Genomic DNA, 113,295 nt, shown 5'->3' with positions numbered 1-113,295 from the left:
CGACAGATCACTCGTTTCCCACCGCCGCGCCGGTTCACTCTCTTCGGGTCGGCGACGTCCCTCAGCCGTCGCCCCGGTCATCTTCAGGATGTGGCCGAGGCCTCCCCATCCTGGGCCGTCGACCACTTGAGCTCGATCTCCAGTTCCATCTTCCCGTCCCCGACCTCCACTTCGATTTCGCTCTGCAATTCGTGGGGGATCTGCAGGCTCAGCTTGCCTGGGCCTAGCTGAAGCTCGGCACGGCCACCATCCTTGAGCGCGACTGCGAGTGCCGCGAGCTGATCAGCAGCCTCAAGGCGTGACAAGGAACTCTTGTGCTCGAATTCGAGGTCCTTCACGGATATCTCCAATCCAGCAGAAAAGGGTAGGCCTCAGTCATTGTCGTGCCGTGCGTCGCAGGAGGCATCCCCACGGCGGAATGGAGGATGCTCGGTGAATGGCCGGTCTGCCGGATGCCGGGGCGCCGCGAGCGCGCCGCCCAGCTCGCCGGCAGGGTCCCCTGCCGGGTCTCGGACCGCCCCGGGCATCCGTTCCCAGGTTCTCCGTTGCTACAGCCGGCGACCTCTGTCGACGTCACCCAGGTGCCGCGCGTGGCTTGCTATTACGGCGGGCCGGGACAGCCGACGCTGAACGGAGAATTGCCGTCGAGCCGGGAGAAGCCATGGGACGCCAGGTCGGTCATTTTGCTGCTGCTTGGATGGCCGTCGTGCTCGGCTGCGCCGGACTGGTCGGCTGCTCGTCGGACGAGTCTTCAACTTCCCCCGCGTCCTCGGCGGCCTCTGCGGCGAGGTCGGCGGCGTCCTCCGTCGCCTCCGGGGCGAGCAGTGCGGCAGCATCGGCGGCGTCCTCCCTTGCCTCTGGGGCGAGCAGTGCGGCAGCGTCGGCGGTGTCTTCCGCGGCAGCGTCCGCCGAGTCGGCAGCGTCGTCCGCGCTGGCGACCGTGAAGGGCGGATTGGATGCCAAGGGAGACGTCGCCCTCGGCAACGTCTCCACCGGCTCCAACGGTCGGCCGGAGGTCCCGGTGAACGTGACCAACCACGACTCGAAACCCAGGCAATACACCATCGTGGTCAGTTTCAAGGACCAGTCGGGCACCTTGCTCGACGTGGTCGTCCTCGACGTCCCCCAGGTCGCCGCGGGCGGCACGGCTCACGCCACCGCCCAGAGCAACCGGGAGCTGACCGGCACGGTGACCGCCGAGGTCCGCAACGCGTTGCGGTACTGATGCCACGCACCGCAGCCGCAGTCGGCCAGGAGCCTTGAGCACGGTGTATCCGGGGCGCCGACCGCACTGTCGACGGCGTGCCCCGGGATCATGTCGTGCCGGGATTCATCGCCTGTGGCTTTCGCCGTAGGCCGATCGGACGTGGAGGAGTGCGCCTGACGTGGGTTACGAGCGCCAATCCATCAGGCGTGCGACTTCCTGAACGACACCATCGAGTTCGCCCGGGACGGGTAGCGGAGGTGCCTCGCCCATCTGCGGGCCCCGGCTTCCTGGCCTGCGGGGCCGCGATAGCCGCCCTGGGTTCCGGAGCCGTCAGGTCAGCTGACTTCGGTCGTCGCTTCCCGGACGCTCTTGTCGATGTCCTTCGGGTCCACATCGAGTTCCTTGGCGACGCGCCTTTCGGCTTTCAGATCGGCCTTTTCCACAGCCTGGGCCAGCGTGCTTTCGCCGACGATGACCAGGGCGGCCTGGCCCTCGTCGATGATTTCCCCGAACTCCTTGACGTCCATCCGGGACATGCCCTTCCACAGGTGGCCGCCCACGGCGCCCACGGCCGCGCCGACGGCAGCACCGCCGATGATCGCGGGTGGGAACAGCAGCCCGACGAGCGCGCCGACGCCGGCGCCACCCCAGGCCCCGCGCCGCGTGCTTGTCTCGTCCTTGTTGACATGCACTTTGCCTGCGTTGGCCTTGCCCTCGTTGCGAAACACCTTGGCGCCGTCCACGGAGTCCTGTGCGAGCCTGAACGGCTTACCCACGGACATGCGGGCCGCGACCGTCACAACGGTCGCGTTGGCAGCAGCGTCCCGCGAGGCCTGCCACGGTTCCTCGGAGGTATCCGGCTCCCCCACCGACCCGCCGCGCCTCCCCGTATCGGCGGGGGCGCCGCGCGCAGGCAGCTCCTCCGCCGGGCCGTCCCTTACGCTCTGCATTTCACCTGCGCCTACGTCTGAATCATGGTCGGAATACGAAAGACCATGCGGCGCTGTTGCTGCACTCTACGGCTGCACCATCGCTCGATACGTGTTGGTATGGAGCGGTAGGACCGCACCGAGCAGGCATGGTCGCGCTCGGTAGTCAGGTCTTGATTCGCTCACTCATCCGCGGAGGAGACGCCCATGATCTCCGACCCCGACTCGGTCGCGGAATCTGGGCAGGAATCGGTGGTCATCGCCAGCTTCGATGGACACCGTGACGCCGAACGCATGCTGGCATCGCTCGGGCGGGGTTTTCGCAGGAAGGCCCGCAAGGGCGGAGCGACTGCTGTCGTCATCAGAGGCAACACCGACGGGTCGCTGAAGCTGACACAGTCCCGAGTGATGACAGCCAATGACCTCACTTACACCTTGATGTCCGTCTCGCTCGCATGGACGGTCGGACTCATGGGACTCCGGTCGATGTTCAAAGGGGCCAAGGACGAGGCCCACGCCGCGCACGTGCGTCAAGGACACCTGCGGGCGGATGCACACCAAGCCCACGAGATCCTCGCCGAAGCCGGCCAAGACGCGGCAATCACGCTGGTCCGTTGCGAAGACCGAGACACGCGGCAAATGGTCGTCGCAGCCGCCGCCGACCGTGCAAGACGAAGCTGGGACGGCTCGCTCACAGATTTCCTCGCCGCCCTCGATCCCGGAAGCACCCACGACTGGGTACGCGCCGCCCTCGGCGAGCCGACCAGCCCGAATCGCTAAGGCCACACGGAGCCCATGAGTTGGACCTGATCTAGACACACGCGGCAGAGCCAGGCTCCGGAATTCTCGGACTCATCCTGCGTGCTCAACGCGCGAGACATCGTCGTCACCCGGCCCCTCTTCCTCATCCGTGAGTGGGCAGAGAACAGTTGGGACTGCGTCCCCGGCGAAGATCGAGCGGGGAACAGCGGGGAAGCACGGTGAAAGGCAGCGGTCCGAGGAAGACATGGTTCGGCCGTCTGCCCAGGTCAAGGCCCGACCGACTCCAGAAGCTCTCAGCTTCCCAAGCTGAGAGTGCGAGCTCGATTCTCGCCACCCGCACCATTCGAGACCTCCAACTCGCACCCTGCCTCGGGGCATCCCGGCGCCAGGGTGCCGGACCGCTTAGCCGCGTGATCAACGTACGCGCGGCTGTGACAGCGGAGCTCTCCCGACATCCGCCAGGGAGTCCGCACCCCTCTGACGGACGATCGCCGTGAATGGTCAGAAGGGAAGTTCCGGTGTCGTTGCGCCTCGTGTGATGGTCAAGACGCGCTCGTGGAAGTCGCGCGAGGCGGTCTCGCGGGGGTAGCGAGAACGGAGTTCCCTGTCCAGTTCGTTGGCGACCAAAAGCAGGGACGGAAGTGACTTGCGATCGGATGCAAGGGCCGTGGTGCCGAGGCCGACGGCTTCCTCTATGTCCCCGGTGCGGGCGGCGGCGACTCCGAGAGTGAGGCGGGCCTCTGCAGCGCGCATGGGGGAGATCTCGGTTCCGTCGGGTCCGGTGCTTATACGGATCACGGACCGGGCGTGCACAGCGGCGCGTTCATCGTCTCCGAGTAGACGGTAGGCGTCCATCTCGTAGAAGTCCCACTTGTCCGGGTCGATGATGAAGTGGTGTTCGGGGTGGTCCGGGCGGGGCAGTCGATCCAGCCTCGCGCGTCCGGCGTCCAGGGAGTTACGGACAAGCCGGGCGTCTCCCATACGGGCGGCGGCGCGCGCTTTGTGTGCGTAGAGCTGTACGCCGACGGAATGTGACTGGTCCGCGGAGTGGCCGGCTTCTACGGCGTCAAGCATGTCGGTCCAGCGGCTTTGGGTGAGAGCGAACCAGGCCTCGATCTCCCATGCCCATGCCTTTATCTCGCCGTGTCCGGCTTCGTCGGCGATTCGGAGAGCTGCCGCCTTGCTGAGGTTGGCTGCCTCCCGCTGTCCGCGGTCGTACTGAACGCATGCGTTCAGCGGAACTGTACCTGTCCGACGGACGGCGCGAGAGCAAGGCGGAAGCCGAACAGTGCTCCACCCTCCTGCTCCGCCTGGCCCAGCTCGGGGCCGCGCTCGGCATGCACCTACTGACCTTTTCGGGTTGCCTTCGGGTGGTGACGTTGGGTGATCCCTGCGGTATGCCGGTGGTATGCGGTACGCGGAGGGTGGGGGTCTGACCGCTGAGCGGCGGGCTGCGCGTGAAGGGGTCCGGCTGGGGGCCGGGGTGAGGTTCGCACGGGGTGACAGGACTTCGGACATCGCCAAGGACCTGCGGGTGAGCGAGCGTTCGGTGGAGCAATGGCGCCGCAACTGGCGTGAGGGCGGCATGCAGGGTCTGAAGTCGAAGGGGCCTGCGAAACTGCCGAAGCTGTCGGACGAACGGTTCGCCGTGCTGGAAAAGGAACTGGCCAAAGGTCCGGCCGCGCATGGCTGGGAAGACCAGCGGTGGACCCTGGAACGCGTCAGAACGCTGATCGGCCGCCGGTTCAAGGTCAGTTGCTCGATCGCGGGAGTGTGGCGGCTGATGCACCGCCACGGCTGGTCGTGGCAGAGCCCGGCCCGTCGGGCGCTGGAACGCGACGAGCATGCGATCGAACTGTGGAAGAAGGACGTGTGGCCGCAGGTGGAAGGACCGCGGCGGCGCTCGGGGCCTTCATCGTCTTCGAGGACGAGGCCGGGTTCGCGATGACGCCGCCACGCGCCCGCACCTGGGGCCGGCGAGGGCAGACTCCTGTGGTCAGAGTGCGGGGACGGTCCCGGCGACGGATCTCGGTCGCCGCACTGTGCTGCTACCGGCCCGGCGAACGGTCCCGGCTGATCTACCGGCCCCGCTTCCACCCGCTCCTCAAAGGCGCACGCAAGAGTTTTGCCTGGCAGGACTACCGCGACCTCCTGGTCCGCGCGCACCTGCAGCTCGGCGCCCCGATCGTGGTCGTCTGGGACAATCTCAACACCCATCGTGCCGCCGGGATGAGGAAGTACGCGGCCGACCACGAATGGCTCACCGTCATCCAGCTGCCCTCCTACAGCCCGGACCTGAATCCCGTGGAAGGCATCTGGTCCCTGCTGCGACGCGGGCCGATGGCCAACACCGCATTCACCGACCCCGACCACCTCATTCGCACCCTCCGCCGAGGACTCGCCCACATCCAGCGCCATCCCGAACTCATCGACGGCTGCCTCACCGAGACCGGACTGACCCTCGCTTCAGACGCCCCGAAGCCAATCCGAAAAGGTCAGTAATCGTCGCCGGCCAACGCGTCGGCTCCGACCTCGGCCCCGGCGTCACCGCCCTACGGGCCCAACTCGGCGGCCGGATCTGCCACCGCGTCAACGACCCCGGCACGGCAGAGATGACCCTCGGCGATCTCAACAAGGACGCCGTCATCGTGGCCCAGTCCATCACCCCTGACGAGCAGGGTGTCGCCGTCTGCACGGGTTCCGAGGGCGGCTGGAGTCGCGCCCGCTCGCACCTCACCTCGACCGAAGAGGCCGCAGCAACCTCCAAGAAGCACAGCGCCATGACCCCCGAACTGCCCGCCGTGGAACGTGCCCTCGCCGCACTCGAAGGAGGCTCGGAGTGATCAGCGCAGGTACCGCCGTGTCCCTCGTGGTGGTCTTCGGGATCATCACCTTCCTCCTCGTGCGCTCCCGCGACGTCCGCGCCTGGGAAGCGGTCTGCATCGCCCTCTTCGGCATGTACCTCGGCCAGACCCCCGTCAGCCTCACCATCAACGGCTTCATGACCTGGGTCCTGAGCGGCTTCTCCCACTTCTAGCCCGGCAGAAAGGAGCAACGCCATGCCCATGCCTCGTGTGAGGTGCCCTGTCTGCAAGGGCGACGGAGCCCGCAGGACCTGGACCGGACGGCTTCACCGCTGCCGCATCTGCCGCGGCGCCGGAACCATCCGCTGACCCAGCTATCCCAGCCCGACCACGCAAGGGAGCGATCCCCATGACCGACTGCGCGCCACCAACCACCACCCGTGCCGCTCCGGCGGCCCACCCCGGAAGGTCACCACCATCACACCCGAGTTCACCCCGGCTGACAGGCGCGCCGCCCTCGACCGCGCGGCGCGCCTGCGTCAGCTCCCCGAAACAGACCGAGACGCCATACGCATCGCCCAAGATCCGCAGTTCGCCCGCTGGTTGGGACAGATCGCAGCTACGGGCGGCTGTGCGCACCCCGTGCACCTGTCGGGCTCGACTACCACCCTGGACGGTGCAACCGGCGAGATCCTGCACCACTACGACACCCGCAACGAACCCGGCGAACGGCTCCTCATCCGCTGCCGCAACCGACGCGCCACCGTCTGCGCACCCTGCTCCCGGCTCCACGCAGGCGACACCTACCACCTCGTCCGCGCCGGCCTCCTCGGCGGCAAGAACGTCCCGGCAACGGTCCGCGACCGACCCCGGCTCTTCATCACCCTGACAGCCCCGTCCTTCGGGCCCGTGCATCGCGCCGGAGAGATCTGCCACCCTCGTCGCGACCGCGGACGATGCGAGCACGGTCACCCGGCTGGCTGCGGCGCCGTCCACGACACGAACGATGCCCGCGTCGGCCAACCCCTCTGCGCCGACTGCTACGACTACCCGGCCCACGTCCTCTGGCACGCATACGCGGGAAAGCTCTGGGACCGCTTCATCATCGACGTCCGGCGCCGACTCGCCACGGCAGTCGGCATCACACAATCGCGCTTCTCCTCGCACGCCCGACTCTCCTTCGCCCGAGTTGCGGAGTACCAGAAACGGGCGGCCGTTCACGTGCACGCGGTCGTACGCCTCGACGGCCCGAACGGACCCGACGGCGAACCCCCGTCCTGGGGCAGTACAGACCGGCTCACCGATGCCGTGCACGCCTCCGCCCGGCGGGTCCTGGTGCGCACCTCGTACAGTCCCGCTGTCGGCGAACTGGCCTTGGGCTGGGGTGTCCAGATCGACGCTCGCCCCCTTCACGCCGACGGAGTCGGACCGGACGACGACGCCGTAGCCGCGTACGTCGCGAAGTACGTCACCAAGGGTGCGAGCGAGACAGTCGCCGGCACCGACTACCGGCTCACCACCTCGGACGACATCGGCGCGGCTCGCGTCACCGACCACGTGCGGGCGCTCATGGGCACCTGCTGGCGCCTTGGCGGCCTGCCCGAATACACAACGCTGCATCTGCGCACCTGGGCCCACTCTCTCGGTTACCGCGGTCACATCCTCACCAAATCCCGCGCCTACTCGACGACGTACGCCGCGCTGCGGGCCGACCGAGCGGAGCACGCGGGACAGGTAGCCGTTCCCGACGCGGTCACCGATGCCCGCTGGCGATACGTCGGCTCCGGCCACACTCCGGGCGCGGCCCTGCTTGCCTCTGGGATCGCCGAAGATCTGGCGATCAACCGGGAGTTCGCGCGAGAGGCAGCAACTGACCGAGGTGGGCGCAGTGCCTGACACCAAGGTCATTTGGGCCCCGGACAAGACGCTGTCACCGGCCGAACGGGTGCGACTGGTGCGGATTCTTTTCGGATCACTCGCAAAACGAAGCAATGTCAAGAAGTCCGACGATGTGTCATATCTCGGAGATAGCACCAGAGTTGACAGAGACGCCCCGGCAGCGGCTGGAACCGCCCCGGGGCTGGCCGACTAAATGGGAGTCGACATGTCCAATGAAAGCACACCCCTGTCCTCAGTTTTCGAGACTGACCCTCGGGTGACTGGCAAGCGCACACTGCGCGCCGTCGACTATCTGCGGGTCTCCACCGAGGAACAGAAGAAGGGCTACGGCGTTGCCAGGCAGAGTCGGAAGACCCTCCGCCACATCGCGCTCAAGCAGTGGGCGCACATCGCGACGTACAAGGATGAGGGAGTCTCTGGCTCCTTGGAAGCGGCGGACCGTGGTGACCTGAAGCGTCTGATGGAGGACGCACGGCAGACCCCTCGCCCCTTCGACATCGTGGTCGTGCCGGACGGCCGCGTGATCGGCCGTAAGGGCCGTGCCTTCTGGCGGTGGGTCTGGGCCCTCGAAGACATCGGGGTGTACGTCGCCGTCGTCGCCGACGAATACGACAACACCACTATGGAGGGGCGCAAGAAAATGCGCCGTGACGCCGATTACGCCGAGACCGAGTGGGAGACGATCCGCGACCGCACTCAGGGCGGCTTGCAGGAGAAGGCCGAACTGACGCCCGCCGCGCACATCAGCGGACGCCCTCCCTATGGCTACCGCATCGCCAACAAGGGCACCCCTGGTGCATACTTGGTGCTCGACAAACCCGAGGCCAAGGTGATCTTGTACGTCTATGAGCTGGCCGTGAGTGAGGGGCTCAACCTCCGCAAGATCACCATTCGCCTCAACGCCGAAGGGATCAAGACGCGTTCGGGCAAGGAATGGACCCGCGACAACCTGCGGGACCGGGTTATGTCGACCGCTGTCCTCGACGGCGTGACCGTCTTCCGCGGAAAGCACGCCAACACCGACGAAAGCGGCAATCCCATCTGGGGCGAGTCCATCGTGATTCAGGTACCTCGGATCCTGACCACCGAGCAAAGCGCAGAACTTCGACGCAAGGTGTCGGAGACAGCAAAACAGAGCAGCGGCCAACACGAGTTCTACCCTCTCAGCGGCCGAGTCAGCAGCGTATGCGGAAAGACATACACCGGGATCAGTCGTGCTTCGGAACGGGAGAATGCCCGCCACTACCGATGCACGGGAAACATGCCCCGCGTGCCTACCGAGAAGTCATGCGGTTGCTCGTACATCGACGCCGACGCACTTGAATCACACGTCTGGCGGAACGTCACGGAGATCGCGGGCGACAGCGAAAAGCTTCAAGAGCTGGCTGCCGAATGGATCGGGATGACCGCGGGAGACACCTCGGCCCTCGTCGATCGCATCACGGACCTTGATCAACAGATCGAGGGAATGAACGCGCCGATGGCGGCCGTGATCGTGGCTGCGGCCAAGAACAGCAAGTCGGCAGACGCCATCGAGGCGGCGACAGCGACTCTGAACGAAGAAATCCAGCAGCTTCAGAACCTCCGCGACGAGGCTGCCGAATGGCTGGCCGATATGGAGGAGTCGGAGCGTCGGGCCCGGGATCTGCAAGCCCTCGCCCGCATGGCGAAGGACTCTTTTCCCGACATGGAGCCTCTTCAGCAGGCGGCCATTCTGTCCATGCTGGAACTGAAGGTCACAGTCGCGGGCCCCGTCCCGGATGAGCGTCGGGGTGGGGTCCCGTGCACGGTGAGGGCCTGGTACGCCGCTTCGGGCCTGGACGTCCCAGCTGCCGCGCTCTCAGAGGCCGAGTGGGCCAAGATCGCGCCCCTGCTCCCGACGGGACGTAAGGGCACCGTGCGGCGCTCAGTGGACGCCATCTTCTTCAAGGCGCGTACGGGCAAATCATGGCCAGCGGTGATCAAGGAAACCGGAGCCACGCTTCAGGCCTCGGTGCACTTCAACACCTGGAAGTCCGACGGCACCTGGGAGCGCGTGAACGCGGCGTTGGCAGAGGTGGAACGGGTGGCACTCCCGGAGCCTGCGCTACTGCCTCCGATGGTCATCGAAGGGCGGGTCGACCCGACCGCGATGCTTCACGCAGAAGAACGATCCCGAACGGGATGCCGATGATGGTGATGCAGAGGATGACGCCTGCGGCCAGGTACCCGAGGAACAGCCAGAAGCCGCTCAGGATGAGCCAAATGATGTTCAGAATTGTCTTCACTGCTGACGACCTGCCATCTGCTCGAGCCGGGCGATGCGCTCCGCCATCGGCGGATGCGTAGAGAACATCTTGGACATTCCCTGTCCCGGGCGGAAGGGGTTCGCGATCATCATGTGGCTCGCGGTCTCGATGCGCGGCTCGGGAGGCAGCGGCAGCTGCTTCGTGCCGGCGTCGAGCTTGCGCAGCGCGCTCGCGAGTGCGAGGGGGTCGCCGGTGAGCTGGGCACCGGACGCGTCCGCCTCGTACTCCCTGGAGCGGCTGATGGCGAGCTGAATGAGGGAAGCGGCGAGCGGGCCCAGGATCATGACCAGGAGCATCCCGAGGATGCCGGGACCGTCGTCGTCGTTGGACCGGCCGACCGGGATCAGCCAGGCGAAATTGACCAGGAACATGATCACGGACGCGAGCGCTCCGGCCACGGACGAGATCAGGATGTCGCGGTTGTAGACGTGACTGAGCTCGTGGCCGATGACACCGCGCAACTCGCGCTCGTCCAGGATGCGCAGGATCCCCTCGGTGCAGCACACGGCCGCGTTGCGGGGGTTGCGGCCCGTCGCGAACGCGTTCGGCGCCTCCGTCGGTGAGATGTACAGGCGCGGCATGGGCTGGCGGGCCTGGGTCGAGAGATCGCGGACCATGCGATAGAGAGCCGGGGCCTCGAACTCACTCACCGGGCGGGCGCGCATCGCGCGTAGAGCCAGTTTGTCGCTGTTCCAGTACGCGTACGCGTTCGTCCCGATCGCGATGAACAGCGCGACGATCAGGCCTGTACGCCCGAAGAGGCTGCCGATGACGATGATGAGTGCGGACAGTCCCCCGAGGAGTACGGCTGTCCTCAGCCCATTGTGCCGGCGGTGCACGGTACGCCCTCCAAGTCGTGCGGCAGGGGAACCCTTTGCCTGCTGGTGCTCTGCTTCCACTCTTCAGTGGACCCTCCCGTACTGGTCAACGCCAGACGGAGAGCACTAGTTCCCTTGTGCGCACTGCCTGGCGGGTGGGCCGTCCGGGTGATTCGAACGGCGGTCCACACACGCGCGCGTGCCACTTGGACGGGGCGGCGAAGCCGGTTGGACCGGGCGGCGAAACAGGTTGGGATCGGGTCGCACGACCGGTCGCCGGTTCAGAAGAGACGCCTCGGAGAAGACGCTTCAGAAGAGAACGGTCTCCGAGAAGCGCAGGATCAGCTGCGGCGCCCCGGACAGGACGACACCCAGGACGGCCGTCAGGGCGATGGCCGCGGTGAGCGGAACCGGTGCTCGGCGTGTACCCGGCTCGCCTTCGGGGGCGCGGAAGAGCAGCGTCGTCCACTGGAGGTAGTAGAAGAGCGCGATCACCACGTTGACGGCCATGACGACGGCCAGCCAGCCGAGCCCGGCGTCGACGGCCGCGGAGAAGACGGTCACCTTGGCGAAGAGGCCGATGATGCCCGGCGGCAGACCGGCGAGGCAGAGCAGGAAGAAGCCGAGGACCAGCGCGGAGAGGGGGCTCTCGGCGTACAGGCCCCGGTAGTCGCTGATGCGGTTGAGGGGGCTTCGGCGGGCCACCAGGGCGGCCACGGCGAAGGCGCCGAGGTTCACGGCGGCGTACATGAGGGCGTACGCGACGGTGGAGCCGATCGCCTTCTCGGCGTTCTTGGAGTAGGCGGCGGCCGCGATCGGGACCAGGAGGTAGCCGGCCTGGCCGACGGAGGACCAGGCGAGCAGCCGTACCGCGCTGTACGCGCGCGTGGACCGCTGTCGCAGGGCGCCGACGTTCCCGACCGTCATGGTGAGGGCTGCCAGCGCCGCCAGCGCCGGGCCCCAGACGTCCGCGTACGACGGGAAGGCGACGACGGTGACGAGGATCAGTCCGGAGAAGCCGACAGCCTTGCCGACGACCGACAGGTAGGCGGCGATCGGCAGGGGCGCCCCTACGTAGGTGTCGGGAACCCAGAAGTGGAAGGGCACGGCGGCCGTCTTGAAGGCGAAGCCCACGAGGGTGAGGACGACGCCCGTCTGGGCGAGGGTGTTGAACTGGCCGTCGACGTGCTGGATCCGGTCCGCGATCTGCGTGAGGTAGAGGGTGCCGGTCGTCGCGTAGACGAAACTGACGCCCATCAGGCTCACCGCGGTCGCGGTGACGGAGGACAGGAAGAACTTCAGGGCCGCTTCCGAGGACTTCTTGTCGCCGCGCTTGATGCCGACGAGCGCGAAGGCGGGCAGCGAGGCGACTTCCAGGGCGACGATGAGGGTCGCGAGGTCGCGGGAGGCGGGCAGCAGGGCGGCGCCGGCGGCCGAGGAGAGCAGCAGGAACCAGTACTCCCCTTCAGGGAGTTCCCTGTCGGCGTCCTTCAGGGCGGTGACCGACAGCAGGGCGACGAGGAGCGCGCCGCCGAGAACCAGGAGCTGGATGACCAGGGTGAAGCGGTCCGCCACGTAACTGCAGGTGTCGGCGTCGCCCGTCAGGCAGAACGTGGCCCGGTCGCCGTCCCGCAGGGGCAGCAGCAACAGCGCGGACGCGGCGAGGCCCGCCACGGACGTCCAGCCGAGCACGGCCTTCCTCGCGTCGCCGATGAAGAGATCGGTGACGAGCACGACGAGTCCGACGACCGCCGCGAGGGTGGGCGGCGCGATGGCGAGCCAGTCGACGGACTGGACCAGGGAACTCATCGGGTGCCTCCTGCGAGGAGCTGCTGTACGGCCGGGTCGGTCAGACCGAGCAGGGCCCGGGGCCACAACCCGGCGACGACGGTGAGGGCGACGAGTGGCGTCCAGGCGGCGAACTCGTAGTTCTGGACGTCGGCGAGTTTCGGCGACTCCTGCGGCGTCGCGCCCATGCAGACGCGGCGTACCACGATGAGCATGTACGCGGCGGTGAGCAGTGTGCCGAACGCCGCGATCGTCATGAACGTCAGATAAGCGGGACGGCTGAGGCCGGCGGCGGGCTCGAACGCGCCGAACAGCGCCAGCATCTCGCCCCAGAACCCGGCGAGGCCGGGCAGCCCGAGCGAGGCGACCGCGGCGAAGGCCAGCAGGCCACCGAGGCGTGGGGCCTTGCCGTACAGCGCGGCGCCCGTCTCCTCGGCGAGGGTGTCGAGGCCGGTGGTGCCCGTGCGGTCCTTCAGCGCTCCGACGAGGAAGAAGAGGAGGCCGGTGATGAGGCCGTGGGCGATGTTGGCGAACAGCGCGCCGTTCACGCCGGTCGGGGTCATCGTCGAGATGCCGAGCAGGACGAAGCCCATGTGGCCGACGGAGGAGTAGGCGATGAGCCGCTTGAGGTCGCCCTTCGCGCCCTGTTTGGCGAGGGCCAGGCAGGCCAGGGAGCCGTAGATGATCCCGACCACGGCGAAGGCGGCGAGGTAGGGGGCGAAGGTCCGGAAGCCGTCCGGTGCGATGGGCAGCAGGATCCGTACGAACCCGTACGTGCCCATCTTCAGCATGACGCCGGCCAGCAGGACCGAGCCGACGGTCGGGGCGGCGGTGTGGGCGTCCGGCAGCCAGCTGTGCAGCGGCCACATCGGCGTCTTGACCGCGAGCCCGATTCCGATCGCCAGAACGGCGGTGACCTGCACGGATGTGCTCAGCGACCGGCCGTTGTCAGTGGCGAGTGCCACCATGTCGAATGTGCCTGCCTTGATTCCGATCAGGAGCAGGCCGAGCAGCATGACGACCGAACCGAGCAGGGTGTAGAGGATGAACTTCCAGGCCGCGGCCTGGCGCTGGGCACCGCCCCAGCGGGCGATGAGGAAATACATCGGGACGAGGACCGTCTCGAACGCGAGGAAGAACAGCAGCAGATCGAGGACGGCGAAGGTCGCCAGCGTGCCGGACTCCAGGACGAGCAGCAGTGCGACGAATGCCTTCGGGGTCGGGCCCGCGGGCATCTTGAAGTAGGAGTACAGCGCGCAGAGGAAGGTCAGCAGCGCGGTCAGGACCAGAAGGGGGAGGGAAATGCCGTCGACGCCGAAATGGATCCGCACGTCGAGTGCGGGGATCCAGCTGATGTCCGTCGTGGCCTGCATCTTCGACGGATGGTCGTGGTCGAAGCCGAGTGCGAGGACGATCGCGGCGATGAGCACCACGCCCGTGACGATCACGCCGTGCCGCAGCACCGCCTGCTCGGGCGACTTCCCCTTCAGCCCGGGCGGTGCCGGCAGAAGGGCGGCGGCGGCCCCGATGAGCGGGCCGACAACGATCAACGCGAGAAGAATCTGCATCACGGATTCACTGATATCGATCACGCCTGCTCACGCTCCCGTGGCGACGAGGAGGGCGGCGACCACCAGGACGACGGTGCCGGCGAGCAGCGCGCTCACATAGGTCTGCACATTGCCGGTCTGCGCACGCCGTACGGCCGCGCCGAGCCAGCGGGGTAGGGCGCCCGCGCCGCGTACATAGGTGTCGACGACCTCTCGGTCGAGAAACCGGACGAGCGAGGCTCCGGCCTGGACCGGACGGACGAACAGCACGGTGTACACGGCGTCGAGGTGGAAGCCGACTGCCGCGTGGCGGTGCAGCGGGCCGAGCAGCAGTCGGCCCGGGTCCGCCGGGTCGGGGGCGTAGGCCACGTCTCCGAAGGCGGGTGCGTGGCCGGCGATGGCCTCGGCCTCGACCTGTCCGGCATCGGCGCCGGGGTGGGCCGCGACCGCGCCCATCGGGACGCCGGCGGCGAGGGCCGTGGTGTGCCGCCAGGCTCCATAGGTGACGATCCCGCCGACCAGGGCGAGTCCCGTGCCGAGCACCGAGGTGGTGAGGACCGGCGTCAGATCGCGGCCGTCGAACCAGTCGGGCAGCGGGCCGAAGGCCAGACCGAACGCGAGCGAGGGGATGGCGAGCACCCACAGCACGGCCGTCATGGTGATCGGTTGCCTGCCGTGGTCGGGGGCCTCGGTTCCGCGGCCGCGGAAGGCCAGCAGCCACAGCCGGGTCGCGTACGCGGCGGTGAGGACGGCGGTGACCAGGCCGGTGACCAGGACGATCCAGCCGGAAGCGCCGGGGGCCTGCTCGGTGTGACCGGTGGCGACGTGCTCGGCGGCGCCGAGGACGGCTTCCTTGGAGAAGAAGCCGCTGAAGGGAGGGATCGCGGCGAGAGCGAGCAGCGCCACGGTCATCGTCCAGTAGGCGTCGGGGACGCGGTTGCGCAGGTCCTTCATCCGGGACATGACGGCCAGCGAGTTGGTGCCGGAGGCGTGGATGATCACGCCGGCGGCGAGGAACAGCAGCGCCTTGAAGGCGCCGTGCGCGAGGAGGTGGAAGACGGCGGCACCGCGGTCGCCGACGGCGAGGGCTCCGGCCATGTAGCCGAGCTGACCGATCGTCGAGTAGGCGAGGACCCGCTTGATGTCGTCCTGGGCGAGCGCCGCCAGTCCCGAACCGACCATCGTGACACCGGCCATGACGGCGAGGACGACCATCGCGGCCGCGGAGGCCTGGAAGACGGGGAGGAGCCGGGCGACGAAGTAGATACCGGCGGCGACCATCGTCGCGGCGTGGATCAGCGCGGAGACGGGTGTGGGGCCCGCCATCGCGTCGGGCAGCCAGGTGTGCAGCGGGAACAGCGCGGACTTGCCCGCCACGCCCGCGAGGAGCAGCAGGGCGACCACGGTCGGGTGGTGCAGCCCGCCGCTCGCCACGGTGCCGAGAACCGTCGTGATCTGGAAGGAGCCGGCGTCGGTGGCCAGCGCGAACAGGCCGATGAGGAAGGGGACGTCGCCGAGTTTGGTGACCAGGAAGGCCTTGAGGGAGGCGGCCCGGGCCTCGGGTGTCTCCCAGTAGTGGCCGACCAGGAAGTACGAGCAGATACCCATGACTTCCCAGCCGACCAGAAGCACCATCAGGTCGCCGGAGTAGACGACGAGCAGCATCGCGGAGGTGAACAGGGAGACGAGAGCGGCGTACGAGGGGTAGCGCGGGTCGTCGTGCAGGTATCCCGTCGAGTAGATCTGCACACAGGTGGCGACGACGCCGACGAGTACGGCGACGAGGGCCGCGAAGCCGTCGATGTGCAGGCCCAGCTCGATCGGGACCGAGCCGGTCGGGGTGAGTTCGGTGTGCGTGTTGATGGCCTGGCCGCCGCCCTGGTGCACCGCGACCAGCACGGCGAGGACGAGCGACGCGAGGGTCGGCAGGACGGCGAGCGGGCGGACGAAGCCCGGGGCCGTGCGGCCGAGGAGGAGTCCGGCGACGGCGCCGAGGAACGGAAGGAGGGGGACGAGGACGGCGAGGGTGGTCGTGGTCACGCGGTGGCCTCAGCCTTCTGGGCCGCGGGGGCGTCGCTGTCGGGGTCGTCGGGGCCGTGGCCCTCGGCGGTGTCGCGGAGCTTGTCGATGGCCGACGTGCCGCCGTTGCGGTACACGGCGAGAACGATCGCCAGGCCGATGCCGATCTCGGCGGCGGCGATGGCGATGGTGAACAGGGTCAGTGCCTGGCCGGAGTGCAGCGTGTCGCGAGCGGCCTTGGAGAGCCAGACGTCGAAGGCGACGAGGTTCAGGTTGACGGCGTTGAGCATCAGCTCGACCGACATCAGGACCAGGATCGCGTTGCGGCGGGCGAGGACTCCGTACAGGCCCGTGCAGAACAGGAGGGCGGCGAGCACGGCTGGATAGGCGAGGTGCATCAGCGGACACCTTCCTTGTCCTGCTTGCCGTCGCGGCTTCCGGGGACGTGCGGGGTGGTGGTCGTCGTGGTCGTCGCGGCGGCGTCCGCCTTCGCCTTGCGGGAGAGGACGATCGCGCCGACCAGGGCGGCGAGGAGGAGGACGGAGAGCGCTTCGAAGGGGAGGACCCAGTTCTGGAAGAGGCTCGCTCCGGTCACTTCGGTGGAACCGGCGGCGGCGCCGTTCAGGTCGACCCAGGTCGTGCGGAAGGCGTCGACGACGACCCAGACCAGGGCGCCGGCCGAGGCGACGGCCACGGTCAGGGCGGCCCAGCGGTTGCCGGAGTCGGCGTCCGGGGAGCGGCCGATCGGGGCCCTGGTGAGCATCAGACCGAACAGGAGGAGGACTACGACGGAACCGACGTAGATGAGGACCTGCACCCAGGCGATGAATTCGGCTGTCAGCAGCAGGTATTCGACGGCGAGGCCGCCGAGGGTGACCACCAGCCACAGTGCGGCGTGCACCAGCTGCTTGGTGGTGACGGTGACGATCGCGGCGCCGAAGGTGAGCAGGCCGACGAGGAGGAAGGCGATCTCGACGCCGGTCGGGGAGAGGAAGCCGTGGTGTTCGGCGGCGACGGTGGTGGTCGCGTGGGCCGCCGTGGCCGTGGCTGCTGCGAGGGTCACGACTGTTCCTCCTGCGGACCGGAGGGGGGTGTGGCCGGGGGCTCGGCCGGAGCGGAGGCCGAGGGGTCGGCCTGCGCCTCCGGTGTCGCCTGCCCGGTCCGCCCCGCCTGCTCGGCCCGAGCTGCCTGCGCGGCATCGGCATGCGTGGCCTGCTCTGTCTGAGCTGCCTGCTCGGCCTGTGCTGCGGTGGCGAGTTTGTCGGCGGTCTTGCGGGCGGCGGCGATCTCCTTGGGTTCTTCGGCGCCGGGGTCGAGGGCGGGCGGAGCCGGGACGGTCCACATCCACTCGCGGAGCTTGTCGCGTTCGTGGGTGAGTTCGTGGATGTCCGTCTCCGCGTACTCGAATTCAGGGGTCCAGAACAGCGCGTCGAAAGGACAGACCTCGATGCAGATACCGCAGTACATGCACAGGGAGAAGTCGATGGCGAAACGGTCGAGGACGTTGCGGCTGCGCTCGCGGCCACCCGGGGCGGCGGGCGGGACCGTCTCCTTGTGGGAGTCGATGTAGATGCACCAGTCCGGGCACTCGCGGGCGCACAGCATGCAGACCGTGCAGTTCTCTTCGAAGAGGGCGATGACGCCGCGGGTGCGGGGCGGGAGTTCGGGCTGGGCGTCCGGGTACTGCGCGGTGACGGTCTTCTTCGTCATCGTGCGGAGGGTGACGGCCAAGCCCTTGGCGAGGCCGGAGCCAGGAATGGGAGCCATGGTTACGCGATCACCACCTTGACGATGCCGGTGAGGGCGATCTGGGCGAGGGACAGGGGAACGAGGAGGGTCCAGGAGAGTTTCTGGAGCTGGTCCTCGCGCAGGCGGGGGTAGGTGACGCGGAGCCAGATGACGACGAAGGCGAGGATCGCGGCCTTCAGGAGGGTCCAGACCCAGCCGAGGCCGTCGGCGCCCCAGGGGCCGTGCCAGCCGCCCAGGAAGAGGACGGTGGTCAGGCCGCACAGGACGACGATTCCGGCGTACTCGGCGAGCAGGAACAGGGCGAAACGCAGGCCCGTGTACTCGGTGTACGCGCCGAAGATGATCTCGGAGTCGGCGACGGGCATGTCGAAGGGGGGCCGTTGGAGCTCGGCGAGACCGGCGACGAAGAACACGATCGCGCCGACGATCTGCCAGGGCAGCCACCACCACTGGAAGGCGTCCACGATGCCCGGGAGCGAGACCGTGCCGGCCGCCATCGCGACCGAGGCCGCGGTCAGGAGCATCGGGAGCTCGTACGCGAGGAGTTGGGCGGCGGTGCGGAGGCCTCCGAGGAGGGAGAACTTGTTGGCCGACGCCCAGCCCGCCATGAGCGAGCCGAGGACGCCCACGCCCATGACGGCGAGGACGAAGAAGATGCCCGCGTCGACGACCTCGCCGACCGCGCCCTCGCCCGGGCCGATCGGGATGACGACGAGGACCAGGAGGTACGGGAGAAGAGCCACGGCGGGGGCGAGTTGGAAGATACGCCGGTCCGCGCCCGCGGGGACGATGTCTTCCTTCTGCGCGAACTTCACGCCGTCCGCGACAAGTTGGGCCCAGCCGTGGAAGCCGCCCGCGTACATCGGGCCGAGGCGGCCCTGCATGTGGGCCATCACCTTGTGCTCGGTCTGGCCGACGATCAGGGGGAACGTCAGGAACACGACGAAGACTACGAGGAGGCGTAGGGCGACGTCGGGAGCGTCGTTCACTGCGTACCTCCGGAGGGGTCGTCGGGGGTGGGGGCGGGGTTCGAGTCGGGAGCGGGGGTCGACTCCGAGTCGGGGGATTTCGAGTCGAGGGATTTCGGATCGGCGGATTTCGGATCGGGGCCGGGCTTCGCCTTCGGCTCCTGACCGGGTTCCGGCTCAGACCCCGGCTCAGACCCCGACTCGGGCGTCGTCTCCGGCTCTCGACCCGGCCCCGGCTCAGGTTCCGGCTCGGGCGTCGCTGCCTCCGGCCGGGGCTCGGGCGCACGCCCGGAATCCGGCTCGGGCGCGCGCTCGGGCTCGGGCTCGGGCTTCGCCTCAGGGGTCGGGGCGGGATCCGCCTCGGGCTTCGCCTCGGAGGTCGGGGCAGGCCCTGCCTCGGGCTTCGGTTCCGGCCTCGCCTCGCGACCCGGTCCCCGTTCCGCCTTCGGTTCCGAGTCGTCGAACGCGGGCTTCGCCTGGTGCCACGGAGCATCGGAGCTGCGCGGCGCGGCAGGCCTTCTGACGGGCGTCGGCGCCGAGTCGGACCCGGCTGCCCGAGAGGCACTCTCCGAGGCGGCCGGTTCGGAGGGAGGCATCGGCGTGGAGGAAGCCGTCGGCGTGGAGGAAGCCGTCGGATCCGAGGGAGCCGTGGATTCCGAGGGAGGCGTCAGGTCCGAAGGGGTCGTCTGTTGTGCCCGTTGGGTCGCGGAGCCCTGGCTTGCGCTGCGGGCTCGGCGTGCGGGCCGCGCGGCTTCCGCGCCGGCGGCGGATTCCGTGCCGGCGGGAACCGCACCTGCGCCCGTGGCGCCCGCGGTCGCGCCTGCGTCGGCGGGTGCGGCAGGTGCCTGACCGGCCGAACCCTCCCCCGCCGTGCGGGCCCTGCGTACCGGGCGGTCGCCGGCGGGGCGGGCCGCGCCACGGGCCGGGCGGGACGGAGCCGGGGGGAGTTGGCCCTTGAGGGGGCCCCACTCGTTGGGGTCGGGGACGCCGGGCGGCAGCATCTGGCGGCGCTTCGGGCCACCGTGCTCGGACTCGCCGGGTTCCTTCGCGCCGGGCCAGGCCTTGGCGACACGGGCGGCCAGGACGAAGTCCTTGCGGAGGGGGTGGCCTTCGAAGCCCTCCGGCAGGAGCAGCGGGTCGAGGCCGGGGTGGCCCTCGAAAGTCACCCCGAACATCTCGTGGGTCTCGCGCTCGTGCCAGGCGGCGCCCGCGTACACGGAGACCGCCGACGGGAGGGCCGGGGCGGCGTGCGGGACGGTCGTACGGACCAGGAGGCGGCGTACCGGGGACAGTGCCACCACGTGGGCCGAGACGCGGAAGCCCGTGCCGGGTTCGTCGACGGCGCTCAGCCAGTCGAAGTACGTGCAGCCCAGGGCGTCGCGGGCCGTCTCCAGGGCTGCGATCCAGGACGCCGGCGGTACGTCGACCGTCAGGACCTCGTACGACTCCTCGGCCGTGGCGTCCGGGCCGAAGAGTTCCTCGGCGGGGCCGGGGAGCCAGCCGACGGTCATCGGTCCTCCTCGCCGGGGGCGGTCGAATCCACACCAGGAGCGGTCGAAGCCGCCCCGGGAGCAGTCGGATCTGCCCCAGGAGCAGCCGGATCTGCCTCAGGAGCGGTCGAAGCCGCCCTGGACGCAGTCGGATCTGTCTCAGGAGCGGTCGCATCCACCTGAGACGTGGTCGATCTGCTCCCCGTGGCGGCCGGACCGTCTTCGGGTGCGGCCGGACCCTGCTCGGATGCGGCCGGACCCTCCTGTGACGCGGCCGGCTTCTCCGTGGGCGATGCCGGTGGCTTCACCAGGCCGCTCTGGAGTGCCGCGGCCGACGGACGCGGCGCATCGGACGCGTACCGCTCCCCCAGCGATTCCCGGGCGATCTTCTCCTGGAGTTTGAGGATGCCCTGGAGCAGGGCCTCGGGGCGTGGCGGGCACCCGGGGACGTAGACGTCGACGGGAATGATCTGGTCGACGCCCTTGGTGACGGAGTAGGAGTCCCAGTACGGGCCGCCGCAGTTGGAGCAGGCGCCGAAGGAGATGACGTACTTCGGTTCGGGCATCTGCTCGTACAGGCGCTTGACGGCGGGCGCCATCTTGTCCGTGACCGTGCCCGACACCACCATCAGGTCGGCCTGGCGGGGGCCCGGCGCGAACGGGATCACGCCGAGGCGGATGAAGTCGTGGCGGGCCATCGACGCGGCGATGAACTCGATCGCGCAGCAGGCGAGGCCGAAGTTGAAGACCCAGAGCGAGTAGCGGCGGCCCCAGTTCAGGACCACCTTCATGGGCTCGGGTGCGAGACGGGCGAGCGCGCCGAGCCGCTTCGGCTCGGGCAGCAGCACCGGCTGTTCCGGTGCGGAGGGGGTCACGTCCATGTCAGGACGCCCTTCTTGTATGCGTACAGCAGGCCCACGGCCAGGAAGCCGAGGAAGATGAACATCTCGACGAGCGTCGCGGCGCCGTAGCCGGGAGCGGCGAAGACCGTGGCCCAGGGGAAGAGGAAGATCGAGTCGACGGCGAAGATGACATAGAGGAAGGCGTACACGTAGTAGCGGACCTGGGTGTGGGCCCAGCCCTCGCCGACGGGGTCGACGCCGCACTCGTACGTCAGGAGTTTTTCGGGGGTCGGGACCACGGGCCGCAGCAGGCGGCCGGCCCCGAAGGCGACGGCGACGAACAGCACGCCCACGACGACGAGCAGCCCGACGACCGAGTAGGACTGGAAGTAGTCCGCCGCGACGACGGCCCCGGTCGCCGCGAGAACGGTCGGTTCCGGCACGTCAGCCCCTCACTCCCTGACCTCGTTGCGCCCCGTCGTGCGCCGTCGCGCACTCTGTGATGCGCCATGTTCGACGATCTGTACGGACGGGAGTCTAGGGCCTGCTAAAGAGAGCGTAAGCAGCCCGTCACGCCTCGACCATCCCTCGACCACCGGGGACGCGTTCACGTCTCACGGTGTGAACGCGTCCCGGCGGCACCTCGTCGTCACATCGTGTGCCGGACCGTCGTCTTATCCGGGTGCCACATCGCCGTCGCATCCCGTTCCGGACCGTCGTCGCATCCTGCTCCGGACCGTCGTCACATCCCGGACCGGGCCGTCGTCACATCCCGGTCCAGGCCGTCGTCACATCCCGGTCCGGGCCGTCGTCGCATCCGGGTGCCACCTGGTCGTCACATCCTGTTCCGGACCGTCGTCGTATCCGGGTACCGGTCGCCGTCACGTCCGGCGGCACCCTGTCGTCCCTTTCCCTGCCGCTCGTCGTGATGTCCGGCGTCACCCTTGGGGGTGGGGTTATCCCCAGTGCATCGCGGCGGCCCACCTCATGGCGCGGCGGCGCGCCGCCGGGCAGGCTAGCGGATATGATCGAACGCATCGCGCCCACCAGTCCGCCGGACGATCCGTCCGACGGTGACCGGCTCCCCGCCGCGAGACTCGCCCTCGACCGGCAGACCTGGCTGGAGATCGCCCACCTCCTGGCGAACCTGCCCGCCTCGATCATCGGATTCGTGTACGTGGTGACGATGCTCGCCACGGGCGCGGGGCTCGCGGTGACGGTCGTCGGACTGCCGCTGCTGGCGGCCGGTCTGCGGGGTTCGCGGCAGCTGGGCAAGGTGGAGCGGGCGCGGGCGCGGGGGCTGTTGGGGCTGCGGATCGACGAGCCGAGCCCGTTGCCGGTACGCCGGACCAGCTTCTTCGGCTGGCTGTGGTCGAGCCTGAAGGACCCGGTGGGCTGGCGGGCGGTGCTGTACGACTTGATACGGCTGCCCTGGGGCATCGTCACCTTCACGGTGACGCTCGTGTCGCTGTTCTTGCTGTGGCCGGTGCTGCCGTTCATCGCGCGGGGGCTGACCAACGTGGACCGGGCGATGGTGCGCGGGCTGCTGTCGCCCTCCGACGAGTTGGAGCGGCGCATCGCCGAACTGGAGTCGGACCGCGGCGTCGTGGTCGACACGGCCGCCGCCGATCTGCGCCGTATCGAGCGCGATCTGCACGACGGGGCGCAGGCCCGGCTCGTCAATCTCGCGATGGGGCTCGGCCTGGCGAAGGAGAAGCTCCTGGAGGACCCCGACGCCGCGGCGTCGATGGTCGACGAGGCGCACGGCGAGGTGAAGCTCGCCCTTCAGGAACTGCGCGATCTGGCCCGCGGCATCCATCCGGCGGTCCTCACCGACCGGGGTCTGGACGCCGCCCTCTCCTCGATCGCCTCGCGGTGCACCGTGCCCGTGAAGGTGACCGCCGAACTGGAGACACGGCCGGCCGCCGCCATCGAGGGCATCGCGTACTTCACCGTCTCCGAGCTGCTCCAGAACGTCAGCAAGCACAGCGGGGCGAGGTCCGCGTCCGTCGACGTCTGGCGGACGGACGAGCGCCTGCTCATCCAGGTCCGGGACGACGGCCGCGGTGGGGCCGGTCTCGACGGCGGTACGGGTATGGCGGGGCTCGCGGACCGGCTCGGCGCGGTGGACGGAGTGTTCGTCGTCGATTCACCGGTGGGCGGCCCGACGGTCATCACGGCCGAACTGCCGTGGCGGGAACGCCAGAACGAGCCCGCACAGTAGCCGCCAGAACGAGCCCGCGCAGTAACCGTCTGAACGAGCCCGCGCGGTAAACGGGCCCCATGAGGACGGAGGGCCGGAGAAGACTGAGAGCGCCCGGTTCACTCGATGGAGACCTCCGGCTGGAAGTGTCCAGCTGGACGCACCTCCGGCAGGGCACCTCCCGCAGGACACCTTCCTATACGGCTGAAGGATCGCGTCCGGCGGAAGGATCGCGTCCGGCTGAACGATCACGCGCGGAGGACCCTGGAGGAAGGGCCCGGAGTGGAGGCCCGGCCGCCCGGGTTCACGGAGGTGCCGCCCGGGTTCACGGAGGTAGGGAAAACCCCCCGTTCAAGACGCCGATCCGCTCCATGTCCGGCGGGCGTCCCGGGCGGCAGGGTTGAGGGAGAAGCCGACGCGCGGAACGAGTCGAGTCGAGGCGCAGGACGAGACGAGAGAACGGACGAACCGATGGCCACGGAGTACGGACACGGATACGGGCACCGGAGCGGTCCCGGATTCGACGAGGCGGGTGCCGGCAAGCGGCGGCACCGTCTTCCGGCCCCGCTGCGGGCGCCGATCGAGGCCCGCAGCTGGCGCGAGTTCGGCTATGTGCTGCTGGGCCTGCCGCTCGGGATCATCATGTTCACGTTCGCCGTCACGATGGTCTCGCTCGGCGCGGGCCTGCTGATCACTTTCCTGGGAGTCCCGGTGCTCGCCGCCGCGCTGGCCGGCTGCCGCGGCTTCGGTTCGCTGGAGCGGGACCGGGCGCGCGGGTTGCTCGGTGTCGAGGTGGCCGAGCCCGAGCCGCTGAGGATGAAGAAGCACGGGGCGATGGGGTGGATGGGCGCCGTGCTCAAGAGCGGCGCGTCCTGGCGGCACCTGCTGTACGCGGTGGTCCAGTTCCCGTGGTCGGTGTTCTCCTTCGTCGTGGCCCTGACCTTCTGGACGTACGGGTGGGCGCTGCTGACGTATCCGCTGTGGTTCTGGGTCTTCCCGATGTACGGCGGGCAGGGCGGACTCCAGCTGTACGGCGACGGGTCGCACTCCGTGTATCTGGACAACCCGTTCGAGATCACGGTGACCGCGCTGGTGGGACTGCTCTTCACGATGGCGACCCCGTGGATCGTGCGGGCGCTGACGAGCGTGGACCGGCTGATGGTGCACGGCCTGCTCGGCCCCTCGCGGCTGGCCACGCGTGTGGTGGAGCTGGAGTCCGACCGGGGGGTCGTGGTCGACACGGCCGCCGCCGATCTGCGCCGTATCGAGCGCGATCTGCACGACGGGGCGCAGGCCCGGCTCGTCGCCCTGGCGATGGATCTGGGGCTCGCCAAGGAGAAGCTGGCCGAGGACCCCGAGGCCGCGGCGCGGATGGTGGACGAGGCGCACGGCGAGGTCAAGACGGCGCTGCAGGAGCTGCGGGACCTCGCACGCGGTATCCATCCGGCGGTGCTGACCGACCGCGGGCTCGACGCCGCTCTGTCGGCGGTGGCCTCGCGGTGCACGGTGCCGGTCCAGGTGGAGGTGGATCTCCCGGCGCGGCCCGCGCCCGCGATCGAGGGGATCGCCTACTTCACCGTCTCCGAGCTGCTGCAGAACGTCAGCAAGCACTCCCGTGCGACGCGGGCGACCGTGGATGTGTGGCGGGTCGAGAACCGGCTGATGATCCAGGTCGGCGACAACGGGGTCGGCGGGGCCGATGTCTCCGAGGGGTCGGGCCTGGCGGGGCTCGCGGAGCGGCTCGACGCGGTGGACGGAATCCTGGTGGTGGACTCGCCGGTGAACGGTCCCACCCGGATCACGGCGGAGCTGCCCTGGCGGGGCTGAGTCACCCCGGCGCCGCGGGTACCCCGGTGCACCCCACCGGGGTACCCGTGCGCGGCGGGACGCCCGCGGCACGTACCCCAGTGGGGTAGAGACCCAGCCGGACGCAGCGCAGCACTTACCCCGGTGGGATGGCGAGGCCCAACCGGGCGCCGCGCAGCGCTCACCCCGGTGGGATGGCGAGGCCCAGCCGGACGCAGCGCAGCACTTACCCCGCCGGGGTAGCGAGGCCCAACGGGCACGGCGCAGCACTTACCCCGCCGGGGTAGCGAGGCCCCACCCGCGGGCACCACGTCCGGCGGCGGGCGCCGGAGAGCGGCCGGGCATCCAGGACCGAAAGATCAACCCTTCGAGCAGGACCCCTCCAGGCCCACCCCCAGGCCCTCTTCAGGCCCACTCCAGGACCCCTATTCACGTCGCTCGGGCGCGCCCCGGTCCGAATGCTGGAATGCTGGGGTCTGTCGTACGAGCGGGAACGAACCCGGCGGAGCCGGGGGCGTCCCGGGGTGGGCTCTGGGGGGCCGAGGAATCGTGGAGGACAGAGTGCGGGTCGTCATCGCCGAGGATTCAGTGCTGCTCAGGGAGGGCCTGACCCGGTTGCTGACCGACCGCGGGCACGACGTCGTGGCGGGGGTCGGGGACGGCGAGGCGTTGATCAAGACCATCACCGAGTTCGCCGCGCAGGACGCGCTGCCGGACGTCGTGGTCGCGGACGTACGCATGCCGCCGACGCACACCGACGAAGGCGTGCGGGCGGCCGTACAGCTGCGCAAGGCCCATCCGGGACTCGGCGTGCTCGTGCTGTCGCAGTACGTGGAGGAGCGCTACGCCACCGAACTGCTGGCCGGTTCGAGTCACGGCGTCGGCTATCTGCTCAAGGACCGGGTCGCCGAGGTGCGCGAGTTCGTGGACGCGGTGGTGCGGGTGGCCCAGGGGGGTACCGCGCTCGACCCGGAGGTCGTGGCGCAGCTGCTCGGCCGCAGCCGCAAGCAGGACGTGCTGGCCGGGCTGACGCCGAGGGAGCGGGAGGTTCTCGGGCTCATGGCCGAGGGCCGGACGAACTCCGCCATCGCCCGTCAGCTGGTGGTCAGCGACGGTGCCGTCGAGAAGCACGTCAGCAACATCTTCCAGAAACTCGGCTTGTCACAAAGTGACGGGGATCACCGGCGTGTTCTGGCCGTCCTCACGTACCTGAACTCATGACGAGCTGACAGTCTGTCAGTTGTCGAGCAGAACCAAAGGGTGAGCGAGGAGCGTCATTCACAGAAAGGACCGGGGGCGGGAAAAATCGTGACAAGTCAGGGTGTCAGGGCGTCTCAAAACTGCGTCCATCATGTGAATGGCCTAAGGAAGGCGACCCTTACCGACGTAGGGTTGAAAAAGGAAGGGTCTGCGGGAAGGCACTCCCGGACAGCCGCCTCAAAGGAGGTCCAGTTCAGTGACGAGCAAGGTCAGCAGCCCAACGGAACAGGCCGACGAAGCCGTCGTAGGAGAACAGCGCAAACCGCCGGGGGCGAAGGACGTCCGTCGGCTCGACCGGGTCATCATCCGGTTCGCGGGGGACTCCGGTGACGGTATGCAACTCACCGGCGACCGCTTCACATCGGAAACTGCCTCCTTCGGCAACGACCTCTCGACCCTGCCGAACTTCCCTGCCGAGATCCGCGCGCCCGCCGGCACCCTGCCGGGCGTTTCGTCCTTCCAACTGCACTTCGCCGACCACGACATCCTCACACCGGGCGACGCGCCCAACGTCCTCGTGGCCATGAACCCGGCGGCCCTGAAGGCGAACATGGCCGATGTGCCGCGCGGGGCCGAGATCATCGTCAACACGGACGAGTTCACCAAACGGGCGATGCAGAAGGTCGGCTACGCGACCAACCCGCTGGAGGACGGCTCGCTGGACGGCTACAACGTCCATCCCGTCCCGCTCACGACGATGACCGTCGAGGCGCTCAAGGAGTTCGAGCTCTCCCGTAAGGAGGCCGAGCGCTCTAAGAACATGTTCGCGCTGGGTCTGTTGTCCTGGATGTACCACCGGCCGACCGAGGGCACCGAGAAGTTCCTGCGGACCAAGTTCGCCAAGAAGCCCGACATCGCGGCCGCCAACCTCGCCGCGTTCCGGGCCGGTTGGAACTTCGGTGAGACGACCGAGGACTTCGCCGTCTCCTACGAGGTCGCGCCGGCCTCGAAGACCTTCCCGACCGGCACGTACCGGAACATCTCCGGGAACCTCGCCCTGTCGTACGGCCTGATCGCCGCCTCCCAGCAGGCCGATCTGCCGCTCTACCTGGGCTCCTACCCCATCACCCCGGCCTCCGACATCCTGCATGAGCTGAGCAAGCACAAGAACTTCGGAGTGCGCACCTTCCAGGCCGAGGACGAGATCGCCGGCATCGGCGCCGCACTGGGCGCGGCCTTCGGCGGCTCGCTCGCGGTGACGACGACCTCCGGCCCCGGTGTGGCGCTGAAGTCGGAGACGATCGGGCTCGCCGTCTCCCTCGAACTGCCCCTGCTCGTCATCGACATCCAGCGCGGTGGGCCGTCGACGGGCCTGCCGACGAAGACCGAGCAGGCCGACCTGCTCCAGGCGATGTACGGGCGCAACGGCGAGGCCCCGGTGCCGGTGGTCGCGCCGAGGACTCCGGCCGACTGTTTCGACGCGGCGATCGAGGCGGCCCGGATCGCGCTGACGTACCGGACGCCCGTACTGCTGCTCTCCGACGGTTACCTGGCCAACGGCTCCGAGCCGTGGCGCGTCCCGGAGACCGATGAACTGCCGGATCTGCGCGTGCAGTTCGCCCAGGGTCCCAATCACACCCTGGACGACGGCACCGAGGTCTTCTGGCCGTACAAGCGCGACCCGCAGACTCTTGCCCGCCCGTGGGCCATCCCCGGCACACCCGGCCTGGAGCACCGGATCGGCGGCATCGAGAAGCAGGACGGCAGCGGCAACATCTCCTACGACCCCGCCAACCACGACTTCATGGTCCGCACCCGCCAGGCCAAGATCGACGGTATCGACGTTCCCGACCTCGACGTGGACGACCCCACCGCGGGCACCGAGACGGCGGCCAACACCCTTGTCCTGGGCTGGGGTTCGACCTACGGGCCGATCACCGCGGCGGTCCGCAGGCTGCGCACCGCCGGGGAACACATCGCGCAGGCCCATCTGCGTCACCTCAACCCCTTCCCGCGGAATCTGGACGCGGTGCTGAAGCGTTACGACAAGGTGGTGATCCCCGAGATGAACCTCGGTCAGCTCGCCACCCTCGTCCGGGCGAAGTATCTGGTGGACGCGCACTCGTACAACCAGGTCAACGGCATGCCGTTCAAGGCTGAGCAGCTCGCCGCGGCTCTCAAGGAGGCCATCGATGGCTGACACGTCAACGGAAGGCTCGGGCACGATCGAGGCGCTTTCTCTCGTCCCCAAGGCCGAGGCCAGGCAGTCCATGAAGGACTTCAAGTCCGATCAGGAAGTGCGCTGGTGCCCCGGCTGCGGTGACTACGCGATCCTCGCCGCCGTCCAGGGCTTCATGCCCGAACTCGGCCTGGCGAAGGAGAACGTCGTCTTCGTCTCGGGCATCGGCTGCTCGTCCCGATTCCCGTACTACATGAACACCTACGGGATGCACTCCATCCACGGCCGCGCCCCCGCCATCGCGACCGGACTCGCCTCCTCGCGCCGCGACCTGTCCGTGTGGGTCGTCACCGGTGACGGCGACGCCCTGTCCATCGGCGGCAACCACCTGATCCACGCCCTGCGCCGCAATGTGAACCTGAAGATCCTGCTCTTCAACAACCGCATCTACGGCCTGACCAAGGGCCAGTACTCCCCGACGTCCGAGGTCGGCAAGATCACCAAGTCGACGCCGATGGGCTCGCTGGACGCGCCCTTCAACCCGGTGTCGCTGGCGATCGGCGCGGAGGCGTCCTTCGTGGCCCGGACCGTGGACTCGGACCGCAAACACCTCACCGACGTGCTGCGGCAGGCGGCCGCCCACCCCGGAACCGCCCTGGTGGAGATCTACCAGAACTGCAACATCTTCAACGACGGCGCCTTCGAAGTCCTCAAGGACAGGCAGCAGGCCGAGGAAGCCGTGATCCGCCTCGAACACGGGCAGCCCATCCGCTTCGGCACCGACGGCGCCCGTGGTGTGGTCCGCGACCAGCACACCGGTGACCTCAAGGTCGTCACCGTGACCCCCGACAACGCCTCGCAGGTCCTCGTCCACGACGCGCACACCGCGTCCCCGACCACCGCGTTCGCGCTGTCCCGGCTCGCCGACCCCGACACCCTGCACCACACGCCCATCGGGGTGTTCCGCTCGGTGGACCGACCGGTCTACGACACGCAGATGGCCGACCAGCTCGACGCGGCCATCGAACAGAACGGCAAGGGCGACCTCGCCGCACTCCTCGCGGGCAGCGACACCTGGACGGTCGTCGGCTGAGCCTGTCCGCAGGCGGGTTCCGTCGGCAGGCGGATTCCGTCGAGTCCGTCCGCAGGCGGTTTCTACGAGGCCCGGGCCCTGAGTGCCCGGGCCTCGTCGTACGCGCCGCGGGCACGCTCGACGTCAGCCATGCGCTCATTGGTCCACAGCGCCAGCGACCGCACCTGCTCGGCGGCCTCGCGGCCCAGGTCGGTGAGGGAGTAGTCGACGCGCGGCGGGATGACCGGCTTGGCGTCGCGATGGACGAGTCCATCGCGCTCCAGTGTCTGCAGGGTTTGGGTGAGCATCTTCTCGCTGACCCCTCGCCCGACCCTGCCGATCGCCCGGCGCAGCTCGCTGAAGCGGTACGAACGCTCCAGGAGCTCGATCAGGACGAGTACGCCCCAGCGGCTGGTGACATGTTCCAGGACCAGACGGTAGGGGCACATCGCCTCGCCGGCGTCGTACCCGTCCGCTGCCTTGTTACTTACGGCCATACCAGTACCTTACTTCAAGGTGGGTACTTTCCAACAGTTAGTGCAGCTCCTAGGGTGAGTGACATCCGCACCCCACAAGGAGATGTACGCCATGAGCATCGTCGTCACCGGAGCCACCGGACACCTCGGCCGTCACGTGGTCGAGCAGCTGCTGGAGAAGGTCCCGGCCGAGCAGATCACCGCCGTCGTGCGGGACGAGTCCAAGGCCGCCGACCTCGCGGCCCGCGGCGTACGCCTCGCGGTCGCCGACTACAACACGCCGGAGACCTTCGACGGCCTGTTCGCGGCCGGTGACAAGGTGCTGCTGATCTCGGGCAACGAGTTCGACAAGGGCCGCGTCCAGCAGCACCAGGTCGTCATCGACGCGGCCAAGGCGGCCGGGGTCTCCCTGCTCGCCTACACCAGCGCCCCCGGCAGCCTGACGGCCGCGCTGGCCGACGACCACCGCGCCACCGAGGAGGTCCTGCTCACCTCCGGACTGCCCTACACGCTGCTGCGCAACGGCTGGTACCACGAGAACTACACCGAGAACCTCGCCCCCGTGCTGGCGCACAACGCCGTCGTCCAGGCCGCCGGCGAGGGCCGGATCGCGTCCGCCTCGCGCGCCGACTACGCGGCCGCCGCGGTCGCGGTGCTGACCGGCGAGGGGCACGAGAACAAGACGTACGAGCTGAGCGGCGACGAGGCGTGGGGCTTCGCCGAGTACGCCGCCGAGCTGAGCCGGCAGACCGGCAAGGAGATCGTCTACAACCCCGTCTCCCCCGAGGCCTTCGCCGGGATCCTGACCGGTGCCGGGCTGCCCGAGGTCTTCGCCGGGATCCTCGCGGGCGTCGACACCTCCATCGAGAAGGGCGAGCTGGCCGTCACCACCGGCGACCTGTCCCGCCTGGCGGGCCGTCCGACCACGCCGATCGCCGAGTCCGTCGCGGCGGCGCTGAAGAACTGACGTCCCCGCGGACGCCGGGTGCCGGTCCGACGCACCCCGCCTGTCATGACCGTATGGCGATACGGGCATGACAGGCGGGGGTGTGCAGCGCTACCTTCTTTCATGCTGCACGGAAGTTCCCCGACCGCACGGGAGCTCCGGAGCGCGGGGGGCGCGACAGGCGTCCGCGATCGTGGAAGAAGGAGACGCCGGTGGCCGGGAAGTCGAAGGGCGAGCAGCGCATAGGTCTGCTGAACGGCTTCGCCGCCTACGGGATGTGGGGGCTCGTCCCCCTTTTCTGGCCGCTGCTGAAGCCCGCCGGAGCGGTCGAGATCCTCGCCCACCGGATGGTGTGGTCGCTGGCGGTGGTCGGGGTCGCGCTGCTGGTGATGCGGCGCTGGGCCTGGGCGGGCGAACTGCTGCGGCAGCCGCGCAAGCTGGCTCTGATCACGATCGCGGCGGCGGTCATCACCGTCAACTGGGGCGTCTACATCTGGGCGGTGAACTCCGAGCACGTGGTCGAGGCCTCGCTCGGCTACTTCATCAATCCCCTGGTCACCATCGCGATGGGCGTGCTGCTCCTCAAGGAGCGGCTGCGGCCGGTGCAGTGGGCCGCAGTGGGCGTCGGCCTCACGGCCGTCCTCGTCCTGACGATCGGCTCCGGCCGCCCGCCGTGGATCTCCCTCTGCCTCGCCTTCTCCTTCGCCACGTACGGCCTGGTGAAGAAGAAGGTCAACCTCGGCGGCGTCGAGTCGCTCGCGGCCGAGACCGCGATCCAGTTCCTGCCGGCGCTGGCGTATCTGCTGTGGCTGGGCTCGCACGGCGACGCGACGTTCGCCGCGCAGGGGCCGGGGCATTCCGCGCTGCTCGCGGCGACCGGCGTGGTGACGGCGATCCCCCTGGTCTGCTTCGGCGCCGCGGCGATCCGCGTGCCGCTGTCCACCCTGGGCCTGCTCCAGTACATGGCCCCGGTGTTCCAGTTCCTCCTCGGGATCTTCTACTTCCACGAGGCCATGCCGGCCGAGCGGTGGGCCGGGTTCGCGCTGGTGTGGCTCGCGCTGTCGCTCCTGACGTTCGACGCGCTGCGCGCCGCGCGGCGGGGCGCGCGTGCCCTGCGGGAGTCGGCCCGCGCGACCGGATCCACGACCGCCGCCGATGCCGTGGGTACGGCTGCCGATGGCGTGGGCACGACTGCCGGTGCCGTGGGTACCGCCACCGAGGTCGCGGGAGTCGCCGCCCTCGCCGCGGGTCCCGCCGGGTCGGACGCGGCGGCCGGTTCGACCGGTTTGGCCGGCACTTCTTAGCGAGCGGGCGAACTCGCCGGGGGCGAAGCGGCAGGCCTGCCCTCGTACGACAGGCAGGGCCTGCCTGTCGTACGACGTGAGGGTCGGCCCCGGCGATTCCGTTGCCCGCCCGGTGGTGGAACCACTATGAGTGGCTCCATGACGCCGAATCCCGTGCCCGCAGCCGCGCCCGTCCCCGTCCCCATCCACTGGAAACTCGTCATCGATTCCGCCGATCCGCACGCGCAGGCCGACTTCTGGTCCGCCGCACTCGGTTACGCGGTCGAGGACAACAGCGCCTTCATCGAGCAGCTGCTGGGCCTCGGCGCCCTCCCTGCCGAGGCCACCGTCGACTTCCACGGCCGCCCGGCCTTCCGGGACCTGATCGCCGTACGGCATCCCGACGACCCGTACGACAAGGAACGCGGCACCGGTCTCGGGCGGCGCCTACTCTTCCAGCGGGTTCCCGAGCCCAAGACCGGCAAGAACCGGCTCCACCTCGACCTGCACCCCGGCGACGGGCGGCGCGCCGAGGAGGTCGGGCGTCTGACGTCGCTGGGGGCGAGCGTGCTGCGGGAGGTGAAGGAGCCGGCGGGCGAGTGGGTCGTGATGGCGGACCCCGAGGGAAACGAGTTCTGCGTCCACTGACGCAGGGGCCGCCGCTCGCCGCCACCGGCCCTGTTCGCTCCCGTTCCGCTCGTCACTCTCCGTGGGAGTGGTGCGTCCAGGTGTAAGGGTTGTCCACCACGACATGGGCGCGTTCGGCGAGGCGGCCCATGCGGGTACGGGCCGATTCGAGTTGTTCGAGGTCGTCGGCGGCGGGACCGTCGTCGGCCGTGAGCTCGGTCCACACGCCGATCAGATCGCGCCCGAGGTGCAGGCCCTGTAGGGGATCGCGGACGGCACGCCACGCGGCGGCCGCACTCTGGACGTTGCCGTAGGCGGCCCGCGTGTCCCGGTGGCGTCGGCGGACCCTCGCGAGATCCAGTGACAGGTGGAACGACCTGAGGGCGTCACCGGCCAAGTAGGCGATGTACGCGGTCAGTTCGCGCAGTTTCAGAACCTCGGGGTGTTCCTGGCCCAGCGACTGCGCCGCCTCCGCGACGACGCGCTCGGCCATCCCCGAGGCCGACTCGATACGCCCCATCTTCACGGCCTCGTTGATCCGGGCGATGGGCTCCGCGAGAAACGCCGACGCGGGGTCCCGTTCCGGGCCCGGCTCCTGCGGACTCGGCGCGAGCACCGCCTCGGCGACGGCGTCGAAGCCGCGCACGGGAGCGGGCTTCGGCTCCGGTTCCGGCTCCGGAGCCAGCAGCGACAGGGCCTCCATCGCGGAAGCGGGCTTGCGCTCGGGGGAGGCTGCCCTCGGCTCGGGCGCAGGCAGCCGCTCCGCAGCGGCCGCCTGCGATTCGTGGGCGGCCATCCAGCCGGGGGCGGGCTTCGACTCCGGGGCGGAGCCGATCAGCGGGGCCGGACCGAACTCCCCCGTCGGGGTGTGGGTCGGGGTGTGCGTCGGGGCGGACGTCGTGGCCGCCGACTCCGGCACCGCCCGCAGCACATGCGTCGACGCGGCCCCGGGCAACGGCTTCGGTTCCGGTACGGCTCTCAGCGCGAAGGTGGACGGCGTGGCAGTACGGGGCACGGCGGGCCCAGCCGCGGGCACCGGATCCGGGCCGGAGGCAGGAGCGACGGCACCGGTCGCCGGACCAGCCCCCGCACCGGCGACCCGGCCGGAGTCCGCCTCCACGACCGGCTCGGACATCGCCCCGAGGGCGATCGCGGGCGGAGACTCCGGGGGTACCGGAGGCGCGGGCTGCGGCTGCGGCACGAACTCTGAGGTCACGACGGACTCGGGCCCGCGCGCCGGCGCCGACTGCGGCACGAACTCTGAGGTCACGACGGACTCGGGCCCGCGCGCCGGCGCGGGCTGCGGCGCGGGAGCGAACTCCGGGCGGGCCGGCGGCTCGGGCGCGACCTGCGGCACGAACTCCGCCGACTCGGGCCTGCGCGCAGGCGCCGACTGCGGCTCCGGAGCGAACTCCGGGCGGGCCGGCCGCTCGGACTCGGGTGGCGCTGTGGGCGGGAACGCCGGTGCGGGCGCGGACGCCGTCTCGGGCCTCGTCGCCGGGGCCGAAGGTGTCCCGCTCTCCGGTCCCGGAATCGGCCGGGCATTCGGTTCCGGTACCGACCGCAGGGTGTACGTCGCCTTGTCCCGGCCCGGGGCAGCCGGTGTCTCCGGAGCCTGCGCCGATCCCTCGGCGGACACCGGGGCGGGTGGAAGCGGCGGAGCCGACGGCTCCGGACGCCGCTGAGCCGGAGGCTGCGGGACGTCCCCGGCCGGAGGCTGGGGGCGCTCCTGAACCGGGAAGTACGGGCGCTCCTCAACCCCGGAGCGCGCGTGGTCCTGAGCCGACGGACTCGGGTCTTCCCCGCCCGGGGACTGCGGGCGCTCCTGCGCCGAAGGCCGCGGGTGGTCGCCCTGCGCCGAAGGCCGCAGGTGGTCGTCCTGAGCCGGGGGCTCGGAGAAGTTGCGGGCCGGGGGCTGGGAGTGGCCCTCGGCCGGGGAGTGCCGGTGTTCCTGGGTCGGAAAATGCGGGCGCCCGTCGGACCGCTGCACGGGTGGCGAGGGGGGCGCGGGGGGCGCCACTCGTACCGGCTCCCCCGTGTAGCGGCTGGAGCCGTCGACGTGCACCTGGAGCGGTACGACAAAGCCGATGCGTTCGTCGTGGATGGTGGCGAGAACCGGGTGACCGGTGGCGAGGGCGAGGCGGTGGAGGTGGTTCAGGATCGCGCCCTGGACCGTCTCACCGGGCGCGGGCACGACCGGTACCCCGCTGATCGTTGCACCGCTCGGGGCCCCCGCGGCACCACGGACCGCGGGACCCGCCGCGTCCGCCGACGCCGGTACGTGGACCTCGATCGGCGTCATCCCGGTGGCCGGCTGCCCCCCGGTACCGCCCGCCGAGCGTTGCCGCTTGAGTTCCCGCTTCTGTTCGCGGCTGAGTCGAGACATCGGTTCCCTCACGAAGGGGTGGTCGAGGATGAGGACGAAGAGGGGGACGGGGACGGGGTCGAAGACATCATCGAAGCCGAAGTCGAGGGCGAGGGCGAAGTCGAGGGCGCGGAGGATGCCGACAGGGCCGGCGGGGCCGCCGCCTGCAGCGTCGTCACCTCGGAGAGGTGCCACGATCGGCCGCCACCCGCCCGGGTGAGTTCGAGGTGGACGTTCGCGCGCGGGGCCGTGCCCGTCCCGCTGTCGCGGCCGTGGGCCGTGCCCTCCACGGACAGGGCGCGGCAGGCCGAAAGGGCCGTGTCGGCGGGGCCGTCGGCGTCGTCGTCCGCGGTCACGTCGACCGTGCACCACGCGCGGTGGCCGACCCAGCTGTTCCCCTCGTCGCCCGCCCCGCTCGCGGGGTGGTACGACCGCTCGGCCGCGGCCTCTGCCGCGGTGAACCAGCGGGCCGAGCGCAGCACCCCATCGTGGGAACCGTAGCCGTACTTCGTGTCATGTCCGTACGCCACCTCCGCCCACGCCTCCGATACTTCCGTCCAGTCCTTCGCGTGCTTCGCGTCCGTCGTGTCGACGAACGACGGGCTCGGCACGTGTGCGTCCGCGTCCAGCGGCCCTGCCTGATGGAAGGGGTACCTTCGGTGCCACGGACGGCACGGCGCCAGGCGACGAACCCTGCGCGCCCACCGCATCACGATGGTCCCGCAAGCCACAGCCCGTCAACGCCAGTACCCCGGTCACGGACACGACCACCGGCGCGGCGACCCTCCTGTCGCGCATCCCCGCGCGGCCTCCCGTGCGCATGCCCGAACAGATGCTCGTACGGGGCCCCGCACGAGCCTCCGGACCTGTTCAGGTACGCGCGCGCCTCCGTGCCCGTATCCGTACCCGTACACGTACCCGTACGTGTCGTCCTCATCCTCCCCTCCCTCCTCACGTCAGTCCCGGCCAGGGTGCCGGATCCGCGTACTTGACCAGCGGCGTCACATTCCGGTCGTGTACACCCAGTTGAGTCTCTCGGCTCCCACCCGATCCCCGCGTCACCGCGGCGTCACAGACTCGTCCCAGGAACCCACGTCCCGTTACCGACTCGTCCGGGCGGCAGGAGGATCGGCGAACCGACGAGGGAAGAGAGCACCCATGCGGGGGATCGAGGGGGCGCCGATGCGGGCGAGCGAAGGAGTGGCCGTACCCGGGAACCGGGGCGAAGGAGCGCCGACGCACGGGCATGACGGCGCGGTGCCCCACGGCGGCGAGCCACGGGGGCCGGGCGGGCCCGAGATATGGATTCGCGGGCCGGTCGACGCACCGGAACAGCCGCGACAGCCGTACGAGGAGGACCGGCAACTCGTCGTGAGCGCACGGACGTTCTCCTGGGTCGCCACCCATGGCGGAGCCGGCGCCTCCACGCTCGCCACCGTCTTCGGCGGCCATGACGCGGGCCGCAATTGGCCCCGGCCCGACTGCGGCGAGCCGGCCTCGGTGCTGCTCGTCGGGCGTACGCACGCGACGGGTCTGGATGCCGTCCTGCACACCCTCGACATCTTCCGGCGCGGCGACGCGCCGCCGGGACTCGATCTCGACGCCATCGTCCTGGTCGCGGACGCGCCCGGCCGCCTGCCGCGTCAACTCGCCCAGCGCGTCAAGGTGATCGACTCGGTCATAGACGTCTACCGGGTGCCGTGGATGCCCGCATGGCGCACCGGCGACCTCATCGGACCGCTGCCGCGCGAGACCTCGTCACTGGCCCGGTTGACCGGGAGGACCGCACCCTGACCGCCCCGCGCACGATCGCCGCCGCAACGTCGGCCTGGACTATTACATGCATGCGCATATATTGTTCACGCATGTAATCACGCCGTTCGTGGCGCGCACCCCTGGGGGAACCATGACCCGCCAATTCCTGTTCGTGCTCGGCAGCAGTCGCACCGGGGGCAACACCGAGTCGCTGGCCCGCAAGGCCGCCGAGCAGTTGCCCGCCGATGTCGAGCAGCGCTGGCTGTCCCTTGCCGAGCATCCGCTCCCCGACTTCGTGGACCTGCGGCGGGACAGCGACCACGTGCGTCCTCCTGCCGCGGGCACCCCGGCGATGCTGCTCGACGCCACGCTCTCGGCCACCGACATCGTGATCGCCTCGCCGCTGTACTGGTACTCGGTGTCCGGACTGACCAAGCGCTACCTGGACTACTGGTCGGGCTGGCTGCGCACGCCCGGCGTCGACTTCAAGGCCACCCTGGCCGGCCGCACGCTCTGGGGCGTCACCGCACTCGCGCACGAGGAGCCGGAGGTCGCCGACCCGCTGATCGGCACGCTGAACCACACAGCGGCGTACATGAAGATGCGCTTCGGCGGAGTCCTGCTCGGCAACGGCAGCAGGCGCGGCGACGTGCTGAACGACGCCGAGGCACTGGCGCGCGCGAAGACCTTCTTCGCGCAGGAACCGCCCCTCGCCCGCTTCCCGTACGAGGCGTGAGGCGCCCGTCGTACGGGCGGTGATCGCCCGTCGTAGGGGCGGTGACGTCCCCGCCTAAGCCGTGATGTCCTTCGCCGTGAAACGCGCCCACGCCGCCGAGCCGAACACGGCGGCGTACAGCCCCTGGAGGCCGAGGTTGCGGACCAGGTCGTCCCAGTAGACGGGGTCGCGCATGAGGTCGGCGAAGGACAGCCAGTAGTGGGAGAAGAAGTACGGCTGGAACGCGTGCAGCTGGGGGATCTGGCCGAGGATCTGGACGGTGATGACGAGGCCGACCGTCGTCGCCATGGCCGCGATGCCGCTGTTGGTGAGGGTGGAGACGAACAGGCCGAGCGCGGCGACGCCGGTCAGTGACCCGGCGACGACGAGGGCGATGAGCAGCGCGCGGCCGAGCCCCTCGGCGAGACCGATGCGGGTCCCGGAGATGGTGGTCAGCTCACCCAGCGGGAACAGCAGGGCACCCACCGCGAACGCCGAGACCGCCACCACCAGAGTCGCCACCAGGCAGAACGTCATCGTCGTCGCATATTTCGTGAGCAGCAGCCGGGTGCGGCCGGCGGGCGCGACGAGGAGGTAGCGCAGGGTACCGGCATTGGCCTCGCCGGCGATCGCGTCGCCCGCGATGACACCGATCGCCATCGGCAGGAAGAAGGGGAGTGTCACGGCCAGCGCGGTGAACACCAGGAACAGGCCGTTGTTCGTGATCTGCGCGATGAACGCGGGTCCCTCACCGCCGTCTCCGCCCGCGGTCGAGCCGCCTCTCGTCTCGACCTTGATGGCGACGCCGATGAGGATCGGCACGGCCGCGAGCACTCCGAGCAGCGCGATCGTCCGCCAGCGCCGGAACGTGGTGACGAGTTCGTTGCGGAAGAGTCCGAGTGTCCACAGCGGGCTCGGCGTCCGTCCGGCCCTCGGCTCCGCCGTCACGCCGGCCCGCCTCGCCGTCCGGCTCGATCCTCGGCCTCCCGATCCCGCCGCCGGTTTCGCGTTTGCCCCTGTCCCTGCCTCTGTCGTTGACGCTCCCCCTGTCTCTCCCTCCGCCCCCGTCTCTGCCCCTGTCTCCGACTTCGGCAGACTCTCAGCCCGCGACATCGAAACCCTCCCCGGTCAGCGCGACGAACGCGTCCTCCAGCGAGGCCCGTTCGACCCCGAAGCCGCGGACCCGGACGCCTGCCGTGACCAACGCGGCGTTCAGTTCGGCGAGTTCGCGGTCGGGAGGCTCCGCGGTCACTCCCGTCTCGGTCACGACGAGATCGGCGACGCCCTGCTCCTTGAGGATCCGCGCCGCGTCCCCCGCGTCCGGGGTGGTCACCACGAGTCGGCCTCGCGCACCCGCCGCCAGGTCGGCCACCGGGCCCTGGGTGATGAGCCGCCCCTGGGCCATCACGGCCGCGTGTGTGCAGACCTGCTCGATCTCGTCGAGGAGGTGCGAGGAGAGGAACACGGTCGTGCCGTCTGAGGCCAACTCCCTCACCAGCGAGCGGATTTCGCGCATGCCCTGGGGATCGAGACCGTTGGTCGGCTCGTCCAGGACGAGCAGTCGGCGGGGCTGGAGCAGCGCGGCCGCGAGTCCGAGCCGCTGCTTCATGCCCAGGGAGTACGCCTTCGCCTTCTTTCCCGCCGCGGCGGTCAGTCCGACCCGGTCGAGAGCGGTCGCGACGCGTGTCCGCCGGGTACGGGGGTCGGCGGCCGGGTCGGCGGCGTCGTACCGGATGAGGTTGTCCCGCCCGGAGAGGAAGCCGTACAGAGCGGGCCCCTCGATGAGCGCCCCGACGTGCGGGAGCACGGCCCGCGTGGACCGGGGCATGGGCTGCCCCAGCACGCGTGCCGTGCCCGAGGTCGGCTCGATCAGGCCCATCAGCATGCGGATGGTGGTGGTCTTGCCCGAGCCGTTCGGCCCGAGGAAGCCGAAGACACTGCCCGCCGGGACGGTCAGGTCCAGGCCGTCGACGGCGAGCTGTCCGCCGCGGTACCGCTTGCTCAGCGCGCGGGTGGCGATCACCGCGTCCTCGGCGGACACGGCACCCACGTCTCCCGCTCCGTGCGCGGACACGGCACCGACGCCTCCCGCTCCGTGCGCGGACACGGCGCCACTGCCTCCCGCTCCCCGCACGGGCACGGCGCCGCTGCCTGCCGCTCCCCGCACGGCACCGGTACTTCCCGGCTCCCGGGCCGGCATCGTGCAGGCGCTCCCCGCCTGTTCGGCGGGGACGGCAGCGCCCGCGGCCGGCGCCGCCGGATCATCGGGCTCGACGGCGGACAGCTCCTCCATGGGCTCCCTCGGTTCGACTCGCCTGGGACCTACTGGGCCGCGTTGGCCGCCTTCACCAGCGCGGCCTTGGTGACGGCACCGGCGTACACCTTGCCGTCGTCGGTGATCAGCGCGTTGACCAGGCGGGTCGAGAAGACCGTGCCCGAGCCGAACTTGCCGGTGACGTGGTCGCCGAGGGAGTTCAGGAACCCGTCGACGTTGCTGTTGCCTGTCTTGCCGGACGCGCCGGACGGCATGCCCTTGCCACCGGTGCTGAACACGGCGATGGAGTTCCAGCCCTTGCCGATGGTCTTCAGACCGTCGGGGCCCTTGGCCGTTCCCTCGTGGCCCTTCGGCAGCGCCTTCTCCATGCGCTTCGGCTCGTCGCCCTTCGCGCCCTTCGACTCGCCGCCCTTCGCGCCCTTCAGTCCGTCGCCCTCGGTGACCTTCGCGCCCTTCGGCGGGGTGAAGGCGAACGTCGACGCCGCCGGCCGCGAGAAGTCGACCTGGGTGAAGCCCGCGTCCACGACGGCCGCGCCACCGCTCGCCGGTGTCAGCGTGAACTTCAGCGGCAGCCCCGTCTTCGCGTCCACCGCGATGCTGATCGCGCCGACCGTGGAGCCGGACTGCCTGGGCTTGATGACCAGCTTGTAGGCGTCACGGCCCGCGACGTGCGCGGTGCCGTCGACGGTCACGGAGGTCGTGTCGTCCACGGACTTGAGAGCCTCGTCGGCGAAGTCCTTGGGAGTGGCGGGGACATCCCGCGGCGCCTTCGCCTTGGTGCCCTCGTCGGCGCGCCCGGACTGGGCGGACGTCGCGTGGTAGACCTCGTTCGACTTGCTGTCGTACCCCCACACGTCCTTGCCGTTGTGGATGAGGCTGTACTCGGCGGCGTTGTCCAGCAGCGAGACCTTGCCCTTGTCCGGGCCGTCGGCGGCGACGCGCAGCGTGTGCGTGCCCGAGGCCAGTTCGAGGATCTTGGACTGCGGGTCGGCGGAGGAGCCGCCGTGGCCCCCGGCCGCGCCGGACATGAGGCCGCTCTCCAGGCCACCCAGGTTGGGCAGTCCGAGATCGGTGCTGATCTTGACCGTGCCGGACAGCTGCTGGACGTCCGACTTGGCGATCTTCTCGATGAGTTGCTGCGCGGTGACCTTCGGCAGGTTGGGGTCCCCGGAGTCGGCGAGTGCCGGGACGAGCCCGATCGTCGCCGCCGCCACCCCCACCACCGCGACCGGAACGACGTACCGCGCGGCCTTGCGTCGCCCGGCGCGCAGGTCGTCGGCGTCCTCGGCCCCTGCGGCCCTCGCGCTGTCGTCGGATTCGTACGGTGCCATGTGTGCCTTACCTCCGTCGTCGGCGGCGGCCCTGCCCTCGTTTCGTGCTCCACCCCTAAGCCGCCATTCTCACCCGAACCGGTGAGGAGTGGTGTTCTCCATCTGACCAAATACACCGGATGGAAGCGTCAACCCCCGGGCTCAACTCCGCGTAGTCCTGCGGTATGACGTGAGAGGGCGGCGCCTCCCCCGACCCGTAGGGGTCGTGCCGGGAGGGCACCGCCCTGGCCGCGCACCCGGCCGGATTACTGCCGCACCGGGCGCTCGTCTCAGCGCTGCACGAACACGTAGTCCGCCCGGTAGGGGACGCCCACGATCGTGCCCGGCGTGCAGGAACCGGCCGGGGCCACGCCGCCCACGGTGTTCAGGCGCAGGATCTCCTGCGTGCCGGCGAGCAGGCCGTGATGCCTGCCGGACTGCGTGGCCCTGAGGTCGAGCTCGGGAATGTTCGTTGCGCCGTTCGGGGTCTTCGCGATCAGCGTGCCGGTGACGGCGCTGCGGTCAGGCGCGATCCACTGCGGGGTACCGGAGTTGGGCTTCACGAACGAGTGGGCGATGTGACCGCCGAGCAGGGCCGCGACATCGCGCTGGGCGAAGGCGTAGCCACCGCCGTCGGCCGGCTTGCACTCGTAGATCTGCTCGCCCTTGACCACGGACGCCTGGAAGTTGTGCGGCGCGTTCCGGAAGTCGAACGTGCCGGTGACCTTGTGGAGCTGGCCGCGGACGGCCCCGCCCGGGAACTCGGTGGTGTGCAGGTTGGCGTAGAACGAACCGGGGTCGGTCTTCAGCGTGTCGAGCAGAGCCGAGTCCTCGACCTTGACGGTCCCGACGACGCTGTGGCCCTTGATCCCGTCGAGCAGCTTGCTGAAGTCGATCTTGACGCCGCCGTTGGTGCCCCTGGCGCCCTGGTGGATGTGCAGCATGGTGGGCCTGCCGGTACCGCGCCAGGTCACGGCGACGGACACCTTCTCACCCTTGACCTTGATGAACTCCAGTGCCGCGCCGTCCTTGTCGCCCACGGCGGGGCCGCCCTGGACCGGCACTTCATTGGCGCCGCGCAGGCTCGCGGCGAGGACGGTGCCACCGCTGCCGCCCATGACTCCGTGCTGCGTGACGACGGTCCGGTCGTCGTGCCCGGAGTGGCTCATGCCGTGGCTCATGCCGCTGCTCTCGCTGTGGCTCACGCCGGCACTCCTGCCGTGACCGCCGTGGTCGGCGGCGACCGCCGGGATGACGGCGGCGGCGACCCCGGCCGCGGCGGCCACCGCGACACCGGTCAGGATCAGGCTCTTGCGACGCGTCGTGAACGTGGCGTTCGATCCCATGATTCTGTTTTCTCCCCGTAACTCGGCCGACGCCCCCTGCGTCAGCTTCTGTGCAGGAGTACGGACCCGATCCGATCCTGGACTCATTCCAAGTATGTGATGCCAGTCACATCGCCCTCTATTACCAGAACCCATCAAATCCGGCGCCGATTCGAGTGAAAACTGGCGCGAATCCGTACTAACGGTTGGCAGCGAAAGGGATCACCCAGCACTCCAAGGATCAAGGATCGAGGGATCACCATGCTCGCCATCAAGCACGTCACGGGATACGCCGCCACGGGCGCCGCCGTCCTGGCGCTCACGCTCGCCGGATGCGGAGGGGGAGGCGGCAAGAGCAGTTCCACGCCGAGCAGCAGCTCCGCGCAGAGCAGCAGCTCCACGGGATCCGCGACGCTGAATACCGCCAATATCGCGAAACTGGGCACGGTCGTGACCGACAGCAAGGGATACGTCCTGTACCGCTTCGACGCGGACTCGGCGAACCCGACCAGGATCAGCTGTTACAACACCTGCGCCACGCTCTGGCCGGCTGCCACGACCAAGGGCGGCGTGACCACGAACGGCGTCGACAAGAGCCTGGTCTCCACGGCGAAACGTACCGACGGCAGCACTCAGATCACCCTCGCCGGCTGGCCCCTCTACCGCTACTCCAAGGACACCGAGCCGAAGGAGGCCTACGGCCAGGGAGTGGACGGAACATGGTTCGCCGTGACGCCCAGCGGAGCGAAGATCACCACACCCGCATCGGCAAGTCCGGCGCCGACATCGACCTCCCCGAGCACGGGGGGAGGCGGAGGCTACTGACAGCCGCACCGGTGCACCACCCGGCCGGTCTCAGCCGACCCGGCGCACCACTCAGCCGTCCCAGCAGGCCGCCTCGGGCGACCCATGGCACACCCGGCCGCCCCAGCCGGCCCGGTGCACCACCCGGCCGTCTCGGCCGCACCGGTGCACCACCCGGCCGGTCTCAGCCGGCCCGGTGCACCACGGCGTCCACGAGCTCGACCAGCGCGGCCTTCGCGTCGCACTCGCGCAGCGGGGCCAGCGCGGCGCGCGCCTCCTCGGCGTAGCGCACGGTGTCCCGGCGCGCCTGCTCCAGCGCGGGGTGCTCCCGCAGCCGGGCCAGCGCCTCCGCGTGCCGCGCGTCGTCCGTCAGGTCGGATTCGAGCAGCTCGCACAGCGCGATGTCCTCGGCGAGGCCCAGCCGCTCGGCGCGCTCGCGCAGCCGCAGCACCGGCAGCGTGGCGATGCCCTCGCGCAGGTCCGTCCCCGGCGTCTTGCCGGACTCGTGCGAGTCGGACGCGATGTCGAGGACGTCGTCCGCGAGCTGGAAGGCGACGCCCAGCCGCTCGCCGTACTGCGTGAGCACGTCCACGACGGTCTCGTCGGCGCCCGACATCATCGCGCCGAACCGGCACGCGACGGCGACCAGCGACCCGGTCTTGCCGCCGAGCACGTCGAGGTAGTGGTCGACCGGATCGCGGCCGTCGCGCGGCCCCGCGGTCTCCAGGATCTGTCCGGTCACGAGCCGCTCGAACGCCTCGGCCTGGATCCGGACGGCCTCGGGCCCGAGGTCGGCCAGGATGTACGAGGCGCGGGCGAAGAGGAAGTCACCCGTGAGGACGGCCAGCGAGTTGCCCCAGCGCACATTGGCACTGTCCACCCCGCGCCGGACCTCGGCCTCGTCCATCACGTCGTCGTGGTACAGCGTGGCGAGGTGGGTCAGCTCGACGACCACGGCCGAGGGCACGACACCCGGCGCGTAGGGGTCACCGAACTGCGCGGCGAGCATCACGAGCAGCGGCCTGAACCGCTTCCCGCCGGCCCGCACGAGGTGCTGGGCGGCTTCCGTGATGAAGGGGACCTCGCTCTTGGTGGCTTCGAGCAAACCCTCCTCGACAGCCGCCAATCCGGCCTGGACATCGGCTTCGAGAGCCTGGTCCCGCACGCTCAGCCCGAACGGCCCGACGACGGTCACGAGAGGTTCTCCTGTCTGCTGACGATCACATGGCGAACTCGGTCGATCATTCGGTCGATGACACGGTTTGTCGATGTGTCGCTGCCATCACTCAAGTCAGCGTATCCGGTCACGTTTCGATCACCACGAGCGCCCACCGTCCCCCGGCCGACTTCGCTCCGCCAGCAGGTATGCGGGAGTACACCCGGAAGGCACACGGGAAGCACCTGCGTGCCCCAACGGCGGGTACCCCGACTCGCGGGCGCCACCCGATCACCGACGGTATGTTCATGATCAGGTGATGTGAACCGACATGCGACGACATGCGGCGAAGCACCCGGAAGGGGTGACTGTGCCCCATCGTTCCGCTCGACCCCCGTCCGCCCCGGACGTGACGCTCCCCGCCTCCCGGGCGCGCCGCACGACGCACACCGTCCACCGAGGTGACGCTCATGCACATCCGTACGTCCTTCCCCTACGAAACCACTCATGAGGACGTCCTCGTCCCTCTCTCGGACGGCACCCGTCTGTACGCCCGGATCTGGCGTCCGCTGACCGAGGAGCCCGTACCGGCGCTCCTGGAGTACCTCCCGTACCGCCTGACCGACTGGACGGCCCCGCGGGACTGGCAGCGGCATCCCTGGTACGCCGGCCACGGCTACGCCTCGGTCCGTGTGGACGTGCGCGGCCACGGCAACTCGGAGGGCGCGCCGAGGGACGAGCACTCCGGGACCGAGCCGGACGACGGCGTGGAGGTGGTCTCCTGGCTGGCCGCCCAGCCCTGGTGCACAGGCCGGGTCGGCATGTTCGGGATCTCCTGGGGCGGCTTCATCTCCCTCCGTGTCGCGGCCCGCGCGCCCGAGCCGCTCAAGGCGATCGTCACGGTCTGCTCGACCGACGACCGCTATGACAACGACGTGCACTACGCGGGAGGTTCCGTCCTCGCCGTCGGCATGCACGCCTGGGCGGCCACCACGCTCGCCTTCGCCGCCCGCCCGCCGGACCCGGCGCATGTCGGCGAGGTGATGTGGCGCGACATGTGGGTGAAGCGGCTGGAGGCGCTCGACCCCTCTGTACACACCTGGCTGGCGCACCAGAGCCGGGACGCGTACTGGCGCCACGGCAGCGTCCGCGAGGACTACGGCACCATCAGTGCGGCGGTCCTCGCGGTCGGCGGCTGGCACGACCCGTACCGCGACACGGTGCTGCGCCTGGTGGAGAACCTGCCACCGGATCGCGTACGCGGTCTCATCGGACCCTGGTCGCACCAGTACCCGGACCGGGGCCTGCCGCCCGGACCGGCAATCGGCTTCCTCCAGGAGACGCTGCGCTGGTGGGACCACTGGCTCCGGGACGAAGAGACGGACGCGCTCTCCATCCCCGTGCTGCGCTCGTACGTGATGGACGCGCACCCTCCGGCGACCGTGTACGGAGAGCTCCCCGGCCGCTGGGTCGGCGACCCGGCCTGGCCTTCACCCTCGGTGACCCCGGTCGCGTACGCGCTCCAGGGCGCCCCGGTACCGGTGCGCTCCCCGCAGCACACGGGGGTCGACGCGGGCCGCTTCTTCCCCTTCGGCAACGAGGCCGACCTGCCGCCGGACCAGCGGGAGGAGGACGCCCGGTCGGCCTGCTTCGAGTTCGAGGTGGCGGAGGAGACCTGGGTGCTGGGCCGCCCACGGGTCAATCTGCGGCTGACGTCCGGGTCGCCCAGGGGCCAGGTGATCGCCCGGCTGTGCGACGTCGCCCCGGACGGAGCGTCCACGCTCGTCACCCGGGGCGCCCTGAACCTGTCAGCGCGCCAAGGCCGCGACCAGGCCGTTCCGTGGAAACCGGGTACTACGGAGAACGTGGTGTTCGACCTGAACGGCATCGGCTACGCGTTCCCGGCGGGCCACCGCATCCGCCTGGGCGTCTCCTCCGCGTACTGGCCGTGGATCTGGCCCCAGCCTGGCTCGGAGGCGGGCTTCACCCTGGACCCGATCGGCAGCACCCTGGAACTCCCCGTACGGGCAAGGGAGTCGGACCCCTCGATCACCTTCGGGGAACCGGAGGAGTCCGAACCCCTCGGCGTGACCGTCTCCGCGACCCTGGACGAGCCCCGCCCGGAACGCCTGGTCCTGCGTGACGTGGCCGCGGGCACCTGGCGCCTGGAGGTGGACCCGGGCCACGGCGGCACCCGCGTGTACCCCGACGGCCTCGAATGCACGGAGGACGCGCGGGAGACGTACACGATCGACGAGTCGGACCCGCTGTCCGCCCGCGCCCGCTCGACCTGGTCGATCCGGCTGCACCGCCCGGACCTGCCGTGGGACGCCCGCGTCGAGACGGTCTCCGCCATCACCTGCGACGCACGGGACTTCATCACGACCGACGAGGTCGTCTGCAAGGACGGCGACGAGGTCGTCTTCCACCGAACCTGGGAGAAGCGAATCCCGCGCACAGCCGGCTGAAAGGGCCCGACCGACAGGGCTTACGGGGGCGGGAGTTCACCCCCGTAAGCCCTGTCGGCCGGGCCCCCGCACACCGCGCGCCCCGGCGCCGGTCCGCGCGGCGTCCCGACACCGACATGCCGCCCGGACGCCGAACACCGGTGCCACGGACCGCACTTCGCCCTGTGCTCACCAAGACGCGATCCGCGACCACCCGGCTCGGCCCGCGCTCGCTGCAGCCCGCTCCGAATCGCCGGGCTCGGCCCCGCGTCCGCCCGGCTCGGCCGCCGTCCTACCCCCGCTCCGGCCCCGGACCTGCCGCGCTCCCCTACGTGTCCCGCGCCGCGAATCTCGCTGCGGGAGGGGCCGCTCGGCGTCCTGCGGAGGCTTGTCACCCCCCTGCCGCCGCAAGCGCAATGCCCGAATTGCCTTGCATGCCGCCTTGATGACCCTTGGTCTCGTGAATTGGGTCACCAGCGAGCCGGTACGCCACCTCGCGCCACCTCTCGACCAACCCCTTTGCCAAAGGCAAGTTGAGGATCCAATTCCGGCGCAATCGGACTTTTTCCCCGTGCCCTAACCAGGCGAAAGCGATCTTCGCAGCCAAATCTGGTCTTGTTCCGGACATGTGCTCTCGCATACGTTCTCGTCGATCCCGGGCGGATCGCCGAATCCTGCCGCCGCCCGGAAACCCACCCACCCACGCACGGCAGGAGCGGGGGAACCACAGGTAAGCCGCCGATCCGGACACACCGGACCGGCTAGGGGTGAAGCCGCGCCCAAAACGCGGCCGGGCATCTCCCGCCCGAACCCGACAGCTCACCTCGCAGGCGTCGGAGAGGACAGTCGTCATGCCCGTACGAGGCAAGCACCGCCGCACGAAGACCAACGTCATCACCCGGGGCATGATCGCCGCCGGAACTGGCGGCATCGCCCTTGCCCTCCCGCTCGTGAGCGCGACCGGCGCCCACGCCGCGACCCCGGCGCAGGCCCCCCAGCTCACGAAGGCCGCCCACACCGCGGTCATCCCCAACGTGCAGCTCATCACCTACAAGGTGGTCGCGGGCGACACCCTCTCCAAGGTGGCACAGAAGCACCCCGAGAGCGGTGGCTGGAAGAAGCTGTACACGGCGAACCGCGCGGTCATCGGCGACAACCCCGCCCTGATCCGTCCGGGTCTGAAGCTGACCGTGGGCACGAAGAAGCTGAAGTCGACGGTCGTGCGCACGACGGCGAAGGCGACCCCGGCTGTCGCCAAGTCCAAGGTGGCCACCGCCACCCAGGCCTCCGTCAAGACCTACGCCAACAACCTCGACGGCTGGATCAAGCAGTCCCTTGACGTCATGGCCAAGGCGGGCATACCGGGCAGCTACGACGGCATCTACCGCAACGTGATGCGCGAGTCCTCCGGCAACCCCAACGCCATCAACAACTGGGACTCCAACGCCGCCGCGGGCATCCCCTCCAAGGGCCTGCTCCAGGTCATCGACCCCACGTTCCAGGCCTTCCACGTCGCCGGAACGTCGATGAACATCTACGACCCGGTCGCGAACATCACCGCGGCCTGCAACTACGCGGCCAAGACCTACGGCTCCATCGACAACGTCAACGGCGCCTACTGATCGCACCCTCGGCTTCACCCTCACCCGCCGGCGGCACCTTCTCGGTGCCGCCGGCGGGTGCGTTGCCACTGCTAGAAGCCGAAGAGGCGCTCCAGGACCACCGCGATTCCGTCGTCCTCGTTCGACAGGGTGACCTCGTCGGCCACCGCCTTCAGTTCCGGGTGGGCGTTGGCCATCGCCACACCGCGGGCGGCCCAGTCGAACATCGGGATGTCGTTGGGCATGTCACCGAAGGCGAGCGTCGCGGCTGGGGTGAGACCGAGGTGCGCGGCCGCGAGAGCGAGTCCCGTCGCCTTGGTCACCCCGCATGGCTGGAGTTCGACGGTGCCGGGCCCGGACATGGTGACCGTCGCGAGTGAACCGACCACTCCCCGCGCCGCCGACGCCAACTCGTCGTCCGACAGCGACGGGTGACGGAGCAACACCTTGCTGATCGGCTCCGTCCAGAGGTCGTCCCGACGCGGCACCCGCACCGCCGGCAGGGTCGGATGCGGCATCACATACCCCGGCTCGATGAGCGTCAGACCGTCCACGCCGTCCTGGTCGACCGCCGCGTACAGCAGCCCGACCTCCGCCTCGATCTTGCCGAGTGCCGTCTCCGCCAGTTCCCTGTCCAGGGTCACCGACCACAGCATGCGGTCCGCCCCGGCGTCGTACAGCTGCGCCCCCTGCCCGCACACCGCCAGTCCCTCACCGCCGAGTTCATCGAGGAGCGGTCGCACGCGCGGTGCGGGGCGGCCCGTCACCACGAGATGCTGGGCACCCGCCTGGGTCACCTTCGCCAACGCGGCCCGGGACCGGTCGGAGAGAGTGTCGTCGCCGCGCAGCAGCGTTCCGTCCAGGTCAGTGGCGATGAGTGAATATGCAGTCGGAGCGGCCATGATCCGAAGAATACGGATCGAACGACTCATCGGCCCGGCGTGAACCGGACGACGTCCGGTATCCCGTCAGCAACGCCGTTCACCGTACGGTGGTAAGCGCGTTGCGACCGCTTCGGATCACGCAAGGTCCGCTTCCGCCCACACCGACTTTCCCCCACACGACCGACCACAACACCCCAACACCGCCCCGCCACAGGCCGACTCGGCGCCAGGCCGACTCGGTGACGGCGCGCACCGCGGCGGACATCGGCGACGAGCACCGACAAGTCCGAGGAGAGACATGCCTGTTGAGCCCGCTGCGTGGCTTCCTGGCCCATCGCGCACGGTGACCCCGTTCCGGCAACACCTGCGCACCGCTGCCGAAGCCGTCATCCGGCGCTTCCCGGACCCTCTGCGGTCCGAGATCTACGTCCTCTCCTTTCGGATCTGGCGGATCGACGGCGACGAGCGCCACCCGTACGTGGCCATCGGCTACAACACCGAGACCCAGTACGGGCTGGAGACCTATCCGGAGGACCCCGGCGAGGCCCGCTGGAACTACGCCCTGTGGCTGCTGGACGGTTTCGAGATGCTGGGCAACATCCCCGAAGACCCTGCCGGAAGCCCGCTGTACGTGGAGGAGGTCAAGGGGCTGGGGATCTGGTTCGACGGTGACTACGACTTCCTCACGATGGATCTGCCGGAGGAAGAGGAGGACGAACTGGACGCCAAGTCCGACCTTCTCCGGCTCCACTTCTACGACGCCGTGATCGACCTCGCCCGCCGCCTCCACACCGATGGCCTCCTCACGGAGATCTTCGGCCGCGCCCTCCCCGTCGTCGTCTTCGACATGGACAGCCCCGGGTGGGAGATCGAGGCCACCGAAGCCGCCAACCCACCCCATTCGATTGCGGACTTCATGGCCTGGCAACGGAGCGCCGGTTCATGAGAGCGCGCCGAGGACCAAGGAGTTCCTTCACGGAGGAGCCCTGACGACCGGGGCGACTGGGCCGACCGGCCCCGCAGCCGGACGGCCCGCCCCGGCCGAGCCCGCCCTGGCAATCAGGCCTCGATCTCGACGCGCCGAAGGCAGCAGGCTCCAAGCCCCAACGGACGGCGGCAACTCCGAGCCCGTCGGGGCGAGGGCGTGGCCAAAGCGCCGGGGTGCAAGGGGCCGGCGGCCGAGGAGCCGACAGCCGGAGGGGCCGGCCCGCGAGCGCGGAGCCTCGGCCACAGCCCCCCGGCCGCACGCACCGTCGGCCGTACCTCACCTCACCCCGTGCGCGGCCACCAGATGCCCGGCCAGCCGCGGGGAGGCGAACTCCGTCCCGCACACGAACCGCATCACCGGCCCGTACGAGGCCGCCGCCGGCAGACCCGTGAAGTACAACCCGGGAACCGAGGACCGGTACCCGGCACCCAGCTTCGGAGTACCGCGGCTCACCGCCAGCTCCGCGCGGAGCTCGTGCCCGAGGAAGTCCATCGCGGCGATGTCGACGCGGTAGCCCGTCGCGGCGATCACGTGATCGGCGGAGAGCTCGTCCACCCGCCCGCCATGGGTCTGCACCGTCAGGACGGGGCTGCCGTCGGGCGCCGCGACGCCGACGATCCGCTGGACCTCACGGACCGCGACCTTGCCCTCGAAACGGTCACGGAGCCACCAGGCGCCGAGGGGACCGAGCACCCGGCGGACCAGGTAGTGCCGGGCCTGAGCAGGCAGATACCGGTAGGGCTGTGGGTAGTAGCTCAGCGCCCACAGGGACCAGGCGCGCCCGAACGGCGACTCGGGACGCATTTTGGGCTGCTTCCACGGGGGCGCGCCGAAGTCGACGGCGCCCTTGCCCCGGGACACCACCAGCACCTGCGCACCTGCCTCCGCCGCGAGCGCCGCCGTCTCCAGAGCGGACTGCCCCGCGCCGACGACTATCAGCTCCTTGCCGGAGAAGCGGCTCAGGTCGTGCTGCTGCGAGCTGTGCGACACCGGGCCGGTCCGTGTGGGGCCGTCGGCCGCCGCGCCCGCGAGCTCGGGAGGCAGATGAGCCAGCCCGGACAGTCCGGTGGCCACCACGACCGCCCGTGCGGTGAACAACTCCCCCGAGTCCAGCTTGATTTCGAACCCAGCGGACCGGTCCGCCCCCTCCCGGCCGCTCGTCCGGTCGATCGACACGACCCGCACGCGCTCCAGGTCGGGCACCAGCTTCTGCTGGAACCACTCCCCGTACCCGATGAACGTGTCGACCGGGATGATGTCCTCGTCCGTGACCAGGCGCGGTATCCCCGCCGCGGCGCAGTAGTCGCCGAGCGTGTGCCCCTGCTGCGGAGCGTCGATGCTGGAGGCGGCCGGAGTCGACTTGAGGAGCATTCCCTCAGGCATGTGGTCGCGCCAGCTGACCATGGGCTCGCCGAAGACCCGCACCGGGACACCACGCGCCCGCAGATGGGCGGCGGTGGACAGGCCGAACGGCCCCGCACCGATGACTGCTACCGGATGAATCACGAAGTCCCTCCCCAGGACGTACTACGCCTACTTCGCGGTGGAACTGCTGCTGCCGCGGCGGTTGGTCCGCCACAGTTGATACAGATGCTTCGCGCCCGGCCGCACGAAGCGCGCCAGCATCGTGAAGAAAGGCCGCAGGTCGTCACCCGCGAGCCAGGCCAGTTCCGTACCGCTCGCGCGGTCCGGCGCGTGCGGGGTCGTATAGCCGCTGCGCCGGTAGGCAAGCAGGGCCGGAAGGTCGATGTTCTCCACGATGTACCGGTGACCGGCCCGCTGTTCCCCTTCGGGAACGGCACGCCCGGTCAGGTCTAAGTGCATGGCACGGACGACGTCTATCCCCGACTCGTTCTCGAAGAGCCGGAACTGCGCGCCCATGCGCGGGTTGAAGTCGAGAAGCTTGTACTGACCGTCGCGGCGGTCGAACCGCAGGTCGAGGTCGATGATTCCGCTGAAGCCGATCTGTTTGATGAAACGCGCGGCGAGGTCCGCGAGTTCCGGATTGTCCACGACGTACGCGTTCGCCGTCATGCCCGCGTGCGGCGGCCAGGAGCGGACCTTCACACCCGTGAACATCGCGAGCGGCGCCGAGTCCGCGTCGAAGTACGCGTGCACGATCCAGTCCTCCGCCTCCTCCCTCGGCAGGTACTCCTGGAGGATCACGCCGGGCTGCGCACCCCACTCCCGGGCGAGGGTGAGCAGTCCCTCGCGGGTCGCGATCCTCGTCGTGCCGTTCACCGCGGGCCGGCTGCGGCGTACGAACGCCTCCCGGTTCTTGGCGACGACGGGGAAGCGGGCCTTCTCGGCGAACGCCTCGATGTCGTCGTACGACTGCGGAAAGGCCGCCTCGGGGCTGGGGATGCCGTGCTCCACGCACAGTTCGTGCAGCCCCTGTTTGCTGGCCAGCCGACGTGGCAGCTTGGCGTCCACACGCGGGAAGAGAAAGCGGTCGGCCAGTTCCTCCTGGTGCTCGGCGATCAGTACGGCGGCCTCTTCGTCCGTCGGGACGAGGACGGTGGGGCGGTCTATGCGGCGGCCGATGCGCAGCAGCCCCTCGACGAGCTGCTCCGGTTCCTCCGTCCCCGTGGTCGGCCAGACGAAAGCGCGCCGCAGATAGCGCGAACTCGCGGCCGGTGTGTAACGGTCCTCCGTGATCGCATACATCGGAATGCCGAGTCGGCCCAGACTCCGTATGGCGCCCACACCGCCGTGGTGCAGCGGGTAGTCGCCGAATTTCACGATGAGGCCCGGAACTTCCCGGTCGACGTCGACCGGCACACTCCTGGAGCTCCTGGCCACGGGTCCCCCCACATGTCCCCCCTACGGACCGGACCCACCCCGTCCGTGTCCCCCAAAGGACGCTAAGCCGGAATTGCCGCGTCCGACAAGACCAATTCGGACATTGCAAACTCTTTAGGCACTGCCACAGCATGGTCACTCCCCCGTAACGTGTGCCCCGACCACATGAAACGCGTGGAACGCATGGATCACATGGCGAGTACGAATCCGAAAGCGAGGCAGCAACCGATGCCCCCCTTCGATGTCCCCGAGGGCGATCCCTTCGGCCCGCACAACCTGCCGTACGGCGTGTTCTCCCTGGCCGGAACGGCCGCCACCCCCGAGCGGCGCGTCGGCGTACGGCTCGGCGACCACGTGCTCGACGCCGGCGCCGCGGCCCAGGCGCTCGGCTCCCCGTACGCCGGGCTGCTCGCTCAGCCGACCCTCGACCCGCTGCTCGCCGCGGGCCGCACCGCCTGGTCCGATGTCCGGCGCGCTCTGACGGCCTGGGTGACCGTCCCGGCCCACCGGGAGACCCTCACTCCCCATTTCCACCCGCTCTCCGACGTGACGCTGCACCTCCCGTTCACCGTCGCGGACTACGTCGACTTCTACGCCTCCGAGAACCACGCCCGGAACGTCGGCCAGATCTTCCGCCCCGACGCCGCCGACTCGCTCACGCCCAACTGGAAGCACCTGCCGATCGGCTATCACGGGCGCTCCGGCACGGTCGTCGTCTCCGGCACGGATGTCGTACGCCCGTCGGGCCAGCGCAAGGCCCCCGCGGACGCGGCCCCCGTCTTCGGCCCCTCGATCCGCCTGGACATCGAGGCGGAGGTCGGCTTCGTGGTCGGCGCCCCCTCGGAACAGGGCCGGCCGGTACGGCTGGGTGACTACCGCGACCACGTCTTCGGCCTCTGTCTCCTCAACGACTGGTCGGCGCGAGACATCCAGGCCTGGGAGTACGTCCCCCTCGGTCCCTTCCTCGGCAAGTCGTTCGCCACGTCCGTGTCGGCGTGGATCACCCCGCTCGACGCCCTGGACGAGGCCCGCGTGGCGCCTCCCGCCCGCACGCACCCCCTTCTCCCCTATCTCGACGACGCCTCCGAGGACCCGGGCGGCTACGACTTCCGGATCTCCGTGGCCATCAACGGCCACGTCGTCTCCGAACCCCCCTTCTCCACCATGTACTGGACTGCCGCCCAGCAGCTGGCCCACATGACGGTCAACGGCGCCTCCCTGCGCACCGGTGACCTCTACGGCTCCGGAACCGTCAGCGGCCCCTCCGCGGGCGAGCGCGGCTCCCTGCTCGAACTCACCTGGAACGGGCGCGACGCCCTCGAACTCCCCGACGGCAAGCGCACATTCCTGGAGGACGGCGACGAGGTCACCCTGACAGCCTGGGCCCCCGGGCCGGGCGGAACCCGGGTGGGCCTCGGCGAGGTCCGGGGCCGCATCACGCAGGCCGTCCCCCAGTAGGGCCACCCGGGGGACGAGGTCCGTGTCACGGTGGCCAGGATCCTGGCCACCGTGCCCCCGGTGAAGCAGGCCGGGAAGACCGGCGGATCGGTCGTCCGGCGCCTTTGCCCGAACGGATCGGCCGCCCGCCGTCCCACCCAGGACCAATCGGTCGCCCGGTGTCCCGCCCGATGCCGACCGGCCGCCCGCCGTCCCGCCCGCACAAATCAGTCGCCCGTGTCCCGCCCGATGCCGATCGGCCGCCCGCCGTCCTGCCCGGTACCGCTACATCCAGTCCTCGGGCTCCGGCTCCTGGTCCAGCTCGGGCCAGTCCGGGTCCGGTGCCGCAGCGGCCGCCGGAACCGACGCGGCCGCGGGTCTGCCGGCGGCCGACGGCCCTGCGGGTCTGCCGTCGGCCGGCGGGTTCGCGGGCGTGGCGCCGCCCAGCGAGGCGAGCACCCCGATGACGCCCTCCCCGTAGGTCGCCAGCTTCTTCTCGCCCACGCCGCTGATGCCGCCCAGGTCGTTCACGGAGGTGGGCCACACCGTGGCGATCTCCCGCAGCGTGGCGTCGTGGAAGATGACGTACGCAGGGACGCCCTGCTCGCGCGCCTGCTCGCCGCGCCAGGAACGCAGCGCCTCGAACGCGGGGACGAGGTCGGCGGGCAGCTCGGCCGCCGCCGCCTTGGCCTTGCGTTCACCCTTCGGTGCCGACGACCGGGACCCGGCCGGCTTCGGAGCCTCCTTGCGCAGCGGCACATCGCGCTCGCGCCGCAGCACGGTCCCGCTGGCATCGGTCAGCACCAGCGTGCCGTACTCGCCCTCGACCGCGATCAGCCCCTGGGCCAGCATCTGCCGTACGACACCCCGCCATTCGGCCTCCGCCAGCTCCTCGCCGATACCGAAGACGGACAACTGGTCATGGTCGAACTGGATCACCTTGGCGGTCTTGCGCCCCAGCAGGATGTCGACGATCTGGCCCGCGCCGAACTTCTGCCCCCGCTCGCGCTGGAGGCGTACCACCGTGGACAGCAGCTTCTGCGCCGCGACCGTGCCGTCCCAGGTCTCGGGGGGCGTCAGACAGGTGTCGCAGTTGCCGCAGGCCGGGGTGTTCGGGTCCTGGCCGAAGTAGGCCAGGAGCTGCGAGCGCCGGCACTGGGCCGTCTCGCACAGGGCGAGCATCGAGTCCAGATGGGCGGCGGCCCGGCGTCTGAACGCCTCGTCGCCCTCCGAGCCCTGGATCATCTTGCGCTGCTGGACCACGTCCTGAAGGCCGTACGCCATCCAGGCCGTGGACGGGAGTCCGTCGCGGCCGGCGCGGCCCGTCTCCTGGTAGTAGCCCTCGACCGACTTCGGCAGGTCGAGGTGGGCGACGAACCGCACGTCCGGCTTGTCGATGCCCATGCCGAAGGCGATCGTGGCGACCACCACCAGGCCCTCCTCCCGCAGGAAGCGGGACTGGTGCGCGGCACGGGTGCCCGAGTCCAGGCCCGCGTGGTACGGCACCGCCTCGATGCCGTTGCGGGAGAGGAACTCGGCCGTCTTCTCCACGGAGTTGCGCGAGAGGCAGTACACGATGCCCGCGTCGCCCGCGTGCTCCTCGCGCAGGAAGGACAGCAACTGCTTCTTGGGGTCGGCCTTCGGAACGATCCGGTACTGGATGTTGGGGCGGTCGAAGCTCGCCTCGAAGTGGCGGGCCGTGGGCATGCCCAGGCGCTGGGTGATCTCCTTGTGCGTCGCACGCGTGGCCGTGGCCGTCAGCGCGATGCGCGGGACGTCCGGCCAGCGCTCGCCGAGCAACGAGAGCGCCAGATAGTCGGGACGGAAGTCGTGGCCCCACTGGGCCACGCAGTGCGCCTCGTCGATCGCGAAGACGGAGATCTTCGCGCGGGACAGCAGGTCCAGCGTGTTGTCCAGACGAAGCCGCTCCGGCGCCAGATACAGCAGATCGAGCTCCCCGGCCAGGAACTCCGCCTCGACCACGCGCCGCTCGTCGAAGTCCTGCGTGGAGTTCATGAACCCGGCGCGCACGCCCAGCGCCCGCAGCGCGTCCACCTGGTCCTGCATCAGCGCGATGAGCGGGGACACCACAATGCCCGTACCGGGTCTGACCAGGGAGGGAATCTGGTAGCACAGGGACTTTCCGCCACCGGTCGGCATCAGGACGACGGCGTCGCCGCCCGCCACCACATGCTCGATGACCGCTTCCTGCTCGCCGCGGAAGGCGTCGTACCCGAAGACCCGGTGGAGGGTTGCCCGTGCCTCGCTCTCACCCAGCGTCCCCGTCGCGTCCGCTTCGGTCATCACACCCGTCCCGCCCATCGTCCTGTCCCCCGTACGTCGCGCCTCGACCACTGCGTCCACGATAGGGGTCCGCACCGACAGTCCGAGAGTTGTCCACAGGCTGCGAGGGGCCGGCTTCCCTACGTACCGGCGCGCGGCGCCCCTCTCACTCCCCTGCACGGCGCGTCCCGCCCGGGTTCAACCCGTTGGCCCCGCTTGCATGGCGTCGCCTCGTTGCCGAGGGCCATGCTGCTCGGGCGGGAGGAGGGGGCCCGCAGCAGACGGACCCGTGCAGTCCGTACGCCTCTCTCGCGTCTCAAGGAGTCTTCGCATGTCCCAGCGTCCCCTCAGGACCGTCATCACCCTCGTGACAGCCGCTGCCGCGTCACTCGCCCTGTCCGCCGTTCCGGCCCCGGCCTCGGACGGCCCGGCCAACGCGAAGGAGATTCGGGACCTGATCACGGCGTACACGGCCAGCGTCAAGTACCTCGACGAGAAGGTCGCCCTCGCCGACGGATACGTCCCCCATCAGTGCTCCACGGATCCCGCGGGGCACGGGAGCATGGGCTACCACTACTTCAACGAGTCCCGCTACGGCTCGCTCGACCCGGCGAAGCCCGCGGCCCTCCTCTTCGAGGACGGGAAGGACGGAAGGCGCCGGCTCGCCGGGGTGGAGTGGATCGTGCTGGACGCCGACCAGAACATGAAGACCACCGGAGACCGGCCTTCGATGTTCGGCGGCCAGAAGTTCGATGGCCCGATGCCGGGTCACTACCCCGGTATGCCGATCCACTACGACATGCACGTCTGGCTCTGGAAGCACAACCCCAGCGGGCTGTTCAACCGCTGGAACCCCAGGGTGAAGTGCCCGGCCGCCCCGACCCATTCCGGATCGTCGGGCAAGGCCCCGTCCGGCGCGTCGGGCAAGGCCCCCTCCGGATCGTCGGCCACCGCCCACTCCGCCCACTGAGAACGGCTCGGGCCCCGCTCCCCCTGGAGGGAGCGGGGCCCGAGCCGCGCAAGGTCGCGCTCAGCGCACGAAGACCCCGGCCTGGCTCGCCAGGTTCAGGAAGTACTGCGGTGCCACACCCAGTACCAGCGTGACCGCCACACCCACCGCGATGGCCGTCGTGGTCAGCGCCGACGGCACGGCGACCGTCGGCCCCTCGGGCTTCGGCTCGCTGAAGAACATCAGCACGATCACGCGGATGTAGAAGAACGCCGCGATCGCCGACGAGATCACACCGACCACGACCAGTACGCCCGCGCCACCCTCGGCCGCCGCCTTGAACACGGCGAACTTTCCGGCGAATCCCGAGGTGAGCGGGATACCCGCGAAGGCCAGCAGGAAGACCGCGAACACCGCGGCCACCAACGGTGACCTGCGTCCCAGACCCGCCCACTTGGACAGGTGCGTGGCCTCGCCACCCGCGTCCCGTACGAGCGTGACGACGGCGAAGGCGCCGATCGTCACGAACGAGTACGCGCCCAGGTAGAAGAGGACCGACGACACGCCGTCGGGCGAGGTCGCGATGACACCCGCGAGGATGAATCCGGCGTGCGCGATCGACGAGTACGCCAGGAGTCGCTTGATGTCGGTCTGGGTGATCGCGACGATCGCACCGCCCAGCATGGTGACGATCGCCACGGCCCACATGACCGGCCGCCAGTCCCAGCGCAGGCCCGGCAGGACGACGTACAGCAGGCGCAGCAGCGCGCCGAACGCGGCCACCTTCGTCGCCGCCGCCATGAAGCCGGTGACCGGGGTCGGCGCGCCCTGGTAGACGTCCGGTGTCCACATGTGGAAGGGCACCGCGCCGACCTTGAAGAGCAGGCCCATGACGATCAGAGCCATTCCGATGAGCAGCAGTACGTCATTGCCCATGGTGCCGGCGAGCGCCGGGTCGACGTTCGTGACCGTGCCGTCGACGACATGCGCGATCGTCGCGTACGACACCGAGCCCGCGTAGCCGTACAGCAGGGCGATGCCGAAGAGCGTGAACGCGGAGGCGAAGGCACCGAGCAGGAAGTACTTGACCGCCGCCTCCTGCGACATGAGCCGCTTGCGGCGGGCCACGGCGCACAGGAGGTACAGCGGGAGGGAGAAGACTTCCAGCGCGATGAACAGCGTCAGCAGGTCGTTGGCCGACGGGAAGACCAGCATGCCGCTGATCGCGAAGAGCAGCAGGGGGAACACCTCGGTGGTGGTGAACCCGGCCTTCACGGCGGCCTTCTCGCTGTCGCTGCCCGGCACTGACGCGGCCTGCGCGGCGAAGGAGTCGACCCGGTTTCCGTGCGCCTCGGGGTCGAGGCGTCGCTCGGCGAAGGTGAAGACGCCGAGGATTCCGGCGAGCAGGATCGTGCCCTGGAGGAACAGGGACGGTCCGTCGACCGCGATCGCGCCCATCGCCGCGATGTGCGCCTTTGTCGTGCCGTATCCGCCCGCCGCGAGCGCGACGACCGCGGCGAACGCCGCGGCCAGTGCGACGACGGCGACGAACACCTGTGTGTAGTAACGCGACTTGCGCGGCACGAAGGCCTCGACCAGAACTCCGATGACCGCGGCACCGATAACGATCAAGGTGGGCGACAATTGCCCATATTCGATCTTCGGTGCGTTGATCTTGGAGATCGGCTCGGCCGCGGTTGCCGCCGTTGTCCACAGGCTGTGGACGGCTGATGCGCTCACTTGGCCGCCTCCACCGCGGGCTGGGGGTCCGTCTTGTGTACATCTGACATGGTCTGGTTGACCGCCGGGTTGACGATGTCGGTGAGCGGCTTCGGGTAGACGCCCAGGAAGATCAGCAGAGCGATCAGCGGGGCGACCACCAGGAGCTCGCGCACCCTGAGGTCGGGCATCTCGGCGACCTCGGCCTTGACCGGGCCCGTCATCGTCCGCTGGTAGAGGACGAGGGTGTAGAGCGCGGCGAGGACGATGCCGAAGGTGGCGACGATGCCGACGGCCGGGTAGCGCTCGAACGCGCCCACCAGAACCAGGAATTCACTCACGAAGGGTGCGAGACCCGGGAGCGACAGCGTCGCGAGGCCGCCGATCAGGAAGGTGCCCGCGAGCACCGGGGCGACTTTCTGCACCCCTCCGTAGTCGGCGATCAGACGCGAGCCGCGCCGCGAGATCAGGAAGCCGGCCACCAGCATCAGGGCGGCGGTCGAGATCCCGTGGTTGACCATGTAGAGCGTGGCGCCCGACTGGCCCTGACTGGTCATCGCGAAGATGCCCAGGATGATGAACCCGAAGTGCGAGATCGACGCGTAGGCGACCAGTCGCTTGATGTCCCGCTGTCCGACCGCGAGCAGCGCCCCGTAGATGATGCTGATCAGCGCCAGGACGAGGATCACGGGCGTCGCCCACTTGCTCGCCTCCGGGAAGAGCTGGAGGCAGAAGCGGAGCATCGCGAAGGTGCCGACCTTGTCGACGACCGCCGTGATCAGCACGGCGACCGGCGCGGTGGCCTCGCCCATGGCGTTGGGCAGCCAGGTGTGCAGCGGCCACAGGGGTGCCTTCACCGCGAAAGCGAAGAAGAAGCCGAGGAAGAGCCACCGCTCCGTACTGGTCGCCATGTGCAGCGAGCCGTTGGCCCGGGCCTGGACGATCTCCTGGAGCGAGAAACTTCCGGCCACCACGTAGAGGCCGATCACGGCGGCCAGCATGATCAGGCCGCCGACCAGGTTGTAGAGGAGGAACTTCACCGCGGCGTACGAGCGTTGGGTCGCCGCCACCTCGTCCCCGTGCTCGTGGGCCCGGTCCCCGAAGCCGCCGATCAGGAAGTACATCGGGATCAGCATGGCTTCGAAGAAGATGTAGAAGAGGAAGACGTCGGTGGCCTCGAAGGAGATGATCACCATCGCCTCGACGGCCAGGATCAGGGCGAAGAATCCCTGGGTCGGACGCCAGCGCCTGCTTCCGGTCTCGTGCGGGTCGGCGTCGTGCCAGCCCGCCAGGATCACGAACGGCATCAGCAGCGCGGTGAGCGCGACGAGCGCCACCCCGATCCCGTCCACGCCCAGCTGGTAACTCACCCCGAAGTCCGGGATCCAGGCGTGGGATTCGGTGAGCTGGTAACGGTCGCCGCCGGGGTCGAAACGCACCAGGGTGACCGCGGCGAGCACCAGGGTACCGAGGGAGACGAGCAGCGCCAGCCACTTGGCGGCGACGCGCTGCGCGGCCGGCACGGCGGCCGTGGCGATCGCCCCGAGGGCCGGGAGCGCCGCCGTCGCTGTCAGCAGAGGAAAGGACATCGGTATCAGACCGCCCTCATCAGCAGGGTCGCGGCGACGATGATCGCCGCACCGCCGAACATCGAGACCGCGTAACTGCGCGCATAGCCGTTCTGCAGCTTGCGCAGCCGCCCGGAGAGGCCGCCCACCGAGGCAGCCGTCCCGTTGACGACTCCGTCGACCAAGGTGTGGTCGACGTACACCAGGGAGCGGGTGAGGTGCTCACCGCCGCGCACCAGCACGACATGGTTGAAGTCGTCCTGGTACAGGTCGCGTCGGGCCGCCCGGGTGAGCAGGGAGCCGCGAGGGGCGACGACCGGGACGGAGCTGCGGCCGTACTGGAGGTAGGCGATGCCGACACCGACGACCAGCAGCACCATGGTGGCCATGGTGACCGTGAGGGCGCTCACGGGCGAGTTGCCCTCCGAGTACCCGGTGACCGGCTCCAGCCAGTGCAGGAAGCGGTCGCCGATGCTGAAGTAGCCACCCAAGAAGACCGACCCGAAGGCCAGCACGATCATCGGGATCGTCATGATCCTCGGCGACTCGTGCGGGTGCGGCTCATGCCCGTCCGCGTCGGGCTGCCAGCGCTTCTCCCCGAAGAAGGTCATGATCATCACACGCGTCATGTAGTACGCCGTGATCGCCGCGCCCAGCAGAGTCACGCTGCCGAGGATCCAGCCCTCGGTGCCGCCCTTGGCGAAGGCCGCTTCGATGATCTTGTCCTTGGAAAAGAAGCCGGACAGGCCCGGGAAACCGATGATCGCGAGATAGCCGAGGCCGAAGGTCACGAACGTGATCGGCATGTACTTCCTGAGGCCGCCGAACTTCCTCATGTCGACCTCGTCGTTCATGCCATGCATGACCGAACCGGCGCCGAGGAAGAGCCCGGCCTTGAAGAAGCCGTGCGTCACCAGGTGCATGATCGCGAAGACGTAACCGATGGGGCCGAGGCCCGCCGCCAGCACCATGTAGCCGATCTGCGACATGGTCGAGCCGGCGAGCGCCTTCTTGATGTCGTCCTTCGCGCAACCGACGATCGCACCGAACAGGAGCGTGACCCCGCCCACGACGGTGACGACGAGCTGGGCGTCGGGCGCAGCGTTGAAGACGGCGGCCGAGCGCACGATCAGGTACACACCCGCGGTCACCATGGTGGCGGCGTGGATGAGGGCCGAGACCGGGGTCGGGCCCTCCATCGCGTCCCCGAGCCAGGACTGCAGCGGCACCTGCGCGGACTTGCCGCAGGCGGCGAGCAGCAGCAGCAGCCCGACGGCGGTGAGCTTGCCCTCGGTGGCGCCCCCGACCAGCCCCGGGTGCCCCTCGGTGCCGAGCAGGGGCCCGAAGGCGAAGGTTCCGAAGGTCGTGAACATCAGCATGATGGCGATGGACAGGCCCATGTCGCCGACGCGGTTGACCAGGAAGGCCTTCTTGGCGGCGGTGGCCGCGCTGGGCTTGTGCTGCCAGAAGCCGATCAGCAGGTACGAGGCGAGACCGACGCCCTCCCAGCCGACGTACAGCAGAAGGTAGTTGTCGGCGAGGACGAGCAGCAGCATCGCCGCCAGGAACAGGTTCAGATAGCCGAAGAAGCGGCGGCGGCGCTCGTCGTGCTCCATGTACCCGACCGAGTACAGGTGGATCAGCGAGCCGACGCCGGTGATCAGCAGGACGAACGTCATCGACAGCTGGTCGAGCTGGAAGCCGACGTCCGCCCGGAAGTTTCCGACGGCGATCCAGCTGTACAGATGCTGCGTGAAGGTCCGGTCCTCAGGACCCTTCCCCAGCATGTCGGCGAAGAGCACGGCGGCGATCACGAAGGAGGTGGCCGCGAGGGCGGTACCGATCCACTGGCCGACGGCATCGAGCCGCCGGCCGCCGCACAGCAGGACGACCGCTCCGAGCAGAGGCGCCGCTACCAGCAGCGCAATCAGGTTCTCCACGATTCAGCGACCCCTTACAGCTTCATCAGGCTGGCGTCGTCGACCGAGGCCGAGTGGCGGGAACGGAACAGCGACACGATGATCGCGAGCCCGACCACGACTTCCGCGGCGGCGACGACCATCGTGAAGAAGGCGATGATCTGGCCGTCGAGATTGCCGTGCATCCGGGAGAAGGCGACGAAGGTGAGGTTGCAGGCATTGAGCATGAGCTCGATGCACATGAACACCACGATCGCGTTCCGCCTGATCAGCACACCGGTGGCGCCGATCGTGAACAACAGGGCGGCGAGATAGAGGTAGTTGACCGGATTCACTTGGACGCCTCCTCCGTCTTCGTGCGCTCCAGGCGCTCCTCGGCACGCTGCTCCAGCGCCTTCAGATCGTTCAGCGCTTCGGCCGACACGTCGCGGATCTGCCCGCGGTCGCGCAGCGTCTTGCTGACGGTCAGTTCGGACGGAGTGCCGTCGGGGAGCAGGCCCGGGATGTCCACCGCGTTGTGCCGGGCGTAGACACCGGGTGCCGGCAGCGGCGGTACGTGCTTGCCCTCGCGTACGCGCTGCTCGGACAGCTCGCGCTGGGTCTTGGGCCGCTCGGTGCGCTCGCGGTGCGTCAGCACCATGGCGCCGACGGCGGCCGTGATGAGCAGGGCGCCGGTGATCTCGAAGGCGAACACGTACTTCGTGAAGATGAGGGCGGCGAGGCCCTCCACGTTGCCGTTCGCGTTCGCCTTCCCCAGGCCGTCGAAGTCCTTGATGGACGCGTTGCCGATACCGGCGAACATCAGGACACCGAAGCCGATTCCGCAGACCAGGGCCAGCCAGCGCTGCCCCTTGATGGTCTCCTTCAGCGAGTCCGCCGCGGTGACACCGACGAGCATGACGACGAAGAGGAAGAGCATCATGATCGCGCCGGTGTAGACGACGATCTGGACGACGCCCAGGAAGTACGCGCCGTTGGCGAGGTAGAACACCGCCAGGATGATCATGGTCCCGGCGAGGCACAGCGCGCTGTGCACGGCCTTCCTCATGAAAACGGTGCACAGGGCGCCGATCACCGCGACGGTGCCGAGGACCCAGAACTGGAAGGCCTCTCCGGTGGAGGTGGAGTACGCGGCCAGGTCGGTCATGCCTCCGCCCCCTCTCCGGAGGCCGCGCCCGACGGAGTCGCCGAGGGGTGCAACTCGCCCTTGGAGACGGCCACCTGGCGCTCGGTGCCGGGCGCCGCCTCGGTCACCAGACCCCGGTAGTAGTCCTGCTCATCCGTGCCCGGGAAGATCGAGTGCGGTGTCTCGACCATGCCTTCCTCGAGTCCGGCGAGCAGCTGCTCCTTGGTGTAGATGAGGTTGGCGCGGCTGGTGTCGGCGAGCTCGAACTCGTTCGTCATCGTCAGCGCGCGCGTGGGGCACGCCTCGATGCACAGGCCGCACAGGATGCAGCGGGCGTAGTTGATCTGGTAGACGCGGCCGTAGCGCTCGCCCGGGGAGTAGCGCTCCTCCTCGGTGTTGTCCGCGCCCTCCACGTAGATGGCGTCCGCGGGGCAGGCCCAGGCGCACAACTCGCAGCCGACGCACTTCTCCAGGCCGTCCGGATGGCGGTTGAGCTGGTGCCGGCCGTGGAACCGCGGTGCGGTGGTCTTCTGCTGCTCCGGGTATTGCTCGGTCAGCCGCTTCTTGAACATGGCCTTGAAGGTCACGCCGAAACCGGCGACGGGGTTCTGGAAACCCGGTTTGGTCTCCTTCGGCTCCTCAGCCATCGGACCCCTCCTTTCCGTCACGAGATCCGGTAACCGAACCATCACTCGCAGTATCGGACCCGCCACTGACAATCAGCTCCCGCTCATGGCGCGGACGGCGCCGCGGTACCGGCGGCAGCTCCTGGCCGGGCAGCGGGGGCACGGGGAATCCACCGGCCATCGGGTCGAAGGCGGCGGGCTCGGCGGGCGTCTCCTGGGCCCCCTGCTTGTCGCGGAAGATGTCCGCCACGAACGACAGCAACAGGAGAACGAGGACGCCTCCGCCGACGTACAGGGCGATGTTCGCGAAGGCGACGTGCTCGTTGCGCAGCGTCCGTACCGTCGCGACGAGCATCAGCCAGACCACGGAGACCGGGATGAGGACCTTCCAGCCGAGCTTCATCAGCTGGTCGTAGCGGACGCGCGGCAGCGTGCCGCGCAGCCAGATGAAGAAGAACAGCAGAAGCTGCACCTTCACCACGAACCAGAGCATCGGCCACCAACCGTGGTTGGCGCCCTCCCAGAAGCTGCTGATCGGCCACGGGGCCCGCCAGCCGCCCAGGAAGAGCGTCGTCGCCACGGCCGAGACCGTCACCATGTTCACGTACTCGGCGAGCATGAACAGCGCGAACTTGATCGACGAGTACTCGGTGTTGAAGCCGCCGACGAGGTCGCCCTCGGACTCCGGCATGTCGAAGGGGGCCCGGTTGGTCTCGCCGATCATCGTCACGATGTAGATGAGGAACGAGACCGGCAGCAGGACGATGTACCAGCGGTCGTGCTGCTGCTCGACGATCGTCGAGGTCGACATCGACCCGGAGTAGAGGAACACCGAGGCGAACGCGGCGCCCATGGCGATCTCGTACGAGATCATCTGCGCACAGGACCGCAGACCGCCCAGCAGCGGATAGGTGGATCCGGAACTCCAGCCGGCGAGCACGATCCCGTAGATGCCCACCGAGGCCACCGCGAGGATGTAGAGCATCGCGATCGGCAGGTCGGTGAGCTGCATCGTGGTGCGCTGGCCGAAGATCGAGATCTCGTCGTCCGCGGGCCCGAAGGGGATCACGGCGATCGCCATGAAGGCCGGGATGGCCGCGACGATCGGCGCGAGGACGTAGACCACCTTGTCCGCGCGCTTGACGATGAGGTCTTCCTTCAGCATCAGCTTCACGCCGTCGGCGAGCGACTGGAGCATCCCCCAGGGCCCGTGCCGGTTGGGGCCGATGCGCAGCTGCATCCAGGCGACGACCTTGCGCTCCCACACGATGGAGAAGAGCACGGTCACCATCAGGAAGGCGAAGCAGAACACCGCCTTGACGACGACCAGCCACCAGGGGTCGTGGCCGAAGACCGAGAGGTCTTCAGCGGCGAGGTACGGCGTCATGCCTCCACCTCCTTGGGGGCCTCGGCGGCGATCGTCGCCGGGCCGATGCGGACGAGTGCGCCGGGCAGCGCGCCGGTGTCGGAGGCGACGCCCCCACCGGTCGAGTTCAGCGGGAGCCAGACCACCCGGTCGGGCATCTCGGCGATCTGCAGCGGGAGTTCGGCCACTCCGGCGGGACCGGTCACGGCGAGGACGTCGCCGTTCTTGACCCCGGCCTCGGCGGCGGTGGCGGCCGACACGCGCGCGTGTGCGGCGTGCCGGGTCCCGGCGAGCGCGTCGTCGCCCTCCTGGAGACGTCCCTGGTCCAGCAGCAGCCGGTGCCCGGCCAGTACGGCCTCGCCGGCGGCCGGACGGGGCAACTGCACCCCGGTCTCCAGGGGTTCGGTGGCATGCGGCCCGTCCCAGGCGCCGAGCCGGTCGAGCTCCCCGCGCGTGGTGCGCAGATCCGGCAGCCCCAGGTGTACGTCCATGGCGTCGGCCAGCATCTGCAGGACGCGCGCGTCGGTGGGTGCCAGAGGCCGGGTCATCTGGTCGGGCTTGAGAGCCGCCTCGAAGGAGCGGACCCTGCCTTCCCAGTTGAGGAAGCTTCCGGGCTTCTCGGCGACCGCGGCGACCGGCAGAACAACGTCCGCGTGCTCGGTGACCTCACTGGGCCGCAGTTCGAGCGAGACCAGGAAGCCCACCTCGGACAGTGCCGTACGCGCGCGTGCCGGGTCGGGAAGGTCGGCTACCTCAACGCCCGCGACCACCAGGGCCCGCAGTTCGCCGCCGGCGGCCGCCTCCACGATCTGGCCGGTGTCACGGCCGTAGCGGTGCGGAAGTTCGGAGACGCCCCAGGCGGCCGCGACCTCGTCCCGCGCGCGCGGGTCGGTGGCCGGGCGTCCGCCCGGCAGCAGCGAAGGAAGCGCTCCCGCCTCGATCGCGCCGCGCTCCCCGGCCCGGCGCGGGATCCACACCAGTCGGGCACCGGTGGCGGAGGCGGCCCGCACGGCGGCGGTCAGCCCGCCCGCCACGGCGGCCAGCCGCTCACCGACGGCGATCACCGCGCCCTCGGCGCGCAGCGCCTCGGCTGCCTTGGCGCCGTCGCCCTCCAGGCCGACACCGCTCGCGAGCGCGTCCAGCCACTCCGTCTCGGTGCCGGGCGCGGCCGGCAACAGCGTGCCGCCCGCCTTCTCCAGGCCGCGTGTGGCGTGCGTGGCGAGGGAGAAGGTCTTCTGCCCGTGCCCGCGCCATGCCTTGCGCAGCCGCAGGAAGACGCCGGGGGCCTCCTCCTCGGACTCGAAGCCCGCCAGCAGAACGGCGGGCGCCTTCTCCAGAGAGGTGTACGTGACGCCGGTACCGTCGAGGTCCCGGCCGCGTCCGGCGACCCGGGCGGCCAGGAAGTCGGCCTCCTCGGAGCTGTGCACGCGCGCGCGGAAGTCGATGTCGTTCGTGTCGAGGGCCACGCGCGCGAACTTGCTGTACGCGTAGGAGTCCTCGACGGTGAGCCGGCCGCCGGTGAGGACACCGGCCCGGCCGCGGGCCGCCGTCAGCCCCTGCGCGGCGGCCTCCAGGGCCTCCGGCCAGGACGCGGGCTCAAGGACGCCCTCGGCGTTGCGCACCAGGGGCGTGTCCAGGCGGTCGCGCTGCTGCGCGTACCGGAACCCGAACCGCCCCTTGTCGCAGAGCCACTCCTCGTTGACCTCGGGGTCCGGCGACGCGAGGCGCCGCATCACCTTGCCGCGCCGGTGGTCGGTGCGCGTCGCGCAGCCGCCGGAGCAGTGCTCGCACACGGAGTGCGAGGAGATGAGGTCGAAGGGGCGCGAGCGGAAGCGATACGCCGCCGACGTGAGCGCGCCCACCGGGCAGATCTGGATCGTGTTCCCGGAGAAGTACGACTCGAACGGGTCGCCGTCGCCGGTGCCGACCTGCTGGAGCGCGCCCCGCTCGATCAGCTCGATCATGGGGTCGCCCGCGATCTGGTTGGAGAAGCGGGTGCAGCGGGCGCACAGCACGCACCGCTCGCGGTCGAGCAGCACCTGTGTGGAGATCGGGACCGGCTTCTCGTACGTCCGCTTCTTGCCTTCGAACCGGGACTCGGCCTGGCCGTGCGACATGGCCTGGTTCTGCAGGGGGCACTCGCCGCCCTTGTCGCAGACCGGGCAGTCCAGCGGGTGGTTGATGAGCAGCAGCTCCATCACACCGTGCTGTGCCTTCTCGGCGACCGGCGAGGTGAGTTGAGTCTTGACGACCATCCCGTCCGTACAGGTGATCGTGCAGGACGCCATGGGCTTGCGCTGGCCCTCGACCTCGACGATGCACTGGCGGCAGGCGCCGGCCGGGTCGAGGAGCGGGTGGTCGCAGAACCGGGGGATCTCGATGCCGAGTTGTTCGGCGGCCCGGATGACCAGGGTGCCCTTGGGCACGCTCATCTCTACGCCGTCGATCGTCAGCGAGACGAGATCCTCCGGCGGGACCGCCGCTTCCCCGCCTCCGGAGGGAGCGCTGGTGGTCACTGTCATGCGTTCACCTCCGTGTGCTTGTCCGCCCAGGCCGTGGACCTGGCCGGGTCGAAGGGGCAGCCGCGGCCCGTGATGTGCTGCTCGTACTCCTCGCGGAAGTACTTGAGCGAGGAGAAGATCGGCGAGGCGGCACCGTCGCCGAGGGCGCAGAAGGACTTGCCGTTGATGTTGTCGGCGATGTCGTTGAGTTTGTCGAGGTCGGACATGACGCCCTTGCCGGCCTCGATGTCGCGCAGCAACTGCACGAGCCAGTACGTTCCCTCACGGCATGGCGTGCACTTGCCGCAGGACTCGTGGGCGTAGAACTCGGTCCAGCGGGTGACGGCGCGGACGACGCAGGTCGTCTCGTCGAAGCACTGGAGTGCTTTCGTGCCGAGCATGGAACCCGCGGCGCCCACTCCTTCGTAATCAAGAGGGACGTCGAGATGCTCGTCGGTGAACATCGGGGTCGAGGAGCCGCCCGGCGTCCAGAACTTCAGCCGGTGACCGGGGCGCATCCCGCCGCTCATGCCGAGGAGTTGACGCAATGTGATCCCGAGCGGTGCCTCGTATTGGCCGGGACTGGCGACATGGCCGCTGAGCGAGTAAAGCGTGAAGCCCGGAGACTTCTCGCTGCCCATCGACCTGAACCATTCCTTGCCATTTTGGAGAATTGCGGGAACTGACGCGATCGACTCGACGTTATTTACAACAGTTGGACACGCATAGAGGCCCGCGACAGCAGGGAAAGGGGGACGGAGCCGCGGTTGACCACGGCGGCCTTCGAGCGAGTCGAGCAGCGCGGTCTCCTCACCGCAGATGTACGCGCCCGCGCCCGCGTGCACGGTGAGCTGGAGGTCGAGTCCGCTGCCCAGGATGTTCTCGCCGAGGTAACCCGCCGCGTAGGCCTCACGTACGGCCTCGTGCAACCGCCGCAGTACGGGGACCACTTCACCGCGGAGATAGATGAAGGCATGCGAAGACCGGATGGCATAGCACGCGATCACAATGCCCTCGATGAGGCTGTGCGGGTTCGCGAAGAGGAGCGGGATGTCCTTGCAGGTTCCCGGTTCCGACTCGTCGGCGTTGACAACTAGATAGTGAGGTTTGCCATCTCCCTGGGGAATGAACTGCCATTTCATTCCGGTCGGGAATCCTGCACCGCCGCGGCCCCGCAGCCCGGAGTCCTTGACGTACGCGATCAGGTCGTCCGGTGACATGGCGAGTGCCTTGCGCAGGCCCTCGTACCCCTCGTGCCTTCGGTAGACGTCCAGCGACCAGGACCTGTCCTCGTCCCAGAAGGCCGACAGCACGGGTGCGAGCAGCTTTTCGGGACTCGTTTCGTTGATCTCGGCTGCCAAGGTCATCACTCCCCCTCCTCTGCCACAGGACCCGCCGGGTGGGACGGGTCGGAGGCCGACGTGTCCTGCGGCGCGTCGTGCGAGCTCGGGTGCTCGGCGGGCCGCTGGTTCTGAGGCGCCCCTCCGCCTCGCGGGTGCACCACGCGCGCGGGGGCGCTCTCCCCCTTGGCCAGCCGCAGCCCCACCAGTGACGCGTGGCCCGCGCTGCCGCCGGCCTCCACCGCGCCCTCGCGCTCGTCGGGGAAGCCCGCCAGGATCCTGGCGGTGTCCTTGAAGGTGCACAGCCTGGCGCCTCGGGTCGGGTCGACGTCCGCGCCCGCGCGGAGGTCGTCGACGAGACGCTTGGCCGAGTCCACGGTCTGGTTGTCGAAGAACTCCCAGTTGACCATCACGACCGGCGCGAAGTCGCAGGCCGCGTTGCACTCGATGTGCTCCAGGGTGACCTTGCCGTCGCCGGTGGTCTCTCCGTTGCCGACGCCCAGGTGGTCCTGGAGGGCTTCGAAGATGGCGTCGCCGCCCATGACGGCACACAGGGTGTTGGTGCAGACACCCACCTGATAGTCACCGCTCGGCTTGCGCCGGTACATCGAGTAGAAGGTCGCGACCGCGGTGACCTCGGCCGTCGTCAGGCCCAGTACCTCCGCGCAGAACCGCTGTCCCGTGCGCGTGACGTGGCCCTCCTGCGACTGCACGAGATGCAGCAACGGAAGGAGCGCCGAGCGGGAGTCGGGGTAGCGGGCGATGATCTCGCGCGCGTCCGCCTCCAGCCGGGCTCGGACATCGGCCGGGTAGTCGGGCGCGGGCAGTTGGGGCATGCCCAGGCTGACGCCCTCGGGGGTGGTGGTCACCGGTCGACGCCTCCCATCACGGGGTCGATGGACGCGACGGCGACGATGACGTCGGCGACCTGGCCGCCTTCGCACATCGCCGCCATGGCCTGCAGGTTGGTGAAGGACGGGTCACGGAAGTGGACCCGGTAGGGGCGGGTGCCTCCGTCGGAGACGACGTGCACCCCGAGCTCGCCCTTGGGCGACTCGACCGCCGCGTACGCCTGTCCCGGCGGCACGCGGAAGCCCTCGGTCACCAGCTTGAAGTGGTGGATCAGGGCCTCCATGGAGGTGCCCATGATCTTCTTGATGTGGTCGAGCGAGTTGCCGAGACCGTCGGGGCCGAGCGCGAGCTGGGCGGGCCAGGCGATCTTCTTGTCGGCGACCATGACCGGGCCGGGCTGCAGCCGGTCCAGGCACTGCTCGATGATCCGCAGCGACTGGCGCATCTCCTCCAGGCGGATCAGGAAGCGCCCGTAGGAGTCGCAGGTGTCGGCGGTCGGGACCTCGAAGTCATAGGTCTCGTAGCCGCAGTACGGCTGGGTCTTGCGCAGGTCGTGCGGCAGGCCCGCCGAGCGCAGGACCGGGCCGGTGGCACCGAGGGCCATGCAGCCGGCCAGGTCGAGGTAGCCGACGTCCTGCATGCGGGCCTTGAAGATGGGGTTCCCGGTGGCGAGCTTGTCGTACTCGGGAAGGTTTTTCGTCATCTTCTTCACGAACTCGCGGATCTGGTCCACCGCGCCCGGGGGCAGGTCCTGGGCGAGTCCGCCGGGGCGGATGAACGCGTGGTTCATCCGCAGGCCGGTGATCAGCTCGTAGATGTCGAGAATGAGCTCACGGTCGCGGAAGCCGTAGATCATGATCGTGGTGGCGCCCAGCTCCATGCCGCCGGTGGCGATGCACACCAGGTGGGAGGAGAGCCGGTTCAGCTCCATGAGGAGCACGCGGATGATCGTGGCGCGGTCCGTGATCTCATCCGTGATGCCGAGGAGCTTCTCGACGGCGAGGCAGTACGCCGTCTCGTTGAAGAACGGCGTCAGGTAGTCCATGCGCGTCACGAACGTGGTGCCCTGGGTCCACGTACGGAACTCGAGGTTCTTCTCGATACCGGTGTGGAGGTAGCCGATGCCGCAGCGGGCCTCGGTGACCGTCTCGCCGTCGATCTCCAGGATGAGCCGGAGCACGCCGTGGGTGGACGGGTGCTGCGGGCCCATGTTGACGATGATGCGCTCGTCGTCGGACTTGGCCGCCGACTGGGCGATCTCGTCCCAGTCGCCGCCGGTGACCGTATATACGGTGCCCTCGGTCGTCTCGCGGGCCGAAGCGGCTGATGCCCCGGAAGGGGTCTGCGTGCTCATGAGTACGACCTCCGCTGGTCCGGAGCCGGGATCTGGGCGCCCTTGTACTCGACGGGGATGCCGCCGAGGGGATAGTCCTTGCGCTGCGGGTGGCCCTGCCAGTCGTCCGGCATCATGATCCGCGTCAGCGCAGGGTGGCCGTCGAAGATCAGCCCGAAGAAGTCGTACGTCTCGCGCTCGTGCCAGTCGTTCGTCGGATAGACGGAGACGAGCGACGGGACGTGCGGGTCCGCGTCGGGGGCACTGACCTCCAGGCGGATCAGCCGGTTGTGGGTGATCGAGCGCAGGTGGTAGACGGCGTGCAGCTCGCGGCCCTTGTCGTGCAGGTAGTGGACGCCGGAGACGCCGGTGCACAGCTCGAACCGGAGAGCCGGGTCGTCGCGCAGGGTCTGGGCGACGGGGAGCAGGTACTCGCGTTCGATGTGGAAGGTGATCTCGTCGCGGTCGACGACCGTCTTGTCGATGACGTTCTCCGGGACGAGTCCCTGTTCCTCCAGGGCGCCCTCCAGCTCGTCGGCCACCTCGTCGAACCAGCCCCCGTAGGGGCGGGTGGCCTCGCCGGGGAGCCGGATCGAGCGGACCAGGCCGCCGTAGCCGGAGGTGTCGCCGCCGTTCTCGGCGCCGAACATGCCGCGCTGGACGCGGATCTCCTCGCCCTTGTCGCCTCGCTGGCCGGGAAGGTTGGAGGCGCCGAGGTCCTTCTCTGGGTTGACCCCGTTGCCGTTCGCGTCGCTCACTGCAGCAGGCCCTTCATCTCGATGGTGGGAAGCGCCTTGAGCGCCGCTTCCTCCGCCTCGCGGGCCGCCTCCTCGGCGTTCACGCCGAGCTTGGAGGTCTGGATCTTCTGGTGGAGCTTGAGAATCGCGTCCATCAGCATCTCGGGCCGCGGCGGACATCCGGGCAAATAGATGTCGACCGGGACGATGTGGTCGACGCCCTGCACAATGGCGTAATTGTTGAACATTCCGCCTGATGACGCACAAACTCCCATGGAGATAACCCACTTGGGGTTGGGCATCTGGTCGTAGACCTGCCGCAGCACCGGCGCCATCTTCTGGCTCACCCGGCCGGCCACGATCATCAGGTCGGCCTGGCGGGGTGACCCGCGGAAGACCTCCATACCGAAGCGCGCCAGGTCGTAACGCCCGGCGCCCGTCGTCATCATCTCGATGGCGCAGCAGGCAAGTCCGAATGTCGCGGGGAAGACGGACGCCTTGCGCACCCAGCCCGCGGCCTGCTCGACGGTGGTCAGCAGGAATCCGCTCGGCAGCTTTTCTTCGAGTCCCATGTCTTAAAGGCCCCTCAGTCCCATTCCAGGCCGCCGCGCCGCCATACGTACGCGTACGCCACGAAGACGGTGAGCACGAAGAGCAGCATCTCCACGAGCCCGAAAACACCCAGGGCGTCAAAGGTGACGGCCCAGGGGTAGAGGAAGACGATCTCGATGTCGAAGACGATGAAGAGCATCGCCGTCAGGTAGTACTTGATGGGAAAACGCCCGCCGCCGACCGGCGTGGGGGTCGGCTCGATGCCGCACTCGTACGCGTCGAGCTTGGCGCGGTTGTACCGCTTCGGACCGATCAGCGTGGCCATGACCACGGAGAAGATCGCAAAGCCTGCCCCGAGGGCTCCCAGTACGAGGATCGGCGCATACGCGTTCACGCTCCTCGCTCCTCTCAGTCGGCACTGACTGGTGGCGGTTCGGCGAGCCTGCACCCCTGCCTCGTCCGCACCACGAACCCCGCCCGTCCCGGCGAAGATCGCGGACATGTGAAGCAGGTCACAAGCCCAACTGCCTCGCATCTTATGCCCGGCGGTCTGTGATCTGCGACACGGGGTATTACACAAGCTTTGTGATCTCCACCACCTGACGAACGATCATGAAGTCGGATGAGCAGTGATCTTCACACGCGAAGCGTCAGGTCGGTCACCAGATGTGACATTTTCGCTCATCGCCGCAGGCCCAGAGGGTCGTCTCAATATCAAGAGACTTCCGCTGCATGCAAATTGGTGTTGGACGCACCCCCTTGATAGAGGACCGCGTTCACACTTCAGGGGGGATCCGTGGACGGATGTGGACACGTGCACGCGTTCACGAGCGAGGCCGGCCGGGAGGTGAACGGGGTTCACGCGCGGGACGCGACCGCCCGGGTGACCGTTCCGTGACCTGCACCACATCTACCTATGGGTCAGATAAGCCGGGCTTGGCCATCGGCTTCAACCGGTGGTAGGTGGCGGGCAATTCGGACGTAATGCTGAAAGGCCATGATCACGGGCTTGGTGGACGGTGTCCGCAATGCCCGTTACGGCGTCAATAAAGAGTGACGCGCGACGAATTCGGCCGCCGATTGAACAACTGTGGCGCACCACACGTTTCTTGAAGGTATGAGGGAGCCCCTGGTACCGCTAGTACCCATGTCCCACACCGCACACATACGAAGCCACCGGAAGCCCCGCCGCAACGCCCCGTCGCTCGCGATGCGCGCCGGAGTTGCCGGTGGCGTCCTCAGCACCCTGGCAGTGGCCGCGGCAGCGGGTTCGGCGAACGCCGCCGAGCCCGTGACGCAGACCCTGGAACTGCCGACCCTGACGGCCGATCTGGCCACCCAGGTCGCGCAGTCCGCGGACGCCACGCAGCAGACCGCGGCCAACTACGAGCTGCAGGCGGAGCGCGACGCGGCCGCCGCCAAGGCCGCCAAGCAGGCCAAGGCCGACCTGGCCGACGCCAAGAAGAAGGCGGAGGCCAAGAAGAAGGCCGAGGCCGCCCGCAAGGCCGCAGCGGCCGAGGCCGTCTCGCGTTCCTCGGCGCGGACCGTCCTTTCCGCCAGCACCTCCACGAACGTCGCCGCTCCGGCCAGCGGCAGTGTCGCGACCGTGATCGCGTTCCTCAAGGCGCAGGTCGGCGACGCGTACGTCATGGGCGGCACCGGACCCAACGCGTGGGACTGCTCCGGGCTGGTGCAGGCGGCGTTCAAGCAGGTCGGCGTCGACCTGCCGCGCGTCTCGCAGGACCAGTCGGTGTCCGGTACGCCGGTTTCGCTGTCCAATGTCCAGGTCGGCGACATCCTGTACTGGGGTGCCGCGGGTTCGGCGTACCACGTCGGTGTGTACATCGGTAACGGGCAGTACCTGGACGCGGCCAACCCGGGCAAGGGCGTCGTGATTCAGGACCTCTCGGGCTACCCGGCGACGGGCGCGGTGCGCGTGCTCTGACCCGCGGATGTCTTCCGGAGGACCGCTTCCTGTGCGGGGAGCGGTCCTTCGGGCTGTCCGGGAGGTGTCGGGAGCTGCCGTCCGGGAGCTGCTCTCCGGCGGTCTGGCTCCGGCGGCCTGTTCTCCGGTGGCTTGTTCGGGAGGCGGTTCTCCGGGCTGTTCCGGGCTCGCCGCGCGACGGTCGGGGTGGATCTGCGGCTCTTCGTCCACGACTGCCCGGACGACGACGGGGTCCGGCACGTCGGCCACATCGCCAATCCGGTCCTGGAGCGGCTCGCGCCCCCCGGCCGCCGGGTCCTGGACGAGGGCGAGGGGTGTCTGTCGGTCCTGGGGGCCGTCCCGTGCCGGGGGCCGTCGTGGACGTACCCGCGCCCCCACGGGGCCGTCGTGCGGGGCGTGGACAAGGACGGGAACCCGCTCGTCATCGAGGGGACGGGATACTTCGCGCGCTGTCTGGAGTACGAGAGCGGCCATCTCGACGGACACGTCTGCCTGGACCGGCTCTCCCGTCGGGATCGGAAGGACGCCCTGCGGCAGGTGGCCGAGCGGCGCGAGCAGGTGGTGGCCCGTCGCGCCGCCGAGGAGTCTGAGCTGCCCCGGTGACCGCTCGCACGGCCCGTGCGGTCAGGCCTTCGGGGCCACCTTCGAGAGGCCGTTGATGATGCGGTCCATCGCGTCGCCGCCCGTCGGGTCGGTGAGGTTCGCGAGCATCTTCAGCGTGAACTTCATCAGCATCGGGTGGCTCAGGCCGCGCTGGGTGGCGATCTTCATGACCTTCGGGTTGCCGATGAGCTTCACGAAGGCGCGGCCGAGGGTGTAGTAGCCGCCGTAGGTGTCCTTGAGGACGCGCGGGTAGCGCTGGAGGGCCAGTTCCCGCTGGCCCGGGGTGGCGCGCGCGTGGGCCTGGACGATGACGTCGGCGGCGATCTGGCCGGACTCCATGGCGTAGGCGATGCCCTCGCCGTTGAAGGGGTTCACCAGACCGCCGGCGTCACCCACCAGCAGCAGGCCCTTGGTGTAGTGCGGTTGACGGTTGAAGGCCATCGGGAGGGCCGCGCCGCGGATCGGGCCGGTCATGTTCTCGGGGGTGTAGCCCCAGTCCTCCGGCATCGAGGCGCACCAGGCCTTCAGTACCTCGCGCCAGTCCAGCTCCTTGAAGGAGTCGGAGGTGTTGAGGACACCGAGGCCGACGTTCGAGGTGCCGTCGCCCATGCCGAAGATCCACCCGTAGCCGGGCAGCAGACGGTCCTCGGCACCCCGGCGGTCCCACAGCTCCAGCCACGACTCCAGGTAGTCGTCCTCGTGACGCGGCGAGGTGAAGTACGTACGGACGGCGACGCCCATCGGGCGGTCCTCGCGGCGGTGCAGGCCCATCGCGAGGGAGAGGCGGGTGGAGTTGCCGTCGGCCGCCACCACCAGCGGAGCGTGGAAGGTGACCTCCCGCTTCTCCTTGGAGTCGGCGTCGCCCAGCTTGGCGTGCACGCCGGTGATGCGGCCGGTGCGGTCGTCGATGATCGGGGCGCCGACGTTGCAGCGCTCGTACAGCCGCGCGCCCGCCTTCTGCGCCTGCCGCGCGAGCTGCTCGTCGAAGTCGTCCCGCTTCCGCACGAGTCCGTAGTCGGGGTAGGAGGCGAGATCCGGCCAGTCGAGCTGGAGGCGTACACCGCCGCCGATGATGCGCAGGCCCTTGTTCCGGAGCCAGCCGGCTTCCTCGGAGATGTCGATACCCATCGACACCAACTGCTTGGTGGCGCGCGGGGTCAGCCCGTCACCGCAGACCTTCTCGCGCGGGAAGGCGGTCTTCTCCAGGAGCAGGACGTCGAGCCCCGCCTTCGCCAGGTAGTACGCGGTGGTGGAACCGGCTGGGCCCGCCCCGACGACGATGACGTCGGCGGTGTTTTCGGAGAGGGGTTGGGGCTCGGTCACGGCGGGGTCTCCCCAAGACTCGAAATCAACGTGCCGACGGGCACTGGACATGGGCAGTCTATGCAGCGGTACCGATCACCTGGCTGAAGGGCTGCCCCGTGAACCGAGCTCTCCCCGATGTACGACTGCGCGTCCCCACCGACGAGGACGCTCTCGCCTGGCACCGGGTCTTCGACGACCCGGAGGTCATGGAGTTCCACGGGGGCCGCGCGGCCGAGCGGTCCGTCTACGAGGAACTCACGGCGCGCCAGCGGCGGCACGACGCGGAGTACGGGTTCTGCCTGTGGACGATGGTCGGCCCGGGAGACGAGGTTCTGGGCTTCACAGGCGCGCAGCCGTGGCCGCACGCCTGGGGGCCGGCCGGGCAGATCGAGATCGGCTGGCGGCTGGGGAGGGCGCACTGGGGCAAGGGATACGTCACGGCGGCGGCGCGGACCACCCTGGAGCGGGTCCGCGCGGCGGGCGTCACAGACGTCGTCGCGATGGTCAACGCGGCCAACGCCCGTTCCATCGCGGTGACGCAACGGCTCGGCATGGAGCTCGCGGAGCGGTTCACGCTGCCCGCGTCGGCGCAGGAGGGCCACCGCTACCGACTGGCCCTCTGACCGAGTCCGGCGGGTCTTCTCACGGCTTCCGGAAGGGCACGGGCGAGGCTTACCCTTCCGGTACCGCTGGGGGTGACGTCCGTGCGCATAACACCCAAGACACCCGAAGTGCGCGTACCGCGGCTCGTCGGTCTGATGGCCGTGGACGCGCGTGAGACGGCAGAGGCGCGAGGTGTGCTGCTCGCCGCGCCCGACCGGCCCGATTTCCATCGGACGGTCGTCGACTACGTCGTACGGCAATTTCCGCAGCCCGGGGCCGAAGTGCCGCGCGGAGCCGTCGTCACCGTGTGGTTCGACCTCGGGGACGCGGAGGGCGGCGCCGGAGTGCGTGAACCCCGGCCGCTCCGTCCGCCGTCGGGCGGGCTGCGCCGCGAACTCGACGAGCCCGGCGACCCGTTCGAGGTCCTCAGGTAGCGCATCCGGTCGGTCTTCCCGCTGGGTGGGCGGGCCGAGCGGTTCAGGCCTGCTTGTAGCCCCGGTGGAGGGCCACGATGCCGCCCGTCAGGTTGCGCCAGGCCACCTTCGACCAGCCGGCCTTGAGCAGCCGATCGGCCAGTTCCGGCTGGGTCGGCCAGGCGCGGATGGACTCGGCGAGATAGACGTACGCGTCGGGGTTGGAGGAGGCGGCACGGGCGACCGGGGGCAGCGCGCGCATCAGGTACTCGGTGTAGACCGTGCGGAACGGCGCCCAGGTGGGGTGCGAGAACTCGCAGATCACGACGCGTCCGCCGGGCTTCGTCACGCGGTACAGCTCGCGGAGCGCGGTGTCGGTGTCCTGCACGTTGCGCAGCCCGAAGGAGATCGTGACCGCGTCGAACGTGTCGTCCTTGAAGGGCAGCCTGGTCGCGTCACCGGCCGTCAGCGGCAGCCAGGGGTGGTTCCGCTTGCCGACGCGGAGCATCCCGAGGGAGAAGTCGCAGGGGACGACGTACGCGCCGGTGCGGGCGAAGGGGAGGGACGAGGTCGCGGTGCCGGCCGCGAGGTCCAGGATCTTCTGTGCGGGGCGCGCGTCGACCGCCTTCGCGACCTCCTTGCGCCACACCCGGTCCTGGCCGAGCGACAGCAGGTCGTTCGTCAGGTCGTACCGTTCCGCCACGTCGTCGAACATCGAGGCGACTTCGTGCGGCTGCTTGTCCAGGGATGCGCGGGTCACGGTCCCATTGTGGCAGTACGGGCCGTGCGACTCTCCGGCGCCCGGCCGCAGATTCGGGCGCCTGTCGGGGACACCTGCTCGGGGCGCTCCCACCAGGTGGTTCTTCGCGCCGGTCAGGGGGCTGCCTTTTCGCGCACGAGGAAGAGCGCCGCACCCGCCCCGTGAACCTGGGGAGGGTACGGCGCTGTCCGGCGGCCCTGGTGTGCGCCGCCGGCCGATCGGGGGTCTGCCGATGGCTGTGTACTACCGCACGGACTACCTGGTCGCGGTGAAGAGCGCGACGATCCTGTGGTTGGCGTTCATGGTGATGGTGTAGCTCGGCGTGGTGTCGGCCTGCAGTACGCCGTCGACCTGCCAGCCGCTGAACTGGAAGCCGGCGTTGGGCGTGGCGGTGACGGTGACCTGCGTACCGGGGTCGTACGGACCGAACTCGCTGGGCCTGAGGCTGCCTCCGCCGGCGGGGCTGGCGGCCAGGTCGAGAGAGAGCCGGTCGGTGACCAGGGAGGTGCGGTAGCCGGCCAGGAACTCGGCGGCCTGTGTCGCGACGGCGGCGTTGTTGTTGTTCGCGTCACCGAGGGCCTGGCCGTTGAGCAGGTTCTCGGTGTTCGAGTACTGGTTGACGACCGTGCACGGCAGGTTGCAGGCACTGGAGTAGGCCATGATCGTGTGGTGCCGCTGGTCGGGGGTGACCCAGCCGTAGTTGAAGGTGCCCGCGGGAGTCGTTCCCCCCTGGGCCAACACCGTCTCGCGGTCGTGCATCAGACCGAAGTTGTGGCCGATCTCGTGCGCGAGGTTCTCCCACGCCGTGATGGAGAAGGCGCTGGTGACCGAGAACGCGTTGTTGCTGGTCGTCGTGCCCGCCGGGTTGGGCAGGTTGGCCTGCCCGGAGCTGTCCTCCGGGGGGATGGCGGCGATGAGCGCCACCAGGTCGGCGCCGAATGCCGCCCGCTGGGCAGCTGCCGTGACGCCCAGGGTCACGTTCCTGGGGTTGCTGATCATGTTCAGCAAGGTCCCGGCGTTCTCGCGGGGAACGCCGGTCGCCTGGGTCTCGTAGGAGTTGACGACGTGCACGCTGGCCGGCACGTTGCTGGTCGCGAGTGCCCTGTTGAGCTGGTTCACGCCGTAGTCGATCCGGCTCTGGACCGCGGCGACCCCGCCGAGTTCGGTGACGGTGGCCGGGGTGTAGGCGACGACGATGTCGATGGCCGCGGGGTTGTCGGGGGTGGCGACCCGCAGACCCGGCTTGTGCGGCGCCGGCTTGCTCCTCGGCATGGTCACGGTGTCGACACCGTGACCGCTGGGGGGCAGTTTCAGGGAGTCGATCTCCTGCAGCAGGTACCGGCCCGGACGCTTGGCCAACGGCTTGTACAGGTACTGGCGGAAGCCGGCCTCGATCTCGCCGGAGAGGGTGACCGGCCCGGCGACGCAGGCCCCGATGATGTCCACGGAGATGGTGTTCTCGGGATGTCTCGGGTCGTGGCCGGCCCAGAACACCGTGCCGTCCGGTTCCAGGCGCTTGAAGTCCTCGACCGCCGTGAAGCCCTTGCCGTGGTCGAAGAGCGGGAAGGTGCGGCGCTCGGGAATCCCGTCCTTCTGCTTGCCGCACAGGGAATGGAAGTCCCTGGGATCCGTGCGCATCACGGCGCTGCGCTTCACCCAGGGCTCGTGGTCCTGCGGGCCGACGGCTCCGGCGGCGGCAGGTGTGTTCAGGGCCAGTGCCAGGGCGGCGGTGAGGGCGGTCGCCGCGGTGGAGGCGGCGAGCAGGGAACGACGCATGAGGTACGTCAGCCTCTCTGTCGGGGTTTCTCCCCATGCTCCGTAACCAAGATCGCCCCCGGCCCGTTGTACACGTCCGCACACGGCCAACCGGGGCGAGGTTCACTCTGATACCTGCCTGGCCAGGCCCAGTCGGACCACCTCACCATCCGGACGCCGGGGCTCGATTCAGGGGCCTGTCATCGTCTCCCGCAGCTGCCCGGCTGTCCGACGGTCCGGCTGTCCGGCGGTCCGGCTGTCCGACGGTCCGGCTGTCCGGCGGTCCGGCTGTCCGGCGGTCCGGCTGTCCGGCGGTCCGGCCGCTGCTCCGACCTGCGCGAATACGCCGGGGCGCCGCCAAAGGGAGAGTGCCCCGCGTCTCCGGTCCGCAGGGCCGACGCGCTCGGGTACGGCCCAACTCCCCGCATTCGGGGTGGCCGTCACGGCAGGAGTTTGGGCTTCTTCCGGGCGGCCACGTCCTCGACCCAGCCGAACAGGGGGATCGCGGTCCAGATCAGCGCCCAGCCGATCGCGAACATGAACCACTGGCTCTCCAGGGGCAGCCATTTCTCGAAGGCCGGCACCTTCCAGAACTGGTCGATCAGCGGGACGGCCAGGATCAGCGCGATCTCGTGCCAGAGGTAGATCGTCACCGCCCGCCCATTGAAGATCGTCACCGTGCGGTCGAGCCGCTTGAAGCGGGCCAGCCAGGCGAAGTCGACGTCGTAGTAGGCCTTGAAGTACATCAGCAGCGTCACGAAGCCCGCCGACCAGAAGGCCTGCGCGAGAGGGACCTCGTCGAGGTCGTAGGTGCCGAACTCCGCCTGGTGCGCGAGGGCGTACCAGCCGCCGAACGCGAGGGCGGCCAGCGAGACGAGGACCACCGCGACCGGCTTCAGGCGCTGGAGCACCCCCTCGCGGTGCGCGAAGCCGACGAGCCAGCAGAAGAGGTAGGTGGCGAGGTCCGTGAGGGCGCTGCCGAATCGGTCGTCCGACGGCTGCCAGCCGTACTGGAAGACCACGATCGGGGCGAGCGAGAGCAGCAGGACCGGAATCGGGGCCATGCGGAAGATCTTCAGGAGCAGGGGGGAAAGCAGTACGAACCAGAGGTAGGTCCGCAGATACCAGAGGATCTCCCAGGCCTGCACGCCCCACTGGCTTCCCGGCGGGTCGCCGACCGGGACGATCCAGAACACGATCTGCCAGCCCGGCATCCAGCCGTGGATCATCATCGCCATCACGACGAAGACGCCCCAGAACCAGAACGGCGGCAGCAGTCGCCGCATCCGGCTTCTGACCACCTTGAGCGCCGGGCGCTCCAGGGACTTGGCCATCAGTGTGCCGGCGAGCGCGAACATCACGCCCATCGACGGGAAGACCAGGCCGGCCCAGGCCCAGCCGAAGGTGTGGTAGCTGACGACGCGGACCAGGGCGACGGCGCGGAGGGCGTCGAAGTAGCGGTCGCGGCTCCCTGCCGCCTTCGCCGGCGCCCCCGCCCCCGCCCTCGCCGTCTCCTCCGCCCTCGCCGTCTCCTCCGCCTCTGTCTCCGCCTTCGGGGCGGGCCCCTCCGGGGGATTCTCGGGTGGGGGCTGCGGAAGGTTCTCGGCAGGGGGCTGCGGAGGGTTCGCGAGAGTGGTCTCGGGACCGTACTGCCACTGTTCCTCGTACGGCACCGGCTGCTCGTACCGGACCGGCTGCTCGTACCGGAACGGCTGTTGATACCGCACCGGCTGTTCGGGCTGCTGTCCGTACGGCCGGGGCTGGTCGTACGGCTGCCCGTACCCGGGGTCGTACACGGGGGCGTACCCGTATCCGGGGCCGTGTTCGTCGTCGTACCGCTGCTGTCCCGGTTGTTCCGCGCCCCAGGTCATCTAGCTCACTCCTGCCGGGGTTCCGACCTCGCCCGTGCGCTTGAGCTTCTGCCAGCGGAGGCGGCCGCCGGTCAGGGCCGTGACGCAGGAGTGGATCAGAACCAGGTACATCATCTGGCGGTACGCGAGTTGCTGCAGCGGCAGCATCGCGAGGTAGCGGTACTTCTCCCGGTCGAGCCGGAACGCGTAGGCCGCGCAGATCAGTTGGACCGCGAGGACGGCCAGCCAGGCGAGGAGGGCGGCCCGGAAGTCCACGAAGATCATCGAGTAGACGGTGAACACGTCGATGAGCGGCGCGAACACTGGCGTGACGATCTGGAAGAGGACCACCAGCGGCATGCCCACGCGGCCGAAGCGGCCCGAAGGGCCCTTGTCCGTCAGCGACTTGCGGTGCTTCCACAGCGCCTGCATGGTGCCGTAGCTCCAGCGGTAGCGCTGCGACCACAGCTGCTTGAACGAACCGGGCGCCTCCGTCCAGGCCTTGGCGTGCTCCTGGTAGACGACCCGCCGGCCCGCGCGGTGCATGGCGATGGTGATGTCGGTGTCCTCGGCGAGCGTGTCCTCGCTCATGCCGCCGACCTCCAGCACCGCGTCCCGGCGGAACGCGCCGATGGCGCCGGGGATGGTGGGCATGCAGCGCAGCAGGTCGTACATGCGGCGGTCGAGGTTGAAGCCCATCACGTACTCGATGTGCTGCCAGGCGCCGATCATGGTGTTGCGGTTGCCGACCTTGGCGTTGCCCGCGACCGCCCCGATCTCCGGGTCGGCGAAGGGCTGCACGAGCTGGTGCACGGCGTCCGGTTCGAAGACGGTGTCGCCGTCCATCATCACGACGATGTCGTAACGCGCGTTGCGGACACCGTTGTTGAGGGCGGCGGGCTTGCCCGCGTTCTCCTGCCGGATGACGCGGACGTTCGGCATGCCGAGCGACTCGGCGATCTCGGAGGTGTTGTCCTCGGAACCGTCGTCCACCACGATGATCTCGATCGGATGCGTGCTCTTCGCCAGCGATCTCAGGGTGTTGGCGATGCATTCCTTCTCGTTGTACGCGGGCACGATCACGGTCACCGGCCGGGTGACCGTCGGCCCCCAGCTGAACCTGCCGCCCCTGCCGCGTCTGCGGTTGCGCTGCCGATAGTGGCGGCGGGCGAGGACGAGCATCATCCCGAACCGGCCCATGACGGCGACGCCGACGACGACGAGGAACCAGGACAGCGCCGGTACGACCCATTCGGCGACCGCCACGGCATAGACGAGCGCCTTGCCCTCGTAGAGGGTCGCGCCGGTGGCCTTCCGCTGGGCGGACTGCGCGGCGCCGCTCGCGGTGAGACCCGACGCCGAACCGGGCCCTGCCTGTTGCCCGTTCGCCGGCCCGCCGTTCGCCTGCTGACCGGAAGGGAGGTTCGAACCGGTCGCCGTTCCGGTTCCGCGGGCCCGGAACGCGGCCTGGTTCAGTTTGGCCTGGGCGCCGCTGACGGTGGTGAAGGTGTAGCCCTTCGCCTTCATCTTCTTGATGTACGCGCCGAGCGCCGCGACCGTCTGCGAGCGGTCGCCGCCCGCGTCGTGCATGAGGACGATGGCGCCCTGGTTCTTCTTGGGCGTCGCCCACTGGACGATCTTCGAGACGCCCGGCTTCTTCCAGTCGTCGCTGTCGGTGTCGACGAAGACGCTGGTGTAGCCGAGGCTGCCGAGCTCCTTGTAGACGGGCCAGCTGTAGTTGTCGACGGCGCTGATCTCCGACGAATAGGGGGCGCGGAACAGCGTGGTGGTGACGCCGGCCGCGCCCGCGAGGGCCAACTGCGTCTGCTTCAGCTCTCGTTGGAGGCGGGCGGTGCTCTGGTAGGAGAGGTCGACGTGGGTGAAGGTGTGGATGCCGATCTCGTTGCCCTGGTCCACCAGGCTCTTCACCACGTCCGGGTAGCGGGAGATCATCGAGCCGACCATGAAGAAGGTGGCCTCGACGTCGTTCTCCTCCAGGACCTTGAGGACTTCGGGCGTCCAGTTCGCGGTCGGCCCGTCGTCGAAGGTCAGCACGATGGTCTTCTTCGGCACGGACTGCGTCTTCGCGGTGCCGCCCGCGAAGCTCAGGATGGGCCCGCCGTCGAGGATCTTCTCGGGGACCTTGTCGTAGGCCGCTCCGTCGCGGACCCGGGCGTCGTTGCCGATCTCCGAGCGCAGATAGCCGTCGAGCAGCATCACGCTGATGAGTGCCAGCAGGAGCAGCAGGGCGAGGATGACACGGGGTTTCTGCAGCGCCGCGGCCTTGCCGGCGGCCCGCTCCATCTTGGAGGGGGCGCGCCGACGGCCGCGCGCGGGCGTCGTCGTGGTCATGAGGGTGGGTGCGTCCCCGTCAGTTGGCGCCGGCAGAGGCGGACGCCCCGGCGGTTGTCGTGGGAGCGGAGGAGGGCGCGGACCCGGTGGGCGGACCCGACGGCGGGGTGCCGGTGGGCGCTCCGTCCCGGGCGCCGGTGGGCGCTCCGGACGGAACGCCGCCGGGGGCCGCTGTGCCGCCCTGCCGCATGCCGTAGCCCCCGCCGGGTGCGGAGCCGGCCCGGCCACCGTCGAAGGGGAGGAGCGAGGACGACGTCAGCGAGGTGCCCCAGCCCATGAAGGCCATGCCGAGGACGACGGCGTAGCCGAGGCAGACGACGCCGACGAGCATGCCGATTCTGCTCAGCAGGCGGGCGCGGCGCCCGGAGTTGTCAACGAACACGGGGCCGTCCATGGCCCCGCTACCGCGTTTGCGGCGGCGGCCACGCACAGGGGCATGGTTTTCGATGGCGGACTCGGATTGCATTCCGCAGACGGTAGGACGCGTTTATGTGTCAAAAACTCTGCCTTCCGTGTGAGCGGCCCATGAGAGATGCCTCAACCTGTATTTTCTCTGTGAGAATCCAAGAACATCCGCGCAGCTCAACCCTGATGGATATGGAAGTTATGCACCATTTCACAGTCCGGATCACCCCATTTGCCGGCACTCTCCCTCGGTATTCCCATGCATGATCTCCATTCGGTATTCCGGTCCGGGTGTGACACATTTCCAGTCGGGGAACGACCGTTTGTTTCCGTCCTGGGACAGAAATCACGAGAGCTCACGAGAGCGGGTGCGTGCACAATGCGGAGTTTCCTGAAGCCGGCCGCGGGGGTCGTCTGCCTGGTGGCCCTGGCCTGCGCGGGGTGCTCCTCGGGTGGCGGCGGCGCCTCGGACGCGGCGTCCGCGCGGCCCGGTCGGACGACGGCCGCGGCAGCGTCACCGAACCCGGGCACGACGAAGTCGTCGGCCACGTCGTACGCCCCGTACGTGAGCGCCACGACCGCCGCCGACACCGACTCGGCAGGCTCGCCGACCACCTACAACCTGGCCTTCGTGATCTCCGACGGCAGCGGCTGCACACCGAAGTGGGACGGGATGTACGCCATCGGCGACGCGGCCGTGAAGTCCCGGACATCGGCGCTCAAGAAGGCCGGGGCGAGCGTCCGGGTGTCGTTCGGCGGCGCGTCCGGCAAGGAGCTGGCGTCGACGTGCGACAGCGCTAGCGACCTCGCGGCGGCCTACGGCGCGGCGCTGGACGCCGCTGGCTCCACGCAGGCGGACTTCGACATCGAGGGCACCCAGTTGAGCGACTCCGACTCGGTCGCGCTGCGCTCCGAGGCCATCGCGCTGCTCCAGAAGAAGCGCCCCGATCTCACGGTGTCCTTCACCCTGCCCGTGATGCCGTCCGGCCTCGACGAAGACGGCCTGGCACTCCTGGAGTCCGCCAACGACCACTCCGTGGACGTCTCCACCGTCAACATCATGACCATGAACTACGGCAGTTCGTACGCCGACGACATGGGCGACTACGCGATCACGTCCGCCGAGGCGGCCCACGCCCAGTTGAAGAAGGTGTTCGGGCTGTCGGACTCCGACGCCTGGCGGGGGCTCGCGCTCACCTCGATGATCGGCGTCAACGACGTGGACAACGAGACGTTCGGCCTCTCGGACGCGGCGCAGGTACGGGCGTTCGCGGAGAAGAAGGGGGTGGCCTGGGTGTCGATGTGGTCGACGTTCCGGGACCAGCAGTGCGAGAAGGGCAGCGCCACGGCGGGCGACGCGGCGACCGACTGCAGTGGCGTGAAGCAGAGTTCGGGGGCGTTCGCGAAGGTGTTCGCGGGCTGAGCCGACGACACGTGCCGTGATCAGCGGCTGCGGTACACCAGTCGCCCGCCGATCACGGTCGCCACGCAGGTCCCCGCACCGCGCCGGACCAGTTCGGCGCGGTCCGCGACGTCGAACACGGCGAATCGGGCGGGACCGCCCGGCACCAGCCCCGGCAGCACGATCAGCGGGCTCGGCGACAGTGCCGCCGGTCCCGGGAGCAGGTCCGGCCGCCGTCCCACCACGAGGCCGGCCCTGCGCACCGCGTCGACCACGGCTCGCGCCCGCAACTCCCCGGCCACCGCCACCGTGCCGTGCGCCAGCAACCGCTGGATCCCGCGCCGCGCGCTCGCGCCGACGCGTGCGGGATCGGCGCGGAAGATCCGCTTGGCCCGCTCCCCGCCGATGGGCTCGGTGCCGAAGCCCTCGGCCTCGCGCGGGTCCGGGTGGTACATGCCTTCCAGGAGCTCCGGGCCGTACGGGTTGAGCAGGCCCGGCGTCAGGATGCCGGGCCAGCGCCGCACCTTCGCGTCCGGACGGGCGGCGGCCAGTTCCTCGTACGGGCCGACGGCGGCGACGGCTGCCCCGTCGACCAGGACCGAGGTCCCGGTCGACTGCTCGGCTACGTGAAGTGTCAGCACGGCGCGGCTAGTTGGAGGCCAGCAGCTTCAGCTCGGGGTGCGCCGTGCCGCCCTCGATCGCCGTCGAGGAGATGTGGGACATGACGCGCTCGTCGACCGGGTCGTTCGCCGGGTCGTCGTGGACGACGATGTGCTCGTACGTCGTGGTCCGCTGGGCGGGGACGCGGCCCGCCTTGCGGATCAGGTCGATGATCTCCATGCGGTTGGAGCGGTGCTTGGCGCCGGCGGAGGAGACGACGTTCTCCTCCAGCATGATCGAGCCGAGGTCGTCCGCGCCGTAGTGCAGGGAGAGCTGGCCGACCTCCTTGCCCGTGGTCAGCCAGGAACCCTGGATGTGGGCGACGTTGTCGAGGAAGAGGCGGGCGATCGCGATCATCCGCAGGTACTCGAAGAGCGTCGCCTGCGTGCGGCCCTTCAGGTGGTTGTTCTCGGGCTGGTAGGTGTACGGGATGAAGGCGCGGAAGCCGCCCGTCCGGTCCTGTACGTCTCGGATCATCCGCAGGTGCTCGATGCGCTCGGCGTTGGTCTCGCCGGTACCCATCAGCATGGTGGACGTCGACTCGACGCCCAGCCCGTGCGAGATCTCCATGATCTCCAGCCACCGCTCGCCGCTCTCCTTGAGCGGGGCGATCGCCTTGCGCGGACGCGCGGGAAGCAGCTCGGCGCCGGCGCCGGCGAACGAGTCGAGACCGGCCGCGTGGATCCGCTGGATGGCCTCCTCGACGCTCACCTTGGAGATCCGGGCCATGTGCTCGACCTCGGACGCGCCGAGGGAGTGGATGACCAGCTGCGGGTAGGCGGCCTTGATCGCGGCGAAGTGCTTCTCGTAGTACTCGACGCCGTAGTCCGGGTGGTGTCCGCCCTGGAACATGATCTGCGTCCCGCCGAGCTCGACGGTCTCCGCGCAGCGGCGCAGGATGTCGTCGAGGTCGCGCGTCCAGCCCTTGGCGGTGTCCTTGGGAGCGGCGTAGAAGGCGCAGAACTTGCACGCCGTGACGCACACGTTCGTGTAGTTGATGTTGCGCTCGATGATGTACGTCGCGATGTGCTCGGTACCCGCGTACCTGCGGCGGCGTACGGCGTCGGCGGCGGCGCCGAGCGCGTGGAGCGGGGCGTCGCGGTAGAGGTCGAGCGCCTCTTCCGGGGTGATCCGCCCACCCTCGGCGGCACGGTCGAGGACGGACTGAAGGTCGGCCTTCTCGGTCACCGGGAGCGTCCCTTTCGTAAGGGTTGTGGACAGACTCAACCACCCTACGCCAGCCCACCGCGCCGACCGACGTCAGCCCGCGTAACGCCGCCGCGCCGCCGCAGTTCCGGCCGGGTTGGGCCGCCGTGCCGACTGACGTCCGATCGCGTCGGCCCCGTGAACCGACCGACGTCTGGTCGCGTCGGCCCCGTGCCGACCGAGGTCCGGTCGCGTCGGTCCATGCGTGCCGACCCACGTCCGGCAGCGTGGGCCTGCCGTGCCGACTGCCGTCTGGTCGCGTAGGCCCCGTGCCGACCGACGTCCGGTCGCGTCGGTCCGTACGTGCCTGGCGACCCCAGGACTTGCGAGTGCGCCGCGCCGACCGACGTCAGGCCGTGTAAGCCCCGATCAGAAGCCCCACATACGCGCCCGCGATCAGGAACGGGCCGAACGGGATCGACGTCTTGCGCCCCGCACGCCGCACGATCACCAACCCCATCCCGTAGAGCCCGCCGAACAGGAACCCGGCGAAGGTCCCCAGGATCACCACGCTCCAGCCGTACCAGCCGAGCACCGCGCCGAGACCGAGGGCCAGTTTCACATCGCCGAAGCCCATGCCGTTCGGGTTGATGAGGAAGAGCACGAAGTACCCGCCCCCGAGCGCGAGCGCCCCGAACAGCGCCGTCAGCCACTCCCCCGCGTGTTCGGGCAGGGCGGCGGCCACCCCGAGCAGCGCGAGCGCCGCGACCGCGAGCGGCAGGGTCAGCGCGTCCGGCAGCCGCTGCACCCGGAAGTCGACCACGGCGAGCAACACCCCAAGGGGCGCGAGCAGCAGCCAGACGCCCAGCTCCGGACGCGTACCGGTCGCGAGCGCGAGCCCGGCGCAGAGCAGGGCGGTGACCGGCGAGACGAGGAAGACGCCGGGGCCGTACCGGGTTCCGCCCGGTGAACGCGCGAGCCCCAGCCACCCGCGCGCGGCCCCGGTGATCGGCTGCCCTTCAGGACAGCGGTCCCGCCACGGCTCGTCCGGCTCGACGGCGAAGCGGTACGCGGGCCGGGGCACCAGGAGCCCCGCAGCCGCGCCCCAGAGCGCGGCCACGACGGTGAGCCAGAGGTCGAGATCCACGCGTTCCCCCAGGAAGATCCGTTACGACGGCCGCAGCCACGGCACCGGCCTCAGTCCCGCCCCGGCCGTTCAGTCCCGGCCGTTAAGCCTCGACCTTTCAGCCCGACCGTTAAGCCCCGGCCTTTCAGCCCCCGCGGAGGGCGACAGCGGAGGGCGACCGCGGCGCCGGAGCGGCCGTGCCTCATCCCACCGCGGCGGCACCGCTCCGCCAGGTCGGCAGCAGTTCGTCGAGCAGCGCCTCCGTGCGGGGCGGCAGCCCCCGCGCCCCGCTGCGAGCAACCAGATCGGCCGCGAGCCCCTTCAACCGGTCGTTGTCCCCCGTCGCGTGCGTCGCGCGCAGCAGCTCGTTCCAGAGCCGCTCGTCCGCCGGCGCCGAGTTCATCGAGGCGTTCAGCGCCTCGATCGCCTTCTCCGCCCGGTCCTTCTCCAGATGGAACGCGGAGAGCGCGAGGCCGATGTCCGCCACGAGCAGCGGCAGTTGGGCGTCGATGATCTCGTGGGTGAGCCAGCCGTAGCGCCCCTGCGGACGGTCGGCGAGCAGCGGTCCGCGGACGAGGACGAGCGCGTCGGTGAGCAACCGCCCGCGCACCACACGGCTGTTGACGCCCTTGCCCTGCGTCGCCTCGTGGTAGAGGGAGCGCAGCACGTCCAGGTCCGAGACGACGGACTTGGCGAGGGTGAGCCGCCCGGTCGCGTCGGTGCCCAGGCGGGGTGTGCCGTCGGGGTCGTTGCCGAGCCAGCCGCGCAACCGCTCGACGAGCGCGTCGCGCACGTCCTCGGTGACGCCTCGCGGCCACAGCGCGGAGGACAGCACGCGCGGGTGCACCCCTTCGCGGTGCAGCAGGAGCAGCGCCAGCGCCTCGTGCAGCAGCGGGCTGCGTTCGCCGTCGGGGGTCTCCAGGCCGATGATCTCGTACGGGCCCACGAGCCGCGCGTACACGGCGGGCCGCCCCTGTTCGCTGATGTCGACGAGGAACGGCGGGGAGTCCGTCGGGCCGTCGGGCCCGCCCTCGGGGTCGGCCTCGACGAAGAGTTCCACGACCGCCTGCTGCTGCGCGACCGGCAGCATCTGCGCGTCGAGTTCGAGGCCGAGCAGCGGTGCGAGCAGCTTGCCCTCGCGGGTGATCTCCATCTCCCAGGCGGCGCCGGGGAGTTCGCCGGACTCGGTTCCGACGAGATAACCGATTCCCAACCTCCCTGCGTCGGCGGCGAGTTCGGCGAGCCTGAGGGCGTCCTCGGTGGACGGTTCGGCGGCCAGGAGCACGAGGTGCGGGGCCCAACGGGTGTGCTGGGCGGGCCCGGTGCGGCCGGTGAGCACGGAGTCGTGCCCGGCGGCACCCAGCGCGCCGCGCCGTTGCCGTGTCTCCGCCTCCATGGTCTCGACGAGCGCCTCGACGTCGTCGAGGTGGCGCAGCCGGTTGGGCGCGAGCGGCGTCAGGTCCTCGCCGAAGCCGACGAGCGTGATCGTCATGCGGTCCGACCAGCCGTTGGTGGCCAACTCGGCGGCGACGGAGGCGAAGACGCCCGCGCGGTCGGACGCGCTTCCGCTCAAGGAGACCATGCCGGGCACGGACTCCAGATTGAGCAGCAGCCGCGAGTCGTCCATGGTGCCGAGGCTGACGAGGCCGGGGTAGGGGGCGGCGGTGTCGACCTCCTCGTACCGCTCGGCGTCGGCCCGTGCCAGCATCCAGAACGTCTGGTCCTGGCCGAGCTGCCACGGCGCGGGCGGCTTTCCGGCCGGCTGGGCGAGCTGGAGGTGCAGATCGCCGTTGCCGCCGAGCCAGGCCGCGTAGACGGTCGGCAGCGGGCGCGACTCGCCGGCGAGAGTGGCAGCGAGTCCGCGCAGCGACAGGTCGAGGAGGCGTACGCCCTCGGGGTCGGCGCCGACGAGCAGCGCGTCCTGGGCGTCCGCGGCGGACCCGGTCGGAACCGGCGGCTCCATGCCGCGGCGACCGCCGACCGCGCCGAGTGCCGACTGCCACAGGGCCTGGCGGCGGCGTCGGCCGAGGGCGCCGAGAAGGCCGGCGGCGAGGAGGGGCGCGCCGACGAGGGCCTCGGGCAACCCGAACCCGTTCTCCCCGGAGGCCTGCGCGTCCTGCCCGTTCCCCTGGCGCTGCTGGTTCTGTTCGCCCTGCTGGTTCTGTTCGCTCTGTTCGTTCGACGCGGCTTCGGAGGAGGCGTGTTCCCGCTGCCGGCTGTCGTCGGCGCCGCGGTCGTCGCCGGCGCGCTGCTGGGGCACGTGAATGTGCGCGGTGTCCCGGTCGCCCTGGCCGCTCTGCCGGTTGCTGCCGCCGGCCTGCTTGCCGTCGGCCTGCTGGTGATCGCCGGTCCTGGAGTAGTCGTGGATCTGCTGCTTGACCTGCTGCGGGACCCCGGGCGCCGCGTCGGGCATCTCGACGAGCTCGCCGCCGTGGGCGTCGCCGGGCATCTCCATGATCCAGCCGGGCCGGATGAGACTGGCCTCGGACAGCTTGGACCCGTCGGGCTGCGTACGGTCCTTGTTGAGCTGGTAGATCTCCTTGTACCGGCGCCCGTCACCGAGGTGCCGCTGTGCGATCTCCCAGAGCGAGTCGTGGTGCCTGCCCTCGGGGGGCTGGATCCGGTAGTACTTCGTGTCGCCGTGCTGGGCGGATGCGCCGCTGTCTGCTTGGGACGCGGCGTTGGCGGCCTGTTCGGCGACCGCGGCGGCGACGCCTGCGGCGGCCTGCTCCTGCTGCTGCCCGAACAGCCCACCGGGGGTCTGCTGCGCGGCGGCGACGGAACCGTGCTGGTTGCCCTCCATGCTCTGGCCGAACTGCGAGAGGCCCGGTGTGAAGCTCGCGGCGGCGGCGCCGACGAGCAGCAGCGCCGCGACGAGCTGACGGGCCAGCAACTGGCTCGGCCCGGCGCCCGGTACCCGGTTCGGCAGCCCGACGCCGGACAGCGCGGCCTTCACCTCGACGAGCACGCACGCGGTGAACTGGGCCCACGCGAACCAGACGATGACCGTCAGCACGTGGATGAACGTGCCGACGGTGATCTCCTGCTGGAGCCAGTCCCATGAGGGCGCTCCGTGCGGCAGCGGCCATCCCACGGCGACGACCAGCGCGCCGGGCACGCCGACGAGCAGCACCAGCAGGGCGACCAACGCCCCGAACGCCTTCACGAAGTCCCCGAACGTCCGACGACGCCGGGGCAGGGGCTGCGGCGTCCGATTCCTCGGACCCGGCGAGCCGCCCGTCGAACTGGAAGTGGTGCGTCGCGCCATGGCGGATGTCCTGGGGTCGTATGGGAAGGGCGTGAGTTCGGGGGTGAACCGAGCCTACTGAGAGTCTAAGGAGGGTGTCGAAGGCCGGACAGAGACCAGCCGGGACCAACTGCCCGTTTCATCACCAACCGTCCCTTAGAACCGAGTTGCCGTCCCGCCTCGGCGTTCCCCGGGCCCGTTCGCCCTTCACACCCTTCACAACACCCACGGCACGGTTCTCACGATCCCCGCACAACCACCTTGTCGGCGGCTTCCGAAGGAGCATTCATGGCAATCGCCTACCACCTCAATTGCGCGACGCCTTTGTCAGCGACCGAGGTTGCGACCCAGGTAGAGGCAGTCGGCAGGAAGACCGGTGTCTTCGACGCGACGGTCACAGCCGAGAGACTTCTAGGGGATGGCGCCGCAACCCGGCTGGGCATGTGGATGCGCGTGGTGGCGTCGTCGCCGCCGCAGCCCTGGGACCCCATCGTCACCGACCTCGGGTTCACGCCGACAGTGGTCGTGGTATTCCGTCTGGGCACCGGGGTCGAAGCCTCAGACGAGCAGGACGACATGATTCGCCTGGTGGCCCCCCTTCTGCAGCGGATCGAGGGTGACGCGGTCCTGCACTTTCAGTACGAGGAAGTCTGGCTGCTTCGCACATCCGGTGAGCTGACCCTGAGCGAGGACAAAGACCTTTGGCGCCCCCAGCGTCTCGCCCTCATGACGCAGCCCTACCGTCGGGAAACCCACACCATGGACATCGCCTGACTCCGTCAGGGGCGACGGATCAGGGCCGATCGTCGGCGAACAGATCCTCCGCCGTCCTCGCGTTCACCGCACGCCTCGCCCAGGTTTCGAGTTGCTCCAGGTCGGCGCTCGCGTGGACGCGCTCACGGACCGCGTCCGAGACCGGGATGCCGCGCCACTCGAGAATGCGCAACGTCATCTCGGCGTGGGACTCGGCGCGGCCTTCCTCCCGGCCTTCCTCCCGGCCCTCCTCCCGCACCTGCTCAGCCACCGGGTGCCGGAAGAAGTAGTTGATCGTCGCCATCAGGTCCCTCCAGATCTGCTTCGCCTGGGGATCGACCAGGCACGAGTCGACGAACTGCACGAAGACCGCCGCGCTTTCGGAATCGACGGTCCGCAGGGCGGTAGCCAGGGATTCCAGTATGGCGGCAGCCTGCGGCCCCTTGCCATGTGTCATGGCCGAGAGAACCGCGAGGGGTACATCCCGCTCGGCCTCCTGTTCGTCCGCGATCACCGGAACGTTGTCCGGTCCCAGCACGAGCGGCCGTACGGTCAGCGAATGCCACCCGGGCAGCCCGAGCCGGATGGGACGGGCCGCCCAGCGCGCGGTGGCGCTGCTTTGGGTGATGACGATGAGCACCGGCTCGCAGCGGTACTTCGCGTAGAGGTAGGAGAGGTAGTACGCCCAGCTGCCGCGTTTGTCCTCGTCCTTCTTCCCCTGCGACTCGACGACGAGGAGATACGTGCCCTCGTCCGTCTCCACCCGCATCAGCGTGTCCACGCGCCGCTCGACGGGCTCGATCTCCGTCAGGTCCGCGTTCAGGACAGCGAACTCGCGTGGCTCGGGGAACGGGATGCGCAGCACGCGTTGCAGGGCGCGAGTCAGCAGCGCGGGGTCCTTCTGGAAGATCCGGTGCAGTGCTTCGTGCGACGAGCTGACCATCGGCCCTCCTTTCTGTCCGACGTGATCAACGATTACGCCGCGGCCAGGTCACACCACACGTACTTGCCGATGTCGCCGCCCTGCCGCAGCGGATGCCAGCCCCAGTCGTCGGCGCAGGCCCGCACCAGGACGAGACCCCGGCCCGCTTCCGCCTCGGCGGTGACGGAGAGGTCGTACAGGGGCGGCACCGGACTCGCGTCCCACGCGCCGATCCGCAGCACCCCGTCCCGCCATGCCAGCCGCAGGGCCGCAGGGCCCTTCGTATGCCGTACGGCGTTGGAGACCAACTCCGCCGCCAGCAACTCGGCGACATCCGCGAGGCGGATCAGGCCGTGCAGGGTCAGGATCAGGCGGACCGTACGGCGGCAGACCGTGACCGCGCGGACGTCCTGGGGGATGTGCAGCGCGTAGTTCCAGGGTTCGGTCGCGGGCATGCGTGAACTCCGTTCGGGAAATGAGGAGTTGTCCGGGTTCGGCGGTGCCGGGCGGTGGCAGTGTCACAACCGTCATGGCAGGACGGAGTGGTGCGCTTCCGGAGTCCGGGATGTCGCAGAGTGAGCTTCGCGTCACCGACGGTAGACCTATCTATTTAGGTCCTGCAAGGCGGTCGCGTAATCTGCCCCCGAACGAGTCGCGCGCACAGGCGCGTTGAGAAGGGAACCCCATGGCTTTGAGGCGCGACGCAACAGCACGCCAGACGCGCCTGGCGGCCGAACTGCGGAGACTCCGCGAGGCAGCAGGACTCGCATCGCGAGAGGCGGCAACCCTGCTCGGAGTGAACCCCGCGCAGATCAGCCAGATCGAGGCGGGCCTCGCCGGCGTGAGCGAGAAGCGGCTGCGCCGCCTTGCTGCACAGTACGTCTGCACGGAAGAAACGTTCGTGGATGCCCTGGTTGCCATGGCGACCGACCGGACGCACGGCTGGTGGGAGCAATACCGCGGCCTGCTGCCCACACCGTTTCTCGACCTCGCCGAACTGGAGCATCACGCAACGTTCCTGCGGGAAGTTCAGTTCCTCTACATCCCAGGCCCTCTCCAGACGGAGGACTACGCCCGCGCGGTCTTCTCCTATCGCGTGCCCGCACTCCCGACTGACGAAATCGAGTTGCGTGTACGGCACCGAATGCAACGCAGGGTGATACTCGAAGGCCCCACTCCCACACGGTACGACGGCGTCATCCACGAAGCGGCACTGCGCATCATGGTCGGCAACCGCGCAACCTCGCGATCCCAGCTCACCCACCTGCTGGAACTCTCCGAGGCCAACCAGATCACCGTGCGCATCATCCCCTTCGACCTGGAGGGGTTCGGCGGCGCCACGAGCGCCATGACGTATGCGGGAGGCGCCGTGCCGAAACTGGACACCGTCGTACGCGACGCACCCCAGGGCGCCGCGTTCATCGACTCCGAAGCCCAACTCAACGCCTATCGGGCGCTCTTCCATAAGGTGCAGGATGTGTCGCTGGGCGCCGATCGGTCTCGCGACTTCATCCACAGGTTGACGAAGGAGCTGTGAGGCAGCCATGAGCACGCCCGCCAACTGGCAGAAGTCGTCCTACTCAGGCCCCGGCGACGGCGACTCCTGTGTCGAACTCGCCTCCACCCCCGCCACCCTCCACCTCCGCGAGTCCGACGACCCCGGCAAGGTCCTCACCACGACCCCCGCCTCCGTCAGCCATCTCCTGGAGGCGATACGCACCGGAGCGGTCATCGCGCCCCGGACGTAACAACCCTTCGACGAAGCCTCGTTCGGCGTTCCGCCAGCAACGATCGACGCGATACGTTCACACGTACTCAAGGGGGAACGGACATGGGCAGTGGTGGCAAGAGCGACCTCGCGCTCCCGCTGAGCGAGCTGGAGGACTACGGCGGCCGGCTGCGGGACATCAAGACCCGGCTGAACCACACCAAGAAGCTCTTCGAGTCGTACAAGGACGACCTCGGCGATCACACGGTCTACGACGCCCTGGACGACTTCGAATCCGGCTGGGAGGACGGCCGCGAGGACATCGGTCAGGCCCTCGACGCCCTCGCGAAGATGTCCGACGCCGTCGTCCGCGAGTTCAAGAAGCTCGATGACCAGCTGGCCAAGCAAGTGCAGGACGGAGTGAAGCAGGAGGACGGCAAAGGGGGCGGAGGCGGGCCGAAGTAGCCCACGGGCGTTCGCGACATCTCACTCTCCGCCGCCACGGCTCCCAAGAGCTGACCTCCAGCAGGAAGAACCGTGCCTCAGATCAGTTGCTGCCAGATCTGCGGTGAGCCCGCTCCCCCGATCGACGGCCACAGCGGAGAGATCATCGGGTACCGCCTGGTTCGGGACCCCTGGGCCGCCTCCCCCTCCTTCCTCGACGGCAACCTCCACTTCTCATGCCTGGAACAATCAGGCAAGCGTGGCCAATTCCGCGACGAGTTCGTCCGGCTCGTACAGGCGGGACACGAAGAGGTCGTCGGCCTGGACGGATCACCTCCGCCGCTCACCAGGATGGGCCTGGGGGATGTTCCTCATCTTCTCCGGCAATGAGTGCGACATTTTTCAAAGTCATGTCTCCGACCGCTGGATGGTCGTGAAGAAGAACGGCCCGTGGTTCGGTCTGGGCCACGCACAGCTCCAGACCATCGGCGAGGGCGGCCTTCCGACCTCGCCTTCCGATGTGACCCGCTATCGCCTTCCCGTGAATCTCGGGGATGAGATCGGCACGTACGGCCTTTCCGATCTTCTGAGAGCCCTCGGGGTGATGCATCGGTATGCCGACGCGGCTGCCCTGGCCCGGGTGGAATACCGTTTCGTCGACTATTACGCACCGAAAAGCCTTCTCGACTACGTTGCCGTGGTATCCCTCCCGCTTCCCGATGAAGCGCGAGTCTTTCTGGCTGCCTACGCAAAGACGTACGCCCCCGTCACCTTCGACCACGAGGGTGAGTGATGGAGTACACCCCGGACGGATCGCACCGAGAACAGCCCGGAGGGCAGGACAGCGCCCGAAGGGCTCAGGCGCTTCGCCCCGCAGGGTTCTTCTCCGAACTCGCCCCGGGGTGGGGACTCCCTCTGGACGGACCCATGCGGGACTCCGTGAACGCGACGGGAGAACCGGATGAGGCGAAAATCATCGCCTATCTCAGAAATGGTGCGGGAATCTGGAGCGAGATGAGCGCGGGGCCCGATGTCCTGGACCCGGACGCTCCCGACCTGTCCGGCATCGGTTCGCTCTACACGGACGGAACCTGGCTCTGGCGCCAGGACCTCCCCTACTACCTCGGCAAATACCACGTCTCCCTGCCCCGGGATTTCCTCACGCACGTCAGGAAGGCCCGGTACCGGGTTCCGGCCGTGCCCGAGACACGGCTGCTGGAGATCCTTACGCGGGATCTCGGGATCGCCGTGGATTGAGCGGTGTCCGGGTGAGGCCGACGACCTGACGGGCATACGAGGTCGATCAGCCGCCCGGCGCCCGTCTCAGCCCACCTCGTTCTCCGCCACCGCGCTGCCGTGGACGACGACGTCGCCGCCGTAGAACATGCCCGTGAAGACCGGCGAATACGTCAACTGGACCTCGACCTCGACCTGTTCGGCGTCGGCGGTCACGCAGTGAGTGGCGGCGATGTCGGCGCCGGACATGCCCATCTCGCGGGCGAACGCCTTCACGCGGGCGCCGCAGTTCTGGAAGTTGATGGGCGCCGGGCCGTTCTGGTTCTCGTAGAGGGATTCGAGGTCTATGTCCTGGGCGGCGTAACGGGCCGCCTGCTCGGCGATGTCGGCGGCGCGTTCCCGCTTGGAGATGGACATGCCGCCGTCGATGACGAAAGCCGAGAGGGACAGGAAGACGAGCGCGAAGATGATGACCGCGCCGGCGCCCGAACCCCGGTCGTCCAGGCGGTCGCGGCGCGCCGCGACCCAGCCGCGTACAGCGGAGCGCGGGGTCATGCCGTCCTCCGGAACGGATCGAGCGGTGAACTGAAGCTGGCCTGCAAGGTGGTGGGCACGTCGAGGCCGATCATCGCGAGGCCGCGCACCTCGCAGCTCACCTCGACCGTGAACAGCGTGTCCGGTACGAAGCCCGCGCTGGTCTGTGTCACGGTCACCGGGCCCGAGCAGATGTCTCCGAGGTCGGCCTCGGCCGCCTTCCTCGCCTCGGCGATGGCGGTCGCGTGATCCTTCTGGATCGAGCCGGCCCGTGCCGCGTCCCGGGCGGCACCGTCCAACGCGCCACGCCCGTCCACCAGTTGCCCGAAGGCCACCAGTACCAGAATGAAGAGGATCATCACCGGGGCGAGGATGACCACCTCGATGGTGGACAGCCCCCGGTCGCGCCGGCTGCCGGACATGCGCTGCCGGAGGACGGTGAACAGGGCTCTTCCTCCCATCAGTTCTCCTCCTTCACGAACCGCTCCACCGGACCCGACGACCGCGCGTGCACCGTGAGGTCCAGGCCCGGGAAGACCGCGGGAACCCTCGCCGTGATCTCGACACCCACCGTGTTCGGCTCCGGCTGGAGCATCGCCACGTCCGGGGACAGCACCAGGTTCGGGCCGAGCTGCCGGATGTAGCTGTCGACGACGTCACCCGCCTCGCCGCGCCACGCGCCGGGCTGCGCGTCGGCGGTGGCGCGGGCCTTGCGGGCGCCCGCCTGGGCCGCCGCCTGGGCCACATGGTCCGCGAAGAAGTACAGCGCGAACTGCACCGTCGCGAAGATCATGAAGAAGAGCACCGGAGTGAGCAGCACGAACTCGATCGCGGTCATGCCGGAGTCACCGCGGGCGGAGGCTGCCTCCACCCTGCGGCGCACCCAGCGACGTACCCCTCGACGTTCGCGCACTCGCATCCCCGTATGACCTCAGCAGGTCTTGCCCGCGTCGGTGCCCCTGATGCAGTCACCGACCTTGTTGGCGCCGTCGCTCAGCGCGGCGTTGATGATCGCGGCGACCACCCCGACGATGGCGACGACGACGGCGGAGATGATGACCCACTCGACCGCGGACGCGCCCCGGTCGAGTTCGCCGGAGCGGGCACGCTGCACCCGGCCCTGGAGGAAGGTGATCAGGAAGTCCACCCCCGGGATCCCGGTGCTGAAGTTCCGTCCGTTCATGGTGAGTTGTCCTCTCGAAGGATAGTGGTGGTCGACTGGTGACACTTCGGGCACAGCGGGACGATCAGACCTGGAACACACGCATCGCCGCCGGGAAGATCAGGAACACCAGGAAGCCCGCGCACAGCAGCAGTTGGGCGACCAGCATCGACTGCGACTTCTCGCCCGCGCTGCCCTCGATCTCGGACAGTTCGCGGTGGCGCATCGTCTCGGCACGTGAGGCGAGCGACTCGCGCACCTTGGCGCCGTCGTCCGCGACGAGCGCCAGGGACGCGGACAGGTCCTTCAGCTCCTCGACGCCGAGCTCCTCGCCGAGCGAGCCGAGAGCCTGCCACTGGCTGATGCCGGTGATCCGGGCGTCGGCGAGCGCGTTGCGGATGCGCTGGGTGGCCCAGCCGTCGGAGATCTCGGCGGCGGCCATCAGCGCCTCGGGCAGACCCCGGCCGCCGGCCAGGCTCATCGACACCAGGTCCAGATACGCGCCGATCACGCGCCGCAGGTCGCGCCGCTTGTCCACGGCGTCCCGGCGTACCTCCAGATCGGGGAGGAAGAAGAAGACGGTCGCGAACAGCAGCGCGAGCCAGACCGGGATGATCGGGCTGCTGCCGACGCCGAGCGTCCACACGACGGCGAAGAGGAACGGGCCGAAGAAGACACCGGCCGCGGCCAGCAGCACCTTCGTCGCGAGGAACCTCTCCCAGCTCCGGTCCAGGACCGCCAGGTCGGCGCGCAGCGACCGCTGTTCCCAGCCCTGCTGGAAATAGAAGTCGGCGACGCGTGCGCCCACTTGAGCCCGCAGGCTGCCGAGCCGCCCGGTGTCCTGCTGTCCGTGGCGCGCGGACTCGTACGCCGCCCCGCGTGCCCGCATCGCGTCGATGCGCGCGACCTGCGCGACCGCGCTGCGCTTCGACGGCATGAGGGCGCGGACGAGGGCGTAGACGCCCAGGCCCAGGACGGCGCCGATCAGGATCGGCATGGTCAGGTTCATCGGCGTACCGCCTCATCCCCAGAAACCGGTGTACGAGGGCGCACGAACTGCACGGACGACTCGTCCCGCACCAGGAACCGCTCCGGCGTCTCGATCGTGGACAGCTTGCGCAGCCACCAGAACCCGAGGCCGAACAGGCCGCAGACACAGGCGAGTACGAGCTGGCCGACCGCCGTGCCGTACGGCTTTACGAACTCACGGTTGAAGACGGACAGTCCGAGGACGAAGGCGATGGACACCGCGACCACGATCTGCACGGAGCGTCGGGTCGAGGCGCGCTGGGCCATCACCCGCTGCCGCATGTCGACCTCCTCGCGCGCCGACTTGGCCAGCGCGCCCAGCACTTGACGCAGACCGGGGCCGCGCAGCCGCGCGTTGAGGATGAGTGCGGCGACGATGATGTCCGCGGACGCGTCGTCGATCTCGTCGGCCAACTGCTGCAGGGCATCGGGCAGTGGTGTCCGGGAACGCAGCCGGTCCACCAGCGCGTCGAGGTGCGGCCGCAGTACGGGGGCGGAGGCGCGCGCCGAGGCCGGGATGGCCTGCTCCAGGCCGACCGCGCCCGCGATGGTGTCGCGCAGCGACTCGGTCCAGGACGCCAGGGCCTCCACCCGGCGCATCGCGGCCCGCTCCTCCGAGGCACCGCCGAAGAGCTTGTCCCAGAAGAAGACGAGGATGCCGGCCGCGATACCGGCGACCGCCCAGCGGGTGAGGAGGAGGACGACGAGACCGGCGATGGCGGCGATCGAACCGCGCCGGCCGGCGAACCGGATCAGCTCACTCGCGCGCCGGCTCGCCTTCTGCTTCTCGTGCTCGGGCTTGGCGGGCAGTCCGCGTACGGCGACGGTGAACAGCGCGAGGCCGCCGCCGACGGCGATCCCGCACGCGAGCGCGTACAGCACCGGCAGGGAGAACAGTCCGCCCATGGAACCGAGCGAGTCGAGCGACGCGAGCGACATCCTGCCCGTCGCGGTCCCCGACGTCATGCCCGAGGCCGTACCTGATGCCGCATTCGGCATCGGGCTCGATGCCATGCCGGTCGTCATGCCCGATGTCATCCCGGACGTCATGTGCTGGATCATCGTCATCACCAATTCCCGCTGCCGGGCAGCCGGTAGCCCTGCGCGACGAGTTCGTCGAGGCAGGCGATGGGCGCGTGCGGGACGATCCGGCCGTCCGGGGCCTCGGCGAACACCTCGCTGGACAGCACCCGTCCGTCGACGCCGTTGACCTCGCGCACGGAGGTCACCATGCGCTGGAGGCGGCCGCCGGACTCGTAGTTGTTGCGTCGCTGGATGAAGACCACGAAGTTCACCGCGCCCGCGATGAGCATCTGGCTGGCCTCGATGGGCAGTCGCTCGGTCGCCTGGAGCGCGTACGTGGAAATACGGTTGAAGACCTCGCTGGAACTGTTCGCGTGGATCGTGGAGAGCGAACCGTCGTTGCCCTGCGACATCGCGTTGAGCATCGTCACGATCTCGTCGCCGAGGACCTCGCCGACGATGACGCGCGAGGGGTTCATGCGCAGCGACCGGCGGACCAACTCGGCCATGGTGATGGCGCCTTGGTCCTCCGAGTTGGGCAGGCGCTCCTCGAAGGCCACCACGTTCGGGTGCAGATCGGCGAAAGCGTCGAGGCCGAGTTCCAGGGCGCGTTCGACGGTGATGAGACGCTCGTACGGCGGAATCTCGTTGGCGAGGGCGCGCAGCAGCGTCGTCTTGCCCGCGTTGGTGGCGCCCGCGATCATGATGTTCTTGCGGGCCCGGACGGCGCAGGCGAGGAAGTGCGCGACCTCGGGGGTCAGGGTGCCGTTGCCCACCAGGTCGGACATGAAGACCTTGCCCATGCGCGCGCGGCGGATCGACAGGGCCGGCCGGCGGGTCACGTCCATGACGGCCGAGAGCCGGGAACCGTCCGGCAGCCGCAGGTCGAGCTGCGGGTTGGCGGAGTCGAAGGGCCGGGACGACAGACCCGAGTACGCGCCGAGGACCTGGATCAGCTCGATGAGTTCCTCGTCGGTCTCGGCGACGGGGTCGCCCTTCGTCTCCCGGCCGTCCGCGTAGCCGATGAAGACCTGGTCGTACCCGTTGATGTCGATGTTCTCGACTTCCGGGTCGTCGAGCAGCGGCTGGAGCCGGCCGACGCCGAAGAGCGCGGCGTGCACGGCGGCCGCGTACTGCTCCTCGGTCTCCGCGTCGAGCGGGGTCCGGCCGAGGTTGATCTCGGTGCGGGCGTGGTCCTCGAGTATCTGGGCGATGACGGCACGGGCGTAGTGCCGTTCGTCCTCGTTGGACATCGGGGTGACACCGCGGACCTGGTCCTCGCGGCGCTGTTCGGAGATGCGGTCACCGGCGTCCTGCCGGAACCGCTTGACCAACTGGTGGTCGACGGTGGTCATCGGCCGGCTCCGGCAGCGGGCTGCCCGTGCGCCCCCTGGGGTCCGTCGGCGGGTACGGACCAGGCGGCGCCGTACTGCTGGTACAGATCCGCGGTCACCTTGCGGGCCGAGCGGATGAGCAGCGACTTGTCGAGGCGGCCGCGCCTGCGTCCGGCCAACTGCTCGGCGCCCGCCGGGTCGTCGGCGAGCGTGCCCACGACGCGGGCACCGGTCTGGGCCGCCACGAGCATGTCGTTGACCTGGTGGACGAGCTTGGCGGAGTCGCCCGGGTCGGCTACGAGGACGACGCCGATGAACGGTGTGGCGAGACCGGCGGCGCCACGCGGACCGCCGTGCAGCTTGGCGGAGAGGGCGGCGGCGCGGTCACGGACACGCGCGATGGCCTCGGGCTCGGTGCGGGAGAGCAGCAGCACCAGGGCGGCGTGCGGGAAGAGTTCGACGGCCGGGGTGTCTCCGCTGATCCGACCGCAGTCGGCGATGACGTCGGCCGGCGCGTTCGGGGAGTCGGCGAGCTGGGCGAACGCCCGGCCCAGCGTGGGCCAGAGTCCGGCGAGACCGGCGGCCTGCTCGGCGATCCCGAGCCCGACGAGGACTTCGAGTCCGCCGCTCAACGGTTGGACGTGGTCCCAGAGTTGGTCGGGCACGAGACCGCGCCGGGCGGTCGCCGCGATCGACAGCATGCCGGTGTTGGGGTTCAGCGGGCCGCCGTGGGCCGCCGCGCTCCGGTACACGAGGTCGCCGCCGGCGGGGTCGGTCTCGGCGAGCAGGACCCTGCGGGGCCAGACCGCGGAGAGCGCCACCGCGGCGGTGGTGACGCCGGGGGAACCCTTGTCCGCGGCGAGGGCGATGAGCGCCATGTCTGTCTACTCACTCGCCTCTAGTTGCCGGGCACGATGACGAGGGCGACCTGCCCGGCCGAGGCGGCATCGGCGACGTACGCCGCCTGACCGCTGTCCACAATGAGGGTGACCGGCAGATTCGTGCTGCTGATCGTGCTGTTGTCCTGCGCCTGGACGTAACTGACCTTCGCGCGCTCGACGATGGGAGCGCTGTTCGCGCTCGACGAGCTCGAACCCGAGGAACCCGAGGAACTCGACGAACCGCGGCTGCCGCTGGATCCGGTGTCGCCGACGCGGTAGACGGCGACCGTGTCACCGGACTTGATGCCCGCGGGGTACTGGCCCTCCTTGAGGGAGACGCCCACGGAGGCCTTGCCGGCCGGGATGGCGGCACCGTCGGCGAACATGTCGCCGATGACGACGGTCCCCTTGTAGATCGGAGACTTGGCCTTGAGCTTCCTGAGCTGTCCGCGCTGCCTCCACTCCACATAGTTGATGGAGGGGTCGTCCGCGACCAGCACGGAGGTCACGTGATTGCCCACGGAATCACCGGCCTGGATGTCACTCGTCACCTTCACGACCTCGACACGGTCCCCGGCGCGCAGCACCAGCATGGTGGCGCCCAGCGCGCCGACGAGGACGAGGAGCACCGCGAGAGCGGCAAGCGCGGGTTTGCGCTCGCGAGGCGGCGTGGGAAGACGCTCGCCCATCGCCGGGTGCGCCGACGTGGCGGAACGGTTGCCGCCCGCGCCCGTACGCTCTTGGATCTTCACGCAACCGCTCCCCGTACACCCAAGAAAATGTCTGTCAATTCACGCGCCAATTAGGACACTTCACCCCCGCGCCCCTTTACGGGACGTACCGCGCGACCTGGCCAAATAGCCAGCGCTGGAGCGAGTGTCAAGCCATGGCACCGTATCAGCCGCGCATAAGCCCCTCAAGGCGCCTCAAGACCCCTGAAGCGCACCCGACTCGACGTTATCGACGCGCAACGGAAGCCGTTCGGTTCCCTGTTGAGCCCGGCGATCCGCCGACCCGACGGACTGTGCGGCAGCGAATCCCTGACGTGCCCATTCCGTACGGTCCGTCACCGGGTGTGCACGAGCCCTGCACAAGGTGCTTACGGGTGGGGCGGGAGGGACGTGATCTTTCAGCCACACGGGGGACGCTCGCTGAACGAGGAGGACTTCGAAGCCCCCTGAACGAGGTGTTGTCGGTCATCGGTCCCTGGGTTCGCCCGCCAAGGAGCTTCCTCACGACGTCCCACCGCACCCAGGGCAAGGCGCCACGCCCACGACGAGAGGCCCAGCCGAGCAGTACAGGCACTCGTCCGCCATGCCTTCGGTCCAGATCGAGGACATGCCGACCCGTCGGCCGATTCCCCGCCACGCCGCCGCCTCCGTGACATCAATGGCAACGCCGACAGCAACAGTCGTACACACAGGCGAGTCACTGGATGGGTGCGAGGTGAGGAAGGGAGGCCACGGCCACTTCGTGACGTAGGCGACTACTGGTCCGCGAAGCGGAACGTCGAGGTGACGGCGTCGAAGATGTCGAAGAAGGAGTCGGCGAGGTCGAGGACCTGGCTGCTGCCTGCGACCAGGGCGACCTTGCCCTCCTGGCCGGGCACGGGGATGAACGTCTGCATGAGTACCGCGCGGATCGTGCGCTGGAGGCTGTCGTCGGGGACGACGATGTCCTCGATGCCGTACGTGCGCGCGGCGGGACCGACGCCGGGTATCTCGACGGTGGTCACCTTGCGCCAGGCGTCGCCCTCCTTCTTCGCCTCGCGCACGGCGAGTTGGCCCGCGATGGTCTGGGGGTCGGTGGAGAGAGGCTCACCGGTCTGCGAACGGCCGCCGACGATCGAGACGGTGACCGATCCGGTGATCGGGGTGTCACCGCCGAAGGACTCCGCCATGCAGCCGCAGTACAGGGCTCCGGACTTCCAGGCGTCGGCCGCCGCCCTTCGCAAGAAGCCGATGTAGGTGTCGCGGTACGGGGCCAACTCCGGGTGTTGGTCGATCCGTTCACTCACCATCCGCCGGATCGAGTCGTCCCGTGACTCCGGCCGCACGTCGAACTCCCACCACGACTCCGGCACCTTGATGCGAAATCCGCCGCGCTCGACGGTGAGCGTTTCCATGTAGCGGGCCATGGCGTGTCCCCCGGGGTTCGTCGTTCGTCCTTCTGTTCGGCCTGGTTCGGTCCGTTCGACCTGTTCGGCCCGGGTCAGCCTACGAGGTGGGGGTGCGCCGGGGGCGCGAGGCGAGGCCAGATGGGACGACACGGGGACCTCCGGGGACGGCTGTGACGTAGCTCGCGCGAAGGCGCACAGGCGTGGCGGGTACGGAGGCTGCCCGTGGTCCTGACCCTCTCGCAGTGAACGGACCTGGAAAATAAGCCCGTTGATGTGATCGACGGCACGCTCGAAGCGGAGAAGGGGATGCTTTGTTCCGTCTTCCTCCCAGAACATCCACATTTTCAGGGAGGTCCCTCCTGGCGAAACCAGGAGCCCCACGGATACCGTCATTGCCCTTGACTGACTTCGCTCAACCGATGTCTCACGGGGAGTCCACTGTGAAGCGCCGCTCTTTGCCCGTTGCTGCCGCGTTCGCCGCGACAACAGCCTTGCTGCTGACGGCCTGCGGGGGCGGGGGTGACAGTCCGAAGGGGAACGACAAGATCGCGGGGGCGGACACCGGCCCGACCGGCTCGTCCGCCTCCCCCAGTTCGAGCTCGTCGGACGGTGCCGGTCGGCCGGACATCTCCCTGCCGATCGGCGTGAAGGACGAGTTCGAGAGCTGGAAGACAGGGGACGCGACGAAGGACGCCGTCCTCGCAGATGCCGGCCGCGCGCAGACCGCCACGAACGACGCCATCATCAAGGGCACGTCGGACACTCCCGGCCTCACCTTCTACTACAAGGGCAAGGCTCTGACCTCGTCCGTCCAGTGGGTACAGAAGTGGTTGGACGCCGGAATCACGTACACCGGCACCACGCGCTATTACCGCCCGAAGGTCGAGATCTTCGACAGCAAGTCCGCGGGCGTCTCGTACTGCGCCGACGAGAGCAAGGCGTACAACAAGGACCGGAAGACCAAGAAGGTCGACAGGACGCCCGCCGGGAACGACGCCTACGTGCTCTACAACACCCGTCTGGAGAAGAACGGTCAGGGCGTGTGGCAGACCTCCAACGGCACGTCCGTACGGGGGAGCAAGTCATGCGTGCAGTGACCAGGACCCGCGTCGCGGCAACCGTCGGAGTGCTCGCGATCACCTGCGTGCTTTCGGTGCCCACCACCGCCTTCGCCAAGGGCCCTGGGGGGTCCCAGTTCGATGTCGAGGGAGACAACCAGAAGGACGGCGGGAAGACTCTCGAATCACGCATCGTCTACAGCGGCTCCACCGGGGGTTCCAAGGGCACGCGTTCCGGCGGGTTCACTCCCGTCGGCGACTGGTCTCCGCCTGCCTGCTGGTACGAGCCCAAGTGGACGCCAGCCGAATTCGCCAAGGAGTTCCAGAAGGACTGGGACATCCCGAACGCCAGTGGTGTGGGCGAGGCGTACAACCTGGCCAAGGAGCACTACAAGAACGGACAGCCCTACAAGGACTTCAACAAGTCCGAGACGGGCAAGGGCATGTGGTGGGACACCGTCCGTGACAAGAACCGCGAGGAATCCGGCGATCCCTCCGCCTTCGCCTGCGACACGGCCACCTTCTGGGTGAAGAACGGCGAGACCCCGAAGGTGAAGAACGCGGTGACGCCGGAGATCCTGGCCCAGCTCGCCTACAGCCGGATCAAGGTTCCCGACACCGAAGTCACCCTCGCCCCCCAGGACATCACCAAGGTCAACCTTCCGACCTGGGCCTGGCTCGACAAGGCGACGTTCAAGAAAGTGTCCGTCACCGCGGCGCTCGACGTCGCGGGGCTCAACATCTCGGCGACGACCACCGCGAAGCCCGTCTCGCTCAAGCTGGAGCCGGGTACGAGCGACGCCGAGACCTATCCGGCCTCGGGCGAGTGCCTGCTGAACGACGACGACTCGATCGGTGCGCCGTACGCCAAGGGCAAGGCCGGCCGGACCCCGCCCTGCGGGATCAAGTACCTGCGCTCGTCGGGCGACGGAACGTACAAGCTCCGGGCGACCATCACCTGGGCCGTCAGCTGGACCGGCACCGGAGGAGCGGGCGGCGACCTCCCCGACGGCACCTTCGGAACGACCCAGGACATCACCGTCCAGGAGATCCAGTCCGTCAATCGATGACAGCGTCCGTCTGAGGCGCGCGCCCGGTGGGCCGAGCGGCTGGGCTGGGAATCGGCGTCCCAGGCAAGGTGCTGCTCGAGGGTCATGTGGGCGGCGCCCGGTGCCCTCGCACGTTCACTCCCCTGGCAACTCGATCCGGCGCGCCGCCCCGAGACGGACCGGACGCATCTGGTCGTCACGGACCGGCGCGTCCTCGTCCTGGGGCTGCTGAACGACGTGGACGATCCCTTCGACGAGGTCCTCTGGGAGACCGAACGGTCGCACATCGCGGCCGCCGTTCCCAAAGAGTTCAGCCGGTACGACACGGACTTCACCATCACCTTCACCGACGGTTCCTGGTGCCGGCTGGCGGGGCGGGACACCGACTGCCGCAACGACGTCACCCGCGCCCTGGAAAACCCCCTCCCTTTGATGGACCCGGACGACCTCGCACCGGGCCAGCATCAAGCCGTACGGAAGCTCCTCGAAGGCAAGGAGCCGGGAGGAACCCTGCTGATCCACCGGCGCCCGAGCGGCAACGTCTACGTCACCTACCGGCTCAACGAACGCGTCGATCCCACGTACGGAATCGGCAGTGCCGCCTTCAAGTTGATGGACGCGGACGGAGAGAACGCCCGGTTCCAAACGGGCGATATCTGACCGAAAGCGGAAATCGAACCCCCGTGGAAACACATGCCCGTCCCTGAGAGCGACCCGGTCGGCACAGCTCTCCCTGTACAGAGACCGTGGGGACAGCTGTGCCGTAGCTCGTGCGAAGGCTCACAGTCGCGATCCGTACAAAAGCTGGAAGACGGAGACGCGACCAAGGCCGGCTGACCGGAAACGCGGGCGCGCGATCGTCGCGGTGAGGGCCGGCCGAGGGATCAGTGGGCGGCAGTCACCGTGATCGTCTGCGCGAGGCTGTCCGTCAGGGCGCACAGGGTGTCGGTGTGTGCGAGGGCGCGCCAGGAGGTGAGCAGGACGAGGCCCCATTTGTCGTCCGGGCAGATGCCGTAGGCGCAGGTCTCCAGGATGGTGCCCGTTCCGTCCCGGTCGGGCTCCTGGACGTACGCGTGCCGGACGCGGACCGCGGGACCGGCCGACAGGGTGCGCCGCTCGGCCTCGGGCGGGCGGAACGAGAGGTCCGTCGGCATGGCGAGATAGCGCTGGAGCAACTCGACGGTGACGGCCGGGTAGGTGTCGTCGGCGACGAGCGGGGACAGTTCGATGCGGGCCAGCTCCCCCAGCCGGGGTTCGGGGACGTACGAGAGCGCGACGATCGGCGCACGGCCGCGCGCGTCGGCCGCCGCCGCGCCGAGTTCTACGGCGAGCGCCTCGATCAGCCTCGCGTCGCCGTCCCGGCCCGCGCGGAGACGGGCAGCGTCCACGGCCCAGGCGTCCAGGTCGACCGGGCCGTGCACGGGGAGGGAGACCGCGGCGTCGGGCGCCTGCATATGGACGGTGGACTCGGAGTACTCGGGCATCAGGCCATCCACTGGAGTGTGCGGGCGATCGAGTCGAAGAGCGTCACCAGCGCGTCCGCCAGCGGCTCCATCGGGGTGGAGAAGGAGAGCAGCAGACGCTGGTCGCTGTTCGGTACGGCGAGGTGGACGTCCAGATGTGTGACGGTGAGCCTGTTGCCGTCCGGGTCGTCGGGCGCGGGGCGGCGGCGGTAGAGGTGGCGTACGGCCGGGCCCGCGGGCAGGTCGATCGTGGTGACGTCGGCGCCACGGGCCGCCAGCGACAGGGCCGTGTCGGACAGGTCCCCGTGGGCGGTGCCGGAAGGCGGCCGCAGGAGGGTCACGACCAGTCCGGCGGACACCGGGACCTGACCGATGACCTGGTTGACGAGGTACATCTCCACCCCGCCGTTCGCGTGCGCGGCCTCGGCCTGCTCCCGGATCCGTTCCGCCAGCGCCGCTTTGAGCTGCGGGGTCGCCCGCGTCCTGCGCAGTCCGCGATTGACGAGTTTGTCGATGCGGTGGGGCCAGCGGCCGGGGTCGAGGACGACGCGCTCCCAGCCTTCGGGGACGGCCAGACGGTAGTCGGAGGGAGGTGGCAGCGCTGGTGCTGATGCCGCGGCCGGCGCAGCAGCCGGTGCCGAGGCACGGGCCGGTGCCGGGCTCGGCTCCGCCTCGGGGGCCGTGCTGTGGTCCGATGGTCCGCTCATGCCGCTATCCCACCCGTCCGCTCCCCGCGGGACTGCTTCGTCCGCGGCCCCCGCCCCAGGGCCACGGCGCTGGCCGGAGCCAGGATCAGAACGGAGGCCGCGCCGAGAGCCACGATTCCGCCGGGCACGCCTCCGATATCGGCCCTCGGGCCGAGAAAGGGCCGGTAGTGGCCCGCCGTATCGACGACGGCCGTGTCCTTCAGGCCGACCCGGTCGGCGCAGTTCTCCCTGTTGCCGAGCACCTGGCGGACGGAACCGTCCCGCAGCCGGACCCGGCAGTACGTCTCCCGGGTCCCGTGGGTCCACTGATGGAGCGGCTCCGCGATCGTCACCGGCTGCTCCACCCCGCGGAGCCTCAAGTACCACTGCTGGGTGCCGAAGGAGCCGGCGATCACCAGGACGACGTACGCCGCCACCGTGATCCACCGCAGCGCGAGCCCGCAGCGCGACTCACGGGTCCTGAAGGCCGCGAACAGGACGACCAGTCCGCAGACCCCTCCCACCAGCAGCGCCGTCTCGTGCAGCGCGAGGGTGGAGAGCTCGGTCAGGACCACCCCGACGACGGCCGCCACGAACAGCACGGCCCACGGCCGTACGGCGGCCCGCGCCGCAGGCCCCTCGTCGTCACCCGGACGGCGCGGGTCCGGCTCGGTGGTGAACTCGGAGAGGACGCCGCGCACTTGCCGCATGCCGCCGTCGCGGGCGGCCATGCGGCGCAGTTCCGGCAGCCCCATGCCGATCTGTTCCAGCGTCCGCCGCCCGTCCTCCGGCAGCCGCGCGAACAGGTCGTCGACGGACTCCCCTTCCTCGTTCACCACTTCGCCCTCTGTTCCGCGGAGCGGCCCGCGTTGTCCCTGTCCCTGGAGTTGCCGCCTCCGCCCGACTCAACCACCTGCGTGCCACGTCCAGTTGTAGAACGGGATGCCACCGGCGCCGATCCCGGGAATCTCCTTCAGTCCGCTCAGGAGGTTCGGGCCCGTGGCCTTCGACTCCCCGGCGCCGACCGGTGCCAGGTTGGACCAGCCGAGCGTCAGCGGCAGGGTCTGGCTGCCGATGTAGAGGGCCTTGCCGAATCCCGCCATGGTCTTGAACGAAGACCCGGAGATCTGCGCCAGTTTGGGAGCACCCTCCACGAGGAGGCTCTCCTCGCCGGGCAGTTGACCGGCGGCCACGCGGATGTCGTCCACGTACGCCTTGACGTCCAACGACTCCTTGACCACCGACCGCATACGCGGCAGGAGTTCGGCCGGCCCCTCGGCCAGCGCCCTGCCGATCTGGCCCGGCTTGACCCCGTTGAGGGCTTCGGCGAGGCCGCGGGCCGCCGCAGGGTTCAGCCCCACCTCCCGTGCCAGACCCACGTCCTTCAGGGCGGAGGCCCCGCGCGCGGCGACGGCCGCCTCCTTGGCCGTGGTGCCGAGCAGGCGTCCCGCGCCGAAGGACAGTACGCCGATCGCGTCGATGGCAACGTCCAGCCAGGTGCCCTTGCCGTCGAGGGCCGAGATGGTGTCGCAGACCAGGGCCACGACCGAGGCGATCAGGGCCAGGGCGGCGAGCACTTCGCCGAGCACCGGCACCCAGCTCAGGACCAGGGCCAGCACACCGAGGACGGCCGCGGCGACTCCGGCCCAGTGCCCGATGTCCGCGACCCAGTCCTTCCAGTTGTCCCACCAGTGGTGGCGAGGATCCTTCAGCCCGTCGTGCTCCACGGCGTCATGGATGGCCGACTTGGCATACCCGGCCTGGGTGTCCCGGTACGACAGCGCCCGCCGGAGGTCCTTCTTGGCGTCCTCCAGGTCCGTATCGGCGCACTCTTTCTGCTTGTCCAGCCTCTGCTTGTCCGGGTGGTCGTCGGGACCCGGATGCTGCTCCATCTGCTTCTGGCAGTGGCTGCGGTCCGCATCAGCGGCCTTCGCCTTGGTCAGGGCGGCCCGTACGAGGTTCTGCGCGTGGTCGAGCGCGGTGGCCCAGTCCGTGTGCTGGTGCTCGTCGCCGGGAGCGGCACCCACCTGGGAGCCCAGGGCTTCGGCGGCGGCCGCGTAGCGCTGGTGCGACTTGGTGAGGAGTCCGACCGTTTCGCCGGTCTTCTTCTGGAACTCACGGCCCGCGTCGGAGTCCCAGCCATTGCCGTCGACCAGGTTGTGCAGCTTGGTGGCCTGCTCCTGGATCAGCGCGGCCGTATCGGCGATGCGCTTGCCGAGCCGGGCGACCTCGTAGGGGTCACCCGGGGTGAGTTCCTTGTCGTCGTAGCGGGCGGTCTGCCAGTCGACGCCGGAGAAGTCGTCGCTCACTTGCCGCTGCCGCCTTTGCCGTCCTGGGACTTGAGCAGCGCGTCCGCGAGATGCTGGTCGAGGCCGTCGTACGCCTTGGCGGCCTCCTCGGCCGTCCTGCCGAGGAACTCCAGACCGTCGCAGAGCGCCTTGCGCTTCTTCTTCCAGTCGTCCGCGAAGGCGTCGAGCGCGCCGGCCACCTCACCCGAGCCGATCTCGGCGTCGTAGGAGTCGACCAGATCCTTGGCGTGCTCGAAGTGCGCCTTCAGCTTCGCGACGGAGCGGCTGATGTCCCGCAGCTCCGTCGTGGACACCGCGATGTGATCCGCCACTGCCACCCCCGTGCGCCCGCTGCCCGACAACCACCGCGGCCGCCCCGTCCGGCACACCCACC

The 113,295-nt window shown here is 69.5% G+C and carries 103 protein-coding genes, 4 pseudogenes and 1 riboswitch; of the genes and pseudogenes, 38 read left to right on the top strand and 69 right to left on the bottom strand.

Annotation, left to right across the window (positions count from 1 at the left end; all coding sequences use genetic code 11):
• Window positions 1–83: 83 nt before the first annotated feature.
• Both ACZ4N5_RS27820 and ACZ4N5_RS27815 read right to left on the bottom strand, forming a co-directional pair.
• Window positions 84–338 carry an amphi-Trp domain-containing protein gene (locus ACZ4N5_RS27820; RefSeq protein ID WP_467759767.1) on the bottom strand — a complete coding sequence of 85 codons (255 nt, stop codon included), beginning with the start codon at window positions 336–338 and terminating at the stop codon, window positions 84–86.
• A gap of 340 nt (window positions 339–678) precedes the next feature.
• Entirely contained in the window at window positions 679–963 is a 285-nt protein-coding gene (locus tag ACZ4N5_RS27815; protein WP_467759766.1) for a hypothetical protein, read from the bottom strand.
• On the opposite strand from ACZ4N5_RS27815, the gene ACZ4N5_RS27810 reads away from it, so the two are divergent.
• Complete coding sequence (locus ACZ4N5_RS27810) at window positions 953–1,225, top strand: hypothetical protein (RefSeq protein ID WP_467759765.1); 273 nt, start codon at window positions 953–955, stop codon at window positions 1,223–1,225. The genes ACZ4N5_RS27815 and ACZ4N5_RS27810 overlap by 11 nt on opposite strands.
• Before the next feature lie 317 nt (window positions 1,226–1,542).
• Here the strand turns inward: ACZ4N5_RS27810 and ACZ4N5_RS27805 are convergent, their stop codons facing one another.
• Complete coding sequence (locus ACZ4N5_RS27805) at window positions 1,543–2,076, bottom strand: DUF1269 domain-containing protein (protein ID WP_467759764.1); 534 nt, start codon at window positions 2,074–2,076, stop codon at window positions 1,543–1,545.
• Window positions 2,077–2,343: 267 nt separating this feature from the next.
• On the opposite strand from ACZ4N5_RS27805, the gene ACZ4N5_RS27800 reads away from it, so the two are divergent.
• Window positions 2,344–2,916, top strand: a complete 573-nt coding sequence (locus tag ACZ4N5_RS27800) for a hypothetical protein (protein ID WP_467759763.1) — start codon at window positions 2,344–2,346, stop codon at window positions 2,914–2,916.
• Window positions 2,917–3,399: 483 nt separating this feature from the next.
• Here the strand turns inward: ACZ4N5_RS27800 and ACZ4N5_RS27795 are convergent, their stop codons facing one another.
• The gene (locus tag ACZ4N5_RS27795) at window positions 3,400–3,972 is read right to left on the bottom strand and encodes a hypothetical protein (protein WP_467759762.1); all 573 of its coding nucleotides are present in this window, start codon (window positions 3,970–3,972) and stop codon (window positions 3,400–3,402) included.
• 334 nt (window positions 3,973–4,306) lie between these two features.
• On the opposite strand from ACZ4N5_RS27795, the gene ACZ4N5_RS27790 reads away from it, so the two are divergent.
• The 5 genes and pseudogenes from ACZ4N5_RS27790 (at window position 4,307) to ACZ4N5_RS27770 (ending at window position 9,774) form a co-directional block, all read left to right on the top strand.
• Window positions 4,307–5,400, top strand: a protein-coding gene (locus tag ACZ4N5_RS27790) for an IS630 family transposase (RefSeq protein WP_467759761.1) whose coding sequence is annotated in 2 segments (ribosomal slippage) — window positions 4,307–4,763 and window positions 4,763–5,400 — 1,095 coding nt in all. Because the reading frame shifts where the segments join, the coding sequence is not laid out codon by codon here.
• Window positions 5,397–5,741: pseudogene (locus ACZ4N5_RS27785) on the top strand (FtsK/SpoIIIE domain-containing protein); the annotation flags it as partial. The gene ACZ4N5_RS27790 and the pseudogene ACZ4N5_RS27785, both read left to right, overlap by 4 nt.
• Entirely contained in the window at window positions 5,738–5,935 is a 198-nt protein-coding gene (locus tag ACZ4N5_RS27780) for a hypothetical protein (protein WP_266462350.1), read from the top strand. The pseudogene ACZ4N5_RS27785 and the gene ACZ4N5_RS27780, both read left to right, overlap by 4 nt.
• A gap of 301 nt (window positions 5,936–6,236) precedes the next feature.
• Window positions 6,237–7,598: a replication initiator gene (locus tag ACZ4N5_RS27775; RefSeq protein WP_467759785.1), complete on the top strand. Its 1,362-nt coding sequence runs from the start codon at window positions 6,237–6,239 to the stop codon at window positions 7,596–7,598.
• A 208-nt stretch (window positions 7,599–7,806) separates the two neighbouring features.
• Entirely contained in the window at window positions 7,807–9,774 is a 1,968-nt protein-coding gene (locus tag ACZ4N5_RS27770; protein WP_467759760.1) for a recombinase family protein, read from the top strand.
• Here ACZ4N5_RS27770 and ACZ4N5_RS27765 read toward each other — a convergent pair.
• The 12 genes and pseudogenes from ACZ4N5_RS27765 to ACZ4N5_RS27710 form a co-directional block, all read right to left on the bottom strand.
• A pseudogene (locus ACZ4N5_RS27765) lies at window positions 9,740–9,868 on the bottom strand (YccF domain-containing protein); the annotation flags it as partial. The gene ACZ4N5_RS27770 and the pseudogene ACZ4N5_RS27765 overlap by 35 nt on opposite strands.
• Window positions 9,865–10,728, bottom strand: coding sequence for a zinc metalloprotease HtpX (gene htpX, locus ACZ4N5_RS27760; RefSeq protein WP_467759759.1), 864 nt, complete (start codon window positions 10,726–10,728; stop codon window positions 9,865–9,867). The pseudogene ACZ4N5_RS27765 and the gene htpX, both read right to left, overlap by 4 nt.
• 288 nt (window positions 10,729–11,016) lie before the next feature.
• The gene (locus ACZ4N5_RS27755; RefSeq protein ID WP_467759758.1) at window positions 11,017–12,516 is read right to left on the bottom strand and encodes an NADH-quinone oxidoreductase subunit N; all 1,500 of its coding nucleotides are present in this window, start codon (window positions 12,514–12,516) and stop codon (window positions 11,017–11,019) included.
• Window positions 12,513–14,087, bottom strand: coding sequence for a complex I subunit 4 family protein (locus ACZ4N5_RS27750; protein WP_467759757.1), 1,575 nt, complete (start codon window positions 14,085–14,087; stop codon window positions 12,513–12,515). Before ACZ4N5_RS27750 ends, ACZ4N5_RS27755 begins: the two co-directional genes overlap by 4 nt.
• A gap of 6 nt (window positions 14,088–14,093) precedes the next feature.
• Window positions 14,094–16,085: an NADH-quinone oxidoreductase subunit 5 family protein gene (locus ACZ4N5_RS27745; protein ID WP_467759756.1), complete on the bottom strand. Its 1,992-nt coding sequence runs from the start codon at window positions 16,083–16,085 to the stop codon at window positions 14,094–14,096.
• Window positions 16,082–16,462, bottom strand: coding sequence for an NADH-quinone oxidoreductase subunit NuoK (gene nuoK, locus ACZ4N5_RS27740; protein ID WP_467759755.1), 381 nt, complete (start codon window positions 16,460–16,462; stop codon window positions 16,082–16,084). The genes ACZ4N5_RS27745 and nuoK (ACZ4N5_RS27740) overlap by 4 nt, the downstream gene beginning before the upstream one ends.
• On the bottom strand, window positions 16,462–17,127 hold the full coding sequence (locus tag ACZ4N5_RS27735) for an NADH-quinone oxidoreductase subunit J family protein (RefSeq protein ID WP_467759754.1): 666 nt from the start codon (window positions 17,125–17,127) through the stop codon (window positions 16,462–16,464). Before ACZ4N5_RS27735 ends, nuoK (ACZ4N5_RS27740) begins: the two co-directional genes overlap by 1 nt.
• The gene (locus ACZ4N5_RS27730) at window positions 17,124–17,831 is read right to left on the bottom strand and encodes a NuoI/complex I 23 kDa subunit family protein (RefSeq protein WP_467759753.1); all 708 of its coding nucleotides are present in this window, start codon (window positions 17,829–17,831) and stop codon (window positions 17,124–17,126) included. The genes ACZ4N5_RS27735 and ACZ4N5_RS27730 overlap by 4 nt, the downstream gene beginning before the upstream one ends.
• 2 nt (window positions 17,832–17,833) lie before the next feature.
• On the bottom strand, window positions 17,834–18,802 hold the full coding sequence (locus ACZ4N5_RS27725; RefSeq protein WP_467759752.1) for a complex I subunit 1/NuoH family protein: 969 nt from the start codon (window positions 18,800–18,802) through the stop codon (window positions 17,834–17,836).
• Window positions 18,799–20,292 (bottom strand): NADH-quinone oxidoreductase subunit C, encoded by a 1,494-nt coding sequence (locus ACZ4N5_RS27720; protein WP_467759751.1) that lies wholly within the window; start codon window positions 20,290–20,292, stop codon window positions 18,799–18,801. Before ACZ4N5_RS27720 ends, ACZ4N5_RS27725 begins: the two co-directional genes overlap by 4 nt.
• A 242-nt stretch (window positions 20,293–20,534) precedes the next feature.
• Window positions 20,535–21,152 (bottom strand): annotated as a pseudogene (locus tag ACZ4N5_RS27715) (NADH-quinone oxidoreductase subunit B); the annotation flags it as partial.
• On the bottom strand, window positions 21,143–21,556 hold the full coding sequence (locus tag ACZ4N5_RS27710) for an NADH-quinone oxidoreductase subunit A (protein WP_467759750.1): 414 nt from the start codon (window positions 21,554–21,556) through the stop codon (window positions 21,143–21,145). The pseudogene ACZ4N5_RS27715 and the gene ACZ4N5_RS27710, both read right to left, overlap by 10 nt.
• A 581-nt stretch (window positions 21,557–22,137) precedes the next feature.
• Between ACZ4N5_RS27710 and ACZ4N5_RS27705 the strand changes: the two genes are divergently transcribed.
• The 5 genes from ACZ4N5_RS27705 to ACZ4N5_RS27685 all read left to right on the top strand — a co-directional run bounded on the left by ACZ4N5_RS27705 (window position 22,138) and on the right by ACZ4N5_RS27685 (window position 29,594).
• Window positions 22,138–23,337 (top strand): sensor histidine kinase, encoded by a 1,200-nt coding sequence (locus tag ACZ4N5_RS27705; protein WP_467759749.1) that lies wholly within the window; start codon window positions 22,138–22,140, stop codon window positions 23,335–23,337.
• A gap of 450 nt (window positions 23,338–23,787) precedes the next feature.
• Window positions 23,788–25,143 carry a sensor histidine kinase gene (locus ACZ4N5_RS27700; protein ID WP_467759748.1) on the top strand — a complete coding sequence of 452 codons (1,356 nt, stop codon included), beginning with the start codon at window positions 23,788–23,790 and terminating at the stop codon, window positions 25,141–25,143.
• 540 nt (window positions 25,144–25,683) lie between these two features.
• Window positions 25,684–26,343 (top strand): response regulator transcription factor, encoded by a 660-nt coding sequence (locus ACZ4N5_RS27695; RefSeq protein WP_315903659.1) that lies wholly within the window; start codon window positions 25,684–25,686, stop codon window positions 26,341–26,343.
• A gap of 235 nt (window positions 26,344–26,578) precedes the next feature.
• On the top strand, window positions 26,579–28,522 hold the full coding sequence (locus tag ACZ4N5_RS27690; protein ID WP_467759747.1) for a 2-oxoacid:acceptor oxidoreductase subunit alpha: 1,944 nt from the start codon (window positions 26,579–26,581) through the stop codon (window positions 28,520–28,522).
• Window positions 28,515–29,594, top strand: a complete 1,080-nt coding sequence (locus ACZ4N5_RS27685) for a 2-oxoacid:ferredoxin oxidoreductase subunit beta (RefSeq protein WP_467759746.1) — start codon at window positions 28,515–28,517, stop codon at window positions 29,592–29,594. Before ACZ4N5_RS27690 ends, ACZ4N5_RS27685 begins: the two co-directional genes overlap by 8 nt.
• Before the next feature lie 62 nt (window positions 29,595–29,656).
• On the opposite strand, the gene ACZ4N5_RS27680 is transcribed toward ACZ4N5_RS27685, so the two are convergent.
• On the bottom strand, window positions 29,657–30,070 hold the full coding sequence (locus ACZ4N5_RS27680) for a winged helix-turn-helix transcriptional regulator (RefSeq protein WP_356782135.1): 414 nt from the start codon (window positions 30,068–30,070) through the stop codon (window positions 29,657–29,659).
• A 91-nt stretch (window positions 30,071–30,161) separates the two neighbouring features.
• Between ACZ4N5_RS27680 and ACZ4N5_RS27675 the strand changes: the two genes are divergently transcribed.
• The 3 genes from ACZ4N5_RS27675 (at window position 30,162) to ACZ4N5_RS27665 (ending at window position 32,926) form a co-directional block, all read left to right on the top strand.
• Window positions 30,162–31,016 (top strand): SDR family oxidoreductase, encoded by an 855-nt coding sequence (locus ACZ4N5_RS27675; protein WP_467759745.1) that lies wholly within the window; start codon window positions 30,162–30,164, stop codon window positions 31,014–31,016.
• Between the two features lie 191 nt (window positions 31,017–31,207).
• Window positions 31,208–32,299 (top strand): EamA family transporter RarD, encoded by a 1,092-nt coding sequence (gene rarD, locus ACZ4N5_RS27670; protein WP_467759744.1) that lies wholly within the window; start codon window positions 31,208–31,210, stop codon window positions 32,297–32,299.
• 138 nt (window positions 32,300–32,437) lie between these two features.
• Entirely contained in the window at window positions 32,438–32,926 is a 489-nt protein-coding gene (locus tag ACZ4N5_RS27665) for a VOC family protein (protein ID WP_467759743.1), read from the top strand.
• A gap of 52 nt (window positions 32,927–32,978) precedes the next feature.
• Here ACZ4N5_RS27665 and ACZ4N5_RS27660 read toward each other — a convergent pair whose 3' ends face one another.
• Window positions 32,979–35,291, bottom strand: a complete 2,313-nt coding sequence (locus tag ACZ4N5_RS27660) for a hypothetical protein (protein ID WP_467759742.1) — start codon at window positions 35,289–35,291, stop codon at window positions 32,979–32,981.
• 8 nt (window positions 35,292–35,299) lie between these two features.
• Window positions 35,300–35,881: a hypothetical protein gene (locus ACZ4N5_RS27655; protein ID WP_467759741.1), complete on the bottom strand. Its 582-nt coding sequence runs from the start codon at window positions 35,879–35,881 to the stop codon at window positions 35,300–35,302.
• A 589-nt stretch (window positions 35,882–36,470) separates the two neighbouring features.
• Here ACZ4N5_RS27655 and ACZ4N5_RS27650 point away from each other — a divergent pair.
• On the top strand, window positions 36,471–37,064 hold the full coding sequence (locus ACZ4N5_RS27650) for a DUF6668 family protein (protein ID WP_467759784.1): 594 nt from the start codon (window positions 36,471–36,473) through the stop codon (window positions 37,062–37,064).
• Between the two features lie 112 nt (window positions 37,065–37,176).
• Complete coding sequence (locus ACZ4N5_RS27645) at window positions 37,177–37,761, top strand: flavodoxin family protein (protein WP_467759740.1); 585 nt, start codon at window positions 37,177–37,179, stop codon at window positions 37,759–37,761.
• Window positions 37,762–37,815: 54 nt separating this feature from the next.
• Here the strand turns inward: ACZ4N5_RS27645 and ACZ4N5_RS27640 are convergent, their stop codons facing one another.
• From ACZ4N5_RS27640 to ACZ4N5_RS27625, 4 genes are all read right to left on the bottom strand, one after another.
• On the bottom strand, window positions 37,816–38,853 hold the full coding sequence (locus ACZ4N5_RS27640) for an ABC transporter permease (protein WP_467759739.1): 1,038 nt from the start codon (window positions 38,851–38,853) through the stop codon (window positions 37,816–37,818).
• Entirely contained in the window at window positions 38,840–40,033 is a 1,194-nt protein-coding gene (locus tag ACZ4N5_RS27635) for an ABC transporter ATP-binding protein (RefSeq protein ID WP_467759738.1), read from the bottom strand. The genes ACZ4N5_RS27640 and ACZ4N5_RS27635 overlap by 14 nt, the downstream gene beginning before the upstream one ends.
• 29 nt (window positions 40,034–40,062) lie before the next feature.
• Window positions 40,063–41,346: a LolA family protein gene (locus tag ACZ4N5_RS27630; RefSeq protein WP_467759737.1), complete on the bottom strand. Its 1,284-nt coding sequence runs from the start codon at window positions 41,344–41,346 to the stop codon at window positions 40,063–40,065.
• Between the two features lie 269 nt (window positions 41,347–41,615).
• Window positions 41,616–42,671, bottom strand: a complete 1,056-nt coding sequence (locus tag ACZ4N5_RS27625; RefSeq protein ID WP_467759736.1) for a CHRD domain-containing protein — start codon at window positions 42,669–42,671, stop codon at window positions 41,616–41,618.
• Window positions 42,672–42,911: 240 nt separating this feature from the next.
• Here ACZ4N5_RS27625 and ACZ4N5_RS27620 point away from each other — a divergent pair, with 240 nt between their 5' ends.
• The gene (locus ACZ4N5_RS27620) at window positions 42,912–43,475 is read left to right on the top strand and encodes a COG4315 family predicted lipoprotein (protein ID WP_467759735.1); all 564 of its coding nucleotides are present in this window, start codon (window positions 42,912–42,914) and stop codon (window positions 43,473–43,475) included.
• A gap of 163 nt (window positions 43,476–43,638) precedes the next feature.
• Here the strand turns inward: ACZ4N5_RS27620 and ACZ4N5_RS27615 are convergent, their stop codons facing one another.
• Window positions 43,639–44,649, bottom strand: coding sequence for a polyprenyl synthetase family protein (locus ACZ4N5_RS27615; RefSeq protein WP_355761912.1), 1,011 nt, complete (start codon window positions 44,647–44,649; stop codon window positions 43,639–43,641).
• 431 nt (window positions 44,650–45,080) lie between these two features.
• Between ACZ4N5_RS27615 and ACZ4N5_RS27610 the strand changes: the two genes are divergently transcribed.
• A complete protein-coding gene (locus ACZ4N5_RS27610) occupies window positions 45,081–47,078 on the top strand; it encodes a CocE/NonD family hydrolase (protein ID WP_467759734.1) in 1,998 nt (665 codons plus the stop codon).
• Between the two features lie 666 nt (window positions 47,079–47,744).
• Window positions 47,745–47,905, top strand: a riboswitch (cyclic di-AMP (ydaO/yuaA leader).
• Between the two features lie 3 nt (window positions 47,906–47,908).
• Window positions 47,909–48,679: a transglycosylase SLT domain-containing protein gene (locus tag ACZ4N5_RS27605; protein WP_467759733.1), complete on the top strand. Its 771-nt coding sequence runs from the start codon at window positions 47,909–47,911 to the stop codon at window positions 48,677–48,679.
• 71 nt (window positions 48,680–48,750) lie between these two features.
• Here ACZ4N5_RS27605 and ACZ4N5_RS27600 read toward each other — a convergent pair whose 3' ends face one another.
• The gene (locus tag ACZ4N5_RS27600; protein WP_467759732.1) at window positions 48,751–49,560 is read right to left on the bottom strand and encodes an HAD family hydrolase; all 810 of its coding nucleotides are present in this window, start codon (window positions 49,558–49,560) and stop codon (window positions 48,751–48,753) included.
• 280 nt (window positions 49,561–49,840) lie between these two features.
• Here ACZ4N5_RS27600 and ACZ4N5_RS27595 point away from each other — a divergent pair, with 280 nt between their 5' ends.
• Entirely contained in the window at window positions 49,841–50,488 is a 648-nt protein-coding gene (locus ACZ4N5_RS27595; protein ID WP_467759731.1) for a hypothetical protein, read from the top strand.
• Between the two features lie 318 nt (window positions 50,489–50,806).
• On the opposite strand, the gene ACZ4N5_RS27590 is transcribed toward ACZ4N5_RS27595, so the two are convergent.
• Both ACZ4N5_RS27590 and ACZ4N5_RS27585 read right to left on the bottom strand, forming a co-directional pair.
• Window positions 50,807–52,036 carry an FAD-dependent oxidoreductase gene (locus ACZ4N5_RS27590; RefSeq protein WP_467759730.1) on the bottom strand — a complete coding sequence of 410 codons (1,230 nt, stop codon included), beginning with the start codon at window positions 52,034–52,036 and terminating at the stop codon, window positions 50,807–50,809.
• Window positions 52,037–52,063: 27 nt separating this feature from the next.
• Window positions 52,064–53,311, bottom strand: coding sequence for a carboxylate--amine ligase (locus ACZ4N5_RS27585; RefSeq protein WP_467759729.1), 1,248 nt, complete (start codon window positions 53,309–53,311; stop codon window positions 52,064–52,066).
• Between the two features lie 249 nt (window positions 53,312–53,560).
• On the opposite strand from ACZ4N5_RS27585, the gene fahA reads away from it, so the two are divergent.
• Window positions 53,561–54,790, top strand: a complete 1,230-nt coding sequence (fahA, locus tag ACZ4N5_RS27580; protein ID WP_467759728.1) for a fumarylacetoacetase — start codon at window positions 53,561–53,563, stop codon at window positions 54,788–54,790.
• A gap of 264 nt (window positions 54,791–55,054) precedes the next feature.
• Here the strand turns inward: fahA and recQ are convergent, their stop codons facing one another.
• Window positions 55,055–57,091, bottom strand: a complete 2,037-nt coding sequence (recQ, locus tag ACZ4N5_RS27575) for a DNA helicase RecQ (RefSeq protein WP_467759783.1) — start codon at window positions 57,089–57,091, stop codon at window positions 55,055–55,057.
• A gap of 292 nt (window positions 57,092–57,383) precedes the next feature.
• Here recQ and ACZ4N5_RS27570 point away from each other — a divergent pair, with 292 nt between their 5' ends.
• Window positions 57,384–58,022, top strand: a complete 639-nt coding sequence (locus tag ACZ4N5_RS27570; RefSeq protein WP_467759727.1) for a hypothetical protein — start codon at window positions 57,384–57,386, stop codon at window positions 58,020–58,022.
• A 60-nt stretch (window positions 58,023–58,082) separates the two neighbouring features.
• Here ACZ4N5_RS27570 and nuoN read toward each other — a convergent pair whose 3' ends face one another.
• Genes nuoN through ACZ4N5_RS27500 form a run of 14 tightly spaced genes read right to left on the bottom strand, consistent with a single transcriptional unit; the run spans window position 58,083 to window position 74,034 of the window.
• A complete protein-coding gene (gene nuoN, locus ACZ4N5_RS27565) occupies window positions 58,083–59,741 on the bottom strand; it encodes an NADH-quinone oxidoreductase subunit NuoN (RefSeq protein WP_467759726.1) in 1,659 nt (552 codons plus the stop codon).
• Window positions 59,738–61,309, bottom strand: a complete 1,572-nt coding sequence (locus tag ACZ4N5_RS27560) for an NADH-quinone oxidoreductase subunit M (protein WP_467759725.1) — start codon at window positions 61,307–61,309, stop codon at window positions 59,738–59,740. The genes nuoN and ACZ4N5_RS27560 overlap by 4 nt, the downstream gene beginning before the upstream one ends.
• Window positions 61,310–61,314: 5 nt before the next feature.
• Window positions 61,315–63,228 carry an NADH-quinone oxidoreductase subunit L gene (gene nuoL, locus ACZ4N5_RS27555; protein ID WP_467759724.1) on the bottom strand — a complete coding sequence of 638 codons (1,914 nt, stop codon included), beginning with the start codon at window positions 63,226–63,228 and terminating at the stop codon, window positions 61,315–61,317.
• A 14-nt stretch (window positions 63,229–63,242) separates the two neighbouring features.
• Window positions 63,243–63,542: an NADH-quinone oxidoreductase subunit NuoK gene (nuoK, locus tag ACZ4N5_RS27550; protein ID WP_261704931.1), complete on the bottom strand. Its 300-nt coding sequence runs from the start codon at window positions 63,540–63,542 to the stop codon at window positions 63,243–63,245.
• Window positions 63,539–64,354 (bottom strand): NADH-quinone oxidoreductase subunit J, encoded by an 816-nt coding sequence (locus ACZ4N5_RS27545; RefSeq protein WP_467759723.1) that lies wholly within the window; start codon window positions 64,352–64,354, stop codon window positions 63,539–63,541. Before ACZ4N5_RS27545 ends, nuoK (ACZ4N5_RS27550) begins: the two co-directional genes overlap by 4 nt.
• Window positions 64,351–64,980: an NADH-quinone oxidoreductase subunit NuoI gene (nuoI, locus tag ACZ4N5_RS27540; RefSeq protein ID WP_467759722.1), complete on the bottom strand. Its 630-nt coding sequence runs from the start codon at window positions 64,978–64,980 to the stop codon at window positions 64,351–64,353. The genes ACZ4N5_RS27545 and nuoI overlap by 4 nt, the downstream gene beginning before the upstream one ends.
• Window positions 64,973–66,346, bottom strand: a complete 1,374-nt coding sequence (gene nuoH / locus ACZ4N5_RS27535; protein WP_467759721.1) for an NADH-quinone oxidoreductase subunit NuoH — start codon at window positions 66,344–66,346, stop codon at window positions 64,973–64,975. The genes nuoI and nuoH overlap by 8 nt, the downstream gene beginning before the upstream one ends.
• Entirely contained in the window at window positions 66,343–68,847 is a 2,505-nt protein-coding gene (locus tag ACZ4N5_RS27530) for an NADH-quinone oxidoreductase subunit G (protein WP_467759720.1), read from the bottom strand. Before ACZ4N5_RS27530 ends, nuoH begins: the two co-directional genes overlap by 4 nt.
• Window positions 68,844–70,196: an NADH-quinone oxidoreductase subunit NuoF gene (nuoF, locus tag ACZ4N5_RS27525; protein WP_401338915.1), complete on the bottom strand. Its 1,353-nt coding sequence runs from the start codon at window positions 70,194–70,196 to the stop codon at window positions 68,844–68,846. Before nuoF ends, ACZ4N5_RS27530 begins: the two co-directional genes overlap by 4 nt.
• Window positions 70,193–71,035 (bottom strand): NADH-quinone oxidoreductase subunit NuoE, encoded by an 843-nt coding sequence (gene nuoE / locus ACZ4N5_RS27520; RefSeq protein ID WP_467759719.1) that lies wholly within the window; start codon window positions 71,033–71,035, stop codon window positions 70,193–70,195. The genes nuoF and nuoE overlap by 4 nt, the downstream gene beginning before the upstream one ends.
• A complete protein-coding gene (locus tag ACZ4N5_RS27515; protein WP_467759718.1) occupies window positions 71,032–72,372 on the bottom strand; it encodes an NADH-quinone oxidoreductase subunit D in 1,341 nt (446 codons plus the stop codon). Before ACZ4N5_RS27515 ends, nuoE begins: the two co-directional genes overlap by 4 nt.
• On the bottom strand, window positions 72,369–73,109 hold the full coding sequence (locus tag ACZ4N5_RS27510) for an NADH-quinone oxidoreductase subunit C (RefSeq protein ID WP_467759717.1): 741 nt from the start codon (window positions 73,107–73,109) through the stop codon (window positions 72,369–72,371). Before ACZ4N5_RS27510 ends, ACZ4N5_RS27515 begins: the two co-directional genes overlap by 4 nt.
• The gene (locus ACZ4N5_RS27505; protein WP_062151585.1) at window positions 73,106–73,660 is read right to left on the bottom strand and encodes a NuoB/complex I 20 kDa subunit family protein; all 555 of its coding nucleotides are present in this window, start codon (window positions 73,658–73,660) and stop codon (window positions 73,106–73,108) included. Before ACZ4N5_RS27505 ends, ACZ4N5_RS27510 begins: the two co-directional genes overlap by 4 nt.
• Window positions 73,661–73,674: 14 nt before the next feature.
• Window positions 73,675–74,034 carry an NADH-quinone oxidoreductase subunit A gene (locus ACZ4N5_RS27500; RefSeq protein WP_037627175.1) on the bottom strand — a complete coding sequence of 120 codons (360 nt, stop codon included), beginning with the start codon at window positions 74,032–74,034 and terminating at the stop codon, window positions 73,675–73,677.
• Between the two features lie 723 nt (window positions 74,035–74,757).
• Here ACZ4N5_RS27500 and ACZ4N5_RS27495 point away from each other — a divergent pair.
• Window positions 74,758–75,585, top strand: a complete 828-nt coding sequence (locus ACZ4N5_RS27495; RefSeq protein ID WP_467759716.1) for a C40 family peptidase — start codon at window positions 74,758–74,760, stop codon at window positions 75,583–75,585.
• A 180-nt stretch (window positions 75,586–75,765) separates the two neighbouring features.
• A pseudogene (locus tag ACZ4N5_RS27490) lies at window positions 75,766–76,188 on the top strand (peptide deformylase); the annotation flags it as partial.
• 21 nt (window positions 76,189–76,209) lie between these two features.
• Here ACZ4N5_RS27490 and ACZ4N5_RS27485 read toward each other — a convergent pair.
• On the bottom strand, window positions 76,210–77,511 hold the full coding sequence (locus ACZ4N5_RS27485) for a geranylgeranyl reductase family protein (RefSeq protein WP_467759715.1): 1,302 nt from the start codon (window positions 77,509–77,511) through the stop codon (window positions 76,210–76,212).
• A gap of 98 nt (window positions 77,512–77,609) precedes the next feature.
• Between ACZ4N5_RS27485 and ACZ4N5_RS27480 the strand changes: the two genes are divergently transcribed.
• Both ACZ4N5_RS27480 and ACZ4N5_RS27475 read left to right on the top strand, forming a co-directional pair.
• Window positions 77,610–78,116, top strand: a complete 507-nt coding sequence (locus tag ACZ4N5_RS27480; protein WP_467759714.1) for a GNAT family N-acetyltransferase — start codon at window positions 77,610–77,612, stop codon at window positions 78,114–78,116.
• A gap of 81 nt (window positions 78,117–78,197) precedes the next feature.
• Window positions 78,198–78,530: a PASTA domain-containing protein gene (locus ACZ4N5_RS27475; protein ID WP_467759713.1), complete on the top strand. Its 333-nt coding sequence runs from the start codon at window positions 78,198–78,200 to the stop codon at window positions 78,528–78,530.
• Window positions 78,531–78,573: 43 nt separating this feature from the next.
• Here the strand turns inward: ACZ4N5_RS27475 and ACZ4N5_RS27470 are convergent, their stop codons facing one another.
• The 5 genes from ACZ4N5_RS27470 to ACZ4N5_RS27450 all read right to left on the bottom strand — a co-directional run bounded on the left by ACZ4N5_RS27470 (window position 78,574) and on the right by ACZ4N5_RS27450 (window position 85,608).
• Window positions 78,574–79,269, bottom strand: a complete 696-nt coding sequence (locus tag ACZ4N5_RS27470) for a demethylmenaquinone methyltransferase (RefSeq protein ID WP_467759712.1) — start codon at window positions 79,267–79,269, stop codon at window positions 78,574–78,576.
• 255 nt (window positions 79,270–79,524) lie between these two features.
• Window positions 79,525–81,045 (bottom strand): InlB B-repeat-containing protein, encoded by a 1,521-nt coding sequence (locus tag ACZ4N5_RS27465; RefSeq protein ID WP_467759711.1) that lies wholly within the window; start codon window positions 81,043–81,045, stop codon window positions 79,525–79,527.
• Between the two features lie 419 nt (window positions 81,046–81,464).
• Window positions 81,465–82,895 (bottom strand): acyltransferase family protein, encoded by a 1,431-nt coding sequence (locus ACZ4N5_RS27460; RefSeq protein ID WP_467759710.1) that lies wholly within the window; start codon window positions 82,893–82,895, stop codon window positions 81,465–81,467.
• Window positions 82,896–85,226 (bottom strand): bifunctional polysaccharide deacetylase/glycosyltransferase family 2 protein, encoded by a 2,331-nt coding sequence (locus tag ACZ4N5_RS27455; RefSeq protein ID WP_467759709.1) that lies wholly within the window; start codon window positions 85,224–85,226, stop codon window positions 82,896–82,898. It abuts the gene before it with no gap.
• Between the two features lie 19 nt (window positions 85,227–85,245).
• A complete protein-coding gene (locus tag ACZ4N5_RS27450; RefSeq protein WP_467759708.1) occupies window positions 85,246–85,608 on the bottom strand; it encodes a hypothetical protein in 363 nt (120 codons plus the stop codon).
• A 402-nt stretch (window positions 85,609–86,010) separates the two neighbouring features.
• Here ACZ4N5_RS27450 and ACZ4N5_RS27445 point away from each other — a divergent pair, with 402 nt between their 5' ends.
• Window positions 86,011–87,054: a chitinase gene (locus ACZ4N5_RS27445; protein ID WP_467759707.1), complete on the top strand. Its 1,044-nt coding sequence runs from the start codon at window positions 86,011–86,013 to the stop codon at window positions 87,052–87,054.
• 20 nt (window positions 87,055–87,074) lie between these two features.
• Here the strand turns inward: ACZ4N5_RS27445 and ACZ4N5_RS27440 are convergent, their stop codons facing one another.
• The 4 genes from ACZ4N5_RS27440 to ACZ4N5_RS27425 form a co-directional block, all read right to left on the bottom strand.
• A complete protein-coding gene (locus tag ACZ4N5_RS27440; RefSeq protein WP_467759706.1) occupies window positions 87,075–87,674 on the bottom strand; it encodes a hypothetical protein in 600 nt (199 codons plus the stop codon).
• A gap of 7 nt (window positions 87,675–87,681) precedes the next feature.
• On the bottom strand, window positions 87,682–88,881 hold the full coding sequence (gene mqnC / locus ACZ4N5_RS27435) for a cyclic dehypoxanthinyl futalosine synthase (RefSeq protein ID WP_467759705.1): 1,200 nt from the start codon (window positions 88,879–88,881) through the stop codon (window positions 87,682–87,684).
• 367 nt (window positions 88,882–89,248) lie between these two features.
• A complete protein-coding gene (locus tag ACZ4N5_RS27430) occupies window positions 89,249–89,986 on the bottom strand; it encodes a prepilin peptidase (RefSeq protein WP_467759704.1) in 738 nt (245 codons plus the stop codon).
• A gap of 181 nt (window positions 89,987–90,167) precedes the next feature.
• A complete protein-coding gene (locus ACZ4N5_RS27425; RefSeq protein ID WP_467759703.1) occupies window positions 90,168–93,233 on the bottom strand; it encodes a BTAD domain-containing putative transcriptional regulator in 3,066 nt (1,021 codons plus the stop codon).
• Between the two features lie 267 nt (window positions 93,234–93,500).
• On the opposite strand from ACZ4N5_RS27425, the gene ACZ4N5_RS27420 reads away from it, so the two are divergent.
• Window positions 93,501–93,986, top strand: coding sequence for a SitI3 family protein (locus ACZ4N5_RS27420; protein WP_467759702.1), 486 nt, complete (start codon window positions 93,501–93,503; stop codon window positions 93,984–93,986).
• 19 nt (window positions 93,987–94,005) lie between these two features.
• On the opposite strand, the gene ACZ4N5_RS27415 is transcribed toward ACZ4N5_RS27420, so the two are convergent.
• Both ACZ4N5_RS27415 and ACZ4N5_RS27410 read right to left on the bottom strand, forming a co-directional pair.
• On the bottom strand, window positions 94,006–94,908 hold the full coding sequence (locus tag ACZ4N5_RS27415; RefSeq protein WP_467759701.1) for a hypothetical protein: 903 nt from the start codon (window positions 94,906–94,908) through the stop codon (window positions 94,006–94,008).
• A 32-nt stretch (window positions 94,909–94,940) separates the two neighbouring features.
• On the bottom strand, window positions 94,941–95,342 hold the full coding sequence (locus ACZ4N5_RS27410; protein ID WP_467759700.1) for an ATP-binding protein: 402 nt from the start codon (window positions 95,340–95,342) through the stop codon (window positions 94,941–94,943).
• 230 nt (window positions 95,343–95,572) lie between these two features.
• Here ACZ4N5_RS27410 and ACZ4N5_RS27405 point away from each other — a divergent pair, with 230 nt between their 5' ends.
• From ACZ4N5_RS27405 to ACZ4N5_RS27380, 6 genes are all read left to right on the top strand, one after another.
• Window positions 95,573–96,424 carry a helix-turn-helix domain-containing protein gene (locus tag ACZ4N5_RS27405; protein ID WP_467759699.1) on the top strand — a complete coding sequence of 284 codons (852 nt, stop codon included), beginning with the start codon at window positions 95,573–95,575 and terminating at the stop codon, window positions 96,422–96,424.
• A 7-nt stretch (window positions 96,425–96,431) separates the two neighbouring features.
• Window positions 96,432–96,635 (top strand): DUF397 domain-containing protein, encoded by a 204-nt coding sequence (locus tag ACZ4N5_RS27400; RefSeq protein WP_467759698.1) that lies wholly within the window; start codon window positions 96,432–96,434, stop codon window positions 96,633–96,635.
• An 83-nt stretch (window positions 96,636–96,718) separates the two neighbouring features.
• Entirely contained in the window at window positions 96,719–97,060 is a 342-nt protein-coding gene (locus ACZ4N5_RS27395; RefSeq protein WP_467759697.1) for a hypothetical protein, read from the top strand.
• Between the two features lie 72 nt (window positions 97,061–97,132).
• Window positions 97,133–97,429: a hypothetical protein gene (locus ACZ4N5_RS27390; protein WP_467759696.1), complete on the top strand. Its 297-nt coding sequence runs from the start codon at window positions 97,133–97,135 to the stop codon at window positions 97,427–97,429.
• Window positions 97,404–97,832, top strand: a complete 429-nt coding sequence (locus ACZ4N5_RS27385) for a hypothetical protein (protein WP_467759695.1) — start codon at window positions 97,404–97,406, stop codon at window positions 97,830–97,832. The genes ACZ4N5_RS27390 and ACZ4N5_RS27385 overlap by 26 nt, the downstream gene beginning before the upstream one ends.
• Window positions 97,833–97,966: 134 nt before the next feature.
• A complete protein-coding gene (locus ACZ4N5_RS27380; protein ID WP_467759694.1) occupies window positions 97,967–98,296 on the top strand; it encodes a hypothetical protein in 330 nt (109 codons plus the stop codon).
• A gap of 66 nt (window positions 98,297–98,362) precedes the next feature.
• On the opposite strand, the gene ACZ4N5_RS27375 is transcribed toward ACZ4N5_RS27380, so the two are convergent.
• From ACZ4N5_RS27375 to ACZ4N5_RS27330, 10 genes are all read right to left on the bottom strand, one after another.
• Entirely contained in the window at window positions 98,363–98,830 is a 468-nt protein-coding gene (locus ACZ4N5_RS27375; protein WP_467759693.1) for a TadE/TadG family type IV pilus assembly protein, read from the bottom strand.
• Window positions 98,827–99,270 (bottom strand): TadE/TadG family type IV pilus assembly protein, encoded by a 444-nt coding sequence (locus ACZ4N5_RS27370; RefSeq protein ID WP_467759692.1) that lies wholly within the window; start codon window positions 99,268–99,270, stop codon window positions 98,827–98,829. Before ACZ4N5_RS27370 ends, ACZ4N5_RS27375 begins: the two co-directional genes overlap by 4 nt.
• A complete protein-coding gene (locus ACZ4N5_RS27365; RefSeq protein WP_467759691.1) occupies window positions 99,270–99,728 on the bottom strand; it encodes a TadE family protein in 459 nt (152 codons plus the stop codon). Before ACZ4N5_RS27365 ends, ACZ4N5_RS27370 begins: the two co-directional genes overlap by 1 nt.
• 12 nt (window positions 99,729–99,740) lie before the next feature.
• Entirely contained in the window at window positions 99,741–99,992 is a 252-nt protein-coding gene (locus ACZ4N5_RS27360) for a hypothetical protein (protein ID WP_266761505.1), read from the bottom strand.
• A gap of 64 nt (window positions 99,993–100,056) precedes the next feature.
• Window positions 100,057–100,980: a type II secretion system F family protein gene (locus ACZ4N5_RS27355; protein WP_467759690.1), complete on the bottom strand. Its 924-nt coding sequence runs from the start codon at window positions 100,978–100,980 to the stop codon at window positions 100,057–100,059.
• Window positions 100,977–101,906 (bottom strand): type II secretion system F family protein, encoded by a 930-nt coding sequence (locus ACZ4N5_RS27350; protein ID WP_467759782.1) that lies wholly within the window; start codon window positions 101,904–101,906, stop codon window positions 100,977–100,979. The genes ACZ4N5_RS27355 and ACZ4N5_RS27350 overlap by 4 nt, the downstream gene beginning before the upstream one ends.
• A gap of 161 nt (window positions 101,907–102,067) precedes the next feature.
• Window positions 102,068–103,378, bottom strand: coding sequence for a CpaF family protein (locus ACZ4N5_RS27345; RefSeq protein ID WP_467759689.1), 1,311 nt, complete (start codon window positions 103,376–103,378; stop codon window positions 102,068–102,070).
• Window positions 103,375–104,235, bottom strand: a complete 861-nt coding sequence (locus ACZ4N5_RS27340) for a hypothetical protein (RefSeq protein ID WP_467759688.1) — start codon at window positions 104,233–104,235, stop codon at window positions 103,375–103,377. The genes ACZ4N5_RS27345 and ACZ4N5_RS27340 overlap by 4 nt, the downstream gene beginning before the upstream one ends.
• Before the next feature lie 20 nt (window positions 104,236–104,255).
• The gene (locus ACZ4N5_RS27335) at window positions 104,256–104,990 is read right to left on the bottom strand and encodes a hypothetical protein (RefSeq protein ID WP_467759687.1); all 735 of its coding nucleotides are present in this window, start codon (window positions 104,988–104,990) and stop codon (window positions 104,256–104,258) included.
• Between the two features lie 734 nt (window positions 104,991–105,724).
• Window positions 105,725–106,375: a hypothetical protein gene (locus ACZ4N5_RS27330; RefSeq protein ID WP_467759686.1), complete on the bottom strand. Its 651-nt coding sequence runs from the start codon at window positions 106,373–106,375 to the stop codon at window positions 105,725–105,727.
• Between the two features lie 422 nt (window positions 106,376–106,797).
• Between ACZ4N5_RS27330 and ACZ4N5_RS27325 the strand changes: the two genes are divergently transcribed.
• The 3 genes from ACZ4N5_RS27325 (at window position 106,798) to ACZ4N5_RS27315 (ending at window position 109,124) form a co-directional block, all read left to right on the top strand.
• Entirely contained in the window at window positions 106,798–107,454 is a 657-nt protein-coding gene (locus ACZ4N5_RS27325; RefSeq protein ID WP_467759685.1) for a hypothetical protein, read from the top strand.
• On the top strand, window positions 107,442–108,485 hold the full coding sequence (locus ACZ4N5_RS27320) for a hypothetical protein (RefSeq protein ID WP_467759684.1): 1,044 nt from the start codon (window positions 107,442–107,444) through the stop codon (window positions 108,483–108,485). The genes ACZ4N5_RS27325 and ACZ4N5_RS27320 overlap by 13 nt, the downstream gene beginning before the upstream one ends.
• An 84-nt stretch (window positions 108,486–108,569) precedes the next feature.
• A complete protein-coding gene (locus ACZ4N5_RS27315; RefSeq protein ID WP_467759683.1) occupies window positions 108,570–109,124 on the top strand; it encodes a hypothetical protein in 555 nt (184 codons plus the stop codon).
• A gap of 224 nt (window positions 109,125–109,348) precedes the next feature.
• Here ACZ4N5_RS27315 and ACZ4N5_RS27310 read toward each other — a convergent pair whose 3' ends face one another.
• From ACZ4N5_RS27310 to ACZ4N5_RS27290, 5 genes are all read right to left on the bottom strand, one after another.
• A complete protein-coding gene (locus ACZ4N5_RS27310; protein WP_467759682.1) occupies window positions 109,349–109,948 on the bottom strand; it encodes a hypothetical protein in 600 nt (199 codons plus the stop codon).
• Window positions 109,948–110,634, bottom strand: a complete 687-nt coding sequence (locus ACZ4N5_RS27305; protein WP_467759681.1) for a hypothetical protein — start codon at window positions 110,632–110,634, stop codon at window positions 109,948–109,950. Before ACZ4N5_RS27305 ends, ACZ4N5_RS27310 begins: the two co-directional genes overlap by 1 nt.
• On the bottom strand, window positions 110,631–111,449 hold the full coding sequence (locus ACZ4N5_RS27300; protein ID WP_467759680.1) for a hypothetical protein: 819 nt from the start codon (window positions 111,447–111,449) through the stop codon (window positions 110,631–110,633). Before ACZ4N5_RS27300 ends, ACZ4N5_RS27305 begins: the two co-directional genes overlap by 4 nt.
• A gap of 69 nt (window positions 111,450–111,518) precedes the next feature.
• Window positions 111,519–112,922 (bottom strand): hypothetical protein, encoded by a 1,404-nt coding sequence (locus tag ACZ4N5_RS27295; protein WP_467759679.1) that lies wholly within the window; start codon window positions 112,920–112,922, stop codon window positions 111,519–111,521.
• Complete coding sequence (locus ACZ4N5_RS27290) at window positions 112,919–113,233, bottom strand: hypothetical protein (protein WP_467759678.1); 315 nt, start codon at window positions 113,231–113,233, stop codon at window positions 112,919–112,921. The genes ACZ4N5_RS27295 and ACZ4N5_RS27290 overlap by 4 nt, the downstream gene beginning before the upstream one ends.
• Window positions 113,234–113,295: the final 62 nt, after the last annotated feature.

This window comes from Streptomyces sp. NPDC026500 (genome assembly GCF_055567635.1).
This window is presented reverse-complemented; position numbering and strand designations above follow the sequence as displayed.

What these genes read in the sequence shown, in the direction of transcription:
- ACZ4N5_RS27800 (WP_467759763.1), top strand. Translation starts at nt 2,344, where the DNA reads ATGATCTCCGACCCCGACTCGGTCGCGGAATCTGGGCAGGAATCGGTG.
- ACZ4N5_RS27795 (WP_467759762.1), bottom strand. Translation starts at nt 3,972, where the DNA reads ATGCTTGACGCCGTAGAAGCCGGCCACTCCGCGGACCAGTCACATTCC.
- ACZ4N5_RS27770 (WP_467759760.1), top strand. Translation starts at nt 7,807, where the DNA reads ATGTCCAATGAAAGCACACCCCTGTCCTCAGTTTTCGAGACTGACCCT.
- ACZ4N5_RS27755 (WP_467759758.1), bottom strand. Translation starts at nt 12,516, where the DNA reads ATGAGTTCCCTGGTCCAGTCCGTCGACTGGCTCGCCATCGCGCCGCCC.
- nuoK (WP_467759755.1), bottom strand. Translation starts at nt 16,462, where the DNA reads ATGCACCTCGCCTATCCAGCCGTGCTCGCCGCCCTCCTGTTCTGCACG.
- ACZ4N5_RS27730 (WP_467759753.1), bottom strand. Translation starts at nt 17,831, where the DNA reads ATGGCTCCCATTCCTGGCTCCGGCCTCGCCAAGGGCTTGGCCGTCACC.
- ACZ4N5_RS27720 (WP_467759751.1), bottom strand. Translation starts at nt 20,292, where the DNA reads ATGACCGTCGGCTGGCTCCCCGGCCCCGCCGAGGAACTCTTCGGCCCG.
- ACZ4N5_RS27705 (WP_467759749.1), top strand. Translation starts at nt 22,138, where the DNA reads ATGATCGAACGCATCGCGCCCACCAGTCCGCCGGACGATCCGTCCGAC.
- ACZ4N5_RS27700 (WP_467759748.1), top strand. Translation starts at nt 23,788, where the DNA reads ATGGCCACGGAGTACGGACACGGATACGGGCACCGGAGCGGTCCCGGA.
- ACZ4N5_RS27685 (WP_467759746.1), top strand. Translation starts at nt 28,515, where the DNA reads ATGGCTGACACGTCAACGGAAGGCTCGGGCACGATCGAGGCGCTTTCT.
- ACZ4N5_RS27680 (WP_356782135.1), bottom strand. Translation starts at nt 30,070, where the DNA reads ATGGCCGTAAGTAACAAGGCAGCGGACGGGTACGACGCCGGCGAGGCG.
- ACZ4N5_RS27675 (WP_467759745.1), top strand. Translation starts at nt 30,162, where the DNA reads ATGAGCATCGTCGTCACCGGAGCCACCGGACACCTCGGCCGTCACGTG.
- ACZ4N5_RS27665 (WP_467759743.1), top strand. Translation starts at nt 32,438, where the DNA reads ATGACGCCGAATCCCGTGCCCGCAGCCGCGCCCGTCCCCGTCCCCATC.
- ACZ4N5_RS27660 (WP_467759742.1), bottom strand. Translation starts at nt 35,291, where the DNA reads ATGTCTCGACTCAGCCGCGAACAGAAGCGGGAACTCAAGCGGCAACGC.
- ACZ4N5_RS27645 (WP_467759740.1), top strand. Translation starts at nt 37,177, where the DNA reads ATGACCCGCCAATTCCTGTTCGTGCTCGGCAGCAGTCGCACCGGGGGC.
- ACZ4N5_RS27640 (WP_467759739.1), bottom strand. Translation starts at nt 38,853, where the DNA reads ATGTCGCGGGCTGAGAGTCTGCCGAAGTCGGAGACAGGGGCAGAGACG.
- ACZ4N5_RS27635 (WP_467759738.1), bottom strand. Translation starts at nt 40,033, where the DNA reads ATGGAGGAGCTGTCCGCCGTCGAGCCCGATGATCCGGCGGCGCCGGCC.
- ACZ4N5_RS27630 (WP_467759737.1), bottom strand. Translation starts at nt 41,346, where the DNA reads ATGGCACCGTACGAATCCGACGACAGCGCGAGGGCCGCAGGGGCCGAG.
- ACZ4N5_RS27625 (WP_467759736.1), bottom strand. Translation starts at nt 42,671, where the DNA reads ATGGGATCGAACGCCACGTTCACGACGCGTCGCAAGAGCCTGATCCTG.
- ACZ4N5_RS27620 (WP_467759735.1), top strand. Translation starts at nt 42,912, where the DNA reads ATGCTCGCCATCAAGCACGTCACGGGATACGCCGCCACGGGCGCCGCC.
- ACZ4N5_RS27610 (WP_467759734.1), top strand. Translation starts at nt 45,081, where the DNA reads ATGCACATCCGTACGTCCTTCCCCTACGAAACCACTCATGAGGACGTC.
- ACZ4N5_RS27605 (WP_467759733.1), top strand. Translation starts at nt 47,909, where the DNA reads ATGCCCGTACGAGGCAAGCACCGCCGCACGAAGACCAACGTCATCACC.
- ACZ4N5_RS27600 (WP_467759732.1), bottom strand. Translation starts at nt 49,560, where the DNA reads ATGGCCGCTCCGACTGCATATTCACTCATCGCCACTGACCTGGACGGA.
- ACZ4N5_RS27595 (WP_467759731.1), top strand. Translation starts at nt 49,841, where the DNA reads ATGCCTGTTGAGCCCGCTGCGTGGCTTCCTGGCCCATCGCGCACGGTG.
- fahA (WP_467759728.1), top strand. Translation starts at nt 53,561, where the DNA reads ATGCCCCCCTTCGATGTCCCCGAGGGCGATCCCTTCGGCCCGCACAAC.
- recQ (WP_467759783.1), bottom strand. Translation starts at nt 57,091, where the DNA reads ATGGGCGGGACGGGTGTGATGACCGAAGCGGACGCGACGGGGACGCTG.
- ACZ4N5_RS27570 (WP_467759727.1), top strand. Translation starts at nt 57,384, where the DNA reads ATGTCCCAGCGTCCCCTCAGGACCGTCATCACCCTCGTGACAGCCGCT.
- ACZ4N5_RS27560 (WP_467759725.1), bottom strand. Translation starts at nt 61,309, where the DNA reads ATGTCCTTTCCTCTGCTGACAGCGACGGCGGCGCTCCCGGCCCTCGGG.
- ACZ4N5_RS27545 (WP_467759723.1), bottom strand. Translation starts at nt 64,354, where the DNA reads ATGACCGACCTGGCCGCGTACTCCACCTCCACCGGAGAGGCCTTCCAG.
- nuoI (WP_467759722.1), bottom strand. Translation starts at nt 64,980, where the DNA reads ATGGCTGAGGAGCCGAAGGAGACCAAACCGGGTTTCCAGAACCCCGTC.
- nuoH (WP_467759721.1), bottom strand. Translation starts at nt 66,346, where the DNA reads ATGACGCCGTACCTCGCCGCTGAAGACCTCTCGGTCTTCGGCCACGAC.
- ACZ4N5_RS27530 (WP_467759720.1), bottom strand. Translation starts at nt 68,847, where the DNA reads ATGACAGTGACCACCAGCGCTCCCTCCGGAGGCGGGGAAGCGGCGGTC.
- ACZ4N5_RS27515 (WP_467759718.1), bottom strand. Translation starts at nt 72,372, where the DNA reads ATGAGCACGCAGACCCCTTCCGGGGCATCAGCCGCTTCGGCCCGCGAG.
- ACZ4N5_RS27505 (WP_062151585.1), bottom strand. Translation starts at nt 73,660, where the DNA reads ATGGGACTCGAAGAAAAGCTGCCGAGCGGATTCCTGCTGACCACCGTC.
- ACZ4N5_RS27495 (WP_467759716.1), top strand. Translation starts at nt 74,758, where the DNA reads ATGAGGGAGCCCCTGGTACCGCTAGTACCCATGTCCCACACCGCACAC.
- ACZ4N5_RS27465 (WP_467759711.1), bottom strand. Translation starts at nt 81,045, where the DNA reads ATGCGTCGTTCCCTGCTCGCCGCCTCCACCGCGGCGACCGCCCTCACC.
- ACZ4N5_RS27460 (WP_467759710.1), bottom strand. Translation starts at nt 82,895, where the DNA reads ATGACCTGGGGCGCGGAACAACCGGGACAGCAGCGGTACGACGACGAA.
- ACZ4N5_RS27455 (WP_467759709.1), bottom strand. Translation starts at nt 85,226, where the DNA reads ATGACCACGACGACGCCCGCGCGCGGCCGTCGGCGCGCCCCCTCCAAG.
- ACZ4N5_RS27445 (WP_467759707.1), top strand. Translation starts at nt 86,011, where the DNA reads ATGCGGAGTTTCCTGAAGCCGGCCGCGGGGGTCGTCTGCCTGGTGGCC.
- ACZ4N5_RS27425 (WP_467759703.1), bottom strand. Translation starts at nt 93,233, where the DNA reads ATGGCGCGACGCACCACTTCCAGTTCGACGGGCGGCTCGCCGGGTCCG.
- ACZ4N5_RS27420 (WP_467759702.1), top strand. Translation starts at nt 93,501, where the DNA reads ATGGCAATCGCCTACCACCTCAATTGCGCGACGCCTTTGTCAGCGACC.
- ACZ4N5_RS27415 (WP_467759701.1), bottom strand. Translation starts at nt 94,908, where the DNA reads ATGGTCAGCTCGTCGCACGAAGCACTGCACCGGATCTTCCAGAAGGAC.
- ACZ4N5_RS27410 (WP_467759700.1), bottom strand. Translation starts at nt 95,342, where the DNA reads ATGCCCGCGACCGAACCCTGGAACTACGCGCTGCACATCCCCCAGGAC.
- ACZ4N5_RS27405 (WP_467759699.1), top strand. Translation starts at nt 95,573, where the DNA reads ATGGCTTTGAGGCGCGACGCAACAGCACGCCAGACGCGCCTGGCGGCC.
- ACZ4N5_RS27400 (WP_467759698.1), top strand. Translation starts at nt 96,432, where the DNA reads ATGAGCACGCCCGCCAACTGGCAGAAGTCGTCCTACTCAGGCCCCGGC.
- ACZ4N5_RS27395 (WP_467759697.1), top strand. Translation starts at nt 96,719, where the DNA reads ATGGGCAGTGGTGGCAAGAGCGACCTCGCGCTCCCGCTGAGCGAGCTG.
- ACZ4N5_RS27385 (WP_467759695.1), top strand. Translation starts at nt 97,404, where the DNA reads ATGTTCCTCATCTTCTCCGGCAATGAGTGCGACATTTTTCAAAGTCAT.
- ACZ4N5_RS27380 (WP_467759694.1), top strand. Translation starts at nt 97,967, where the DNA reads ATGCGGGACTCCGTGAACGCGACGGGAGAACCGGATGAGGCGAAAATC.
- ACZ4N5_RS27375 (WP_467759693.1), bottom strand. Translation starts at nt 98,830, where the DNA reads ATGACCCCGCGCTCCGCTGTACGCGGCTGGGTCGCGGCGCGCCGCGAC.
- ACZ4N5_RS27370 (WP_467759692.1), bottom strand. Translation starts at nt 99,270, where the DNA reads ATGGGAGGAAGAGCCCTGTTCACCGTCCTCCGGCAGCGCATGTCCGGC.
- ACZ4N5_RS27365 (WP_467759691.1), bottom strand. Translation starts at nt 99,728, where the DNA reads ATGCGAGTGCGCGAACGTCGAGGGGTACGTCGCTGGGTGCGCCGCAGG.
- ACZ4N5_RS27360 (WP_266761505.1), bottom strand. Translation starts at nt 99,992, where the DNA reads ATGAACGGACGGAACTTCAGCACCGGGATCCCGGGGGTGGACTTCCTG.
- ACZ4N5_RS27355 (WP_467759690.1), bottom strand. Translation starts at nt 100,980, where the DNA reads ATGAACCTGACCATGCCGATCCTGATCGGCGCCGTCCTGGGCCTGGGC.
- ACZ4N5_RS27350 (WP_467759782.1), bottom strand. Translation starts at nt 101,906, where the DNA reads ATGGGCGGACTGTTCTCCCTGCCGGTGCTGTACGCGCTCGCGTGCGGG.
- ACZ4N5_RS27345 (WP_467759689.1), bottom strand. Translation starts at nt 103,378, where the DNA reads ATGACCACCGTCGACCACCAGTTGGTCAAGCGGTTCCGGCAGGACGCC.
- ACZ4N5_RS27340 (WP_467759688.1), bottom strand. Translation starts at nt 104,235, where the DNA reads ATGGCGCTCATCGCCCTCGCCGCGGACAAGGGTTCCCCCGGCGTCACC.
- ACZ4N5_RS27330 (WP_467759686.1), bottom strand. Translation starts at nt 106,375, where the DNA reads ATGGCCCGCTACATGGAAACGCTCACCGTCGAGCGCGGCGGATTTCGC.
- ACZ4N5_RS27320 (WP_467759684.1), top strand. Translation starts at nt 107,442, where the DNA reads ATGCGTGCAGTGACCAGGACCCGCGTCGCGGCAACCGTCGGAGTGCTC.
- ACZ4N5_RS27315 (WP_467759683.1), top strand. Translation starts at nt 108,570, where the DNA reads ATGTGGGCGGCGCCCGGTGCCCTCGCACGTTCACTCCCCTGGCAACTC.
- ACZ4N5_RS27310 (WP_467759682.1), bottom strand. Translation starts at nt 109,948, where the DNA reads ATGCCCGAGTACTCCGAGTCCACCGTCCATATGCAGGCGCCCGACGCC.
- ACZ4N5_RS27305 (WP_467759681.1), bottom strand. Translation starts at nt 110,634, where the DNA reads ATGAGCGGACCATCGGACCACAGCACGGCCCCCGAGGCGGAGCCGAGC.